Annotated in this window: 68 protein-coding genes, 2 tRNA genes and 2 pseudogenes (2 of these 72 cut by a window edge); 40 read left to right on the top strand and 32 right to left on the bottom strand. The window is 63.2% G+C overall.

All coding sequences use genetic code 11. From position 1 onward, the window contains the following. The 3 genes in view from BM186_RS14775 to BM186_RS14765 are tightly spaced (each overlapping or abutting the next) and all read right to left on the bottom strand, a layout consistent with a single transcriptional unit that may run on beyond the window. A protein-coding gene (locus BM186_RS14775) for a 5-oxoprolinase subunit C family protein (RefSeq protein WP_074916212.1) crosses the window boundary here: on the bottom strand, nucleotides 1-601 show its 5' portion. It extends 329 nt beyond the left edge of the window; only the first 601 of its 930 coding nucleotides appear in the window; its start codon is at nucleotides 599-601; the stop codon falls past the left edge of the window. Continuing rightward, nucleotides 598-1,311 carry a 5-oxoprolinase subunit B family protein gene (locus BM186_RS14770; RefSeq protein ID WP_074916211.1) on the bottom strand — a complete coding sequence of 238 codons (714 nt, stop codon included), beginning with the start codon at nucleotides 1,309-1,311 and terminating at the stop codon, nucleotides 598-600. Before BM186_RS14770 ends, BM186_RS14775 begins: the two co-directional genes overlap by 4 nt. Next, entirely contained in the window at nucleotides 1,308-2,060 is a 753-nt protein-coding gene (locus tag BM186_RS14765) for a 5-oxoprolinase subunit PxpA (protein ID WP_072425359.1), read from the bottom strand. The genes BM186_RS14770 and BM186_RS14765 overlap by 4 nt, the downstream gene beginning before the upstream one ends. Before the next feature lie 390 nt (nucleotides 2,061-2,450). Between BM186_RS14765 and BM186_RS14760 the strand changes: the two genes are divergently transcribed. Further along, a complete protein-coding gene (locus tag BM186_RS14760; RefSeq protein WP_241519861.1) occupies nucleotides 2,451-3,392 on the top strand; it encodes a TRAP transporter substrate-binding protein in 942 nt (313 codons plus the stop codon). Between the two features lie 50 nt (nucleotides 3,393-3,442). Here the strand turns inward: BM186_RS14760 and BM186_RS14755 are convergent, their stop codons facing one another. Together BM186_RS14755 and BM186_RS14750 are read right to left on the bottom strand one after the other, a co-directional pair. After that, nucleotides 3,443-5,326 (bottom strand): methyl-accepting chemotaxis protein, encoded by a 1,884-nt coding sequence (locus BM186_RS14755; protein WP_074916210.1) that lies wholly within the window; start codon nucleotides 5,324-5,326, stop codon nucleotides 3,443-3,445. Between the two features lie 140 nt (nucleotides 5,327-5,466). Next, the gene (locus tag BM186_RS14750; RefSeq protein WP_074916208.1) at nucleotides 5,467-6,690 is read right to left on the bottom strand and encodes an OprD family porin; all 1,224 of its coding nucleotides are present in this window, start codon (nucleotides 6,688-6,690) and stop codon (nucleotides 5,467-5,469) included. A gap of 271 nt (nucleotides 6,691-6,961) precedes the next feature. Between BM186_RS14750 and BM186_RS14745 the strand changes: the two genes are divergently transcribed. The 5 genes from BM186_RS14745 to BM186_RS14725 all read left to right on the top strand — a co-directional run bounded on the left by BM186_RS14745 (nucleotide 6,962) and on the right by BM186_RS14725 (nucleotide 16,153). Then, nucleotides 6,962-7,906: a LysR family transcriptional regulator gene (locus tag BM186_RS14745; RefSeq protein ID WP_021489712.1), complete on the top strand. Its 945-nt coding sequence runs from the start codon at nucleotides 6,962-6,964 to the stop codon at nucleotides 7,904-7,906. 209 nt (nucleotides 7,907-8,115) lie between these two features. Beyond that, nucleotides 8,116-9,093, top strand: a complete 978-nt coding sequence (locus BM186_RS14740; protein WP_074916206.1) for a TRAP transporter substrate-binding protein — start codon at nucleotides 8,116-8,118, stop codon at nucleotides 9,091-9,093. Nucleotides 9,094-9,159: 66 nt separating this feature from the next. After that, on the top strand, nucleotides 9,160-9,666 hold the full coding sequence (locus tag BM186_RS14735) for a TRAP transporter small permease (protein WP_074916204.1): 507 nt from the start codon (nucleotides 9,160-9,162) through the stop codon (nucleotides 9,664-9,666). A 58-nt stretch (nucleotides 9,667-9,724) separates the two neighbouring features. Next, nucleotides 9,725-11,029 carry a TRAP transporter large permease gene (locus tag BM186_RS14730; protein WP_074916202.1) on the top strand — a complete coding sequence of 435 codons (1,305 nt, stop codon included), beginning with the start codon at nucleotides 9,725-9,727 and terminating at the stop codon, nucleotides 11,027-11,029. Between the two features lie 282 nt (nucleotides 11,030-11,311). Further along, nucleotides 11,312-16,153 carry an NAD-glutamate dehydrogenase gene (locus tag BM186_RS14725; RefSeq protein WP_074916200.1) on the top strand — a complete coding sequence of 1,614 codons (4,842 nt, stop codon included), beginning with the start codon at nucleotides 11,312-11,314 and terminating at the stop codon, nucleotides 16,151-16,153. A gap of 212 nt (nucleotides 16,154-16,365) precedes the next feature. On the opposite strand, the gene BM186_RS14720 is transcribed toward BM186_RS14725, so the two are convergent. Then, nucleotides 16,366-17,799 (bottom strand): M48 family metalloprotease, encoded by a 1,434-nt coding sequence (locus BM186_RS14720; RefSeq protein WP_072425351.1) that lies wholly within the window; start codon nucleotides 17,797-17,799, stop codon nucleotides 16,366-16,368. Nucleotides 17,800-17,907: 108 nt separating this feature from the next. On the opposite strand from BM186_RS14720, the gene BM186_RS14715 reads away from it, so the two are divergent. Next, nucleotides 17,908-18,147 (top strand): sulfurtransferase TusA family protein, encoded by a 240-nt coding sequence (locus BM186_RS14715; RefSeq protein ID WP_074916198.1) that lies wholly within the window; start codon nucleotides 17,908-17,910, stop codon nucleotides 18,145-18,147. A 114-nt stretch (nucleotides 18,148-18,261) separates the two neighbouring features. After that, nucleotides 18,262-19,326 (top strand): AI-2E family transporter, encoded by a 1,065-nt coding sequence (locus BM186_RS14710; RefSeq protein WP_074916195.1) that lies wholly within the window; start codon nucleotides 18,262-18,264, stop codon nucleotides 19,324-19,326. 219 nt (nucleotides 19,327-19,545) lie between these two features. Here the strand turns inward: BM186_RS14710 and BM186_RS14705 are convergent, their stop codons facing one another. After that, complete coding sequence (locus tag BM186_RS14705; protein ID WP_017679082.1) at nucleotides 19,546-20,019, bottom strand: peroxiredoxin; 474 nt, start codon at nucleotides 20,017-20,019, stop codon at nucleotides 19,546-19,548. A 22-nt stretch (nucleotides 20,020-20,041) separates the two neighbouring features. Next, nucleotides 20,042-20,599: a glycine cleavage system transcriptional repressor gene (locus BM186_RS14700; RefSeq protein WP_072425349.1), complete on the bottom strand. Its 558-nt coding sequence runs from the start codon at nucleotides 20,597-20,599 to the stop codon at nucleotides 20,042-20,044. Between the two features lie 247 nt (nucleotides 20,600-20,846). Between BM186_RS14700 and dapA the strand changes: the two genes are divergently transcribed. From dapA to BM186_RS14675, 5 genes are all read left to right on the top strand, one after another. Next, nucleotides 20,847-21,725, top strand: a complete 879-nt coding sequence (gene dapA / locus BM186_RS14695; RefSeq protein WP_074916193.1) for a 4-hydroxy-tetrahydrodipicolinate synthase — start codon at nucleotides 20,847-20,849, stop codon at nucleotides 21,723-21,725. 16 nt (nucleotides 21,726-21,741) lie between these two features. Then, nucleotides 21,742-22,863 (top strand): outer membrane protein assembly factor BamC, encoded by a 1,122-nt coding sequence (gene bamC / locus BM186_RS14690; protein ID WP_072425348.1) that lies wholly within the window; start codon nucleotides 21,742-21,744, stop codon nucleotides 22,861-22,863. A gap of 113 nt (nucleotides 22,864-22,976) precedes the next feature. Then, on the top strand, nucleotides 22,977-23,846 hold the full coding sequence (locus BM186_RS14685; RefSeq protein ID WP_072425347.1) for a phosphoribosylaminoimidazolesuccinocarboxamide synthase: 870 nt from the start codon (nucleotides 22,977-22,979) through the stop codon (nucleotides 23,844-23,846). 118 nt (nucleotides 23,847-23,964) lie between these two features. Then, nucleotides 23,965-24,054: transfer RNA gene (locus BM186_RS14680), tRNA-Ser, on the top strand. Nucleotides 24,055-24,254: 200 nt separating this feature from the next. Then, nucleotides 24,255-24,800, top strand: coding sequence for a DUF4124 domain-containing protein (locus BM186_RS14675; RefSeq protein ID WP_074916191.1), 546 nt, complete (start codon nucleotides 24,255-24,257; stop codon nucleotides 24,798-24,800). On the opposite strand, the pseudogene BM186_RS14670 reads toward BM186_RS14675, so the two are convergent. From BM186_RS14670 to metR, 7 genes and pseudogenes are all read right to left on the bottom strand, one after another. Continuing rightward, nucleotides 24,797-25,468: pseudogene (locus BM186_RS14670) on the bottom strand (phage integrase); the annotation flags it as partial. The gene BM186_RS14675 and the pseudogene BM186_RS14670 sit on opposite strands and share 4 nt — an antisense overlap. Nucleotides 25,469-25,635: 167 nt before the next feature. After that, nucleotides 25,636-25,920, bottom strand: coding sequence for a type II toxin-antitoxin system RelE/ParE family toxin (locus BM186_RS14665; protein ID WP_074916189.1), 285 nt, complete (start codon nucleotides 25,918-25,920; stop codon nucleotides 25,636-25,638). Then, nucleotides 25,920-26,195: an antitoxin of toxin-antitoxin stability system gene (locus BM186_RS14660; protein WP_074916187.1), complete on the bottom strand. Its 276-nt coding sequence runs from the start codon at nucleotides 26,193-26,195 to the stop codon at nucleotides 25,920-25,922. Before BM186_RS14660 ends, BM186_RS14665 begins: the two co-directional genes overlap by 1 nt. 546 nt (nucleotides 26,196-26,741) lie before the next feature. Beyond that, entirely contained in the window at nucleotides 26,742-29,897 is a 3,156-nt protein-coding gene (locus tag BM186_RS14655) for an efflux RND transporter permease subunit (RefSeq protein WP_074916185.1), read from the bottom strand. Between the two features lies 1 nt (nucleotide 29,898). Further along, nucleotides 29,899-30,981 carry an efflux RND transporter periplasmic adaptor subunit gene (locus tag BM186_RS14650; RefSeq protein WP_074916183.1) on the bottom strand — a complete coding sequence of 361 codons (1,083 nt, stop codon included), beginning with the start codon at nucleotides 30,979-30,981 and terminating at the stop codon, nucleotides 29,899-29,901. Between the two features lie 6 nt (nucleotides 30,982-30,987). Beyond that, entirely contained in the window at nucleotides 30,988-31,644 is a 657-nt protein-coding gene (locus BM186_RS14645; RefSeq protein WP_059391420.1) for a TetR/AcrR family transcriptional regulator, read from the bottom strand. A 311-nt stretch (nucleotides 31,645-31,955) separates the two neighbouring features. Continuing rightward, nucleotides 31,956-32,873: a transcriptional regulator MetR gene (gene metR, locus BM186_RS14640; RefSeq protein ID WP_074916181.1), complete on the bottom strand. Its 918-nt coding sequence runs from the start codon at nucleotides 32,871-32,873 to the stop codon at nucleotides 31,956-31,958. A 168-nt stretch (nucleotides 32,874-33,041) separates the two neighbouring features. Between metR and metE the strand changes: the two genes are divergently transcribed. Together metE and BM186_RS14630 are read left to right on the top strand one after the other, a co-directional pair. Then, complete coding sequence (gene metE, locus BM186_RS14635) at nucleotides 33,042-35,345, top strand: 5-methyltetrahydropteroyltriglutamate--homocysteine S-methyltransferase (protein WP_074916179.1); 2,304 nt, start codon at nucleotides 33,042-33,044, stop codon at nucleotides 35,343-35,345. A 196-nt stretch (nucleotides 35,346-35,541) separates the two neighbouring features. Beyond that, complete coding sequence (locus BM186_RS14630; RefSeq protein ID WP_074916177.1) at nucleotides 35,542-36,531, top strand: alpha/beta fold hydrolase; 990 nt, start codon at nucleotides 35,542-35,544, stop codon at nucleotides 36,529-36,531. Nucleotides 36,532-36,542: 11 nt separating this feature from the next. Here the strand turns inward: BM186_RS14630 and BM186_RS14625 are convergent, their stop codons facing one another. Next, on the bottom strand, nucleotides 36,543-36,803 hold the full coding sequence (locus BM186_RS14625; RefSeq protein ID WP_072425329.1) for a DUF6316 family protein: 261 nt from the start codon (nucleotides 36,801-36,803) through the stop codon (nucleotides 36,543-36,545). 278 nt (nucleotides 36,804-37,081) lie between these two features. Between BM186_RS14625 and BM186_RS14620 the strand changes: the two genes are divergently transcribed. Next, on the top strand, nucleotides 37,082-38,038 hold the full coding sequence (locus BM186_RS14620) for a DMT family transporter (protein WP_074916175.1): 957 nt from the start codon (nucleotides 37,082-37,084) through the stop codon (nucleotides 38,036-38,038). A 119-nt stretch (nucleotides 38,039-38,157) separates the two neighbouring features. Here BM186_RS14620 and BM186_RS14615 read toward each other — a convergent pair. Next, nucleotides 38,158-38,625: pseudogene (locus tag BM186_RS14615) on the bottom strand (Lrp/AsnC family transcriptional regulator). A 198-nt stretch (nucleotides 38,626-38,823) separates the two neighbouring features. On the opposite strand from BM186_RS14615, the gene BM186_RS14610 reads away from it, so the two are divergent. From BM186_RS14610 to BM186_RS14600, 3 genes are all read left to right on the top strand, one after another. Then, nucleotides 38,824-42,291, top strand: a complete 3,468-nt coding sequence (locus BM186_RS14610; protein ID WP_074916172.1) for an indolepyruvate ferredoxin oxidoreductase family protein — start codon at nucleotides 38,824-38,826, stop codon at nucleotides 42,289-42,291. A gap of 72 nt (nucleotides 42,292-42,363) precedes the next feature. Then, nucleotides 42,364-43,476, top strand: coding sequence for a Leu/Phe/Val dehydrogenase (locus BM186_RS14605; protein ID WP_074916170.1), 1,113 nt, complete (start codon nucleotides 42,364-42,366; stop codon nucleotides 43,474-43,476). A 76-nt stretch (nucleotides 43,477-43,552) separates the two neighbouring features. Then, nucleotides 43,553-43,627, top strand: a tRNA-Arg gene (locus tag BM186_RS14600). Nucleotides 43,628-43,726: 99 nt separating this feature from the next. On the opposite strand, the gene BM186_RS14595 is transcribed toward BM186_RS14600, so the two are convergent. Then, the gene (locus BM186_RS14595; RefSeq protein ID WP_074916169.1) at nucleotides 43,727-45,424 is read right to left on the bottom strand and encodes an ABC transporter ATP-binding protein/permease; all 1,698 of its coding nucleotides are present in this window, start codon (nucleotides 45,422-45,424) and stop codon (nucleotides 43,727-43,729) included. 231 nt (nucleotides 45,425-45,655) lie between these two features. On the opposite strand from BM186_RS14595, the gene fhuF reads away from it, so the two are divergent. Continuing rightward, nucleotides 45,656-46,312, top strand: coding sequence for a siderophore-iron reductase FhuF (gene fhuF, locus BM186_RS14590; RefSeq protein ID WP_074916261.1), 657 nt, complete (start codon nucleotides 45,656-45,658; stop codon nucleotides 46,310-46,312). A 63-nt stretch (nucleotides 46,313-46,375) separates the two neighbouring features. Here fhuF and BM186_RS14585 read toward each other — a convergent pair whose 3' ends face one another. The 9 genes from BM186_RS14585 to BM186_RS14545 all read right to left on the bottom strand — a co-directional run bounded on the left by BM186_RS14585 (nucleotide 46,376) and on the right by BM186_RS14545 (nucleotide 83,719). After that, on the bottom strand, nucleotides 46,376-47,158 hold the full coding sequence (locus BM186_RS14585) for a thioesterase II family protein (RefSeq protein ID WP_074916167.1): 783 nt from the start codon (nucleotides 47,156-47,158) through the stop codon (nucleotides 46,376-46,378). A gap of 11 nt (nucleotides 47,159-47,169) precedes the next feature. Beyond that, nucleotides 47,170-48,807 carry a cyclic peptide export ABC transporter gene (locus BM186_RS14580; protein WP_074916165.1) on the bottom strand — a complete coding sequence of 546 codons (1,638 nt, stop codon included), beginning with the start codon at nucleotides 48,805-48,807 and terminating at the stop codon, nucleotides 47,170-47,172. Nucleotide 48,808: 1 nt separating this feature from the next. After that, complete coding sequence (locus BM186_RS14575; protein ID WP_074916163.1) at nucleotides 48,809-52,654, bottom strand: non-ribosomal peptide synthetase; 3,846 nt, start codon at nucleotides 52,652-52,654, stop codon at nucleotides 48,809-48,811. Then, nucleotides 52,654-62,820 carry a non-ribosomal peptide synthetase gene (locus tag BM186_RS14570; protein ID WP_074916161.1) on the bottom strand — a complete coding sequence of 3,389 codons (10,167 nt, stop codon included), beginning with the start codon at nucleotides 62,818-62,820 and terminating at the stop codon, nucleotides 52,654-52,656. Before BM186_RS14570 ends, BM186_RS14575 begins: the two co-directional genes overlap by 1 nt. Nucleotides 62,821-62,905: 85 nt before the next feature. Then, the gene (locus BM186_RS14565; RefSeq protein WP_277622101.1) at nucleotides 62,906-77,023 is read right to left on the bottom strand and encodes a non-ribosomal peptide synthase/polyketide synthase; all 14,118 of its coding nucleotides are present in this window, start codon (nucleotides 77,021-77,023) and stop codon (nucleotides 62,906-62,908) included. Nucleotides 77,024-77,032: 9 nt separating this feature from the next. Next, nucleotides 77,033-80,167 carry a non-ribosomal peptide synthetase gene (locus tag BM186_RS14560; RefSeq protein WP_074916157.1) on the bottom strand — a complete coding sequence of 1,045 codons (3,135 nt, stop codon included), beginning with the start codon at nucleotides 80,165-80,167 and terminating at the stop codon, nucleotides 77,033-77,035. A gap of 37 nt (nucleotides 80,168-80,204) precedes the next feature. After that, nucleotides 80,205-81,257: a TauD/TfdA family dioxygenase gene (locus BM186_RS14555; RefSeq protein WP_074916154.1), complete on the bottom strand. Its 1,053-nt coding sequence runs from the start codon at nucleotides 81,255-81,257 to the stop codon at nucleotides 80,205-80,207. A gap of 15 nt (nucleotides 81,258-81,272) precedes the next feature. Beyond that, complete coding sequence (locus BM186_RS14550; protein ID WP_074916152.1) at nucleotides 81,273-82,727, bottom strand: condensation domain-containing protein; 1,455 nt, start codon at nucleotides 82,725-82,727, stop codon at nucleotides 81,273-81,275. A gap of 8 nt (nucleotides 82,728-82,735) precedes the next feature. After that, nucleotides 82,736-83,719, bottom strand: coding sequence for a TauD/TfdA family dioxygenase (locus BM186_RS14545; RefSeq protein WP_083431606.1), 984 nt, complete (start codon nucleotides 83,717-83,719; stop codon nucleotides 82,736-82,738). Between the two features lie 351 nt (nucleotides 83,720-84,070). On the opposite strand from BM186_RS14545, the gene BM186_RS14540 reads away from it, so the two are divergent. Together BM186_RS14540 and BM186_RS14535 are read left to right on the top strand one after the other, a co-directional pair. Beyond that, nucleotides 84,071-86,155, top strand: coding sequence for a TonB-dependent receptor (locus BM186_RS14540; RefSeq protein ID WP_074916144.1), 2,085 nt, complete (start codon nucleotides 84,071-84,073; stop codon nucleotides 86,153-86,155). A gap of 143 nt (nucleotides 86,156-86,298) precedes the next feature. Then, complete coding sequence (locus tag BM186_RS14535; RefSeq protein WP_074916143.1) at nucleotides 86,299-87,720, top strand: diaminobutyrate--2-oxoglutarate transaminase; 1,422 nt, start codon at nucleotides 86,299-86,301, stop codon at nucleotides 87,718-87,720. Between the two features lie 80 nt (nucleotides 87,721-87,800). Here BM186_RS14535 and sstT read toward each other — a convergent pair whose 3' ends face one another. Further along, entirely contained in the window at nucleotides 87,801-89,024 is a 1,224-nt protein-coding gene (gene sstT / locus BM186_RS14530) for a serine/threonine transporter SstT (RefSeq protein WP_074916141.1), read from the bottom strand. Nucleotides 89,025-89,303: 279 nt separating this feature from the next. Between sstT and BM186_RS14525 the strand changes: the two genes are divergently transcribed. Both BM186_RS14525 and BM186_RS14520 read left to right on the top strand, forming a co-directional pair. Continuing rightward, nucleotides 89,304-90,647: a glutamine synthetase family protein gene (locus tag BM186_RS14525; protein WP_074916139.1), complete on the top strand. Its 1,344-nt coding sequence runs from the start codon at nucleotides 89,304-89,306 to the stop codon at nucleotides 90,645-90,647. 38 nt (nucleotides 90,648-90,685) lie between these two features. Further along, entirely contained in the window at nucleotides 90,686-92,005 is a 1,320-nt protein-coding gene (locus tag BM186_RS14520; RefSeq protein ID WP_074916137.1) for an MFS transporter, read from the top strand. A gap of 12 nt (nucleotides 92,006-92,017) precedes the next feature. On the opposite strand, the gene BM186_RS14515 is transcribed toward BM186_RS14520, so the two are convergent. The 4 genes from BM186_RS14515 to flgA form a co-directional block, all read right to left on the bottom strand. Continuing rightward, complete coding sequence (locus BM186_RS14515) at nucleotides 92,018-92,767, bottom strand: flagellar brake protein (RefSeq protein ID WP_074916135.1); 750 nt, start codon at nucleotides 92,765-92,767, stop codon at nucleotides 92,018-92,020. A gap of 91 nt (nucleotides 92,768-92,858) precedes the next feature. After that, nucleotides 92,859-93,326 carry a flagella synthesis protein FlgN gene (locus BM186_RS14510; protein WP_074916133.1) on the bottom strand — a complete coding sequence of 156 codons (468 nt, stop codon included), beginning with the start codon at nucleotides 93,324-93,326 and terminating at the stop codon, nucleotides 92,859-92,861. Nucleotides 93,327-93,376: 50 nt separating this feature from the next. After that, on the bottom strand, nucleotides 93,377-93,712 hold the full coding sequence (gene flgM / locus BM186_RS14505) for a flagellar biosynthesis anti-sigma factor FlgM (RefSeq protein ID WP_074916131.1): 336 nt from the start codon (nucleotides 93,710-93,712) through the stop codon (nucleotides 93,377-93,379). A 135-nt stretch (nucleotides 93,713-93,847) separates the two neighbouring features. Beyond that, nucleotides 93,848-94,606 (bottom strand): flagellar basal body P-ring formation chaperone FlgA, encoded by a 759-nt coding sequence (gene flgA / locus BM186_RS14500; protein WP_074916129.1) that lies wholly within the window; start codon nucleotides 94,604-94,606, stop codon nucleotides 93,848-93,850. Between the two features lie 77 nt (nucleotides 94,607-94,683). Here flgA and BM186_RS14495 point away from each other — a divergent pair, with 77 nt between their 5' ends. From BM186_RS14495 to BM186_RS14420, 16 genes are all read left to right on the top strand, one after another. After that, nucleotides 94,684-95,616 carry a chemotaxis protein CheV gene (locus tag BM186_RS14495; protein ID WP_074916127.1) on the top strand — a complete coding sequence of 311 codons (933 nt, stop codon included), beginning with the start codon at nucleotides 94,684-94,686 and terminating at the stop codon, nucleotides 95,614-95,616. A 43-nt stretch (nucleotides 95,617-95,659) separates the two neighbouring features. Beyond that, on the top strand, nucleotides 95,660-96,487 hold the full coding sequence (gene cheR, locus BM186_RS14490) for a protein-glutamate O-methyltransferase CheR (RefSeq protein WP_059391441.1): 828 nt from the start codon (nucleotides 95,660-95,662) through the stop codon (nucleotides 96,485-96,487). 304 nt (nucleotides 96,488-96,791) lie between these two features. After that, on the top strand, nucleotides 96,792-97,199 hold the full coding sequence (gene flgB / locus BM186_RS14485; RefSeq protein ID WP_017679136.1) for a flagellar basal body rod protein FlgB: 408 nt from the start codon (nucleotides 96,792-96,794) through the stop codon (nucleotides 97,197-97,199). 11 nt (nucleotides 97,200-97,210) lie between these two features. Then, nucleotides 97,211-97,654 carry a flagellar basal body rod protein FlgC gene (gene flgC / locus BM186_RS14480; protein ID WP_017679137.1) on the top strand — a complete coding sequence of 148 codons (444 nt, stop codon included), beginning with the start codon at nucleotides 97,211-97,213 and terminating at the stop codon, nucleotides 97,652-97,654. A gap of 22 nt (nucleotides 97,655-97,676) precedes the next feature. Beyond that, nucleotides 97,677-98,342, top strand: coding sequence for a flagellar hook assembly protein FlgD (flgD, locus tag BM186_RS14475; RefSeq protein ID WP_074916125.1), 666 nt, complete (start codon nucleotides 97,677-97,679; stop codon nucleotides 98,340-98,342). A 36-nt stretch (nucleotides 98,343-98,378) separates the two neighbouring features. Then, a complete protein-coding gene (gene flgE / locus BM186_RS14470) occupies nucleotides 98,379-99,749 on the top strand; it encodes a flagellar hook protein FlgE (protein WP_017679139.1) in 1,371 nt (456 codons plus the stop codon). A 213-nt stretch (nucleotides 99,750-99,962) separates the two neighbouring features. Then, complete coding sequence (locus BM186_RS14465) at nucleotides 99,963-100,703, top strand: flagellar basal body rod protein FlgF (protein WP_074916123.1); 741 nt, start codon at nucleotides 99,963-99,965, stop codon at nucleotides 100,701-100,703. A 46-nt stretch (nucleotides 100,704-100,749) separates the two neighbouring features. Beyond that, nucleotides 100,750-101,535 carry a flagellar basal-body rod protein FlgG gene (gene flgG, locus BM186_RS14460; protein ID WP_072425711.1) on the top strand — a complete coding sequence of 262 codons (786 nt, stop codon included), beginning with the start codon at nucleotides 100,750-100,752 and terminating at the stop codon, nucleotides 101,533-101,535. Between the two features lie 37 nt (nucleotides 101,536-101,572). Beyond that, nucleotides 101,573-102,295: a flagellar basal body L-ring protein FlgH gene (gene flgH / locus BM186_RS14455; RefSeq protein WP_074916121.1), complete on the top strand. Its 723-nt coding sequence runs from the start codon at nucleotides 101,573-101,575 to the stop codon at nucleotides 102,293-102,295. Nucleotides 102,296-102,551: 256 nt separating this feature from the next. Further along, nucleotides 102,552-103,631 (top strand): flagellar basal body P-ring protein FlgI, encoded by a 1,080-nt coding sequence (locus BM186_RS14450; protein ID WP_031306690.1) that lies wholly within the window; start codon nucleotides 102,552-102,554, stop codon nucleotides 103,629-103,631. A 14-nt stretch (nucleotides 103,632-103,645) separates the two neighbouring features. Next, a complete protein-coding gene (flgJ, locus tag BM186_RS14445) occupies nucleotides 103,646-104,830 on the top strand; it encodes a flagellar assembly peptidoglycan hydrolase FlgJ (RefSeq protein ID WP_074916120.1) in 1,185 nt (394 codons plus the stop codon). A gap of 9 nt (nucleotides 104,831-104,839) precedes the next feature. Beyond that, entirely contained in the window at nucleotides 104,840-106,885 is a 2,046-nt protein-coding gene (gene flgK / locus BM186_RS14440) for a flagellar hook-associated protein FlgK (protein WP_074916119.1), read from the top strand. 68 nt (nucleotides 106,886-106,953) lie between these two features. Beyond that, complete coding sequence (locus tag BM186_RS14435) at nucleotides 106,954-108,642, top strand: flagellar hook-associated protein 3 (RefSeq protein ID WP_074916117.1); 1,689 nt, start codon at nucleotides 106,954-106,956, stop codon at nucleotides 108,640-108,642. Between the two features lie 267 nt (nucleotides 108,643-108,909). After that, nucleotides 108,910-114,174 carry a glycosyltransferase gene (locus BM186_RS14430; RefSeq protein ID WP_074916115.1) on the top strand — a complete coding sequence of 1,755 codons (5,265 nt, stop codon included), beginning with the start codon at nucleotides 108,910-108,912 and terminating at the stop codon, nucleotides 114,172-114,174. A 43-nt stretch (nucleotides 114,175-114,217) separates the two neighbouring features. Next, nucleotides 114,218-114,868, top strand: a complete 651-nt coding sequence (locus BM186_RS14425; protein WP_074916113.1) for a class I SAM-dependent methyltransferase — start codon at nucleotides 114,218-114,220, stop codon at nucleotides 114,866-114,868. 252 nt (nucleotides 114,869-115,120) lie between these two features. Next, nucleotides 115,121-115,343 carry the 5' end (the start) of a flagellin gene (locus tag BM186_RS14420; RefSeq protein WP_074916111.1) on the top strand. 1,328 nt of this gene lie beyond the right edge of the window, so 223 of the gene's 1,551 nt are visible here — the first part of the coding sequence; its start codon is at nucleotides 115,121-115,123; its stop codon lies beyond the right edge, outside the window.

Below are 115,343 nucleotides of genomic sequence, written 5' to 3'. Positions count from 1 at the left end.
ACAGGCTCTGGCCGCGGAAGTCACCGATCTGCGCACCCAACACCAACTGCAGGCGCGGCGCATCCTGATACTCGGGAATGAACTCGCTGGGCATCTGCCGCGTTTCATTGGCGTTGCCGCTCCAGCCCAGAGCATCGCCGACAGCGATGGCGCGGCCATCGCCCTGCAGGCCACCAAGGCCCTCACGGAGCATGCTGGCGCAACTGCCCAGCACCAGCGGAGCCTGGAATCCACCTGGCGCTGCGAGATAGGCGCGGGCGCCCTGACGCGGCTGGGCGAAGCTCAGACGCTGGCCCTGACGCACCGCGAAGCTACGCCACGGCGCCAGCGGCTGCTCGTCCAGACGCGCGCCGAGATCGGCACCGGTCAGCGCCAGTGTGGCGTCACGGCTGCATTCGAACTCGGCGTTGCCCAGGGTGATCTCCACCACAGCGGCAGTCAGCGGGTTACCCAGCAGCCAGTTGGCCCAGCGATGGGCGATCCAGTCCAGGGCGCCGCACTGGGTCACGCCAAGGTGGCGTACGCCGAAACGGCCAGCATCCTGCAGTTGAATGAACGGGCTGCTGCGCAATACGCGCAGGCCGCCATTGATAGCGCTCATTGGCTGGCCTCCAGCGGGCTGTCGTCGCCACCCAGGCGGATGAATTCGGCGCGCTCGATGGGCACGAAACGCACCCGATCACCGGGTTGCAGCAGGCTGTAGCCTTCGATATCGCTGCCGAACAGGCGGCTCGGCGTGCGCCCGATCAGGTTCCAACCGCCGGGCGAAACCACCGGGTAGGTGGCCGTCTGTCGTTCGGCGATGCCGACGCTGCCGGCGGCGATGCGCTTGCGCGGCGTGCTCAGGCGCGGCGCGGCGAGGATTTCCTCGACCAGGCCCATGAAGGCGAAGCCGGGGGCGAAGCCCAGGGCGAATACCTGATAGGCATGGCTGCTGTGTCGGGTGATCACCTCGGCTTCGCTGAGCCCGCTGCGCCGGGCCAGCAGTTGCAGCTCCGGGCCGACGCTGCGGTCGTACCAGGTGGGCAACTGGTGTTCGCGACCGTCTTGCAGATCGGCAGGCTGCAAGCCAGCGAGTGCTTCGGCGACCTTCGCTCGTGCCTGCTCGCTGTCGAGCTGGCACAGGTCGTAGTGCAGCAACAGCGTGGTGTAGGAGGGCACGAGGTCGATCAGCGCGCCGCCGAACACTTCCTGCAGGCGCGCGCGTGCGGCCAGCATCCACGGCATGTTGGCTTCATCGATAAAGTCGAACAGGCGCAGGATCACACTATCGATGCCGGCGACTTCCAGCCGGGCGTTAGGCGCCTTCATGCCTGAACCAGGCTGTCGAAGGCCTGGCGGATGCGTTGCACGGCAGCCACCGAGCTGGCGTTGTCGCCATGCACGCACAGTGTCTGCGCGGCCAGGTGCAGTGCGCTGCCGTCGCTGGCCTGCAGGGCCTCGCCACGCGCCAGGGTGACTGCCTGGCCGACGATCACCTCGCTGTCGTGATGCACGGCCCCCGGCAGGCTGCGACTGACCAGAAAACCGGCGGCGTCGTAGGCGCGGTCGGCGAAGGCTTCGAACCACAGGGTCAGGCCGAATTCGTCGCCCAGTGCCTGGGCTGCGCTGTTGTCACGGGTGCACATCAGCATCAGCGGCAACTGGCGGTCGTACTTGGCCACGGCGCTCATCACCGCACGCAGGGTGGCGGGCTTGCGCATCATGTCCTGATACAGCGCGCCATGTGGTTTGACGTAGCTGACACGGGTCCCCTGGCTGCGGCAAATGCCTTCCAGTGCACCGATCTGGTAGAGCATCAGGTCCTCGACTTCCTGCGGCGTGCAGTCCATCGAGCGACGGCCGAAGCCGACCAGATCCTGATAGGCAGTGTGCGCACCGATGCGCACGTCGTGGGCCACGGCCAGGGCCACGGTCTTGCGCATCACGCTGGGGTCCGAGGCGTGGAAGCCGCAGGCGATGTTGGCGCAGTCGATGTAGGGCATGACCTCGGCGTCCAGGCCCATGGTCCAGGCGCCGAAGCTTTCGCCGATGTCGCAATTCAAAAGCAGGCTGTTCAAGTGAGCATCCTAATCATGAGGTGCATGGATATGGCCGGACAGCTTTGAGCTGTTCTGGGAGTTGGCCTCATTTTTCCGGCGCCGCCCAGAGGCGTCCAACTAATAAAAGCATCCGCCGGAGATAGGAAAAGCTGATGGTGTCGGGCATCGGATTTTCTGATCGCCAGACGCCGGTTTTTCCCGTTGGACAGTGCCGGCCGTCGCGCTCGACAGTGAGTCGGGTGAACGCTCCTTGGCGCCGTTCTGGTGCACCCCCGGTGTGTCCCGTACCCGGGGGCTTTTGCGTTCCTTTCGAGTCGACTCAGTACTTGGCTACCAGTCTACGGGGGAACCCCAGTGAAGACCGCACCCTGTCTGTCCGCGCTCTGCGCCTTGCTTGTCGCTATACCCATGGTTTCACCCGTGTACGGCGGCGAACGCTGGTCGATGTCGGTGGAACAGCCGGCCGGCAATTTCATCAGCCGCGTGGCGGTGGAGTTTGCCAGGAATGTTCGCCATGCCACCAATGGCCAGCTGAACATACGCGTTCACCCGAACTCCACCTTGTATCGCCGCCCTGAGGTCAAGCCTGCAGTAACCCGCGGCGATATTCAGATTGGCGATGTGTTCATGTCTGCGCTGGGCAATGAAGATCCGATCTACGAGCTGGACAGCCTGCCGTTTCTCGCCACCGACTACGAGCAGGCGCGCAAGCTCTGGGCGGTGAGCCGTGAAGCGGTGGAGCAGCGCCTGCTGGCCGATGGAGCGCGCCTGGTTTACGCGGTGCCTTGGCCGGCGCAGAGCCTGTTCAGCAATCGGCCGTTGCAGACTGTGGAGGATGTTCGCGATCTGCGTTTTCGCAGTTACAACCCGACCATCTCGCGTCTGGCCCATTTGCTCCATGCGCAGCCGACGACCATCAATACCGAGGACGTACCGCAAGCCTTCCGCGACGGCCAGGTGGACATCATGCTCACTTCCAGCGCTACAGGCATGGACCTGCGCGCCTGGGACTTCGTCTCGCATTTCTATGACGTACGCGCCTTCATCCCGAAGAACATCGTTATCGTCAACGAGCGTGCCTTCCAGCGTCTACCCGAAGCCCAGCGTAGCGCCTTGCTGCATGCCGGTGAACGGGCCGAGCGGGCAGGGTGGGAGTTGTCGTGGGCCTTGACCGGTTATCAGACGCGGATGCTCGCCAGGCACGGCATGACCGTGGTGCAGAACATTGACCCGCAATTGCGCCGGAAGCTGACCGAAGTCGGCCAGCAGATTACCGAGGAGTGGCTGGCGCGTGCCGGCGATGAGCATGCGCAGATCATCGAGGCGTATCTCGACGGGCAGCCACGTTAGGCCGCCTGCGCGAATGCCCGGTCGGCATCGCGACCGGGCTCTCACAGCACTCAGGCCAGGCGGAACTGCCTGGCGCTGCGCCCCAGTGCATCGACCTGGGATGACAGCCCATCGGTATGGCCGTCCAGGGTGTGGCGCAGGTCCTTGCTCTGCCCGGTGTGCACGTTGATGGTTTCCATCTTGTCGGCGATGTCCTCGGTGGTGGTGGAGACTTCCTCGATGGCCACCACGACCTGGTTCATCTCGCCGGTCAGGCGCTCCATCGCCGAGGTGATGGAGCTGATGGCGTCGGCCACCTGAGCAGCATGTCGCTCGCTGTCGGCGGCCAGGTTCAGGCCATTGCTCATGAGTTGGTGCATGTGTCGGGTCTGTTGCTGGAACTCGCCGACGATGGCGCTGATGTCGGTGGTTGCCGAGACCGTCTTCTGCGCCAGCGAGCGCACTTCATCGGCCACCACCGAGAAGCCGCGGCCAGCGTCACCCGCCCGGGCTGCCTCGATTGCCGCGTTGAGGGCGAGCAGGTTGGTCTGATCGGCGAGGCTGTTGATCACATCGACGATGCCGTTGACCCGCGCGCTGCTCTGGCCGAGGGCATCGACCTGGCTGTGAGTGTCCTGAATCAGCTGCGCCAGGCGACTCATGCTGTCGACGCTGGCGGCGATCACTTCGCCGCCGTTACGCGCGGCATCGTAGGCGCTGGTGGTGGCAGTGCCGACTTGCGCCGTACGCTGCGCCATGTCGTTGAGGGTGGCGCTGATCTGGTGCGAGGCCGAGGCGGCCTGCTCGGTCTGCATTTCCACCTGGGTGCTGTTGTCACCCAACTGACGCATGGCATCGCCCAGGTGATGGTGCAGGCGGCTCAGCTCGCCGTTGGCACGCACCACTTCGGCAACGATACCGCCGATGCCCTGGATCATGCGGTTGGCGGCGTCGGCTAACTGGTTGAATTCGTCACGCGGGTTGCTGCCCACCGGCAGCTTGCCGGTGAGATCGCCGGAGGCGACCTGAGTGAGCAGTTGAATGACGTTGCGCAGGCGGCTGACCAGAGTGCGCGAAGCCTGCAGCAGGGTGAAGCAGAGCAGGGCGGCAACGGCGAGGAAGCTCAGCCCCATCATCCACAGTGCGGACAGGCGGGCCTGCTCGGCTTCCTGGGTGCGGCGCAACAACAGGCCGCTCTGCAGCGCCTGCGCTTGTTCGTCGATGCGCGTCTGCAGTTGCTCGCCCAGTTGGCGCAGGCGCTGATTGGTGGCGTTGATGCGCTCGATGTTGCCATGGATATCAGTGAACGCCTGGGCATAGCCTTGCACGTTCTTGCCGATCGGTGTGTCCTGCCATTCGAGATCCGCGATCTGTTCCTGCAGTTTGCCGATGGCCGTCAGAGCAATCTGGGCGAACGCCGGGTCGAAGGTCGACAGATAGTCACGCTGGCTGCTCAGGGCACTGGTAATGAAGGGTTTGATCAGGTCGAAACTGATCGCCTCCAGGGCCTTGCCTCTTTCCGTCAGGGTTTTACGCTGGCCCTCGAAGGGGGTCAGACCCAGGGCTTGATTGAAGCTCAGCCACTGGCGCTGTTGGGTCAGTTCCTCCAGTAGCACGGCCTGGATCTGCTGGGCGTGTTGCAAGGTGGCGTCGTCTTCCAGTGCCTGGGCTTGCGTCAACAGTTGTCCGATGAGTTCTTGCAGCTCATTGAGACCGTTGTCGAACGCTGCTTGCAGGTCGGGGGTGATCTGTTGGCGCAGTGCGTTCTGTTGCCACCAGTGGTTCATCAACTGGGTACTGGCGCTGGCATAGGCTGCCGCCTGTTCCCTCGCCTGTAAGGCACTGCTGACGCGATGGTTGGCCCATAACGAGGCGGCCGCCATCAGAATCAGGCTGATCAGGGTGAGCGCGATAAGGGCGCGGAATTTTTGTTGCCAGGACAGTAAAAAGCTCACGATAACGCCTCGCCATCTTCTTCAGGATGATTCTCAGGAATCGGCAAGTTGTCATACAACTTGATTAAAAGTCTATGGCCTTCTTGCTTCCCGAGAAATGCAAACGGGGCCGTAATGGCCCCGTCATCTGGTTGAAGTGCTTACCAGAGCGCCAGGGTGTAGCTGAGAATCAGGCGATTCTCGTCGAGATCGTTACCGAAATTGGAGCGAACGGTGGCGTTACGCCATTTCAGCCCCAGGTTCTTCAGCGGACCGTTCTGCACCACGTAGGCGATATCGGTATTGCGTTCCCATTCCTTGCCTTCGCTGTTGCGGCCGGCGACCTCGACGTTGTCACCGGAGATGTAGCGGGTCATGAAGGTCAGGCCGGGGATGCCGATGCTGGCGAAGTTGTAGTCGTAGCGCACCTGCCAGGAGCGTTCTTCGACGTTGGCGAAGTCGTTGATCTGCACGAAGTTGACCAGGAACGGATCGCTGCTGGCGATGTACGGGAACGGATCGTCACCGCTCATGCGCTGGTAGCCGGCGCCGACGGCGTGGCCGCCCAGGCTGTAGGTGAACATGGCGCCGAAGGCCTTGTTGTCGAGGTCGCGGAAGTTGCCGTCCTCACGGCTTTGCGAGTAGCGCAGGTCGGTTTTGAACGACTGGCCATCGCCCAGCGGCATTACGTGCACCAGCGTGCCGTAGTACTGCTGGTAGATATCCTCGAGGGTGCCGTAGTGCAGGCCGGCGGTCAGTTGCGGGGTGATCTTGTACTCGCCGCCACCGAACACGAAGGAATCACTGCTGCCGCCGATGCGGTTGCCGGTCATCTCGGTGTAGTCGGTGGAGCTGTTGGCCTTGATGCGGTTGATCTTGCCGCCCTGCAGGGTCAGGTTGTCGATTTCCTGAACATTCAGCAGTGCACCCTGGAAGGTCTGCGGCAGCAGACGCGAGTCATTGGCCGAGACGATCGGGCTGCGAAAGTGCAGGGCGCCAGCTTTCAGTGTGCTGTTGGAGACCTTCACCTTGGCGGTCAGGCCGAGCTTGGAATACTCATCCTGCGAGCCGCCGGAGCCATCGGCCGGCAGCAGGCCGCTGCCAGCGGTGCCATCACCTGAGTCGAGTTTCACACCGAGCATCCCCAATGCATCGATACCGAAACCGACGGTGCCCTCGGTGTAGCCGGACTCCATGCGCAGCAGAAAGCCCTGCGCCCATTCCTCGGCCTTGTCACGGGCGCCGCTCTGGCGGAAGTCACGGTTGAAATAGAAGTTGCGCATCTCGACGCTGGCCTTGCTGTCAGCGATGAAATCGGCATGTGCGATGCTCGGCAGGCCGCCGCCGAGCAGCAGCGCGGATGCCAATGGGTAATGGGGTTTCATGGTGCAGTGTCTCCTGTTGGGAGCGCGCAGCCGACGAGAGCAGCTGCTTGGCAGAGCGCGTTTTGAATGATGTTGTTGTGGTCTGCGCAGAGCGCGGCGCCATTCTTCAAAGCGTTGTTCGGCGGCGTCCAACGAGAAAAAACAGGGGGCCAGCGATAGGAAAATTCATCGGCTGGGCGAAAAACCTCTGGCATACAACCTGCTACGCCTGAGGCTGCGTGGGCGCTGCCAATCAGCCCCTGAGAAGAACATTGCGAAGAGGCGTTACGGCATGAATCTGAGATTTCTCGAGACCTTCGTCTGGGTGGCACGGCTCAAGAGCTTCCGCCTGACAGCCGAGAAGCTGTTCAGCACCCAGGCGTCCATTTCCAGCCGTATCGCTGCGCTCGAGGATGAACTCGGCACACGTCTTTTTCTGCGTGATTCCAAGGGCGTATCGCTGACCCCGGAAGGGCAGAAGGTGCTCGAATATGCCGAGCGCATGATCGACACCATGCAGGCCTTGAAGCAGTCGATCAGCGATACTGGCAACATCCAGGGGCGTATTCGCGTCGGCGCGATGGATACCGTCATTCACACCTGGTTGAGTCCGTTCGTAACACGGGTGATGGAGCGCTACCCCGCGGTGGAGATCGAACTGACCGCTGACACCGCGCGCAACCTCAACGAGCAATTGCTCAAGGGCTATCTGGATATCGTGTTCCAGACCGACATGGTCAACGGCGACAGCGTGCGCAATCTGGAACTGGCTGCCTTTCCGGTGCGCTGGATCGTCCCGACCGGTTCGCTGTACCACCGCAGCTACGCTTCGATGGAGGAGCTGGCGCGTGAGCGCATCATCACCTTCTCGAAGAATTCGCGGCCGCATCAGGACATTCTCAACCTGCTGCATGCCGGCAGCGTCAGTGCGCCACGCATCAATTGCGTCAACTCCATCGCCGCGATGACGCGTCTGGTGCGCGACGGGTTCGGTATCGGCGCGCTGCCGCCAGCGCTGGTGCATGACGAACTCAAGCAAGGCCTGCTGACCATTCTCGACGAGGTTCCCGAGCCGCCGCCCTTGCCGGTGGTCGCCACCTGGCGTACAGGCGTGGGGCTGGAACTCAGCGAAGACATCATCGCCCTGGCCTGCGAGGCACTGGATGTCTACGCCGAGGAAATGGGCGAGGCCTGCATGGCGCGAGTCGCGCCAGCCCCGGAACAGCAGAGCGCCTGATTACCTCCACTCAGCTGTCTGCGGGCCCTTCAATGGCTGCCCGCTGCTGGTGCGTTTGTCGCGAAAACGCCCCTTTTCATCCCATAACGATTTCCGATCATGCGCCTCCGGTTTTTCTAGTTGGACAGGGTAGGGCGATGCGCTGAGACTCGAAATCGTCTTCCAGCCGCGCCTTGCGGCGCACAAAAAATAATGAACAGGAGAGCACCATGAAAAGCATCGCATCGCGTTTCGCCATTACCGCTCTGGCTTGCGCACTGGGCTTCGGCGCCCAGGCCGCCGAGCGCTGGAACATGACCGCCGAGAATCCCGATGGCAACTTCATCACCACCGTGGCCAAGGAGTTCGCGCAGGATGTGGAAAAAGCCAGTAACGGCGAACTGGTTATTCGCGTGCACGCCAACTCGGTGCTGTTCAAGCGCCCCGAGGTCAAGCGTGCCGTACAGACCGGCCAGGTGCAGGTGGGCGACGTACTGATGTCGGTGCTGGGTAACGAAGATCCGATCTTCGAAATCGACAGCGTGCCGTTTCTGGTGCGCAACTACGAGCAGGCCCAGGCCCTGTGGGACGCGAGCCGCCCGGCTGTGGAAGAGCGCCTGGCCAAACAGGGCATCAAGCTGCTGTACGCCATGCCCTGGTCGCCGCAGAGCATCTTCACCAAGACGCCGATCGCGAGCATGGATGACTTCAAGGGCATGAAGTTTCGTGCCTACAACCCGGCCACTTCGCGCATGACCGAATTGATGGGCGCAGTGCCGACCGTGATCCAGACCGGCGAAATACCGCAAGCCTTCAGCACCGGCATGATCAACGGCATGCTCACCTCGCCGACCACAGGTGTGGACTCCCAGGCCTGGGACTTCTCCTCCTACTACTATGACGTCAAGGCGTTCATTCCGAAGAACTTCGTCATCGTCAACGCGCGTGCCTTCGCCCGCCTGCCGGAAGCGACCCAGGCGGCCGTACTGGCTGCTGCTGAGCGTGCCGAAAAACGTGGCTGGGCGATTGCCCAGGAAAAGACCAGTGAGCTGGTCAAGACCCTGGCCGACAATGGCATGCAGGTATCCGAGCAGGCCCCGGCGGCGGTGGAGAGCGGCTTCGAGCAGATCGGCCAGAGCATGACCGATGAGTGGCTCAAGCGTGCTGGTGCCGATGGCAAGGCGATTCTCGACACCTACCAGCCGTGACTCTGCTGCCCGCCGCGCTGGTTGCGGCGGGCTTTTCTCGTGGCTTGACCAGGGAGCCCGTTGTTAATGACCCCACTGCACAAGCTCTACACCCTGTCCGGATGGTTGTCCGGCGTGTTTCTCGTCCTGATCTGTGTACTCGTCGTGGCACAGATCGTCGCCCGCCAACTGGGCACCATGGTGCCCGCCGCCGATGAGTTCGCCGCCTACGCGATGGCTGCGTCGGGCTTTCTCGCCTTGCCCTATGCACTGCAGCGCGGCGCGCACATCCGTGTGGAACTGCTGTTGCGCCTGCTGCCCGCTGGCGGTCGCCGTGTAGTCGATGTATTGGCCACGCTGGTCGGGTTGGGGATCGCCACCTATATGGCCTGGTACTGCGCGTTGTTCGTTCTGGAGTCCTACGAGTTCAAGGAAGTGTCGTCCGGTCTGTTGCCGATTCCCATGTGGTTGCCGCAGCTGCCGATGTTGCTTGGCACGCTGATTCTGGTGGTGGCCATGGCCGAGCGCCTGGTGCTGAGCTGTCAGGGCAAACGCTTCGAAGCTGCCGAAGCCGGTACGGCGATGAGCGAGTGAGCCTGCGGGCTCGACCCCTAATTGCGGCCATCGCCGCACTGCATTCGTGAGTGAACCCGTGGACTACACAATTATTACAATCACCCTGCTGCTGGCGCTGTTCGTTCTGCTTGGCGGCGGCGTCTGGGTTGCCCTGTCATTGCTTGGCGTCGGCATCATCGGCATGGAGCTGTTCGGCGGTGCGCCGGCCGGCTCGATCCTCGCTTCCATCAGTTGGGCTTCCAGTGCCAGCTGGACACTGACGGCGCTGCCGCTGTTCATCTGGATGGGCGAGATTCTCTATCGCACGCGTCTTTCCGAAGACATGTTCAACGGTCTGGCGCCGTGGATGCGGGGCCTGCCTGGGCGGCTGCTGCACGTCAACGTGTTCGGCTGCGGCCTGTTCGCCGCGGTCAGTGGCTCTTCCGCTGCCACCGCTGCCACCATCGGCCGTATCTCTCTGCCCGAGCTGAAGTCGCGCGGCTACCCGGAATCCATCGCCATGGGCTCGCTGGCTGGTGCCGGCACGCTAGGTTTGCTGATTCCGCCGTCGATCATGATGATCGTCTATGGCGTGGCGGCACAGGTATCGATCTCGCGTCTGTTCATCGCCGGCATTCTGCCGGGCCTGCTGCTGCTGGCGATTTTCAGCGGTTATCTGATGCTCTGGTCTGCCTGCAATCGCAGCAAGCTGCCGGAGGAGGGCGAGCGCCTGCCGTTCATGGAAAAACTGCGCCGAGCCAAACTGCTGATTCCGGTGCTGGGCCTGATCGTCGCGGTGATTGGTTCGATCTACGGCGGCATCGCCACGGCCACCGAGGCAGCGGCAGTGGGGGTGGTCGGTGCGCTGCTGATCGCGCTGCTCTCGGGGTCGCTGACCCGGGAAACCTTCATGGCCAGCCTGATGGGCGCGGTGTGCACCTCGTGCATGATCTTCTTCATCCTGCTCGGCGCGGCCTACCTGACCTCGGCCATGAGCTTCACCGGCCTGCCGGCGGCGCTGGCCGATTGGATCATCGCCAAACAGCTGTCGCCGTACCTGTTGCTGCTGGCGCTGACGTTGTTCTTCATCGCCCTGGGCTGCTTTCTCGACGGCATCTCGATCATCCTGCTGACCACTGCAGTGATTCTGCCGGCGGTGCAGGCTGCCGGGATCGATCTGCTGTGGTTCGGCATCTTCGTCATCCTGGTGGTGGAAATGGCGCAGATCACCCCGCCGGTGGGTTTCAACCTGTTCGTCATCCAGAACCTCACCGGGCGCAACCTGGGCGCGGTGGCGCGTGCCAGCTTTCCGTTCTTCCTCCTGCTGGTGCTGGCGGCGATCCTGATCACCTTGTTCCCGCAGATCGTGCTGGCGCTGCCTCAAGCGATGCGCGGCACCTGATCTCTCTCCCTGGCCCGCTCGCGCTGCGCTGGCGGGCCATGGCTTTTTCTTTTTGCACCGTGCCGGTGCAGCCTTGAAAGAAAATGTCGCAGCGCCGCAAGCGGTTGCGGGTCATCCCTCGTTAAGCTCGCTGGCTATATGTGACCAGTCGGTCGCTCCCTTCACGCCGGTCCGCATGCGACTTGCAAGTGTCATCGTCGCTTCATGGACTAACGTTGAACTAACACCTTACGACAGCGATCCAGACCTCCTGTCGAACCACCAGCCCAATGGAGCAAAACCATGGCGTTCTTTACGGCGGCCAGCAAAGCCGACTTCCAGCACCAACTGCAAGCGGCCCTGGCACAGCACGTGAGTGAGCAGGCGCTGCCACAAGTAGCCCTATTCGCCGAACAGTTCTTCGGCATCATCGCCCTCGAGGAGTTGACCCAGCGGCGTTTGTCTGATCTGGTCGGCTGCACCCTGTCGGCCTGGCACATGCTGGAGCATTTCGATCACGCCAAGCCGCAGGTGCGCACTTTCAACCCCGATTACGAGAAGCACGGCTGGCAGTCCACCCACACCGCGGTGGAAATCCTGCATGGCGACATCCCGTTCCTGGTCGACTCGGTGCGCATGGAGCTCAATCGCCATGGCTACAGTATCCACACCCTGCAGAACAGCGTGTTCAGCGTGCGCCGTGACAAGAATGGCCAACTGCTGGAAATTCTCCCGCGTGGTACCCAGGGCGAGGGTGTGCTGCAGGAAGCGCTGATGTTCCTGGAAATCGACCGTTGCTCCAGCTCCGCCGAACTGAAAACCCTGGAGAGGGCCATCCACGAAGTCTTCAGCGATGTGCGCATGAGCGTCGCTGACTTCCAGCCGATGAAGGCCAAGGCGCGCGAGCTGCTGGCCTGGCTGGATCGCGCCAAGCTCAAGGTAGACAAGGCCGAACTGGATGAAATCAAGGTCTACCTGAACTGGTTGCTGGACAACCACTTCACCTTCCTCGGTTACGAGGAATTTACCGTCGCCCCGACCGCCGATGGCGGCAGCATGGTCTACGACGAGAAATCCCTGCTGGGCCTGTCCAAACGCCTGCGCACCGGATTGTCCGCCGAGGAGCTGCACATCGAGCCTGAGGCGGTGGCCTACCTGCGCGAGCCGCAGCTGTTGTCCTTCGCCAAGGCTGCAGTGCCGAGCCGTGTGCATCGTCCGGCCTATCCGGATTTCGTTTCCATCCGCGAGCTCGATGCCAAGGGCAACGTGGTCAAGGAATGCCGCTTCATGGGCCTGTACACCTCGGCGGTGTATGCCGAGAGCGTATGGAACATCCCCTATATCCGCCGCAAGGTGGACGTGATAAAGCAGCGTTCGGGCTTCGACAGCAGTGCCCACCTGGGCAAGGAACTGGCCCAGGTACTGGAAGTGCTGCCGCGTGACGACCTGTTCCAGACCCCGGTGGACGACCTGTTCAATACCGCGCTGTCCATCGTGCAGATCCAGGAGCGCAACAAGATTCGCGTGTTCCTGCGCCGCGATCCCTACGGCCGCTTCTGCTACTGCCTGGCCTACGTGCCGCGCGACGTCTACTCCACCGAAACCCGGATGAAGATCCAGCAGGTGCTGATGGAGCGCCTGCAGGCCACCGATTGCGAGTTCTGGACCTTCTTCTCCGAGTCGGTGCTGGCGCGCGTGCAGTTCATCCTGCGCGTCGACCCGAAGAACAAGACCCAGATCGACCCGGTGCGTCTGGAGAAGGAAGTCATCCAGGCCTGCCGATCGTGGAAGGACGACTACGCCAGCCTGATGGTCGAAAGCCTCGGCGAAGCCCAGGGCACCAACGTCCTGGCCGAGTTCCCCGGCGGCTTCCCGGCCGGTTACCGCGAGCGTTTCGCCCCGCACTCGGCGGTGGTGGACATGCAGCACCTGCTCAGCCTGAGCAATGACAAACCGCTGGTGATGAGCTTCTACCAGCCATTGGCCCAGGCAGGGCAGCAACTGCACTGCAAGCTGTATCACGCCGACACGCCGCTGCCGCTGTCCGACGTGCTGCCGATTCTGGAGAACCTCGGCCTGCGCGTGCTAGGCGAGTTCCCCTACAAGCTGCGCCGCAATGACGGCCGCGAGTTCTGGATTCACGACTTCGCCTTCACCTACGCCGAAGGCCTGGACGTCGACATCCAGCAGCTCAACGACACCCTGCAGGACGCCTTCATTCACATCGTCGGCGGCGATGCCGAGAACGATGCATTCAACCGCCTAGTGCTGACCGCCGCCATGCCCTGGCGTGAAGTGGCGCTGCTGCGTGCCTACGCGCGCTACCTGAAGCAGATCCGCCTGGGCTTCGACCTCAGCTATATCGCTGCGACTCTGATCAACCACGCCAACATCGCCAAGGAGCTGGTGCGCCTGTTCCGCACCCGTTTCTACCTCGCGCGCAAGCTCGCCGCCGAGGATCTGGAAGACAAGCAGCAGAAGCTTGAACAGGCCATCCTCGCCGCGCTGGACAACGTCGCCGTGCTCAACGAAGACCGCATCCTGCGTCGCTATCTGGACCTGATCAAAGCCACCCTGCGTACCAACTTCTTCCAGACCGACGCCAGCGGCGCGGCCAAGTCCTATTTCAGCTTCAAACTCAGCCCGCGCCTGATTCCGGAGATTCCGCGTCCGGTGCCGAAGTTCGAAATCTTCGTCTACAGCCCGCGCGTCGAAGGCGTGCACCTGCGCTTCGGCGACGTGGCCCGTGGCGGTCTGCGCTGGTCGGATCGTGAAGAGGACTTCCGTACCGAAGTGCTCGGCCTGGTCAAGGCGCAGCAGGTAAAGAACGCGGTTATCGTGCCGATGGGCGCCAAGGGCGGCTTCGTACCGCGCAAGATGCCGGTCGGCGGCTCGCGTGACGAGGTGATGGCCGAGGGCATCGCCTGCTACCGCATCTTCATCAGCGGCCTGCTGGACATCACCGACAACCTCAAGGAAGGTGAGGTGGTGCCGCCGCAGAACGTGGTGCGCCATGATGCCGACGACCCCTATCTGGTGGTGGCGGCGGACAAGGGCACCGCGACCTTCTCCGACATCGCCAACGGCATCGCTGCCGAGTACGGCTTCTGGCTCGGCGACGCCTTCGCCTCCGGCGGTTCGGCCGGTTACGACCACAAGGGCATGGGCATCACCGCCAAGGGCGGCTGGGTCTCGGTGCAGCGCCACTTCCGCGAGCGCGGCATCGACGTGCAGAAGGACAACGTCACCGTGATCGGCATCGGCGACATGGCCGGCGACGTGTTCGGCAACGGCATGCTGCTGTCGGACAAGCTGCAGCTGGTGGCCGCCTTCAACCACATGCACATCTTCATCGATCCGAACCCGGATGCGGCCAAGAGCTTCGCCGAGCGCAAGCGTCTGTTCGACTTGCCGCGTTCGAGCTGGGCCGACTACGACAGCAAGCTGATCTCCGAGGGCGGCGGCATCTTCCTGCGCAGCGCCAAGAGCATCGCCATCACCCCGCAGATGAAGGCGCGCTTCGATATCGCCGCCGACAAGCTGGCGCCCACCGAGCTGCTCAACGCGCTGCTCAAGGCACCGGTCGACCTGCTGTGGAATGGCGGTATCGGCACCTACGTCAAATCCAGCAAGGAAAGCCACGCCGACGTCGGCGACAAGGCCAACGACGCGCTGCGCGTGGACGGACGTGAACTGCGCGCCAAGGTGGTGGGCGAGGGCGGCAACCTGGGCATGACCCAGCTTGGCCGTGTCGAGTTCGGCCTGCATGGCGGCGCCAGCAACACCGACTTCATCGACAACGCCGGTGGTGTGGACTGCTCCGACCACGAGGTGAACATCAAGATCCTGCTCGGCGAGATCGTCTCTGGTGGCGACATGACCGAGAAGCAGCGCAACAAGCTGCTGGCCGAGATGACCGACGATGTGTCCGAGCTGGTGCTCGGCAACAACTACAAGCAGACCCAGGCGCTGTCCCTGGCCGAGCGCCGCGCCCGCGAGCGCGTCGGCGAGTACAAGCGCCTGATGAACGCGCTGGAAAGCGCCGGCAAGCTGGACCGCGCCCTGGAGTTCCTGCCGTCGGACGAGGAGCTCAATGAGCGCGCCACCAACGGCCAGGGCCTGACCCGGCCGGAGCTGTCGGTGCTGATTTCCTACAGCAAGATCGACCTCAAGGAGTCGCTGCTCAAGTCCCTGGTGCCGGACGACGATTACCTGGCGCGCGAGATGGAGACCGCCTTCCCGCCAATCCTCACTGAGAAGTTCGGCGACGCCATGCGCCGTCACCGCCTCAAGCGCGAAATCGTCAGCACGCAGATCGCCAACGACCTGGTCAACCACATGGGCATCACCTTCGTGCAGCGTCTGAAGGAGTCCACTGGCATGAGCGCGGCCAACGTCGCCGGTGCCTACGTCATAGTGCGTGATCTGTTCCGCCTGCCGCACTGGTGGTCGCAGATCGAGGCGCTGGACTACAAGGTCTCGGCCGATCTGCAACTGCAGTTGATGGACGAGCTGATGCGCCTGGGCCGCCGCGCCACGCGCTGGTTCCTGCGCAGCCGCCGTAACGAGCTGGACGCCGCGCGCGACGTGGCGCATTTCGCACCGCGCATCGAAGCGCTGGTCGGCCGCCTGGACGAACTGCTCGAAGGCCCGGCCCGCGAGCAGTGGCTGGCGCGCTATCAGAGCTTCGTCGAAGCCGGCACGCCGGAAGAGCTGGCCCGCGTGGTCGCCGGCACCAGTCATCTGTACACCTTGCTGCCGATCATCGAAGCAGCGGACGTCACTGGCAAGGATGCCAGTGAAGTGGCGACTGCCTACTTCGCCGTTGGCGGCTCCCTGGAGCTGTCCTGGTACCTGCAGCAGATCACCAATCTGCCGGTGGAGAACAACTGGCAGGCGCTGGCCCGCGAGGCCTTCCGTGATGATCTGGACTGGCAGCAGCGTGCGATCACCGTGTCGGTGCTGCAGATGGCCGATGGTCCGCAGGAAATCGAAGCGCGCGTGGCCCTGTGGCTCGACCAGCATCAACGCCTGGTCGACCGCTGGAAGGCGATGCTGGCCGAGCTGCGTTCGGCAACCGGCACCGACTACGCCATGTACGCGGTGGCCAACCGCGAGCTGATGGACCTGGCGCAAAGCGCCTGAGCCGTGCGCTTAAATAAAAGAGCCCCGCCAAGTGCGGGGCTTCTTTTTGTGGGGCGGTATTCGCAGGCTTTCGTCGCTCGGATGCAATTCCGGGGGCGCCGTTTCCCGGATTGCATCCGGGATACCACGCCGTTATCGGTGCGCGCAGCGCACCCTACGGTGCTGCCATGGGCGACGGGTAGGGTGCGCCGTGCGCACCGCCATGCTCCGGATCAGCGCAACATCTGTTCGACCAGGCGCTTCTCTTCGGAGAGTTCGCGCTGACGGGCATCGATGCGCGAGGCCAGCTGGAAGTTGTTGCTGGCACGGCGCTTGGCGAAGTCCAGCTGCTCGATGGCCTGGTTGTAGTCGCCGACCAGGGCGAAGAACTCCGCGCGTGCCTGGTGCAGGCCGATGGTATTGCCACTCAGGCCACGCACCTCGGCGACCTGGTACCAGACGTCCGGGTCCTTTGCGCGAGTCTTGAGCAGATTGTCCAGGGCGCGCTCGGCATCGGCGATGCGTTGCTGCTTGAGCAGCAGATCGACGCGAGCCTGCTGCAATGGGTAGTTGCTCGGGTAGAGGGTGAACATGCGCTCCAGACGTCGCTCGGCAGCGTCCAGGCGGTTGGCCGCCATATCCAGCTCGATCTGCGCCAGGTTGTAGGTGATATCGTCCGGGGTCTTGCTCAGCAGCGGCGCCAGGGTTTCACCGGCTTCGGCGAGTTGGCCGGTTTTCATCTGCGCCAGTACCAGGCCGTAGCGTGCGGCGTCGAGGCCAGGGTTCTCGTCGAGCATGGCGCGAAAGCGCTTGGCCGCAACGCCCGGCGTCTCTTCGTAGGTCAGTTGCACGCGGGCGCGCATCAACTGGTAGCGCAAGCTATCTTCGCGGCCAGTGGCCGGGTACTGCTCGGCGCGGTTGCGGGTGTCGGCAATACGCGATTCCGACACCGGGTGGGTGAGCAGGAATTCCGGCGGGCGGGCGTCGTAACGGTACTGACGCATCAGCCGTTCGAACATCAGCGGCATGGCGCGTGGGTCGTAGCCCGCCTTTTCCAGGTTGACCAGGCCGATGCGGTCGGCCTCCTGTTCGTTCTGCCGGGAGAAACGCCGTTGTTCCTGAATGGCAGCGGCCTGGGTCGACATGATGGTGGCGATGCCCGCATCACCAGCACCTGCAGCAGCGGCGACGATACCGGCAAGCATGGCGGCCATCAGCGGCAGTTGCATGCGTTGCTGGGCTTCGACGCCACGGGCGAAGTGGCGCTGCGACAAGTGCGCCAATTCGTGCGCCATGACCGAGGCGTACTCGGCTTCGGTCTGGGCATAAAGGAACAGGCCACCGTTGACCCCGACGATCCCGCCGGGGGCGGCGAAGGCGTTGAGCTGCGGGCTGTTGAGCAACACGAACTCCAGGCGGCGGTCCTGCAGTTGGCTGGTTTCCGACAGACGATAGACGCTGGTCTCGACGAAATCCTTCAGTTGCGGATCGTCCAGTTGTGAAACCTGTCCACGCAGCAGGCCGAGCCAGGCACGGCCGAGCTGGTGTTCTTGCTGGGGCGAGACGATCGAGGAGCTGGCGTCGCCTAGCGACGGCAGGTCACTGGCACCCGTGTGGGCGGCGAACAGGCAGGCCAGCGTCAGCAGGGTGGGGCGCAGAAAAGTCATGCACTCAGGGCTCTCGGGAGGCAAAGGCGTTACTGTAGCCGGCCAGCTACCGCGCTGGCCAGGGTTGTGGCGGCTTGGGTATCCTAGCCGACCTATCAGGAGTAGATGATGACAGACGTACCGGCTTTCGATGCTGAACTCGATGCCTGTGGGCTGAACTGCCCGCTGCCCTTGCTCAAGGCCAAGCTCGAACTCAATCGCCTGGCCAGTGGCGCGGTGCTCAAGGTCAGCGCCACTGACGCCGGCTCGCAGCGCGACTTTCGCGCCTTCGCCAGCCTGGCCGGGCATGCGCTGCTGCATGAAGAGCTCGAGGCAGGCATTTACCGCTATTGGCTGCGCAAGGCCTGAACAGCTGTTGCAGCTTGAAACATATCCCCGTAGTCATTCATGCGCGGCGTGCGCCATTTTTCATATGGCGGGCGTAGTGAAAGAACCGGCATTTCTCTGCGTTAAGGAATTCTGATGGTCAAGGTTTTGCGTAGTTGGCTGCATCGTTACTTCTCCGACGAACAGGCGGTGGTGTTGGCGGTGCTGTTGGTGCTGGGTTTTGCCGTGGTGCTGACGCTGGGCGGCATGCTCGCGCCGGTGCTGACCGGCCTGGTGCTGGCCTTTCTCATGCAGGGGCTGGTCAACGGTTTGGAGCGCCTGAAGGTGCCGCAGGTGCCGGCGGTCTGGCTGGTGTTCACCCTGTTCATGGGCGGCCTGACGGTGTTTATGCTGGTGCTGATGCCGCTGCTCTGGCAGCAGTTGAGCACGCTGTTCAATGAACTGCCGCGTATGGCCGCCGAATGGCAATCGGTGTTCCTGCTGCTGCCGGAGCGTTACCCGAACCTGATCACCGACGCGCAGGTCGTGCAACTGATCGACAGCATGCGCGGCGAAGCTGGCAAGTTCGGCCAGTGGGCGCTGTCGTTCTCCCTGTCCAGCCTGCCGATGCTGGTCAGCGTGATGATCTACCTGGTACTGGTGCCGATCCTGGTGTTCTTCTTCCTCAAGGACCGCGAGCAGATCGGCCAGTGGTTTCGCAGCTACCTACCGCGCGAGCGCTCACTGATTACCCAGGTGGCGCAGGAAATGAACCAGCAGATCGCCAACTACATCCGTGGCAAGTTCATCGAGATCATCATTTGCGGGGTGGTCACCTACATCGCCTTCGCTTACCTGGGCCTCAACTACGCCGCGCTGCTGGCGCTGCTGGTCGGCCTGTCGGTGGTGGTGCCTTATATCGGCGCGGTGGTGGTGACCGTGCCGGTGGCACTGATCGGCTTGTTCCAGTGGGGCTGGAGCGATCAGTTTCTCTACCTGATGGTGGTCTACGGCATCATCCAGGCGCTCGATGGCAACGTGCTGGTGCCGCTGCTGTTCTCCGAGGCGGTGAACCTGCATCCGGTGGCGATCATTTGCGCCGTGCTGCTGTTCGGCGGGCTGTGGGGCTTCTGGGGCGTGTTCTTCGCCATTCCGCTGGCGACCCTGTTCAAGGCCGTGATCAACGCCTGGCCGCGTACCGAGCCGGTGTCCGCCGAATAAGGCGTCGATGGCAAAGGCCGTGCCTGGGTTCCGACGCGGCCTTGCGTAGGAGCCCCGCCCCGGGGCGAAGCTTTCAATGGCCATGTTTGCGGTGGGGCGCCGCTCCTACACATGTGCTGCAACGATGCTTGGCTGAGCGGCAAGCCAGGCCACCTCCCAACAAAAACGCCGCGACTGCCACCATTGGCCGTCGCGGCGTTTCATTTGCAGGGCAGGGGCTCAGCCTTTGTTCAGGGCTTCGGCGGCCGCCAGCACCTTGTCGACATGGCCGGCGACCTTGACGTTGCGCCACTCTTCACGCAACACGCCGTCCTTGTCGATCAGGAAGGTACTGCGCACGATACCCATGTATTCCTTGCCGTAGTTCTTCTTCAACTGGTACACGCCGAACAGATCGCACAGCTGGTGCTCTTCGTCGCTGATCAGCTCGAAGGGAAACGCCTGCTTGCACTTGAAGCTTTCGTGCTTCTTCAGGCTGTCCATCGACACGCCGAAGATCAGCGTGTTGGCCGCCTTGAACTGCTCGAAGCGAGCGCTGAAGTCCATACCCTCGGTGGTGCAGCCCGGGGTCGCGTCCTTCGGATAGAAATACAGCACCACCTGCTGGCCCTTGAGGGCGGACAGCTTTACCTGCTGGCCACTGGTGGCCTCGGCCTGGAAGTCGGCAACGGCTTTGTCGAGTTCAACGGGCATGGAAACTCCTTGCATGCGGCTATCAGGGATTCTGTGGGCGCCAAGGTTCGATCAAGGCATCAAGATTCAGCGCATCGGCGAAATCGAGGAACTGGTCGCGCAGCCAGCTGATCTGCGTGCCGGCTGGTAGCGTCACGGTCAGGGTGGCGTTGAGCATGGTGCCGCCGGTCTGTGGCGCCTGGTAGGTGTCGCAGGTCAGGGCTTCCAGCTCGACGCGGTGGTCGATGAAGAACTGGCACAGCTCGTTGAGAATGTCCGGGCGGTACACGGCGCTGACGTAGGCCACATAAGGCAGCGCCTGTGGGCGCACTTCGGCGGCGGCGCTGCGCGCCAGGTCCACGCTGAAATCATGCTTCTTGGCCAGCAGCGGCAGGCTCGACTCCAGGCGCGCCAGTGCGTCCCAGCTACCGGACACCTGCAGCACCAGGGCGCTGAATTCACCGTGACGGCTCAGGCGAGTGCTGATCACCGCACAACGGTTCTCATGGCTGGTGCGGCTGAGCAGGTTGGTCAGGGCCATGGCATCGCGGCCAAGAGCGCTGATGACGAGGAATTGTTCGCGAACGGGGGGGGTGGACATGCAGCCTTCCTAAAGCGATGAACGGTCCACGCACGAGAAGCCGCAGACCAAAGACAGCAGGTTAGCGAAAAGCACCGCCGAGGGGAATGGCGAAGCCTTGTGCATCGGACGATGGCCTGCGCCGATAGCCGGTCGTGGAAAAACGCAGGTAGTGTTCAAACGACCTGATAAGCCCGTGTCCGTTGCTTGTGCCGGATTGGTGGCACCAGTACCATTACGGCTCAATTTTTCCGGCAGGAGCGGTTGCATGATTGCGGGCAGTATGGTGGCACTGGTCACGCCCATGGATGCGCAGGGTGGTCTGGATTGGGAGGCCCTGAGCAAATTGGTGGATTTCCACCTGCAAGAGGGCACCAATGCCATCGTCGCGGTCGGCACCACTGGTGAGTCCGCCACGCTGGAAGTGCCCGAGCACATCGAAGTGATCAAGCGCGTGGTCAAGCAGGTTGCCGGCCGTATGCCGGTGATCGCCGGCACCGGCGGCAACTCCACCCGTGAATCGGTCGAGCTGACCCGTGCCGCGCAGGAAGTCGGCGCCGACGCCGCCCTGCTGGTCACCCCGTACTACAACAAGCCGACCCAGGAAGGCCTGTACCTGCATTTCCGCCACATCGCCGAAGCCGTCTCGATCCCGCAGATTCTCTACAACGTGCCGGGCCGTACCGTGTGCGACATGCTGCCGGAGACCGTCGAGCGCCTGTCGAAGATCGACAACATCATCGGCATCAAGGAAGCCACCGGCGACCTGCAGCGCGCTCAGGACGTGCTGGATCGCGTCAGCAAGGATTTCCTCGTCTATTCCGGTGACGACGCCACTGCCGTCGAACTGATGCTGCTGGGTGGCAAGGGCAACATCTCCGTCACCGCCAACGTTGCGCCGCGTGCCATGAGCGACCTGTGCGCCGCCGCCATGCGTGGCGAGGCGGCCATCGCCCGCGCCATCAACGACCGTCTGATGCCGCTGCACAAGGCACTGTTCCTCGAATCCAACCCGATTCCGGTGAAATGGGCGCTGCACGAAATGGGGCTGATGGGCGACGGTATTCGTCTGCCGCTGACCTGGCTCAGCCCGCGCTGTCACGAACCGCTGCGCCAGGCCATGCGCCAGTGCGGTGTATTGGCTTAACTCAAGGATTCTACGCATGAAGCGACTGGCCGGATTTTCCGCCCTTGCTCTGATCGTCTCCAGCACCAGCGGTTGCGGCTGGCTCTGGGGTGAAAATGGCTACTTCCGTGATCGCGGCAGCGACTACCTGGAAGCGCGCCAGACTGCACCGATGCAATTGCCGGCCGATGTCCAGGCCAAGCGTCTCGATCCGCTGCTGCCGGTGCCTGCCCAGGTGGCCAGCAGCACCGCGACCCCGGCCGAATTCGAAGTGCCGCGCCCGCAGGGCCTGCAGGTACGTGCCGACGAGCGCGAGTTCAGTCTGCAGCGCAGTGGCGATTCGCGTTGGGTCGTGGCCCAGCGCGTGCCGGCCGAAGTCTGGCCGCTGGTGCGTCAGTTCTTCGAGGACAACGGTTTCCGCATCGCCAGCGAGCGTCCGCAAACCGGTGAGTTCATCACCTCCTGGCAGCGTTTCGATGAGCTCTCCACGAGCATGGCGCGCAGTCTGAGCAGCCGCGTTTCCGGCGTTGCGGCGGATGCCGAAACCCGCGTGCGCGTGCGCATCGAGCCGGGCGTGCAGCGCAACACCAGTGAAGTCTTCGTCACCAGCGCCGAGCGTTCTGCCGGCAGCACTGCCGATGTTGATTTCGCTGCCCGTAGCGGCAATGCCAGCCTCGAAGCTGCACTGCTCGACGAAATGCTGGTGAGCATGGCCCGTGGCGTGGAGCAGGGCGGCTCGGTATCGCTGCTCGCCGCACGCGACTACGATGCGCCCAGCCGCGTCAGCCTGAGCGAAGACGGCAACGGCAACCCGGTGCTCAACCTCGGTGCCGATTTCGACCGCGCCTGGTCCGGCGTCGGCCGTTCGCTGGAACTCGGCAATGTGCGCGTCGACGACCTCAACCGCAGCCTTGGCCTGTACTACATCAACATGGCCGAAGGCGCTCAGATCAACGAAGAGAAGCCAGGCTTCTTCGGTCGCATGTTCGGCAGCGCGCCGAGCAAGGAAGAGATCGAAGCCCGCGCCGAGCGCTACCAGGTGCGCCTGACTCCGGTTGGCGATGGCGTCCAGGTCACCGTGGAAAAAGACCTCAACACCGTTGCCCCGGCCGACGTATCGCGCCGCGTGCTGAGCCTGATCCAGGATAATCTCGGCTGACCGGCGCCTGCAGGCCGTTGGAAAACGGCCTGCAGTGCGCTCCAGCCGTTAATCGATGGGCGAAACCCGCAAAGGTTTCGCCTGTTTTGTTTGCCAGAAACGGAAATGCCGACATGAGCACACCCACCACCCTGAGCCTGAAGAAGATCTACTCGGGCAAGGTCCGCGACCTCTACGAAATCGACGACAAGCGCATGCTGATGGTGGCCACCGATCGTCTGTCGGCATTCGACGTCATCCTCGAACAACCGATTCCGGAGAAGGGCAAGATCCTCACCGCCATCTCCAACTTCTGGTTCGACAAGCTGGCTGGCGTGGTGCCCAACCACTTCACCGGTGACAAGGTCGAGGACGTCGTGTCCGCCGCCGAGCTGCCACTGGTCGAAGGCCGTGCAGTCGTCGCCAAGCGCCTCAAGCCGGTCGCCGTGGAAGCCATCGTGCGTGGCTACATCGTCGGCTCCGGCTGGAAGGAATACCAGAAGAGCGGCACCGTCTGCGGCATCGCCCTGCCGGCTGGCCTGAAGGAAGCGGCCAAACTGCCGCAACCGATCTTCACCCCCTCGACCAAGGCCGCCGTGGGCGATCATGACGAGAACATCAGCTTCGAGCAGTGCGAAGCCATCATCGGCGCCGAACTGGCTGCCCAGGTGCGTGACACGGCGATCAAGCTGTACACCACGGCTGTCGAGTACGCCGCTACCCGCGGGATCATCATTGCCGACACCAAGTTCGAATTCGGCCTGGACGAAGACGGCACCCTGACCCTGATGGACGAAGTGCTGACCCCGGACTCCAGTCGCTTCTGGCCGGCCGACAGCTACGCCGAAGGCAGCAACCCGCCGAGCTTCGATAAGCAGTTCGTGCGCGACTGGCTGGAATCCACCGGCTGGAACAAGCAAGCCCCGGCCCCGGCCGTACCGGCAGATGTCGCGCAGAAAACCGCTGACAAGTACCGCGAAGCGCTGACCCGCCTGACTGCCTGAGCCCTGCGAGAGAAGGCCGGGCAGCCCCCGGCTTTTTCACAAGCGCCTGATAGAACACGAAAAATTTTCAAAATAAGCTTCGCCAAAGCGCATTCAGCTGTTATGATTCGCGCCGCTTGGGAAGATGCCGGAGTGGTCGAACGGGACGGATTCGAAATCCGTTGTGTCAGCAATGGCACCTAGGGTTCAAATCCCTATCTTCCCGCCATATTGCAAGTCTAAGCCCCTGAAATTCATAGAGTTTCGGGGGCTTTTTCGTTTCAGGCTGGGCAAGTGTCGAAGAAGTGTCGAAAGCGAGAGCAGGTAAAATGTCTGCCTGAGATTGAACAGGTAAACGACCTGTAGGATGCTTGGCCGCCGGATGTCGAATCTCTAGATTGTCCCTACTCATCATAAAAGGACTTACGGATGCTCTGTCGCAAACTGCTTCCTCTTTTGCTTCTGTGTGCGGCTACGACAGCCCAAGCTCAGATCTACCAATGGGTTGATGAGAAAGGCCAAAAACACTTCAGCACCCAGCCCCCAGTTGCCCAGCCAAACGTCGAGCCGGTAAAGATCAACCAAGGCTATGTTGGTGACGATCGACCTGCTACGCAGACGGAAGCTGCGTCTTCAGAAAGCAAACCCACTGCCTCAGCTCAGTCATCGAAAAAAGAAATGTGCAGCAGCGCTATGCGTTGGACTGCTATCGATATCGATAACCTGAAGGGCATTGCGAGAGAGAAGAAGCAATCCGGACAGGCATCAGCAGCTGAGTATGACAAAGGCATAAAAGGTCTGGATGACGTTAATAAGCAGATAACCATGCAGGACTGCATTACAAGCTCAGGCGAGGATCAGAAAAATTATGAGTGCCTTTCTAAAGGTGCCGGTATTTTGGTTTGCTCAGGCTTGATGGCAGAGGCATTCAAAGAAGCGTTCAAAGAAGGGGCTAAACGTGCGCAAAAACCCTAAGCGCTCGGCCACTCTCTGAAAAACTGTTCAAAATCAGCAATAGGCCCAAAGCGCAGAGCATCCTGCAAATGATCCGGTGCCAAGTGTGCGTAGCGCATTGTCATGGCCAGTGACGTGTGACCCAGGATCTTCTGCAAGGTCAGTATGTTTCCACCGTTCATCACGAAACGACTGGCGAATGTATGCCGCAGCACGTGGGATGACTGGCCAGCAGGCATAGGTATTTTTGATGCGCCGAGGGTCTTGTCAAAGCTGTTGAGGCAGTTGCTGAACAAGCCGTGCCGCTTAAAGTGGTCTTGAATTCGAGCTTCTAGCGTGGCGTCTATCGGAACGGCCCTAACACGCTTGCCTTTGGTGTTGATGAATGTGACCAGCCCACCTCTGACCCTGCCCGGTGTTAGTGCCTGTGCTTCTCCCCAGCGTGCCCCAGTAGCTAAGCAAATAGCCGCAACCATGGCGACGTGAGGTGTCTTGCATCGATCATGGATGGTCTGGAAAAGGTGCGTAACTTGCTCATCTGTCAGGTACGAAAGTTCCTTTTCCTGCAGGCGGAGAGGGCGGACGCGCGCCAGCGGGTTCGCATAGTCAATATCGCCTAGCTGATGCAGCACGTTGAAGACGGAGCGCAGGTAGCCGAGGCGATTGTTTAAGGTCTTAGGGTTGGCACCTGTAGCTGTGCTTGGAGCGGTGTGGGCGTGCAGTAAGCAGCGTTCAAATCCCTATCTTCCCGCCATATCCAAGCCAAAGCCCCTGAAGCTCCCAGAGCTTCGGGGGTTTTTGCTTTCTACGGCATGCAAGGTGTCGAAGAAGTATAGAAAGCGGCTGGGGACTGCAGCTAGCTCTGAACCGGTGGCCACATCCTGGCGACGTGCGCCAGGGCAAGAATCCAGACCGCATCATGCTCAGCCTGATAGACGAGGTGGTAGTTTTCGTGGGGGATCAGCTCGCGAGTACCTACTACCGTTCCCAGCCTGCCCTTATCTGGAAAGTCAGCCAGACTGGCGGCAGCAGCACTGAATAGCTCGTCCATATGTACGGCAGCACGAGGGTTTTCAGTGGCGATGTATTCCCAGATATCCAGACGGTCCTGCAGGGCCTCAGGTGTCCAAATAACCTGCATCAGTGACCCAGAGCCTTGGCCCGGCGAGCGGCGAATTCAGCTTCTACATCATCATCGGAGCGGCCACGACCAGCGTCTACCGATGCCCTGGCGGCAGCGACCTTGCGTTGCACGAACTCATCATGCTCTTTGGCCTGTTGCTGCTGGCGAATGTAGTCGCGCATGAGGTCGCGCATAACCTGGGAGGCCGGCTGGTGTGCCGCTTGAGCGGCTGCCATGAAGTCTTCGCGCAGTTCAGACTCAAGCTTCAGGTTGAAAACGGCTTCTTTGGCCATGGTCGTCACCTATCGGTCGATTTGTAACTACAACGTATATACGTTGTATGCATGCTAAGCAATGCTCGCTGCACTGGAAAGCATGAGTCATCATCTTTGTCTCTAGCTCAGGGCGTTGTGAGTGATAGTTTCAAGCGTCACGATATTTGCCATCACGCGAATATTCTGGGGAAGTTCGAAGTGCCAGAGCTGCCAGGGGAGCACTCCGCTCTGTGAAACACGCCGCGTAATTGAGGCTTGGCACAACGCCACCGCCTGAACTACTCTCCGGTCACCGGGCTAACGAAGTGATCAACAGGCAGGATGCCGACCCCATACACTTCGTTAGCTCGGTGTTCATTGCTTGCGCTGGCCTATGCGAGGCGAGCGGAAAAGACAAAGCCCTCCGAGAGAGGGCTTTGTCGTTTCTGCAAGACGCCTTGCGCGTCTGCTGTCTGTTAAAAGCATCCCTGCTGCCTTTCCATTCCCGCCCTAAGCACCGTTGTTGGTTAGCCTAGGCGATATCTGGCGTTTTGCCATGTTGCCCCTGCCAGGCGGACTCCAGTATCAGTCGCTGCGCTGTAGGTGCGTCCTGTCGGGCTTGGTGGCGATCAGGTGCTCCGGCAGGTCGAGCAGGTCGGTGTCGTAGGTCTCCAGCGGCGGTGGACGCCGCTCGAAGCGGGCGCCGAGCACCAGCATGCAGGGCGTCAGCAGCAGGGTCAGCACCGTGGCGAAGGCCAGGCCGCCAGCGATGGCGCTGGATAGCTGCGTCCACCACTGTGTCGAGGGGGCGCCGAAGCCGAGGCTCGGGGTCACCAGGTCGACGTTGATGCTGAGCACCATAGGCATCAGGCCGAGGATGGTGGTCACGGCCGTCAGCAACACTGGACGCAGGCGCAGGCTACCGGTTTCCAGCGCCGCTTCACGCGGTTCCAGGCCCTGGCGACGCAACTGGTTGTAGGTGTCGATCAGGATGATGTTGTTGTTCACCACGATGCCGGCCAGGGCGATCAGGCCCATGCCGACCATGACGATGCCGAACGATTGACCATTGACCAGCAGACCCATCAGCACGCCGGCGGTGGAGAGGACGATGGCTGACAGCACCAGCGCCGCCTGGTAGAGGCTGTTGAACTGTGTCACCAGGATAATCGCCATGAGGAAGATGGCGACGACGAAGGCGGACATCAGGAAGGTGGCCGCCTCGCGCTGGTCGGCATCCTCGCCGGCGAACGTCACCTTGACCTCGGCCGGTACATCGCCGAGCGCTTCGCGCAACGCCTTGAGGCGTTCGTCCAGGCGCGCACCTTCGGCCAGGTCGGCCTGCAGGGTGATGGTGCGGTCACCATCGACGCGGCGCAGGGTGCCGACCTTGGGCGCAGGCTGCAGGTCGACGAAGTTGCTCAGCGGTACCTGGCCGGCCGCTGTGTTGAGCGTCAGGCGGCCGAGCTGGTCGAGCGAGCGCCAGTTACCGGGCAGGCGCACACGGATGTCCACTTCGTCGGTGGCATCCTCGGGGCGGTAGGTCGCCAGTTTCAGGCCGTTGGTGATCATCTGCACCGCGTTGCCGACGCTGAGTACGTCCGCGCCGAAGCGCGCGGCGGCCTCGCGGTCGACCTTGATCCGCCATTCGATGCCGGGCAGGGCGCGGTCGTCCTCGATATCGGCGAAGCCGCCGAGCCGCGTCATTTCCCCGCGGATACGCTCGACCCACTGCTCGCCCAGTGCCGGGTCCAGCGAGCTGATCTGCAGTTTCACCGGCTTGCCGTCGGTGGGGCCTTGTTCCTGCTTGCGGAACTCCAGCACCACGCCGGGAATACCGGCGGTGCGCTGGCTCATTTCGGCGAGGATGTCCTTGGCCGGGCGGCGCTGGTGCCAGTCGACGAACTGGAATTGCAGGGTGCCGATCACGTCTGCGCCGAGCTGGCCTTGCTGGCCTTCCGGCTGGGCCAGGGAGCGCGCATACAGCGCTTTTACCTCACGCATGCCGATTACTTGCTTTTCCACCTGCTGGAGCAGGGCGTCCTTCTCCTGCACAGATAGATCGCCGCGTGCGCGCAGCCAGATCTGCGCGCTTTCCGGCTCGACGTCGGGGAAGAACTCCACGCCATGATTGAAGCGGCCATAGCCGACGTAGATCAGCGCGATCAGCGCCAGCATGCCGAGCAGGGTCAGGCCCGGGCGCTTGAGCAGCACCACCAGCAGATTGCGGTAGGCGTTGCCGGCGCGGCTGGCGCTGGGGGCCTGTGGGCGTGCCTGACCGCCGGTGACGGCGCCGAGCACCGGCAGAAATATCAGGGCCATGGCCAGCGAGGCCAGCAGGCAGAGAATCACCGTGGCCGGCAGGTACTTCATGAACTGGCCGACCACCCCGGGCCAGAACAGCAGCGGCAGGAACACCACCAGGGTGGTGGCGGTGGAGGCGATCACCGGCCAGGCCATCCGCGTGGCCGCGTTGGCCCAGGCCTGACGGGGCGTCTGCCCCTGATGCAGGTAGCGGTCGGCCAGCTCGGAGACGACGATGGCGCCGTCGACCAGCATGCCGGCCACCAGGATCAGGCTGAACAGCACGACGATGTTGAGGGTGAAGCCGAGCATCCAGATCAGCAGGATGCCGCTGAGGAAGGCGCCGGGAATGGTCAGGCCGACCAGCAGCGCCGAACGCATGCCCATGCTCGCCACCACCAGGATCAGCACTAGAACGATGGCGGTGAGTACGTTGTTGAGCAGGTCGCCGAGCATGCTCTGCACTTCCTGCGACTGATCCATGATGTAGCTGACTTCAACGCCCGGCGGCAGCAGGGGTTTGGCCTGCTCCATCAGCGCCTTGACCTGGTCGATGGTCTCGATGATGTTGGCGCCGCTGCGCTTGGCCACTTCCAGCACGATGGCCGGCTGGCCGTTGATGCGGGCGAAGCCGGTGGGGTCCTTGAAGGTGCGGCGAATGGTGGCGACGTCGGCGAAGGTGACCACGCTGTCACCGACCACCTTGATCGGCATGCGCATCACGTCTTCAAGGTCTTCGATAACGCCGGGCACCTTCATGCTCATGCGGCCTGCGCCGGTATCCAGGCTGCCGGCAGCGACCAGGCGGTTGTTGCGGCTGACCAGATTGAACAGCTCGTTGTAGTCGATGCCGTAGCTGTCGAGTACCTGCGGGTCGACGACGATTTCCAGCAGGTCTTCGCGGTCACCGCCGATCTCCACCGACAGCACTTCGGCGATGCCTTCGATGTTCTCCTTCAGGCGCCGGGCGATGTACACCAGCTCGGTCTCGGCAATCGGCCCGGACAGCCCCACCGACAAGACCGGGAACAGCGCCACGTTGACCTCGGTGACAGTCGGCTCGTCGGCCTCTTCAGGCAGCTTGCTTCGGGCGGTATCGACCTTCTCGCGCACGTCGGCCAGTGCCACCTTGGCGTCGAAGCCGGCGTCGAACTCCAGGGTCACCGAGGCGTGTCCTTCGCTGGATACCGAGCGCATTTCCTTGACGCCCTCCAGGCTGCGCAACTCCTGCTCCAGGGGGCGCACCAGCAGGCGCTCGCCGTCTTCCGGGCTGATGCCTTCGAGGGTCACCGAAACATAGATGATGGGAATGACTACGTCCGGGTTGGATTCCTTGGGCATGGCGATGTAGGCCACCAGCCCGCCGCAGAGCAGGAACAGCAGGACCAGGATGGTGGTACGGCTACGGTCGAGTGCGGCAGCGATCAGTGCGTGCATCTCAACTGCCCTCGGCCGCGAGTTGCGTGCGTACCTGCTGACCGGGCTGGACGAAGCCCTGGCCGAGGGTGATCAACGCCACCTTCGGCGGCAGGCCGCTGACCCAGGCGCCCTGGTTGTCGACGCTGATCAGTTGCACTGGGGTGAACTCCACGCGCTGCGCCTCGTTGACCCACTTGACGCCGTGGCGGCCGGTTTCGTCCAGGCTGAGCAGGGCAGGGGACAGGCGATGGGCCATGGCTTCGCCGGTCTGGATGTGCAGGGTGGCGCTGGCGCCGGCCAGACGCAGGCCGTCCGGGTTGTCCACCTTGACCTCGATGCGGAAGCTGCGCGAGCCGGGGTCGGCGGCGGCGGCGATAAAGTGCAGTTCACCTTGCAGCGTGCGGCCGTCGAGCAGTTCAACTTTTACCGGTTGGCCCAGTTCGAGCTGGGTGACCTGCTGCTGGGCGATCTGCGCGCTGACCTTGAGGCGGTCGATATCCACCAGGGTCAGCAGGCTCTGGCCGGGCTGGACGAAATCGCCCAGTTCGACCATGCGCTGGTCGTAGATACCGGCAAACGGTGCCTTGATCTTGGTGTTGCGCTGCTGCAGGCGGGCGCTGTCGAGTTCGGCGCGGGCCTTGGCCAGTTCGCTTTCCAGGCGCATCAGCTCGTTGGCCGACACCAGGCTGCGTTCGCGCAGGCGCTTGGCGGCAGTGACGTCGCTCTGGCGCTGGCGCACATCGGCCTCGCTGCGCGCGACCTGGGCTGGGCGGTCGTCAGGCGAAATGCTCAGCAGCAACTGATCGGCCGCGACGCGGTTGCCCTTGTCCTGATCCAGGTTCTGCACGCTGCCACTGACCTGGGCGCGCAGTTCCACGCGGCGCCAGGCTTCGATCTGCCCCTGCACCACATGCTGGCGCTGCATGGGTTGCGCTTCCAGCCATTGAATTTCGACGCGTGCCAGATCGTTGGTGGTGGCGGGTTGGTCGGGCTCGACATAGTCGCGAGCGACGAAACGATCGCCGCTGAACAGCCAGGCCAGCAGCAGGACGGCGATGACGACGGCGATGATCCAGGGACGCTTGCTGAGTTGGGCGAACATGTGGGTTTACTCGCTGAGTACAGGCGCTGCGTGCAGCGCGGCGGCCTGGCCTTGCAGGCCGGCAATGATGAAATCGGTGACGCGCTGGAAATAGGCGTCCAGCTCGATGGGTTCGGCCCAATGGGCGAAGCCGCCGGAGGCGATACGGGCCATCACGCCGTTGACGCAAGCCTCCACACCCCACAGCAGGCGTTGGCAATCAGTGGGGGAGAGTTGCAGTTCGCTGAAGCTGCCTTGCAGCAGTTGGTTGAACAGCGCCATGTACTGACCTTCCAGCTCGAGGAACTGTTCACGGTAGGGCGCGTCCAGGCGTTCCTGGAAGGCGGGGCGGTCGCACAGCAGGCAGAGTTGGGCTTGCAGTGGGTCGGCCAGCAGTTGTTCGAAGGCGCGACGAATCACATGGCGCATGGCTTCGCGAGGCGGCGCCTGGTTTGCGGTCTCACGCAGTTCGCTCAGATGCTGGCGCGAGCAGTCCAGCACCAGACGCGCGTAGAGCGCCTCCTTGCTGGAAAAGTGCTTGTACACCGTGCCCTTGCCGATGCCGGCGTGACGCGCCACTTCGGCGATGGTGACGCGATCCCAGGATTGCTCCTGAAACAGCTGGCGAGCGGATTGCAGCAGGGCGTTTTCCCGTTGCTGGAAGAGTTGATCCTGGTAGCGCATGACGGTTCCGGTTTTCGTGACCGGTGGTCATTCTATGACTGTTGGTCACGATGCGGCAAGACGGGAGTTGTAACAAGGCAATTGGCGGGTAGCCGTTCACTCCTCATTCGCCGTGAGGCGCGGCGGCCTCAGGGGATACATGAGTGTAGGAACCCCGCCCCGGGGCGAAGCTTCTAACCCCCAGGCGATGAAACGCGTTGCGCCGATGGCGGGTTACGCCGCGACAGACATTGCAGGGGGGATTGCGGAAGGTGGCAGGCGGCTAACCCGCCCTACGACATTTGCTCGATCCCCGCCCCATGTGGCGACGCTCAGCGCGCCACGCTGACGCCTTCGAGGCTGGCGAAGGAGGTGTCCTTGGCGGTGAGCAGGAAGTCGCGCATGAATGGCGCGTCGAGCATATCGGTGCGAATCGCCGCGTAGAGCGTGGCGAACAGCCCTTTTTCGCCCAGGCGCTTGGCGCTGACGTAGCCGCGCGAGCTGTACTCGTGCAGCGCCCAGTTGGGCAGGCCACACACGCCACGGCCGCTGGCCACCAGCTGCATCATCATCACCGTCAGTTCGGAGGTGCGCACCTGGGCCGGCTCGATATCGTTGGGTTCGAGAAAACGCGTGAAGATATCCAGACGGTCGCGTTCCACCGGGTAGGTGATCAGGGTTTCCGTGGCCAAATCCTGAGGCTGGATGTAGGCCTTGTGCGCCAGGCGGTGCTGATTGGCGACGGCGAGCATGGCCTCGTAGGTGAACAGTGGCACATAGGTGATGCCGGCCAGCTCGATGGGATCCGAAGTCACCACCAGGTCCAGATCGCCTCGGGCCAGGGCCGGCAGCGGGGCGAAGGAGAAGCCCGAGGCCAGGTCCAGCTCCACCTCCGGCCAGGCGTCGCGAAACTGGTCGATGGTCGGCATCAGCCACTGGAAGCAGCTGTGGCACTCGATGGCCATGTGCAAGCGGCCAGCGGTGCCACCGGCCAGGCGCGCCAAATCACGCTCGGCGCCGCGCAGAAGGGGCAGGGTGGCGTCGGCCAGTTGCAGCAGACGCAGGCCGGCGCTGGTGAAGCGCACGGGTTTGGTCTTGCGCACGAACAGCTGCAGGCCGAGGCGCTCTTCCAGCTCCTTGAACTGGTGCGACAGCGCTGACTGGGTCAGGTGCAGGCGTTCGGCGGCTTCCACCAGGCTGTCGGTTTCGCGCAGGGCGTGCAGGGTTTTCAGGTGGCGCAGCTCGAGCATGGCGGGTCTCTACGAAGGTTTCGCTCATCCAATGCCAGGGCTGGATGAAAATGGTTCATACAGCCTACATGAGTAATTCTATAGATCAAGGCGAAAATCTTGAGTTTGTCTCACTCGGTATCGATGCCGAGAATGGCGCCATCTCGATTGATTCTGGAGTTTCACGACATGGCCCTGTCCCATTCCCTCGGTTTTCCGCGCATTGGCCGCGACCGCGAACTGAAAAAAGCCCTCGAAGCCCGCTGGAAAGGTGAGCTGGACGAAGCCGGCCTGCGTGCCGTCGGCCAGCGTCTGCGCGCCGAGCACTGGCAATTGCAGAAGGATGCCGGTATCGACCTGCTGCCGGTGGGCGACTTCGCCTGGTACGACCAGGTGCTCGCTCATTCGCTGGCCTTCGGAGTGATTCCTGAGCGCTTTCGCCCGGCCGCCGGCAAGCCGACGCTGGATACCTTGTTCGCCATGGCCCGTGGGGCCGTTGCGACCAAGAGCAGCGGCAGTTGCTGCGGTGGTGCCCACGCGCAGGAAATGACCAAGTGGTTCGATACCAACTACCACTACCTGGTGCCGGAATTTAGTGCGGATCAACAGTTCGCCCTGAGCTGGGAGCAGCTGTTCGAGGAGGTGGCTGAGGCGCATGCCCTCGGTCACAACGTCAAGCCGGTGCTGATCGGCCCGCTGACTTATCTATGGCTGGGCAAGGCCAAGGGTGGCGACTTTGACAAGCTTGAGTTACTTGAAAGCCTGCTGCCGGTCTATGGCGAGATCTTCCAGCGTTTGGCGGCGCAGGGCGTGGAGTGGGTGCAGATCGATGAACCGATCCTGGTGCTGGATTTGCCGCAAGCGTGGAAGAACGCCTTCGAGCGCGCCTACAACCTGATTCAGCGCGAGCCGTGCAGGAAGCTGATCACCACCTATTTTGGCGGCCTGGAAGACAACCTGGGGCTGGCTGCCAACCTGCCGGTAGACGGCCTGCATATCGACCTGGTGCGTGCCCCGGAGCAGTACCCGACCATTCTCGATCGCCTGCCAGCTTATAAAGTGTTGTCGCTGGGCGTGGTCAACGGGCGCAACGTCTGGCGTTGCGATCTGGAGAAGGTACTCGAGGTGCTGCGTCACGCTCACGAACGCCTGGGCGAGCGGTTGTGGGTGGCGCCGTCCTGCTCGCTGTTGCACAGCCCGGTGGACCTGGCTCGTGAAGACCAGCTCGATGCCGAGCTGAAAGGCTGGCTGGCCTTTGCCGTGCAGAAATGCCAGGAGGTCGCGTTGCTCGGTAAGGCCCTGGAGGCGCCGGAGGACGCCTCTGTGCAAGCCGCTTTGCAAGCGAGCCGCTCAGTACAGGCCGCTCGCGCAGCTTCAAAACGTATTCACAAGCCTGAGGTACAGGCGCGCCTGGCGGCGATTCGTCCGCGTCATGCCCAGCGCCAGTCGCCGTTCGCCGAGCGCATCGAACAGCAGCGTGAGTGCCTGCAACTGCCATTGTTGCCGACCACCACCATCGGCTCCTTCCCGCAGACCTCGGCGATTCGCCTGGCGCGACAGTCGTTCAAGCAGGGCAAGCTGAGTGCGGCCGAGTACACCGAGGCCATGCACAGCGAAATTCGCCATGCGGTGCAGGTGCAGGAGCGTCTGGGCCTGGACGTGCTGGTGCATGGCGAGGCCGAGCGCAATGACATGGTCGAGTACTTCGCCGAGCAACTCGATGGTTATGCATTCACCCGCTTCGGCTGGGTGCAGAGCTACGGCTCACGTTGCGTCAAACCGGCGGTAATAGTCGGTGATCTGAGCCGCCCGCAGGCCATGACCGTGGAGTGGATCACTTACGCCCAGGGCCTGACCGACAAGGTCATGAAGGGCATGCTGACCGGCCCGGTGACCATGCTGATGTGGTCCTTCCCGCGTGAGGACGTGTCCCGCGAAGTGCAGGCGCGGCAACTGGCGCTGGCGATTCGTGACGAGGTGGTGAACCTGGAGGCAGCCGGCATCAAGATCATCCAGATCGACGAGGCGGCGTTTCGCGAAGGGCTGCCGTTACGCCAGGCCGCCTGGCAGCACTACCTGGACTGGGCCACCGAGGCCTTCCGCCTGACCGCCAGCGGTGTGCGTGACGAGACGCAGATCCATACCCACATGTGCTACAGCGAGTTCAACGATGTGATCGAGTCCATTGCGGCGATGGATGCCGACGTGATCACCATCGAGACGTCGCGTTCGGATATGGAGTTGCTGGAGGCGTTCGAGCGCTTCGACTATCCCAGCGAAATCGGCCCGGGGGTCTATGACATCCACTCGCCACGTGTGCCTGACAGCGCCGAGATGGCCGGGCTGTTGCGCAAGGCAGCGCGGCGTATCCCGCTCGAGCGCCTGTGGGTCAACCCCGACTGTGGTTTGAAAACCCGCGCCTGGCCGGAAACCGAGGCAGCCTTGGTGAACATGGTGGCCGCCGCCAGGCAGTTGCGCACCGAGCTGGCCTGATTCCCCGGTGGTCGCGGCTGAAGCCCCTTTCACAGGTAAGTGAGGGGCGTTCGCGACGCTCTGGATCCTACCTCTGGTCACCACTCGGGCAACCGTTCGTCCCCCTTCATCAAACTGTCACGCTTGTGTGGCAGCGCCGTCGAACGACTTTCATCAGACTCGCGTTTCAGTGGGGTTCTGCGTTTCTGGTGTTTCCATGCGTGCATTAATTTTCCTGGCCGCGTTGCTTTGCGGCTTGCCGTCTTTTGCGGCCAATCGTTGCGACCTGTCCGAGCCGACCCGTTATGCGGATGTCGGTGAGGTGCGTCTGGCTTATCAAAGCATCGGCAGCGAGCGCGACCCGACGCTGCTGCTGGTGATGGGGCTGGGCGGACAGTTGATCCACTGGCCTGACGAGGTGGTCGAGCGCCTGTGTCAGCAGGGTTTTCGCGTCGTGCGCTTCGACAATCGTGACGTGGGGCTGAGCACCTGGCGGCGACCAGCGCCAAGCATCAACCTACCTTATGAAGTGCTGCGCTATCGCCTGGGCCTGTCGCTTGGCGCGCCGTATCACCTGCGCGACATGGCTGGCGATGCCCTGGGATTGATGGACCGTCTGGGCGTCGACAACTTCCATGTACTGGGCGCGAGCATGGGCGGCATGATCGCCCAGCACTTGGCCGATCTGGCGCCGCAGCGCGTTCTCAGTCTGACGCTGGTGATGACCAGCTCGAGTGCTCAAGGGTTGCCTGCACCCAGCGATGCGCTGGTGGCGCTGCTGGCAAGGCGCGAGGCAGTGAGTCGCGAGGCTGCGCTGCAACAGCAGGCAGATTTGCTCGCGGCCCTCGGTAGCCCGACGGTGCATGATGATCGTGCTTTGCTCCTGCATCAGGCCGAACAGGCTTATGACCGCGCCTTCAATCCCGAAGGGGTGCAGCGTCAGCTGCTGGCGATTCTTGCCGAGTCGAGTCGGGTCGAGCTGCTCAATCGTCTGAAAGTACCGACGCTGGTGGTGCACGGTACGGCCGATCCGTTACTGCCGGTGATGCATGGCGTACACGTGGCGGCGCATATCAAGGGTGCAGAGCTCAAGTTGATTCCAGGCCTGGCGCATCGCTTTCAGGATGCCTTCAAGGAGCCTCTGCTGGCCGCGGTGTTGCCGCATCTCGCAGCGCATCGGGGCGACTTGGGCCTGGCGCATCTGTAATGGGTGAGCGCTCAAAGCTCCTGATTGTGCTTGATCGCTTCGCGGCGCTGCAGATTGTCGATGTGCTCGCTGCTGTGGCGTAGCAGTTTGTCGGCCATGGTCATGCGCTCGATATAGCGCGTGATGCTCTGCTCGGCGTCATGGCGGGAGATAAAGGGGCCTTCCAGCGTGCCTTCGCGAGTGGCGAAGAAGTATTGGCCGTTGACGGCGCTCAGGCGTGAACTGCGGTAATGCGTGCCCGGTTGGGGGTCGATATCGCGTTGGCCGAACATGGTGAGAGCTCCATCTGCAGGTTCTGGATAATCTGAGTCTACTGTGGTCAATGCGACATGCTTGGCAAAACGACAGATGGTAGATTTTGGCAGCCTGTTAGCGTCTTTTGGCGGATTTTATGGATTATTGGCGCCGGTCGGCTGGCGTCCTGCCGATGCTGAGCAGTACAGTTTCGCTCGGCAACCGGGCTGAACTGTCGCTGTGTAGGTGTGCATGCCTCTCCTAGAATGCTCTGCTGCGGTCGACATGCTCTGTTGGCCGCCTGCCAGAGGTTGCCATGCACATTTCTTCCGGCCGTTGGATGTACGGCCTGCTGCTCGCCCTGATCACCTCCGTGCTCTGGGGCATCCTGCCAATCAAGCTGAAAGAAGTCCTGCAGGTGATGGACCCGGTAACGGTCACCTGGTATCGCCTGGCCGTGGCCGGTTCTCTGCTATTTGCCTATCTCGCTGCGAGTCGCCGGTTACCGCGTTTTCGGCCGCTGGGACGCAAGGGTGGTTGGCTGCTGGCGTTGGCCATCGGCGGGCTGACGGCCAACTACGTGCTGTATCTGGTCGGGCTCAACCTGCTCAGCCCCGGGACCACGCAACTGGTGATCCAGGTGGCGCCGATACTCTTGTTGATCAGCAGTCTGTTCGTCTTCCGCGAGCGCTTCAGCCTGGGCCAGGCGCTTGGCCTGATGGTCATGCTGCTGGGCTTCGGCCTGTTCTTCAATCAGCGCCTGGGTGAGCTGCTGACCTCGCTGACCGCCTACACCACCGGGGTGCTGACCGTGCTGGCGGCAGCCTTCGTCTGGACCTTCTACGGCCTGGCGCAGAAGCAACTGCTGACGGCGTGGAATTCGGTGCAGGTGATGATGGTCATCTACCTGGCGTGTGCGCTGCTGCTGACACCTTGGGCACAGCCAATGCAGGTACTGGAGTTGAGCCCGCTGCAGGGCTGGCTGCTGTTGGCCTGCTGCCTGAATACCTTGGTCGCCTACGGCGCTTTCGCCGAGGCACTGGCGCATTGGGAAGCCTCGCGGGTCAGCGCGACCCTGGCGCTGACACCGCTGGTGACCTTCGTCTCCGTGGCCCTGGCCTCGACCTGGTGGCCGGACCGCGTGCTGCCCGAGCAGGTCAACTGGATCGCCTACGCCGGCGCCGTGGTGGTGGTGCTGGGCTCGGCGCTCACCGCGCTCGGCCCATCGCTGATGGCCGCAATGCGGGCGCGCAAGGGCAGGCGCCTGGCCTGATGCCGATCATTTAAGGCTGTGCGTCTCTTGTAGGGTGCGCCGTGCGCACCTGTGACGCTGGCGCCGGTATCCCGGTGCGCGCGGCGCACCCTACGCATGTGTTTCCTGCAGGGCAGGGTTCAATCCAGCGGCAGCTCGGTGGTGCGTTTGACCTCGCTCATGGCGATATGCGAGTGCGCTTCGTGCACGTGCGGGCGTTGCAGCAGGTGGTCGCGCAGGAAACGCTCGTAATCGGCGATGTCCTTGGCTACCACCTTGAGCAGGTAGTCCGACCCGCCGGCCATGCTGTAGCACTCCAGCACCTGCGGGTAGCCGACCACGGCCTGCTCGAACTCATCCAGATTGCCGCGGCCGTGGGCCGACAGCTTGATGTCGACGAACACCGTGATGCCGAAGCCCAGGCGCTTGTGATTGAGCAGGGCGACCTTGCGCTCGATCAGCCCTTCTTCCTGCATGCGATGAATGCGTCGTCAGCAGGGCGATTGCGACAGCTCGACTTTCTCGGCTACCTCGGCGGCCGAGAGGTCGGCATCGTGTTGCAGCAGGCGGAGAATCCGGCGGTCGATGGGGCTGAGCTTGTCCTGCATGATTGTTTCCAATTTATTGTCATTGTTGGAAGGATCATGCGAAGTATCGCCTTCGATACTCGAAAATAGAAAGAAAAAAGCGGAACCCTCCGGTCATGATTTAGGCAAATCCGTCGCAGTGATCCTGCGGCAGGACTCAACGGAGCGTGTCTACCGTCGCGCTCCCCGTGCTCGCCATAAAAATAAAAGGAGCGCTCCATGTCACTGGCCGAAATCCGCCTGGATGACAAATACCGCCTCGCTACTGGTCACCTCTATCTGACCGGCACTCAGGCGCTCACCCGCCTGCCCATGCTGCAGAAGCAGCGTGACGCCGCCTTCGGACTCAATACCGCCTGCTTCATCTCCGGCTACCGCGGCTCGCCCCTGGGCGGCCTGGACAAGAGCCTGTGGGACGCACGCGAGTACCTCAAGGAAAACCACATCCACTTCCAGCCCGGCGTCAACGAAGAGCTGGGCGCGACAGCCGTGTGGGGCAGCCAGCAGGCCAACCTGTTTCCTGGGGCGCGCTACGACGGCGTGTTCGCCATGTGGTACGGCAAGGGGCCGGGCGTCGACCGCAGTGGCGACGTGTTCAAGCACGGCAACTCGGCCGGCGTTTCCAAGCACGGCGGTGTACTGCTGCTGGCCGGCGACGACCATGGCTGCAAGTCCTCGACTATTGCCCACCAGAGCGAGCATGCGTTCATCGCCGCGTCGATCCCGGTGCTCAACCCTGCCAACGTCCAGGAAGTGCTGGACTACGGCATCATCGGCTGGGAGCTGTCGCGCTATAGCGGCTGCTGGGTGGCGCTGAAGACCATCGCCGAGAACGTCGATTCCTCGGCCGTGGTGGACGTCGACCCGCTGCGTATCCAGGTGAAGATTCCCGAGGATTTCCAACTGCCGGAAGACGGCGTGCACATCCGCTGGCCCGATCCACCCTTGGCGCAAGAAAAGCGCCTCAATGTCTACAAGATCTATGCCGCGCGCGCCTTCGCCCTGGCCAACAACCTCAACCAGGTCAAGCTCGACTCGCCCAACCCGCGTCTGGGCATCATCACCACCGGCAAGTCCTACCTCGATGTGCGCCAGGCCCTGGATGACCTCGGCTTGGACGAGGCGCTGTGCGCCAAGGTTGGCTTGCGCGTGCTCAAGGTGGGCATGAGCTGGCCGCTGGAACCGGTGTCGGTGCACCAGTTCGCCGAAGGTCTGGATGAAATTCTGGTAGTGGAAGAAAAACGCAGCATCATTGAAGACCAGCTCACCGGTCAGCTCTACAACTGGCCGGTGGGCAAGCGTCCGCGTGTGGTCGGCGAGTTCGACGAGCAGGGCAATTCTCTGTTGCCGAACCTCGGCGAGCTGACTCCGGCGATGATCGCCCGGGTGATCGCCAAGCGCCTGGCGCCGATCTACAGCAGCCCGACCATTGAGGAGCGTCTGGCCTTTCTCGATGCCAAGGAAAAGGCCCTGGCCGCGCCCAAGCACAAGACCATACGTACACCGCATTTCTGCTCCGGCTGCCCGCACAACAGCTCGACCAAGGTGCCGGAAGGCAGCCGCGCCCTCGGCGGCATCGGTTGCCACTATATGACCCAGTGGATGGACCGCAGCACCGACACCTTCACCCAGATGGGCGGCGAGGGCGCCACCTGGATCGGCCAGGCGCCGTTCACCGATACGCCGCACGTGTTCCAGAACCTCGGTGACGGCACCTACTTCCACTCCGGCCACCTGGCCCTGCGCGCAGCCGTGGCCGCCGGGGTCAACATCACCTACAAGATTCTCTACAACGACGCAGTGGCCATGACCGGCGGCCAGCCCATCGACGGCGAGCTGCGTATCGACCAGCTCAGCCAGCAGGTGCATGCCGAAGGCGTCAAGCGCATCGCCCTGGTCAGCGACGAGCCGGACAAGTACCCGACCCGCGCCACCTTCGCGCCGGGCGTGACCTTCCATCACCGCCGCGAGCTGGACGCCGTACAGCGCGAGCTGCGCGAGTTCAAGGGCGTTTCGGTGATCCTCTACGACCAGACCTGCGCCACCGAGAAACGCCGTCGGCGCAAGCGCGGCAAGCTGGTCGACCCGGCCAAGCGCGCCTTCATCAACCCGGCGGTGTGCGAGGGCTGTGGTGATTGCAGCGTCAAATCCAACTGTCTGTCGGTGCTGCCGCTGGAAACCGAGCTGGGGCGCAAGCGCGAGATCGACCAGAGCGCCTGCAACAAGGATTTCAGCTGCCTGGAAGGCTTCTGCCCAAGCTTCGTCACCGTCCACGGTGGCAGCCTGCGCAAGCCCGAGGCCGTTGGCCTGAGCGCGCTGTTCATCGCCTTGCCGGAGCCGAAGCAACCAGCCCTGAGTCGCCCCTGGAACATCCTCCTGCCCGGTGTCGGCGGTAGCGGTGTGACCACCGTCGGTGCGCTGCTGGGCATGGCTGCGCATATCGAAGGCAAGGGCTGCACCGTGCTCGACCAGGCTGGCCTGGCGCAGAAATTCGGCCCGGTGATCACCCACATCCGCATCGCCGCGCAGCAGAGCGACATCTACGCCGTGCGTATCGCCGCCGGGGAGACCGATCTGCTGTTGGGCTGCGACCTGGTGGTGTCCTCCAGCGAGGAGGCGTTGGCCAAGCTCAACGACAAGATCGCCCACGCGGTGATCAACAGCCATGAGGCGGCCACTGCCGAGTTCACTCGCAATCCGGACGCCCAGGTGCCCGGCGCTGCCATGCGCGAGGCGATCAGCGAGGCGGTGGGCGAGGGCAAGACCCGCTTCGTCGACGCCACCCGCCTGGCCACTCGCTTGCTCGGCGACAGCATCGCCACCAACCTGTTCATGCTCGGCTATGCATACCAAAAAGGACTGGTCCCGGTCTCTGCCGAGGCCATCAACAAGGCCATCGAACTCAATGGCGTGGCCATCGAGCTCAATCAGCAGGCTTTTCTCTGGGGGCGTCGTGCCGCGCATGACCTGGCCGCGGTGGAGAAAGTCGCCGCGCCCAAGGTGGTCGAGGCGCCGCATTGCAGCACGCTGGAGGAAATCGTCGCCGATCGTATGCAGCGTCTGACTGCCTACCAGAGCGCGGCCTATGCCGAGCGCTATCGCGAGCTGGTCGAGCGCGTACGCAAGGTCGATACCGATGCCGAGCAGCGCCTTAGCAAGGCCGTGGCGCGTTACTACTTCAAACTCCTGGCCTACAAGGACGAGTATGAAGTGGCGCGGCTGTATAGCGATTCGACCTTCCGCAAGCAACTCGAAGCCCAGTTCGAAGGTGACTACCGGCTTCAGTTCCACCTGGCGCCGAGCTGGTTGAGCAAGCCCGATGCGGTGACTGGTGAGCCGCGCAAGCGCAGCTTCGGTCCGTGGATGCTCAAGGCGTTCAGCGTACTGGCGCGCTTCAAGTTCCTGCGTGGCAGCGCCCTCGATCCCTTCGGTCACAGTGCAGAACGTCGCCTGGAACGCGAACTGATCGAGGAATACGAAGCCAACGTGGCCTACCTGCTCGCCGAGCTCAACGCTGACAACTACCGCACGGCAGTGGCGCTGGCCGAGATTCCGGAGCAGATCCGCGGTTATGGCCACGTCAAGGAAGCGGCACTGGCCAAGGCGCGTCAGCAGGCGACGCAGCTCAAGGCGCGGTTGACCGTCAGCGAGATCGCCGCGGTGCAGTTGTTCGAACCGGCAGCCTGAGCCGCAAACCCATCCCCTTTGCCACCCTCTCCCACGCGGAGAGGGGCGGCCTTTTACATCCGAGGTAACCCGATGTCCGTCTTCACTCACGTCGACTTCGATCAGCACGAACAGGTGGTCTACGGCCACGACAAAGCCAGCGGCCTGAAAGCCATCATCGCCATTCACGACAGCACGCTCGGCCCGGCGCTAGGCGGTTGCCGCATGTGGAACTACAGCAGCGACGAGGAGGCGCTGCGCGATGTGCTGCGCCTCTCGCGCGGCATGACCTACAAATCGGCGCTGGCCCGCTTGCCGCTCGGTGGCGGCAAGGCGGTGATTATCGGCGACCCGCATCACGGCAAGAGCGAGGCGTTGTTCCAGGCCATGGGCGATTTCGTCGACAGCCTCGGCGGGCGCTACGTCACCGCAGCGGATTCCGGCACCGGCGTGGCCGAGATGCGCATCATGGCCGAGCGCACTCGCCACGTGGCTGGCGCCGGGCAGCGTGAGGCATTCGGCGGTGGCAGCCGTGACGGTGATCCGTCTCCATCGACCGCCTATGGCGTGTTCATCGGTATTCAGGCGGCCGTGGCGCATCGCTTGGGGCGCCAGGATCTCTCCGGCATCCGCGTGGCCATCCAGGGCGTAGGGCAGGTCGGTTTCGGCCTGGCCAAGCTGCTCAAGGAAGCCGGTGCGCACCTGTGGGTGACGGATATCGTCGAGACCAACGTGCAGCGCGCCGTCAGCCAGCTTGGCGCCACTGCGGTCGGCCAGCATGAGATCTACCGCCTCGATGTGGACGTGTTCGCGCCGTGCGCGCTAGGCGCCATCATCAACCTGCAAACGCTGGAAGCCCTGCGCGCGCCAATCATCGCCGGCGCGGCCAACAACCAGCTGGCAGACGCCAGTCTGGCCGAGCTGCTGCGTCGTCGTGAGTGCCTGTATGCGCCGGACTACGCGATCAATGCCGGCGGCATCATCGATGTCTGCTACGAGCGCACTGGTGGCAGCGCCGCGCAGCTCAAAGCACATATCGAAGAGATTGGTCCGACGCTGACGGAAATATTCCAGCGCGCCGAGCGCGAGGGCGCGACCACCACTGCGATTGCCGACCGCATGGCGTTGGAGCGCTTGCGCGGTGGCCTGCAACCAGTGCGTGCTGCAACCGCCGCCAAGGCTGTGGCTCAGGGCTGGCAGCGCTAGACGCTGAGCGGGGCACGACATGACAAATGCGCGCGCCGCCGCTAAGATGCGGCCCGGCCGTAGCCAATACGGCCGTGTCCCCTTAGTTCAACGGATAGAATAAGCCCCTCCTAAGGGCTAGATGCTGGTTCGATTCCAGCAGGGGACGCCATCGATTTGATCAACACAAAGCCGGCTCTTGCAGCCGGCTTTGTCGTAGATGGCCTCCTGTCAGGTGCGAAGCCAGGTGTCGCGAGTGCGTAGGGCCGGTTCAGGCGTGTTCCAGTGCCTGTTCCGAGCGTTGTGCGGGCAGCAGAACCAGCGTGCGGGTATGCAGGGCTTCCAGCGAGGCGCGATGCCCGACGCTGATCACGATGGCGTCCGGCAAAGCACGGCGCAATTGCCGGTAACAGCTCATTTCGCTCGCTTCATCCAGTGCGGAGCTGCTTTCATCCAGGAACAATATCCTTGGCTGCAGCAACAGGGCGCGCACGAAGGCGCAACGCTGCTGTTCGCCGATGCTCAGGGTCTGCGACCAGTCCAGTTCGCTGTCGAGTCGTTCGCTCAGGTGGCCGAGGCCGCACTGCTGCATCGCCTCGAGCAGTCGCGGATCTGCTTCCGGGTGCGGTGCGGAGGGGTACCAGAGCATGTCGCGCAAGGTGCCGAGGGGCAGGTAGGGTTTTTGCGCGAGCGTGAGCGTGTTGCCCAGATCGTAGCGTGCCACACCGGCTGCATGGCTCCAGACGCCGGTGAGGGCGCGGATCATGGTGGATTTGCCGAAACCCGAGGGGGCGCGGATCAGTAGACTTTCGCCCGGCTGCAGATGCAGGTCGAAGCCATCGAGCAGCATCCTCCCTTCCGGTAGCCATAGCGACAGGTCCTTGACTTCAAAACCATCGGAGTTGTGCTCGAGGCATACCCCGTTCTCATCACCAACGCTTCCCAAGCGCCGTTGGAAGCCGATCAGACGATCGACGACCGCTTTCCATTCGGCGACCTCGGGAAACACCTTGACCAGATAGGCCATGGCTTCGTGAACCTCGCCAAAGGCGGCGCTGAGCTGGGTCAGGCGGCCCAGGGGGAAGGCGCCGGCGAAGAACTGGGGCGCCATGATGAACATGGGGATGATCATGGCGCTGCGCATGTAGAAGGTGGAGTAACCGAGCACGATTTTTTGCTGCTTCACCAGGGACCAGAAGTTCTCCAGTGCCGCTCCCAGGCGCTGGCTGAAACGGGCGTGCTCTTCGCTCTCACCCCGGTACTGGGCCACGGCTTCGGCGTTTTCGCGCAGACGCATCATGGCGAAGCGAAAATCCGCTTCACGGCGCTGCTGGATGAAATTCAGACGTGGCAATGCGCGCCCCAGCCAGAAGGCGCCGCCGGTGCCGAGGATGGAGTAGAGCAGCGCTGCCCATACCAGCAGGCCGGGGATCACCAGTTCTTCGCCCGCGAAGGGAATGCGCACCAGGCTCGACGCCTGCCAGAGGATGTGCAGGAAGGAGAACAGCGACAGCAGGGCGGTCAGCAGGCCCAGGCTGAGTTTCAGCGACAGGGTGATGAGCAGGTTGATGTCGTCGGCGATGCGCTGGTCGGGGTTGTCGGTTTCCGGAACCGTAAGCTGCAGCTTGAGATAGCGATGGCGTTGCAGCCAGAGTTGCAGGGTGTTCTCGGTAGCCCAGCGGCGCCAGCGCAGGGTGAGTTTCTGCTGGAAATGGAAGGCGGCCACGGTGAAGGTGGCCAGGCCCAGTTGCAGGAAGAGGAACTGCACGCCACCGATCAGGAAGGCGTCGTAATCCAGCGCCTGCAGGGCATTGTAGAAGTGCAGGTTCCAGAAGTTGTAGAGCAGGTTGACCCCGACCAGGCACAGGTTCATCAGGATGGTGCCGAACAGCAGCAGGAACGCGGGGCGTCTTTCGGCAGAGGACCAGAACGGCCGGGCGAGCAACCAGAAATCACGTAATGTCTGCATGTGGCCTCGAGTTGCCCGGCGTGAAACGCGTTGAGTTTATAGAGGGGCGGCTATACCATCAACGCTAATCGTTCTCATCGTTATGACCCGACGCGGCGGAGGCAGGCCATCGAACTTCCGGACTGGCTGTGCCAAGCATGGCCACCCATCCAGCGCGTGATGCAGGTCGAGAGCCAGGGGCGCGCGGCGGTACCGCTGCCCGACCTGGCCGATACCAGTGTGCTGTACCCCATGCTCGAGCGTTTCGCCGAGCTCTATCCGGGGATCAAAGGCCCCCCAGTCGCCTCCCAATGGTCGATGAATTACCTCAGCATCATGCTGCCAGCCACGCTGGCGGCGGTGTTGACCCGTGATCTGGCCATTGCCTTCTGGGAGCGGGAGGTCGCCTTGTTACACGAGGCTGGCCAGCCCCGGGCGTTGTGGCTGCCGACGCCGCAGGCCTCACTGGCCGCCGGGCAGCGCGATGACTACTGGGCACGACTGCTGCATGAGCATCTGGAACCGCTGTTCACCAGCATTGCCACCTGGGGTGGGCTGGCGCCGAAGGTGCTATGGGGTAACTTCGCCGCTATCTGGGATGGCGCCTTCTCTCGCATCGACCCCAACCTGGAGCGTGAGGGATTCGCCGAGGCCCACCGCTGGTTGGAGCGTGCCGTGGTGGCTGAGGGACGTCTGAAGCCCAGAAGCCTGCAGTGGATGGTCGACTCGCCGGCGCCCGAGGTCTGTGCTCGCATCCCCTTGCGCCGTCATTGCTGCCTGCACTACCAGTTGCATGCCCCGGTAGCCGGCAAGCCGCAGGTGCTGTGCGAATCCTGCCCGAAGTTGCATCGCCTGCCGCAGGCGGAGCAGGCGAGCTATCTGCGTTATATCTACGGGGCCGAGGGCTAGTACCGCTCCGGCAATTCGGGAAATCGTCCGGCGCCTGAGGGCTGCTCCCGGATTGCATCCGGGCTACGAAACTGTCTTGGCAACCCCCAACCGACGCCTTACCAGCTCCAGCACCGGATCCGGCTGCTCGAAGGCGAAGAAATGCCCGCCCTCGAAGCCGTGCAGTTCGCAGCCCGCTCTGGTTTCCGTCTGCCAGTCGTGCAGCGTTTCCTCACCCACATGGGCATCGTCATGCCCGGCCAGCACGCTTATGGGCACGTCGAGTCGTGGGCGCTGCTGGTAGCGGTAGCGGCTCAACAGGGCGAAATCGGCGCGGATGGCCGGTAGCAGCAAGGCCATCAGTTCCTGATTGGACAGCACTTCGGGCGGGGTGCCGGCGTAGTCGCGCAGTTTGATCAATAGCTCACCGTCGCTCAGCAGGTCGTAGCGCGGTGCACCGACGCGGTGGCGCGGCGCGCCGCTGGCCGAGACGAACAGATGGCGAGGAGAAGCCAGGCCGCGTCTGACGCAGTGATGGGCCAGCTCGAAGGCGACCAGGGCGCCGAGGCTGTGGCCGAAGAAGGCATAGGGGCGGTCGTCGTGACGGGCGATGACCTGGCCCAGTTGCTCGAGCAACTGGGCGAAGTCGTGCAGCGGCGGCTCGCCGAAGCGTGCGCCACGTCCTGGTAGCTGGATGGCGCAAAGCTGGATGCTCGGCGCCAGTTTGGCGAACCAGGGCATGAAGCTGCCGGCGCTGCCACCGGCGAAAGGGAAGCAGAACAGGCGCAGGCGCGCGCCGGGCAGTGGGCGGGTCTGGATCCATGCCGAGTCAGCAGGGCGTTGCTCGTACAGAACCTGGGCATGCATGGCCGGTCTCCTCAGTAGGCCGCAGCCGCGAGCGGCTCGGTGCTGGTTTCGGACACGGCGCCCTGATCCACCTTGATCAGACGATCGGCCAAATGGAAGTAGGCGTCGTCGTGGGAGATCACGATCACCAGTTTTCCACGCTGGCGCAGATCAGGAAGGATCTTGGTGTAGAAGAAGCGTTTGAACACCGGGTCCTGATCCGCCGCCCATTCGTCGAACAGGTAGCAGGGGCGGTCGTCGAGGTAGGCGGCCAGCAGGGCCAGGCGCTTGCGCTGGCCGGTGGAGAGATCGAGGGTGGACAGGCGACCGCCTTCTATATTGACCTTGTGCGCCAGTTGCAGGTGCGCCAGGTAGTCACGGGCTTGCTGCATCAGTTGTGGGTCATCGCCGTCGAGCAGGTGCTCGAACAGGCAGAAGTCGGTGAAGATCGCCGAGAAATGCTGGCGGTAGAGATGATTCTGGGTGCTCGCGGACACCTGCTCGTCGAGCAGCAGGTCGCCGCCTTCGGGTTGATAGAGCCCGGTCAGCAGCAAGGCCAGTGTGGTCTTGCCGCTGCCGTTGCCACCGGTGATGAAGACCACCTCGCCAGCGCGTAGTTCGAGGTCGAACGGGCCAAGGGTGAAACGGCCTTCCTCCCCCTCGCGGTAATAGCTGTGGCGCACCTCGCGGCACTGCAAGCGTGCCACGTGCCGGGCCGGCGACAGGGTATCGGCCGGGGTGCCGGTGACTTCCAACTGCCCTTCGAGTGCGCGGATCTTGCGCAGCGAGACACTGGCCCGGCCGAGGATGGGCAGGGCATTCATCAGCTCGGACAGCGGTGTGATCATGTACAGCAGGGCGAGGATGTAACCGGTCACCAGCGTCGCCCCCAGATCGATGAACTGGGGCGCCAGGAACAGCACCGTGCCGATCAGCAGGTAGAAGATGCCGTTGCCCCAGTTGAGCACCAGGGCGTAGATGCTCATGCCGCGTACGAAGTCGCGGCGGTACTGCTGGCTGATGGGGTAGAGCAGGCGCTCGAAGAACTGCAGGCGCCGCGAGTGGTTGAGCTGCAGCTCCTTGCTGCCATCGGTGAGCAGGCGGTACTGGTCGAATAGCTGATCCTTCAGCTCGCGGGCCTTGCCGATGGAGGTCAGGGCCTTGCGCTGGGGCCAGTGGAAGCTGGCGGCGCCGAGCAGGATCAGGGCCGCGGTCAGGCCCAGCAACGGCAGGCTGAGCCAGCCCAGATAAGCCAGGCAGGCCAGCACGATGCCGCTGTTGACCAACATCACCGGCACCAGCTCCACGGCCTGGCTGATGGTCTGCGTATCGTCGGTGAGCATCGCCAACAGGCGGTGCTTGCCCAGGCGTTGCAGGCGTGGATAGGGCGTATCGATCAGCTTGCCGCTCAGGTGTAGACGCATGTCGCTGATCGCGGTTTGTCCCAGGCGCAGCAGGCTCACGTCGGAGACGATGCGTGTGCTCACCACCAGGACCACCAGGCCGGCGAACAGCAGCCCATCGGCCGGGCGCAACTGGCTGAAGCCGGCCAGGGAGTGGTTGATGTTGGCGATCAGGCCGGCCGCTGCCAGGCCGCAGGCCAGACCGGTGGCGGTGGCGATCAGCAGGGTGCGCCAGGAACGTCGCGCCAGTAGCAGTAACAGATCCATCTCAAGTCATCTCGTGGTTCAAAGGTTCACGCCGTGGCGTACCCAGATTGGCCAGGCTCTCGACCAGGGCCCGTTGCCAGGCATCCTGACGCAGGATGTCCAGGTGTTGCGCGGCAATGGTCTGCTCGCGGCTCGGGCCTTGGCTGAGGCTGCGCCAGTCCGGCGCGTTGAAGTCCTCGGCCTGCAGGGTCGCACTGGCCCACCAGAGGTGCAGTGGGCAGCGTAGCGTGGCAGGACGGAAGGTGCCGATCAGCGTCTGGGTGTGGGCATGCTGGCGCAAACGGTATTCCAGTTGCTCCCAACTGTCGCCTGCCAGGTGCAGGCCCTGCTGGCGAGCCCATTGCGCCAGGGCCAGTGGCCATTGCTCTGGCCTGTGCTCGAGCAGGTGAGCGCGCGCTGCCTCGGCCTGCGTCGACAGCCGCTGCTGACTGTCGGCATCGAGTTGTTCGGCGGCCGATTGCAGCAACGCTTCCAGGCGTTGTGTCGCTGTGCTGCGTTGGGTCTGCGAGTCGACGATGCCGAGAAACGCGACTTCCTCGCCGGCCTGCTCCAGTTGCGCCGCGGCGCAGAACGCCAGCAGGCCGCCGAGCGACCAGCCGAGTAGGTGGTACGGGCCCTGCGGTTGCTGCCGGCGCAATTGCTCCACATACACTGCGGCCAGGGCCTCGAGCGTGTCGCGCCCCGGTTGCGGGCTGCCTTCGGCCAGATAGGTGGCCTGCAGGCCCCACAGGTTCCAGTCGCCCAATAGGTCGCTCAGAACGCGGTAGTCCTGCACATGCCCGGTGGACGGGTGGAAACAGAACAGGTTGCCTTTCGCTCCATCGGCTCGCGACAGCGGTACCAGTGGCGAGAGTTGCATCTGTGCCTGCACCAGCTCGGCGAAACGCGCCACGCTTGGCGCATCGAACACGGCATTGACCGGCACCGTCGTACCCAGCGCGTTCTGCAGGCGGCTGGCCAGCTTCACTGCGGCCAGCGAGTGGCCGCCGAGGGCGAAGAAATCGTCCTCGATGCCGACTCGTTCCAGACCCAGCACCCCGGCCCAGATATCTGCCAGCAACTGCTCCAGCGGTGTACGCGGCAGGCTGTCGCCGACCTGGTCGAGTGTCTGCTCGGCCCACTGGGCGAGGGTCTTGCGATCCAGCTTGCCGTTGCCCAGCAGCGGCAGGGCATCGACCAGGCGCAAGGCCGGCCGCATGTGCTCCGGCAGACGCTCCTGCGCCTGGCGCTGAAGCTGGGCGAGCGTGCTGGCCTGGCCGTGCTCGAGGGTAAGGAAGGCGAACAACTGCTGGTCGAACGGGCCGCTTGCCACGCAGGTAACGGCGGCCTGGGCCACGCCGGGCAGGCGGGCAAGCTGCGCCTCGATATCGTCGAGTTCCACGCGAAAGCCGCGAATCTTCACCTGGCGATCAACACGGCCGATGATCTCCAGGCTGCCGTCCGGGCGGTAGCGCGCGCGATCACCGGTGCGATAGAGGCGCTCGCCGGGTAGCTGCGGGTGGTCGCCGAAGCGCTCCCGGGTCTGCTGTTCGTCCAGGTAGCCCCGTGCCAGTTGCGGCCCGGCGAGGTAGAGCTCGGCGGCCTGGCCGGGTGCGGCCTGGTTGCCCTGCTCGTCGAGCAGATAGGTGCGCATGCCGTCCAGACGGTCGTCGAGGGGCAGGTGGTGGTAGTCGATGGACGGGTCGAGACGATGCATGAGCACGCCGATGGTGGTTTCGGTCGGGCCGTAGTGGTTGTACACCGTCAATTCGGGGGCGAGGCGCCGCAGGCTTTGCAGCAGGCGCTGCGGGCTGTGCTCGCCACCGAGGATCAGTTGCCTGCGTGGCAGGGTGGCGGCGGCCGCACTGTGCGCGAGCCAGGCGTCGAGCAGCGAGGGCACGGTCTTCAGATGATCGATCGGATGACGTGCCTGGTAGGCCGCCCAGGTTGCCGCATCCAGGCTGGTGGCCTTGTCTACCACGTGCAGCTCACCGCCGCTGAGCAAGGCCGGGAACAGCAGGGTATAGCTGAGGTCGGCGGCCAGCGAGGTGACCAGTGCGCTGCGCTCGCCGGGCGCCAGCGCCAGGCGCCGGAGCAGGCTGTCCACGTAGCTGCCGAGCTGGCGATGTTCGATCACCACGCCCTTGGGCGTGCCCGTGCTGCCGGAGGTATGCAGCACATAGGCGGCGCTGTGGGCGGCGATGGGCAGCTCCAGTGGGCTGTCCGGCAGGTGCTGCCAGCATGGCAGGTCATCCAGGTCGAGGCTTTCCAGGCCGGCTTGCGTCGGTGCCGGGGCGCTGCCGTCGACGAGCAGGAAGGCCGGCCGGGCGGCAGCCAGGATCGCCTGGCTGCGGGCCAGCGGCTGCTGGTTGTCCAGGGGCAGGAAGGCCGCGCCAATCTTGAGCACGCCGAGCATGGCGACGATGGCGTCGGCATTGCGCTCCAGGTGCAGGGCCACACGATCCTCCGCACCGATGCCGCGCGCGTTGAGAAAGCGCGCCAACTGGTTGCTGCGCGCCTCCAGTTGCGCATAGGTCAACTGCTGGCGGGCGTCGCACAGCGCCAGGCGTTCGGCGAAGCGCGATGCTTGCTGGCTGAAGCGCAGGGGGAAGGCCATGAAGGCGGTGTCGGGCCGTTCGCTGCGCTGGCTCTGCACTGCGGCCAGGGTGGTGTCGAAACTCGGGCTGTGCAGCGCCAGAGCCTGCAACTGTTGTTCAGGATCATCGAGGGCGGCGAGCAGCAGGGAGCGGTATTGCTCCAGCAGCACCCGTGCGCTCTGCAGGTTGTAGCCGCTGCTGGCGAAGGCGAGGTTGAAGCGGTAGGCGATGGCGCCTTGTGCGTCGCTGAAGGCCTCCGGGGTGAGCAACAGGTCGAAGGCCTGGGCCGCCGAGTTCAGTTCCACTACCGAGAGCGTCGTGCCCGGCATGCCGGCCACCGGCAGCGCCTGGGGCAGCAGACCGCCCCACTCGAAACCGTAGCGACTGGCATCTGGCGATGGGTCGCTGGTGATGTCGCAGTATTCCTGCCATTCGCGTGCGCGGTCGCACAGGCGCTGCACGCCATTGAGGGCCTCGCTGAAGCGGCTCTGCGCGGGGAAGCGCCAGGCCAGGGGCAGGGACTTGGCGAACGCGCCCCAGCAGCCGGCCAGTTCGTCGTAATCGTCGCGGCAATCATGCACCCAGTTCATCGTCAGGGCCGGCGTTTCCCCCGGGCTCAGACGTTGCAGCAGGGCGCACCAGGCCGTCAGCAGCACCTCGGCGGGAGTCACCTGATGCTGGCGGCAGAAGGTCTCTAGCCGCGCCGTCAGTTCCGGGCTCGCATCCAGTTGGGCTATCAGATGGCCTGCCGTGGCGTGCAGGCGTGCCTGGCGATAAGGCAGTTCGCCCGCCTCGTACTCGCCCAAGGCCTGTTCGCGCCAGTAGCGGCGGCCCAGTTCGGCGTCTTCCTCGTCCTGCAGTTCGTATAGCCAGGCGCTGTACTGGGTGTAGCTCATGTCCTCGTCATCGGCCTGCGCCTCGCCCGCCAGCGCCCTGGCCAGACGCAGCAGGGTGCCGCGGTCGGCGCTCAGTGCCGGCAACTGCAGGTGCAGGCGCTGGTGCCCGCTGCCCAGCACCTGGCACTGCAGGTGCACGCCGGTTTCGGCATGCACTGCCTCGCTCGGCGAAACGATCCGTTGCAACGGCACGCGCAGCCCCGGCGAGGGGCACAGCCGCAGGCGCAGTACCTCATGGCGTGCCACCAGAGCCTGCAGGCGACCGTGCAGCTCCGACAGATCGACCGCACCGTGCAGATCGAGGATCAGCGAGGCGGCAGGCAGACCCGACTGCCAGCGCAGGCGTTGTTGCGGTGAAAGCTGGAACTGCTCCATCAGAGACTCTCCTCCAGTTCCAGGTCAGCGCGCGTGGTGTTTTTCTCGAGTGCATCGAGTGCCTCGCGGCGCATCATCTGGCCCATGGCGACGCAAATCTTGCGTTCGCCCTCAAAGGGGTCGCGGGCATGGGCGACCAGCATGTTGTCGAGCATCACCACATCCCCCTTCTGCCAGGCGAAGCGTACGGCGCAGGCCTCGTAGACCCGGCCGATCTCGGCCATCACTTCGTCTTCGATGGGGCTGCCGTCGCCATAGCAGACGTTGCGTGGCAGGTGCTCGGGGCCGAACAGTTCCAGCAGGTTGCTGCGTACCTCCGGCTCCAGGCAGGCCGGGTGGTGCAGTTGCACCTGGTTGAAGAAGGACGCTTCGCCGGTGTCCGGGTGGTGGACGATGGCCGGGCAGCGCTGGGCGATGCGCAGGCTATCTTCGCCGAGCCATTGCCACTGAGTGCCAGCCTCGCGGCAACGCTGCTCGACCTCTTCGCGCTGTTCGGTTTTGAAGAAGTCCTGCCAGCGCACATCGAGCTTGTCGGTGAAGTGGCGAACGTAGAGCAGGCCTTTGACGCGCAGCTTCTCGACGATCGGTTGCGGCAGGTAGGCAAGCACCTCGCGGCAGTCGACGATGGGGGTGCAGCCGCCCTGCAGCGCGGGTTTCTCGCAGTAGAACCACTGCTTGCGCGGCCACTGTGCGAGGTGCGAGCTCTCGTTGTGGAACAGGATCATGTGCTGCTCCGGGTAGGGCGTGGAGTGGTAGATGTTCTTGCCCGAGTTGTTCTTCGGCAGGTCGCCGTAGGTGCCGTAGAGGTCGGGTTCGATGGCCTGGGCGAACTGCTCGAAGGCACTGGCGTCCGGCAGGTCGAAGCCTCGGAACAACAGGCCGCCGTGGCGCCGTAGCTGTTCGCCGATCCAGCCACGGGCCTGCTGCGCCCAAGTCACCGGGTCCAGCTCGCTGAGGCGTGGCTCGATCAGCAGCGGCAGGGCGCGCTCGGCTGCCAGGGGGGCGCTGCGCACCTGTTCCTCGGGGTGCTGGCTGACGGCAGTGGCGCGGGCCTGCTTGAGCTTGCTCAGTTTGGACAGCTTGCGCGAGGCGCGGCTTGCCTCGTCCTGGGTGGATGCATCGTACATGGGGCTGTTCTCCGTGACGGCTGGGCTGCGCAGACGCCAGCCCCAGCCTTGCAAGGCGTGTTCGGGGGCCTCGATGACCCGTTGCAGCAGTTCGTCGAAGCCGCGTTGCAATTGCTCGATGGTGTCTGGCTGGAACAGGCTGGTGCGGTACACCCAGCGCAGCGTCAGGCCTTGCTCGTCTTCCTCGGCGAACAGGGCCAGGTCGAACTTGCTGGTTTCCTGGCGTGGGGCCAGGTGCTCGACGTGCAGGCCGGGCAGTTCGGCGGACGAGCGGGGCGTGTTCTGCAGGACGACCAGCGCCTGCACCAGCGGGTTGACCCCGGCCTGGCGCGGCGGCTGCAGGGTCTCGACCAGCTTGTCGAACGGCACCTGCTGGTGCTGGAAGGCGGCCAGGGTCTCGTCGCGCAGACGCTGCAGGCGGGCGCTGAAATCCTCTGCCGGGTCGAGGCGCGCGCGCAGCGGCAGCACGTTGACGAAGAAGCCGATCAAGTGCTCCAGGGCGGGCTGTTCACGGTTGGCCAGGTCGGTGCCGACCAGGAAGTCGTCATCGCCGGTGACCCGTTGCAGCAGGCAGTTGAAGGCGTTGAGCAGCACCATGAACAGCGTCGCGCGCTGCGTCTGCGCATAGGCTTGCAAGCGTTCGGCCTGGGCCCTGGGCAGGCTCTGGCGCAGCGCCGCGCCATGATAGTCGGCCTGCGCCGGGCGCGGCTTATCCAGCGGCAGGCGCAGCAGCATCGGTGCGCCCTGCAACTGGCTGCGCCAGAAGTCGATGTCGCGCGCCAGGCGCTGCTGCTGCGCGGGGCTGCGCTGCCAATGGGCATAGTCGGCGTACTGGATGGGCAGGGCCGCCAGTGCCGGTGCCTGCCCGGTGCGGTAAGCGCTGTAGGCGGCGATGGCTTCCTCGACCAGGATGCCCATGGACCAGGCATCGGTGGCGATATGGTGCAGGGTGAACTGCAGCACATGGCGTTTCTCGCCCAGGCGCAGCAGGCGCGCGCGCAGCATGGGTGGGCACTGCAGGTCGAAGGGGCGCGCGGCTTCCTCGTCGATGCACTGCTGCACCTGCGCGTCGTCATCCGCCGCCAGCGATTGCAACGGCAGTTCCAGGCGCACGTCATCCGCTATGACCTGGCGCGGCGTGTCGCCTTCGAGAATGAAACCGGTGCGCAGCGACTCGTGGCGATCCAGTACATGCTGCAGGGCGGCGCGCAGCGCCTCGACATCCAGCTCGCCATCCAGGCGTACCGCGGTGGAGAGGTTGTAGGCTGCGCTGGGGCCTTCCAGCTTGTCGAGGAACCACAGGCGCTGCTGCGCGTAGGACAGCGGCAACGCTTGGCTGCGCGGCACCGCCACGATCTCCTCGATGGCGGCGGCTGCATTGGGTGCCTGGGCATCCACCACCTTGGCCAGCTCGGCCACGGTGCGATGCTCGAACAGGGCGCGCAGCGGCAGCTCGACGGCGAGCCGGCGGCGGATGCGCGCGATCACCTGGGTGGCCAGCAGCGAATGACCGCCAAGGGCGAAGAAGTCGTCGTCGACGCTCAGTGAGCTCAGACCGAGCAGGTCCTGCCAGAGCTCGGCCAGGGCCTGCTCGGTGGCCGTGCGTGGGGCCACCTGGGCTTGGGCGGATGCCTCGCTGGGCAGACCCAGGGCGGCCAGTGCACGGCGGTCGACCTTGCCGTTGGCATTCAGCGGCAGGCTTTCCAGGTGACGCCAGTGGCCAGGAACCATGTAGCTCGCCAGTTGCCCGCGCAGGTGCTCGACCAGCAGCGCCTGCGCCGTGTTGGCGTCCAGCGCCGCGTCGCGGAGCACGTAGCAAGCCAGCAGTTGCAGGTCGCCGCGGGCGTCCGGCAGGGCCAGAACCACGGCGCTGTCGACCTGCGGGTGGCGCATCAGGCGGTTCTCGATCTCGCCCAGTTCGATGCGGTGGCCACGGATCTTCACCTGCTGGTCGCGGCGGCCGAGGTATTCGATCACGCCGTCGGCGCGGTAGCGGCCGATATCACCGGTGCGGTAGAAGCGCGCGCCCGGCTCGAACGGGTGATCGACGAAGGCCGCACGGGTACGCTCGGCATCGCCCAGGTAGCCGCGGCCGACCCCCACACCGGCGACGCACAGCTCGCCTGGCACGCCGATGGGTTGCGGGCGCAGGTCGGCATCGAGGATGTACAGCTGGTTGTTGGCGGTTGGCCGGCCAATCGGCATGTGCGCGCAGTCATCTTGCGGCGCCTCGTGGATGGCATGGAAGGCCACGTCGTCGGAGCACTCGGCCGGGCCGTAGGCGTTCATCAGCGAGGTGCCGGGGAAGCGGCTGCGCCAGTCGCGAGCCAGTGCCGGTGGCAGCGCCTCACCGGTCGGCAACAACCAGCGCAGGCTGCCGAGCTGGTGCTGCGGGCCGGCTTCCTGCAGCAGGCCGCGGATCAGCGCGGGCACCGCCTCGAGCAGGTTCAGGCGCTGGGTTTCGATGGCATCGAGCAGGGCAGCCGGATCGTGCGCGACGGCGTCCGGCAGGATGTGCACGGTGGCGCCGACGATCGGTGCGGCGAGGAACTGCCAGATCGAAATATCGAAGGCCGGCGAGGCGGTCTGGGCGATGCGATCCTCGCTGCACAGGCCCAGGGTCGGCACCTTGCCGAAGATGTTGTTGAGCATGCCGCGCTGCTCCACCAGGGCGCCCTTGGGCGTACCGGTGGAGCCGGAGGTGAAGATCACGTAGGCGAGCTGGTCGGGGCGATGGGCGTACTGCACCGGCGCCGCATCGCCTTGCCACAGCTCCTGCACCACCAGGCAGCCAGGCTGCCGGCCGACGCCTGCCAGTACCCTGTCGAGCAGCCCGCTGGCCTTCTCGTCCACCAGCAGCAGCGGCGCGCCGCTCAGCTCCAGCAGTTCGCCCAGCCGCTGCGGCGGGTGCTGGATGTCCAGCGCCTGGAAGGCCGCGCCGGCCCTGAGCGTGGCGATCATCATGCACAGCAGCGCCAGGCCGCGCTCGGCGGCCAGGGCCACCAGGGTATCCGGGCCGGCGCCGGCCTGTTGCAGGGCGTGGGCGATGGCGTTGCTGCGCCGGTCGAGTTCGGCGTAGCTGAGCTTTTCTCCGGCGCAGACCGCAGCCGGGCGTTGCGGGTGGGCGCGCACCTGATCGGCGAACAGGGCCGCGTAGCTGCGCTGCAGCGGGAAGTCGACGGCGCTGTCGTTCCAGTCCACCAGCAGTTGCCGGCGCTCGGCCTCGGGCAGCATCTGCAGGTGGCCGAGCGGCGCTTCGGGTTGCTCGAGCATCCCGCCGAGCAGTTGCACCAGGTGGCCCAGCATGCGTTGCACGCTGTCCGCCGTGAATCGGCCCTGGTCGTAGGACAGGCGGATGCCCAGGCGGTCGCCGGGATAGAGCACCACCGTCATCGGGAAGTTGGTGTGCACCCGGTCTTCGTAGATGTCGATGCTGAAACCGTCGAGGCGGACGCTGGCGACGTCCAGCGGGGCGTTCTCGAACACCACCAGGCTGTCGAACAACTGTTGCCCACGGGGAATCTCGCTGCCCCGCTGGATCTCCACCAGCGGCGCGAACTCGTGGTCGCGCAGCTCGGCGTTGTGCGACAGCAGCGCCTGCAGCCAGTCGATCACCGGGCGCTCGGGGTCGACGTCGACCCGCAGCGGCAGGCTGTTGATGAACAGACCGACCATCTCCTCGACCCCGGCCAGCGCGGTGGGGCGACCGGCCACGGTGACGCCGAAGAGCACGTCGCGGTTGCCGCTGTAACGCGACAGCAGCAGGGCCCAGGCGCCCTGGATCCAGGTATTGGGGGTGAGCTGGTGGGTCTGGCAGAGCTGCTGCAGGCGCTGCGTGAGGGCCACGCTGAGGGTGGTGTTGCAATCGCCGACCACGTCCGGCGCGCGATCCGGCTGGGCCACGGGCAGATCGACCTGCAGCGGCGTGGGTGCCTCGAAGCCCGCCAGTTGGTGGCGCCAGAAGGCTTGCGCGCCGTCCATGTCCTGGCGGGTGAGCCAGCTCATGTAACCACGGAACGGGCGCCAGCGCGGCCGCGCCACCGCTTCGCCGCGCGCCAGGGCCTGGTAGATGGCCAGCAGGTCTTCCATCAGCAGGCCGAAGCACCAGGCGTCGGTGAGAATGTGATGGAAGCTGCGCACCATGCTGAAGCGCTGCTCGGCCAGCTGGAACACGCGCAGGTAGGTGAGTGGCGCACGGCTCATGTCGAAGCCGCGTTGGCGTTCGTCGGCCAGCACGGCATCCATCGCTTCGCGCTGACGCTCGGCATCGAGGTGACGCCAGTCATACCACTCGAAGGCCAACTCGGTATCGCGATAGACGCACTGCAGCGGTTCATGGTCTTCCTGCCACCAGAACGCGGTGCGCAGCATCGGGTGGCGCTCGAGGAACAGCTTCCAGGCACGCTCCATGGCCGGCCGCTGCAATTTACCGTCCCAGCTGTAGCGCTGCTGCATCAGGTAGATGCCGCTATGCGGTTGCAGCAAGGTGTGCAGCAGCATGCCCTGCTGCATGGGCGAGAGCGGGTAGAGATCTTCCAGGCGTGCCCAGGGCAGCGGCTCGCTGGCCAGGGTTGCGGCCTGCCCATGGCACAGTGGGAAGGCCGAACTGGCCGGACGCAGCTCGGCGCTGTCGGCCAGCGCGGCAAGGGCCCGCAGATGTGCCACCAGGCCAGGCAGCCAGGTATTGGCCAACGGCCCTTTGGCACGCAGATGCAGGCTGTTCTCATGCCAGCAGGCGTCGAGGGTCAGCCCTTCGGCCATGGTCGGTTCATGGCTGGCGGCCTGGATGTCGGCGAGCACCGCCTGCTCCTCGCGGTGCGCGTCCCAGTCGCCGAGCCAGCGCAGGGCGAGGGCCGGCGTCGGCAGCTCGCGCAGGGGTTCCAGCAGGTAGGGATTGTCCGCCAGGTGGCGCAGGGTGCCATAGTCCGCGCCGAACTGCGGATAGGCGTGCAACTGCGCGGCCAGGTCTTGCAGACGAGCCAGTGCGTCACCGCTCGGGGCCTGCAGGTAGAAGGGCACCGACAGTGCCAGCGTGCCCAGCATCCGTGCCGGATCCAGGTCTGCCTGGGCGATCGGCGCCTGCAGCGGCAGGCGGTTGGCGTCCGGGCGACCGGCCTGCACGGTCAGGGCCAGCGGTGCGCCACTTTCAACCCCCAGACGGTCGACCAGGCTGCTGACCAGCAGGGCATTCCAGTCCAGTTGCAGGGTGTCGACCAGGCGCTTGAGGCGTGTCGAGGTGTCCGCGTCCAGGTGCTCTTCTGCCTGTCCATCCTGCTGCCCGGACAGATCGAGGGCGGGCAGCTCCAGCCCGGCGAATTGCAGCCAGTGTTCCCAGACCTCGTCCAGGCGCTCGCTGCTGGCGTCCTGCTGCTGGTGTTCGCACCAGGCGCCGAGTTCGCCGCCGCTGTAGGACAGGCGCAGCGGCCGTTGGTAGCGCAGTTGCGTGAGCGCCAGGTTGAGGTCGGCGAGCAGCACGGGCCAGGCCGCTTCGTCGAGGCACAGCGGATGTGCGACCAGCAGCAGCCGGTCGCCTGCCGCGCTGCGCAGCAGGCTGGCCTGTAGGCCCTGCCCGGCGGCCAGGTCGAGGCGGGCGAAAGCGGCCTCGGCCAGCGTCTGCAGGGGCTCGTCGTGGTGCCTGCACTCGCTGACTTCGATGGCGGCGGGCGCGTTCAGTACCTGCTGTTGCCACTCGCCATCGGCGCTGCGTTGCAGGGCCAGGCGCAATGCCTGGTGATGGCCTTGCAGCGCCGTCAGGGCCTGGGACAGGTGGCTGGCTGCCAGCTCGCCGTCGATGCGCAGGCAACGCCAGCTCGGCCGCAACTCGGTGCTTTCCAGGCGTGCACGCTGGCCGGCGCTCAGGGGTATGACGAAACCGTCGCCCTGTTGCCGGGCGGCGGCGCTTTCGGCGCCAGCACCGAGCACCTGGGCGATGTCGGCGATGGTGCGGTTCTCGAACAGTTGCTTGGGTGTCAGTTTCAAGCCCTGCTGGTTGGCACGGGCGATGATCTGCAGGTTGAGGATCGAGTCGCCACCGAGGCTGAAGAAGTTGTCGTGCACCCCGACCCGTTCGACCTTCAGCACCTCCTGCCAGATGCGCGCGAGCAGGGCTTCGACCTCGTTGCGCGGCGCGACATGGCTGGCGCTATCGGCGGCCGGTGCGCTGGGCAGCGGCAACTGGCGCAGGTCCGGCTTGCCGTTGGCGGTCAGGGAGATGGCGTCGAGGGTGATGACGTGGGCCGGCACCATGTAGTCCGGCACGCGGCGGCTCAGGTCGTCGCACAGCTTGCTGGCCGACAGCGACTGGCTGGCCACCACGTAGGCCACCAGGCGCGGCGTGCCATCCACTTCCAGCACGCGCACCAGCACCTGCTCGATCAGCGGCGAGAGGCGGCGGATCTGCGCCTCCACCTCACCCAGCTCGATGCGGTTGCCACGGATCTTGACCTGGTTGTCGACGCGACCAAGGAAGGCCAACTGGCCGTCGGCCAGCCAGCGCACACGGTCGCCGGTGCGGTACCAGCGTTGCCCGTCGCTTGCGACGAAGCGCTCGGCGCTGAGGTCGGCGCGGTGCAGGTAGCCACGGGCCAGATCGCCGGCGATCCACAGCTCGCCGGGAACGCCGATGGCCACTTGGCAGCCATTGCCATCGACCACCCGCAGGCGGCGGTTGGCCAGGGGACGACCGAGGGCGACCAGACCGATGTCGGCCGCCAGCGGGGTGGCCAGCGCCCCCACCGTGGCCTCGCTCGGGCCATAGTGGTTGAACAGGCGCAAGGTCGGCGCCAGGGCGCCTACCTGGCGCAGCAGTTCGGGCTTGAGCGCGTCGCCACCGAATACCAGGCGTTGGCGAGGCAGCAGGCGTGGATCGGGGTGGGCCTGGAGCAGGCCCTGCAGATGGCCGGGAGTGATCTTCAGCACATCCACCGGGTGCTCGCCGAGGAAGTCGGCCAGGGCCAGCGGATCGAAGCTGGTGTCTTCGTCGACCAGGATCAGGCTGCCGCCGTTGCACAGCGCGCCGAACAGTTGGGTGTGGCCGAGGTCGGCCGCCACCGTCGAGAGCAGGCCATAGCGCGCCGCTGGAGGCGGATCGATCAGATCGGTGACGGCAGCGAGGTAGCCGACGATGGCGCGGTGCTCGACCACCACGCCCTTGGGCGTGCCGGTGGAGCCGGAGGTGTAGATGACGTAGGCCGGGGCATCCGCATCGTTGCCTGCCTGTACCGCCATGCTGGGCAGGGCGGCGATGGCGCTTGCCTCATCGTCCAGCCACAGCCGGACCGGGCTTTCGCCATGGGGCAGGCGCGATTCCAGCGTGCGCTGGCTGATCAGCAGGTCGGCGCGGCTGTCCTGGAGAATGTCCGCCAGGCGCCCGGCTGGTTGCTTGAGATCCAGCGGCAGGTAGGCGGCGCCGCACTTGAGGGTGGCCAGCAGCGCCACCACGAAGTCGACGCTGCGCTCCAGGGCCAGGGCGAGCAACTGGCCGCTGCCGAGACCCTGGGCTTGCAGGCGATGGGCCAGGCGGTTGGACTCGACATCCAGTTCGGCATAGCTCAGGGCACGGGAACGATCCTGCACCGCCAGGCGCTCGGGATGACGCTTCACTCCGTCGACGAAGCGTTGCTGCAGGGTGCTGGCGGCGACCGCCAGGTGCGCGCCCTGGCCATGGGCCTCCAGGCGCAGGCGTTCTTCTTCGCTCAGCCAGTCCAGCGCCTGCACCTTGGCCTGCGGCTGCTCGGCCATGGCCAGCAGCAGCGCACGCAACTGGGCGCTGAGCAGGGCGATCTCGGCGTCGCTGAAGCGGCTGCGGTCATAGCTGAACAGGTACTGAAGGCATTCACCGGGCACCACGATCAGCGACAGCGGGAAATGGTTGCGGCCCTGGGTCAGGCGGATGCCATCGGCCCGGCGCTGCTCGGGCGGGGCGCTGAAGCGCAGGCCTTCGGCATCCTGGTTGAGCGCATCGGTGACGGGGAAGTTCTCGAACACCAGGATCGAATCGAACAGGGCGCGCTCGGCCGGCACCTGGCTCAACGGTTTGAGGCGGCTCAGCGGCAGATAAGCGTGCTGGCGCAGGTCGCTGTTGCAACGCTGCAGATCCTGCAGCCAGTCGCTGAGCGTGCGGCTGTCGTCCAGGCGCACACGCAGCGGCAGGGTGTTGATGAACAGGCCGACCATGTTGTCGACACCGGCCAAGCCGTCCGGGCGACCGGCGACGGTGACGCCGTAGACCACCTCGTCACGCCCGGCGTGTTGCCCCAGCAGCAGCGCCCAGGCGCCCTGGATCAATGTGTTGACGGTCAGGTGCTGGCTACGGGCGAACTGGTTCAGGCGTTCGGTCTCGGCGGCGTCCAGGCATGTTTCGCGCTCGGCGTACGGGTGCGCCTGCGGCGCCTCGGGCGGTGCGGCGAAGCTCGGCAGTGGCGTGGGTTCGCTGAAGTCTTGCAGTTGTTCGCGCCAGAAATTCTCGGTGGCCTGGACATCCTGCTCGGCGAGCCAGGCGATGTAGTCGCGGTAGCTGCGGCTTGGCGGCAGGCCGGCATTGTCGCCGCGCACCTGCTGATAGTAGAGGGCCAGCCATTCCTGGATGGCGACGCCGACGCTCCAGCCGTCCATGAGGATGTGGTGAAAGGTCCAGATCAGGTGCCAGCGCTGCTCCGGCAGGCGCACCAGGCACAGGCGCATCAGCGGTGCGTCGTTGAGTTCCAGCGCCTGGTCGCGCTCCTGCCGCGCGCACTGGCGCAGCGCCTCCTCGACCTCGTCGCGGTCGCGCCAGTCCAGCTCGCTCAGTGGCAGGGGGACTTCGTGTTGCACCACCTGGTAGGCGTCGTCCAGATCCTCCCAGAGAAAGGCGGTACGCAGTACCGCATGGCGCTGCATGAGCGCCTGCCAGGCACGGCGGAAGGCACCGGTGTCGAGCGGCCCGGTCATGTCCAGGCTGAGCTGCTGGTAATACACGCGCGAGTCCGGTTCATAGACGCTGTGAAACAGCAGACCGTGCTGGGTGGGCGAGAGGGAGTAAATGTCCTCGATGTTGCTCATGATTCTGGTTCCAGTCCGTAGGCCGTGAAAACGTGTGGAGTGCAGGGCGGGCGCCGGCGCCCTGGGGCGGCCGGCGCAACGCCTGCTAGCTCTGCGAGATCGGTTTGCTCTTGAGTTTGCTCAGCAGGGTGTCCAGGTTCTTCTGGTTCAGCGCCTTGGCCAGCGGGAAGTCGGTTGGCGACAGTTGCCCTGCCTGGTTGCCCTGGCAGTGGTCGATGACCGTGCGCAGATGCGCGAGGTAGGCCTGCAACAGGCGCTCGCGGCTGCCCGGCGCATAGCGCAGGCCGGCGAACTTCATTTCCACCTGCAGGCGCCCGCCGATGACCGCTAACACCACTTCCAGGTCGTGACTACGCGGTGAGTCGGCGGAGACGGTCGGCGGCAGCGGTTCGTCGCTCAGTTGCAGCAGACCGCCGCCCTCGACGCCGTCGAGCTGGCCCAGGTAGTTGAACAGCAGCGAATGGCGGTGCGCCGGCAGCGGCGCCTCGGCCTGATGGCGCAGCAGGCCGTAGCCCATGGCCTTGTCGGCGGCGGCGCGCAACTGCTCCTTGACCGCGACGATCAGGGCGCCGGTGTCGCTGCCCTGCGGAAGCTCCAGACGCACCGGGTAGAGCTGGGTGAACCAGCCCACCGTGCGACTGACATCCAGTTCGGCGAACGCGGCATCGCGGCCATGGCCTTCCAGGTCGATGCCGATGGCTCTGGCGCCCGAGCATTGGTGCAGCGCACCGACCAGGGCGGCGAGCAGCAGTTCATGGCCCTGAGTCCGGTAGCTGCCCTGCGCCTGTTGCAGTGCCTGGGTTTCCTCGACGCTCAGCATGGCGCTCAGGCTCACTTCGTCGGCCACGCGGTTGTCGGCCTGCGGCTGATCGGCCGGCAATTGCCCGGGGCGTATCTGTTGCAGCCAGTAGTCGCGTTGCGCCTGCACGGTCGGGCTGGCGGCCTGCTGCCAGAGCCGCTGGCCCCACTGCCGGTAGGAACTGGTCTTGGCCGGCAACTCGGCGCTCTGGCCAGCGGCCAGGCGCGGGTAGAGCTGGCTGAAGTCTTCCAGCAGCAGGCGCCAGGACACCGCATCCACTACCAGGTGATGAGCGACCATATAAAGACGCTGCTGGCCGTCGGCCAGCTCGATCAGCAAGGCGCGGATCAGCGGGCCATTGGCCAGGTCGAAGGTCGCCTCGACCCGTTCGGCGATGCAGTCGCGCAGGGCCTGCGCCGTGCAGGGCTCGGCCAGGCGAACCTGGGCGAAAGCCACGGCCTGTTGAGCATCGGCATAGTGCTGGCGCCACTGACCGCCTTCACGGGTGAAGCGCAGGCGCAGCGCGTCGTGCTGCTCGACCAGCAGTTGCAAGGTGCTCTGCAGCGCTTCGGCCTGCAGGGGGCGGCTGGGCTTGAGCAGAACCGACTGGTTCCAGTGGCCGGGCTCGGCCAGGTGGCGTTCCAGCAACCAGTGCTGGATCGGCAGCAGGGGCGCCTCGCCGTCCAGCACGCCTTGTTCGGCCTGGCACTGTTCGACCGGGTTGGCGACCAGGGCGAGGTCGGCCAGGGTACGCTGCTGGAACAACTGACGCGGCGTCAGGCCGATACCCTGGGCGCGGGCCTGGGCGATGAACTGCAACCCCAGGATGGAATCGCCGCCAAGGGCGAAGAAGTTATCGTCGACGCTCGGGGCTTCGATGCCGAGCAGTTCGCCGAGCAGGCGGCACAGCACTTCTTCGGTGGCGTTGCTCGGTGCCCGCTGCTGACGGGCCTGGCGTTCCACTTGCGGCTTGGGCAGGGCCTTGCGGTCGATCTTGCCGTTGCTGCTCAGCGGCAGGGCCGGCAACTGCAGCATGAACGCCGGCACCATGTGCGCCGGGAGCTGCTGGCCGAGGCGCTGCTTGAGCGTTTCCATATCCAGGGCCTCGGGGCCGCAGAGGTAAGCGACCAGTTGCGGCGTGGCCAGGTCCTCGCGCAGTACGGTGACCGCTGCCTCGATGCCAGGCTGGTCGAGCAGGGCGGCATCGATCTCGCCCAGCTCGATGCGCAGCCCGCGCAGTTTGACCTGATGGTCGAGGCGACCCAGGTACTGGATGTTGCCATCGGCCAGGAAGCGGCAGCGGTCGCCGGTGCGATACAGGCGCTGGCCGGCCTCGAACGGGCTGTCGACAAAGCGCTCGGCGGTCAGTTCCGGCCGGTTCAGGTAGCCGCGGGCCAGGCCGACACCGCCGATGTACAACTCGCCCACCGCGCCGATCGGCAACGGCGCCAGCGCCTCGTCGAGGATGTACAGCCTGAGGTTGGCGATCGGCTTGCCGATGGGTACGAAGCCCAGGGTCGAGGCCGGGTCGCAGACCCAGCAACTGACGTCGATGGCCGCTTCGGTGGGGCCGTAGAGGTTGATCAGAGGTGCCGGATGACGCGCCTGGAAGCGCTGCTGCAACTCCAGCGGCAAGGCTTCGCCACTGGCGAACACCTGGCGCAGCGAGGTGCAGCGTGGCAGCGCCGGCTCGCCGACGAAGGCCTGCAGCATCGAGGGCACGAAGTGCAGGGTGGTGATGCGTTCGCGCTGGATCAGCTCGGCCAGGTAATGGCTGTCACGATGGCCGTCGGGCTTGGCGACCACCAGGCAGGCACCGGTGATCAATGGCCAGAAGAATTCCCATACCGACACGTCGAAGCTGTAGGGCGTTTTCTGTAGCACGCGGTCATCCGCGCCAATGGCGAAGGCATCCTGCATCCAGTACAGGCGGTTCATCAGCGCGCCATGCTCGTTGAGCACACCCTTGGGCAGGCCGGTGGAGCCTGAGGTGTAGATGACGTAGGCGAGATCGCCGGGCTGGTTGATCGGCTCGGGTTGCGGGCCGTCCTCAAGCGTCGAGACATCCAGGCACCAGTGAGGTGTGCCTACCGGTAGGCAGGACGCCGTGTCCGCTTGCACCAGTGTCAGGGCCGGGCTGGCATCGTCCAGCATCAGTACCAGGCGTGCCGTTGGCAGTTCTGGATCGAGTGGTAGGTAGGCGGCGCCGGCGCGGATGATGCCGAGCAGGGCGACGACCATTTCCACCGAGCGCTGCATGCACACGGCGACCACCTGCTCGCGCCCCACACCGCGTGCGCGCAGCTCGCGAGCCACGGCACCCGTGCGGGCCTGCAGCTCGGCATAGCTCAGGCGCTGTTCGGCACAAACCAGTGCCGGGGCATCGGGGCTGCGCGCGGCCTGCTCGGCCAGGGCCTGGGCCAGGTTGTGTGGGCCAGGATAGGCCTTGGCTGTGGCGTTCCACTGCATCTGTCGCTCGCGCTCGGTGGCGCCGAGCAGATCCAGCTGGCACAGTGTCTTAAGCGGTTGCTCGGCCAGCTCGGCTAGCAGGTGCTGCCAGGCGTCGCTCCAGCGGGCGATGGTGTCGGCCTCGAATAGCTGGCGCTTGTACTTCAGGCGTAGCGACAGACGCTGGCCGTCGTCGTGCACTTCCCAGCTCAGGTCGAAACTGGATGCATTGGACGGTACCTCCATTTCGCGCAGTGTCAGCGGCGCCCAGGCGTCGGTACGCAGGCGTGCGGTCTGCATGGAGAACAACACCTGGAACAGCGGGGTGCGGGTCATGTCGCGCTGACTGACGAGTGCATCGACAATCTGTTCGAAGGGCACTTCCTGGTGCTCCTGCGCTTTCAATACCTGTTCAGCGACCTGCTGCAAGAACGCCTCGAACGCCTGGTTCGGGTCGACCTCGGCGCGAATCACCAGGGTATTGACGAAGCAGCCGATCAAGGCCTGGGTCTGTGCCAGGTCGCGGTTGGCCACGGCGGTGCCGATGCGCACGTCGCGTTGCCCGGCCAGGCGACCGAGTAATACGTGGGTCGCTGCCAGCAGCAGTACATAGAGCGTTACGCCCTGCTGTTGTGCGGCTTGACGCAGGCGCTGGGCGAGGGCATCGGGCAGCACCAGGGCGTGGAAGCCGCTGGCGGTGTCGAGTTCGGCACGACGCGGATGATCGGTGGGCAATTCCAGTTGGTAGTCACCGTCGCCGAGCACGCTCTGCCAGTAATGCAATTGCTGGCGGTAACGTTCGCTCTGGGCCGGCAGGCGCTGCCAGAGCGCGTAGTCGACGTACTGCACCGGCAGGGCCGGCAAGCGTGCCTCGCGCTGCTCGCTGCGGGCGCGATAAAGCTCGGCCAACTCATCGATCAGGCATTGCATCGACCAGTCATCGGCGACCGTGTGGTGCAAGGTCAGCAGCAACATTGTGCGCTGGCTGGCGTGCAACAGGCTGCCACGCAGCAACGGGCCGGCTGCCAGGTCGAAGGGGCGTCGGGCTTCTTCGTCGATACACCGGGCGACCTGGGCATCCCAGTCCGCTTCTGTCAGCGTTTCGATGGCCAGGTGCGCGCGGCTCTCAGCATCGATCAGCAGCTCGGCGCCCTGGCCGCGCTCCAGCAGGCGACCACGCAGCACCTCGTGACGGGCGACGATCTCGGCCAGGCCCTGCTGCAGCCAGTCGAGGCGTACCGGACCGCTGAGTTCCACCGCCGAGGTGATGTTGTACTCGGCGGCTTGCGGGTTGAGCTGTTCGAGGAACCACAGGCGTTGCTGGGCATAGGACAACGGCAGGCGCTCGGGGCGTGGCTGTGGCGCCAGCTCGGCGGCCGCGCGGGTGGCCGAGGTGTCGATCAGGGCGCTGAAGGCGCGTAGCGTCGGCTGCTCGAACAACTGCCGCAGGGCCGGCGCCTGGCCGTATTCCTGGCGCAGCCGGGCGAGCAGCAGGGTGGCCAGCAGCGAATGCCCACCCAGGCGGAAGAAGTGGCTGTCGCGGCCGATCAGTTCGAGCGGCACTTCCAGCAACTCGGCCCAGCGTGCGGCCATGCGCCGCTCGAGATCACCCAGCGGCGCTTCGAGCGCTGCCTCGGCCTGTTCCAGCTGTGGTCGTGGCAGTTGCTTGCGATCCAGCTTGCCGTTCTGGTTGAGCGGCAATGCCGCCAGTTCCACCAGCACGCTCGGCAGCATGTGCGCCGGCAGCGTCTGCGCCAGCTCGGCCTGCAGCCGGGCGACGTCCAGCCCGCTTTCGCTGGCCACCAGGTAGGCCACCAGTTGTGGTGTGCCGAGGTCGTCGCGCAGCACTGTCACGGCCTCGCGTACGCCGGGTTGGGCGAGCAGGGCGGCGTCAATTTCGCCCAGTTCGATGCGCTGGCCGCGCAGCTTGACCTGGTGGTCGAGGCGACCCAGGTACTGGATATTGCCATCGGCCAGGAAGCGGCAGCGGTCGCCGGTACGGTACAGGCGCTGGCCCGGCGCGAAGGGGCTGTCGACGAAGACCGCGGCGGTCAGCTCGGGACGGTTCAGGTAGCCACGGGCCAGGCCGACACCGCCGATGTATAGCTCACCGACCGCGCCCACCGGCAGCGGGTTGAGGTGCGGGTCGAGGATGTACAGCCTGAGGTTGGCGATGGGTTTGCCGATGGGCACGAAGTCCAGGGTCGAGGCCGGGTCGCAGATCCAGCAACTGACGTCGATGGCTGCCTCGGTTGGGCCGTAGAGGTTGATCAGGCGTGCCTTATGACGCGCCTGGAAGCGCTGTTGCAGGGCCAGTGGCAGGGCCTCGCCACTGGCGAAGACCTGGCGCAGCGAGGTGCAGCCTTCCAGGCCTGGCTCGCTGACGAAAGCCTGCAGCATCGAGGGCACGAAGTGCAGGGTGGTGATGCGCTCGCGCTGGATCAGCTCCATCAGGTAGCCGCTGTCCTGATGCCCGCCGGGGCGCGCCAGTACCAGACAGGCGCCGCTGATCAGCGGCCAGAAGAACTCCCACACCGACACGTCGAAGCCGTACGGGGTCTTCTGCAGCACGCGGTCACCGGCGCCGATGGCGAAGGCGTCCTGCATCCAGTGCAGGCGGTTCATCAGGGCGCCGTGCTCGTTGAGCACACCCTTGGGCTGGCCGGTGGAGCCGGAGGTGTAGAGCACGTACAGCAGATCACCGGGCTGGTTGGCCGCTGGCTGCGCCATTGCGCCATGCACCGGCAGCGGTTGCTCCAGGCACCAGGCCGGCACTGCCTCGGGCAGGCGTTCGCGCCAGGTGGCGTGGGTCAGCACCAGCGGGCAGGCGGCATCTTCCAGCAGGAAGGCCAGGCGTGCCGGCGGGAGGTGCGGGTCGAGTGGCAGATAGGCGGCGCCGGCCTTGACGATGCCCAGCAGGGCCACCACCAGGTCGATGCTGCGCTCCATGCATACGGCGACCACCTGTTCGCGGTCGATGCCCTGGGCGACCAGGGCCTGTGCCAACTGGTCGGCGCGCTGGTGCAGGGCGGCGTAGCTGAGGGTTTCGCCCTCGTAGACCAGCGCTGGCGCCTCCGGGCTGTGCCGCGCCTGGCGGGCCAGGGCCTCGCTCAGGGTGGCGGGGCCGGGGTAGTGGCGCGCGGTGTCGTTCCAGTGCTGCAACTGGCGCTGGCGATCCGCTTCACTCAAGGGCGTGAGTTGCGCGAGCGGTGTGTCCACGGCTTGCGGTAGCTGTTCCAGGAAGGCCAGCCATTGGCCCAGCCAGGCCTGCATGGTCGATTCGTGGAACAGGCTGGCGCGGTATTCCAGCATCACCGAGAGCTGTTCGCCGTCGTCGTGCACTTCCCAGTTCTGGTCGAACTTGGCTGCTGGCGAGCGAATGTCCAGGGGCTGCAGGCGCAGGCCTGGCCAGTCGAGCGAGGCGCGCGTGCTGTTCTGCATGACGAAGGCCACTTGGAACAGAGGCGTGTGCGCCAGGTCGCGTTCCGGCGCCAGGTGTTCGACCACCTGCTCGAAGGGCACGTCCTGATGTTCCTGAGCGTCTAGCACGGTTTTCCTGAGCTGGGCCAGGTAGGCGCCGAAGCGCTGCGTGGGGGTGAGCTCGGAGCGGATCACCAGGGTATTGACGAAGCAGCCGATCAAGGGCTGCACGGCGTGCAGGCGGCGGTTGGCCACCGGCGTGCCGATGCGCAGGTCCTGCTGCCCGCTGTAGCGACCGAGGAACAGCTTGAGGCTGGCCAGCAGGAGCATGAACGGCGTGACCTCGCGCTCACGGGCAAACTGCCGCAGGCGCTCGGCCAACGCGCTCGGCAGCTGGGCGAAGCAGGTGCCGGCGCGGTTGTCGAGGTTGGCCGGGCGTGGCAGGTCGGTGGGCAGTTCAAGACGGTAGTCGCCGTTTTCCAGCCTGCTCTGCCAGTACTCCAGTTGTTGGCGATAGAGCTGTTGGCGAGCCTCGTTGCGTTGCCACAGGGCATAGTCGACGTATTGCACGGGCAATGTCGGCAGCTCGGCACTACGACCCTCCAGGGCTGCCTGGTAGCTGCTGGCCAGTTCGTCCAGCAGCACCTGCACGGACCAGCCATCACCTGCGCAGTGGTGCAGCGTCAACAGCAGCAGGGCCTGCTTGGCCTCGGCATGGCGTACCAGGCGGACGCGCAGCGGATGTTCCTTGCTCAGGTCGAAGGCGCGTTTGGATTCGGTCTCGGCGGCCGTGCGCTGATACGCGTCCCAGTCGTTGGGAGCGCCAGCATAGTCTTCCACGTCCACGTGGAAAGGGCTGGGGGCATCGATCAGCAACTGCCCGCCCTGGTCATCTTCGAGCAGGCGGCTGCGCAGGAGGCTGTGACGTTCGACCAGGGTGTCGAAGGCCTGGCGCAGTGCTTCGCTGTCGCACGTGCCGATGAGTGTCAGCGCAGTGTTGATGCTGTACTCGCCCGAGCCCGGTGCCAGTTGCTCGAGGAACCACAGGCGCTGTTGCTCGAAGGACAGCGGCAGACGCTGCGGATGTGGCCCGGCCTGCAGCGTCGGCAAGGCCGAGGCTGGCTGCTCGCTCGCGGCCGCGATCAACTGGGCCTGCTCGGCCAGGGTCGCCCGCTCGAACAGCTCGCGCAGTCTCGGCGCGCTGGCGAAGGCCTCGGCGATACGGGTCAGCAGCACGGTGGCGAGCAGGGAGTGCCCGCCCAGGTGGAAGAAGTTGGACTGCCGGCCGATCTGCTCCACGGGCACTTGCAGGGTCTCGGCCCACAGCGCGGCCAGGCGTTGCTCGTGCTCGCCCTGGGGCGCCTGCAACAGCGCGTCGTGCTCGGCTTCGGGCTGTGGCAGGGCGCGGCGGTCGATCTTGCCGTTGGCGCTCAGTGGCCACTCGGCCAGGGCCAGCAACGCCTGCGGCAGCATGTAGGCGGGAATGAAGCGAGCCAGCCGTTCACGCCAGTCATCCTGCACTGCCGCGCCGCCCTCGGTGAGCACGTAGGCCAGCAGGCGTTCGTCACGCACCAGCACCAGGCTGTCGCGCACGCCATCCAGGCGCAGCAGTGCCTGTTCGATCTCGCCAGGCTCGATGCGAAGACCGCGCAGCTTGATCTGGAAGTCCTTGCGGCCGAGGAATTCCAGCTCGCCGTTGGCCAGGTAACGGCCCAGGTCGCCGGTGCGGTACAAGCGGCCTGGGCCGAAGGGGTTGGCGACGAAGCTGACGGCGGTCAGCGCCTCACGGTGCAGATAGCCTGGGCCGACGCCGGCACCGGCTACGCAGATCTCACCGGGCACGCCCACCGGTAACGGCTGGTCGTAGCGGTCGAGGACGTAGAGTTGGGTGTTGTCCACCGGGCGGCCAATGGGCAGCGGCGCATCCACCGCCTCGCTGTCCACCTCGTGCCAGGCGACCACGTCGGTGCATTCGGTGGGGCCGTAACTGTTGAGTATCCGGCAATGGCCATTGCCGCTGTCGAGCCAGGGCCGCAGCCGTTCCATGCGGATCGGCTCGCCACCCAGTACCAGCGCACGCAGGCTGGCCAGGTCGCGCCAGTGCTCGGCTGCGGCAAGGTCCAGCAGCGGGTAGAAGGCGCTGGGGGCGCCGTTGAGCAGGGTGATGCGCTGCTCGCGGATGTCCTGCAGCAGCGTCTGCGGCTCGTAGCCCTGGGCGCTGGGCATGACCAGCGTGGCGCCGGACAGCAGGGGCGCGAAGATATTCTTCTGGGTCAGGTCGAAGCCGGTGGCGCTGGCCAGCAGCACCTTGTCGCCCTGGCGCCAGCCCAGCGTGCGCAGGTACCAGTGCTGCAGGTTGCGCACGCCGCCATGGGTGACCACCGCGCCCTTGGGTTGGCCGGTGGAGCCGGAGGTGTAGATGGCATAGAAGGGCGCAGCGCCGTCGAGGCGGCGTGCGGGGGCGCTGCTCGGTTGCCGGGCCAGCTCCGCCTGCAGGTGCTCCAGAACCAGTTGGCGTACCGGCAGGTCGGCGTGGCGGGCCGCCAGCTCGCCATCGGTGAGCAACAGGCTACTTGCGCAATCCTCGAGGATGTAGCGGATACGTTCTAGCGGATAGGCGCTGTCGATCGGCACGTAGGCCGCGCCGCACTTGAGCACCGCGAGTATCGCCACCGCCAGCTCCGGGGTCTTGTCCAGGCACAGGGCGACCCAGTGGCCGCTGCCTATGCCTTGCCCACGCAGATGGTGGGCCAGGCGGTTGGCCTGGGCATCGAGCTCGGCGTAGCTGAGGCTGAGGGCGCGCTGTTGCACCGCGATTGCCTGCGGCGAACGGGCCACCTGCGCCTCGAAGGCATCGAGGATACTCGGCGTAGGCGGCAGTTCGTAGGCACTGTCATTCCACTCGTGCAGGGTGCGCTGCCATTCCCGCGCATCGAGCAGGCGATGCTCGCCCAGCGGCCGCTCGGGAGCTTCGAGCATGCTCTCGAACAGCTGCACGAAGCGCTGCAGCCAGCGCTCGGCGGTGGCCGGCTCGAACAGGTCGAGGGCGAACATCAGGTTGAGTTCGATGGCGCCCTGCGCTGGCGCGACGATGTGCAGGTCGAGGTCGTATTCCGAATGGCTCAGCGGTGTGTCCAGCACCTCGAAGTCGAGGTCGGGGAAGCGTACCCGGCGTTCCATTGGCAGTTGTTGGGCGATCATCACCTGGAATAGCGGGGCATGGCTGAGGCGGCGTGGCAACGCCAGGTGGTCGACCAGGCGCTCGAAGGGCAGATCCTGGTGATGCTGGGCCTCGAGCAGGGTTTCGCTGACCTGCCGGGCCAGTTCGGCGAAGCTCGACTGGCCCTGGAAACGCACGCGGATCGGCAGGTTGTTGAGCAGGATGCCGAGCAGCGACTGGGTTTGCTCCCGGTCGCGATTGGACACCGGCGTGCCGAGAATCAGGTCGTCCTGGCCGCTCATGCGGTGCAGGAAGGTGGCGAAAGCGGCGAATACCAGGCTGTAGGTGGATTGCTGCAGGCGTGCCGCCAGCGCGTGGGCACGCTCGCTGGCCTGCGGCGACAGGCCGGTGGCGAGCAGGCCGCTGCGGTGCGACTGGGCGGCCGGACGTGGCCGGTCGGTGGGCAGCTCCAGCAGGTAGTCGCTGTCGTCGTCGCGGGCCAGTTGCCTCTGCCAGTAGTCCAGGTGCGGTTGCAGCGCCGCCGGTTGCAGGCGCTGCTTTTGCCACAGGCCGTAGTCGGCGTACTGGAGCGGCAGCGGCGCCAGTTGCGGCGCCTGGCCGGCGTGCAGGGCGGCATAAAACTGGGTCAGCTCGCGCAGGGCCAGGGTGGCCGACCAGGCATCGGACACCAGGTGGTGCAGGGTGATGGCCAGTACATGCTCGCGCGCGCCCAGGCGCAGCAGGCGGGCGCGCAGCAGGGGGGGCTGCAGCAGGTCGAAGGGCTGGGCGAACCAGGCTTGCAGTTCGCGTTGCACGGCAGCTTCGCTGGTGTCTGCGAAATCGGTGAGCGGCAGCTCGAAGGTCAATGCCTCGACGATGCGCTGGCAGGGTTGTCCGCCCTCGCTGGGGAAGGCGGTGCGCAGCACTTCATGGCGTTCGATCAGCCACTGGAAGCTGGCGCGCAGGGCCTCGACATCGAGATCACCGCTCAGGCGCAGGGCGAAGGGAATGTTGAAATGGGCGCTGCCGGGGTTCAGTTGCTCGACGAACCACAGGCGCTGCTGGGCGAAGGACAGCGGCAGACGCTCGGGCCGTGGCAGCGCCACGATGTCGTCGGATCCTGGTTGTTCGCCGTTCTGGAGGCGCTTCTGCTGGTCGATGGCCTGGGCCAACTGGCGCACGCTGGGGCACTCGAACAGGGCCTTGAGCGGTAGCTCGACGGCGAAGGCGGCGCGGATGCGCGACAGCACCTGGGTGGCCAGCAGCGAGTGGCCGCCGAGGGCGAAGAAACTGTCGGTGACGCCGAAGTGCTCCAGCGCCAGGATGTCCTGCCAGATTCCATGCAGCGCCTGTTCGGTGGCCGTGGCCGGCGGCGTGGCTTCGCTCGTCGCCATGTTCCAGTCCAGCTCGCGCTGGGCCAGGCGTTTGCGGTCGACCTTGCCGTTGGCGCTGAGGGGCAGGGCGTCGAGCTGGACGAGGTGCTGCGGCACCATGTAGGTCGGCAACTGGCCGTTGAGCGTCTGTTTCAGCGCCGTGGCGTCGAGGGCATGACCCTCGTGCGCGACCCAGTAGCCCACCAGTTGCGCCTCGCCACGGGCATCGGCCTGCACCACCACGGCGGCGGCTTTCACGGCCGGGTGCTGCTGCAGCTTGGCCTCGATCTCGCCCAGTTCGATGCGATGGCCGCGAATCTTCACCTGCTGGTCACGGCGGCCGAGGAATTCGATCACACCGTCGGTCCGGTAGCGGCCGAGGTCGCCGGTGCGGTAGAAGCGTGCGCCGGGGCGCAGCGGGTGATCGACGAAGGCGGCGCGGGTGCGCTCGGCATCGTGCAGGTAGCCACGGCCGACGCCGGCACCGGCCACGCAGATTTCGCCAGGCACGCCCACCGGCACCGGGCGCAGGGCATCGTCGAGCACATACAGCTCGGTGTTCGGCGTCGGCCGGCCGATGGGCATGGCCTGGGCCTGTTCGTCGGACGCTGCGCTGATGGCATGGAAGGCCACGTCGTCCGCGCACTCCGCCGGGCCGTAGGCATTCATCAACGGCACATGGGGGAAACGGGCGAACCAGTCGCGGCACAGGGCCGGTGGCAGGGCCTCGCCGGTGGGCAGCAGCCAGCGCAAGGCGCTGAGGTCGGTGGCCGGCGTGCTGGCGGCGAGCACGCCGCGAATCACCGCCGGCACTGCCTCCCACAGAGTCAGGTGCTCATCCTGCAGGGCTTGCAGCAGGCGCTCGGGATCATGGCTGACGGCATCCGGCAGGATATGCACGGTGGCGCCGAGCAGCGGCGCGGCGAGCAACTGCCAGACCGAGATGTCGAAGGCCACCGAGGCGGTCTGGGCGATGCGGTCATGCTCGCCGAGGCCGAGGGTCGGCACCTTGCCGAGCATGTTGTTGAGCATGCCGCGTTGTTCCACCAGGGCGCCCTTGGGCGTGCCGGTGGAGCCGGAGGTGAAGATCACGTAGGCGAGGTCGTCCGGCGTGCCGCGTGGCGCGAGGGTAGGGGCCTCACCTTGCAGCCAGCGTGTTTCGATGGCCAGACACTGTGGCGCTGCGTTGCTGAGGCGGCTGCACAGCTCGTCGGCCAGTGCCCCCTGGTTGTCACCGATCAGCATCAGCGGTGCCTGGCTCAGTTCGAGGATTTCTGCCAGGCGCTGCGTCGGGTGCTTGACCTCCAGCGGCAGGTAGCAGGCGCCGGCCTTGAGAATGGCGATCAGCGCGGTGAGATGGGCCAGGCCGCGTTCGGCCAGCAGCGCCACGGGGAGGTCGGGGCCAGCGCCGGCCTCGATCAGCGCAGCGGCGAGGCGGCTGGCGCGGGCGTCCAGTTCGGCATAGCTGAGCGACTCGCCCGCGCAGACCACGGCGGCCTTGTCCGGCTGGCGCGCCACCTGTTCGGCGAACAGACTGGCGTAGGTGCGATCCAGAGGGAAGCTGTGTGCGGTGTCGTTCCAGTCCAGCAGCAGCGTCTGGCGCTCCTCTGCGCTCAGCAGTTGCAGCGAGGCCAGGCTGGCAGTGGGCTCGGCGAGAATGCCGAGAACGATCTGGCGCAGGTGGCCGAGCAGGCGCTCGATGCTGTTGCGGGCGAAGCGCCGGCGATCATAGGAGATGCGTACGGTCAGACGCTCGCCGGGCATGACCACGACGGTGAGGCCGTAGTGGGTGTGCACGCTGTGTTCCATGTCGTCCAGGCTGAAGCTCAGCTCGCCGCTGAACAGCTTGTCGTCGATAGGGGCGTTCTCGTAGACCAGGATGCTGTCGAACAACTCCTCGCCGCGCGGGAAATCGCTCCAGCCCTGGATGTCCACCAGGGCGCTGTGCTCGAACTCGCGCAGCGCCAGGTTGTGGCGTTGTAGTTCCTGCAGCCAGGAGGTGCGATCTTGCTGTTCGTCGATGCGCACGCGCAAGGGCAGGGTGTTGATGAACAAGCCGATCATGTCCTCGACGCCGGCCAATTGCGGCGGGCGACCGGACACGGTGACGCCGAAGAGCACGTCGCGCAGGCCGCTGTAGCGGCTCAGCAGCAAGGCCCAGGCGCCCTGGAACAGGGTGTTGGGGGTGATCCGGCGGGATTGGCAGAAGTGCGTCAGGTCACGGGTCTGCTGGGCGTCGAAACGGATCAGGGTGTCGTCGACCAGCACCGCTTCGCGGTACTGGCTCTGCCGGGTGTGGCGTTCAATCACCAGCGGCGTCGGTGCGTCCAGGCCCTGCAGTTGCTGCTGCCAGAAGGCCTGCGCTTCGGGCAGGCTCTGTTGCTGCAGCCAGGCGATGTAGTTACGGTATGGACGCGGCTTGCGCACGCTCGCTGCCCGCCCCTGGCGCAAGGCCGCGTAGGCGTCGATGAAGTCGACCATGATCAGCGAGATGCACCAGGCGTCCATCAGGATGTGGTGGAAGCTGCGGATCATTTCGTGGCGCCCGGCGCCCAGGCGTACCAGGCGCACGCGGATCAGCGGTGGTTTGGCCAGGTTGAAACCGTTGCGCTGCTCCTGTTGCAGCAGGGCCTGGATATGGGCCTCCTGCTGCTCGGGGGCGAGGCCTTCGAGATCGATGTATTCGACCGGGTCACCGATGTCGCGGTGCACCACCTGCAATGGCTGTTTCTGGGTCTTCCAGAGAAAGCTGGTGCGCAATGCCGGGTGGGCCCCTATCACTTGCCGCCAGGCCTCGAGGAATGCCTCCACCGCCAGCTCGCCACCGATGCGGTAGCGGTCCTGCATCAGGTACACCCCGGATTCCTGGTGCAGCAGGCTCTGGAACAGCATGCCCTGCTGCAGCGGTGACAGCGGGTAGACATCTTCGAGGTGGTGTGCGGTCTTGTTCGTCATCCGGTTGACCTTCGAGGCTTTAAGTGGGTGAAGGGGGCGGCCAGGCAGGGCCCCGGTTCAGTCGGTCGAATTGAGTTCCGCGAGCAGGTCGCCGAAGGCGGCATCGTCGAGGTCGGCCAGGGGGAAGTCGGCGGCCGTGCGGGTCGCCCTGGTGTCCTCGGCAGCGGTGGCCACTGGCGCTTCGCTCTCGGGGGCGCCACGGGTGGCGACCTGGGCCATGCGCTCGATGGTCTCGCTCTCGAATATCTGCTTGGCGCTGAGGCGGATGCCTTGCTGGTTGGCGCGCGAGACGATCTGCAGGCTGAGGATCGAGTCGCCGCCAATCTGGAAGAAGTTGTCCTGTACCCCGATGCGTTCGCGTTTGAGCACCTGCTGGCAGATATCGGCCAGTGCTGCTTCCATTTCGTCGCGCGGGGCCACGTAGGCGGCGCTGGCCGCGACCAGGTCATCCGGGTTGGGCAGAGCGTTGAGGTCGAGCTTGCCGTTGGGGGTGTGCGGCAGCGCTGAGAGATGCACGAAGGCGGCCGGCACCATGTAGCTTGGCAGGCGATCGTTGATGAAACTGCTCAGCGCCTGGGCCTCGGGAACATAGCCATGGCGGTCGGTGAAGTAGGCGATCAGGCGGGCGCTGCCTTCGTGAACCTGGGCGATCACCACGGCTTCGCGCACCTCCGAATGGCTCTGCAGCACGCGCTCGATCTCGCCGCGCTCGACGCGGTGGCCGCGGATCTTGATCTGCTGGTCACGGCGGCCGAGGAAGTCCAGGCGGCCGTCGACATGGCGTCGGGCCAGGTCACCGGTGCGATACAGGCGTTGGCCCGCAGCGATGTGCGGGTAATGCACGAAGGCGCTGGCGGTCTGCTCGGGCAGGCCCAGGTAGCCGCTGGTCAGGGTCGGGCCGCCGAGGTGTATCTCGCCGGGTTCGCCGATGGCGGCCGGCTGGCCGTATTCGTTCAGCAGCCACAGGCCCATGCCGGGAATGGGCCGGCCGATGCTGATGGTGGCCGTGCCGGAGGCTGCATCGCTGAGTACCTCGGCGGTGGCCCAGACGGTTGCCTCGGTCGGCCCGTATTCGTTGACCAGTCGGGCGTGCCCCACCTTGTTGCGATGCTTGTCGAGCACCCGCGGTGTGCAGGGCTCGCCGGCCACGATCCAGGTGCGCAGGTGGGCCAGGGTGGTGGCATCGCAGTAGTCCAGCAAGGTCTCGTAGAGCGATGGCAGCGACAGGCTGTGGCTGACGCGATGGCGTTCGATCAGCGCGGCCAGCACCTCCAGGTCCAGCTCCTCGCCGCTGGCCGGCAGCACCAGCAGACCGCCCTGGCACAGCGTCCAGTAGATGCCCGCCACGGAGCTGTCGAAGGACAATGACGAAAGCAACAGGTAGGCCCGCACCGGCTCAGGGTAGAAGGCCATGCGCACCTGGGTCGAACGGCTCAGGGCCGCATGGCTGATCGGCACGCCCTTGGGTTGACCGGAGGAGCCCGAGGTGTAGATCAGGTAGGCGGTTTGCTCGCCGTTGACCGCCTGCAATGGCTCGGCATCGGCGCTGGGCGCCTCGCCGGCAGCGTCCAGCAGCAGGCTGGGCACAGCGCTGCTGACATTGCCTTGCAGGGCCTGGGTGGTGAGCAGCAGGCGCGCCGAGCTGTTGTCGAGCATGTAGCTCAGGCGTTCGCCTGGATAGGCCGGGTCGAGGGGCACGTAGGCCGCGCCGGCCTTCAAGGCGGCCAGCATGGCGACGATGGCCTGGCGCTCGCGGCGCATGAGGATGCCGACCACGTCGCCGGGTTGCACGCCCGCGGCGCGCAGCCGCCGAGCCAGGGTGTCGACCTGGGCCAGCAGCTCGCCATAGCGGGTCAGGCCACCAGCATCGACCAGTGCCGGGGCCTCGGGATTGGCCAGGGCACGTTCTTCGAGCAGCGTGAGCACGCTTGCATCCCGCACTTCTGCCGATTTGGCGCTGGCCTGCAGGCCCTGTTCCTGGCGAGGGCCGAGCAGGGGCAGCGTCCCGAGGATGGCGTCTTGCGCACACAATCCCTGTAGCAGTCGGGTCCATTGTTCTTCCAGGCAGGCGATGGCCGCGGCGTCGAAGCGCGTGCGGTCATAGGCCAGGCGCAGCTCCAGCGTCGTGTCGCTGCCGGCATGGCATTCCAGACCGAGCGCGAAGGGCGGCTGGAAGCCGGTGGCCATGACCGGCGTGCCGAGTTTTCCGGGCACGTCGAGTTCGCACCAGGCGAAATAAAGCGCACAGGGCTGCTCGCTGTCGTAATGATCGCGCCAGCCCCTGGCCTGGCGAAGGGGGGCGAGCAGGGTGGCGGCCTGGGACGTCAATGGCGCTTGCAGATCGACTTCCACCTGTACCGGCAGGAACTGCTCGAACAATCCCAGGGCCTGTTCCAGACCCTCGCCACGGCCGACATCCTGCCAGCCGAGCTGGATGCGTTGCTGCCCGCTCAGCCGAGCCAGCAGCACGCACCAGGCGGCGAACAACAGCTCGTCCAGGCTCAACGCCGCACGAGACGCCAGCGCTTGCAGTTCGGCGTGCCCTGGCAAACCGGCAAGGGCGTGCAATGTCGGCTGGCACGCCTGGCCATTGCCGGCCATCTGCAGGCCGTGCAGTTCAAGGGGGGCGCTTTCCGTGCGCATCTGCTGCCAGAAGCGCACGGCCTGGCCGTCGGCTTCATCCTCCAGCAGGCCGTTCTTCCATTCCGCGTAGTCAACGTACTGCAGACGTTCCGCTTGGGTCGCGCCAAGCAGTTCGCTGGCGATCAGGGCCAGACTGCTCAGATCCAGGGCGCTGGCGGCGCCCTCGAGGCACAGCCACCAGCGTTCATCCCCGATACGGATGTAGCGCACCGAAAGTACGCTGCCCGCTTGCAGCGTGCTCTTGTTCTGGCGGGCAGCGCGTTGCGCCGCGTCTGCGTCGCGCCAGTCTTCGGCGGCGAAGGTGACACGCGGCTGTTCCTCGATCACCTGGATCGGCAGAGCCATGCCGGGCACGGCATGCAGCACCGTGCGCAGAATCTCTTCGCGTTCGGCCAGGGCCTGCAGGCGTGCATCGATTTTGGCGGCCGATGGAGCCTGGGCCACCTCGACGACCAGGCAGCTACCGGCACTGTCCGCTGCGTTGTGCCGGGCGTCGCGCCAGGCCCGGGCCTGTTGTGGAGAGATGCGAAAACCTGTCAGAGCCGACATGGCGTTTCCTCGTGAGCGAAATTGGAGAACAGACGTATCAGAGCTGTACGTCGCTGCCAGCGGTGGCTTCGGCCATGCCGGTGTAGATCTTGCGGGGGCCGGCGTAGGGTTCCCGGCCATGCACCGCGAGCATGTTGTCGAGCAGCAGGACATCGCCGCGCTGCCAGCGGAACTTCACCAGCGATCCCAGATAGGCGGCGCGCAGGGTTTCCAGTACCTCCAGCTCGATGGGGCTGCCGTCGCCATAGAAGGTGTTGGTGGGCAGATCCATCGCTGAGAAGCCGGCGCCGAGCGAGTCGCGGATGGCGGCGGGCAGGGTGCTGACATGGAAGAAGGTGCCGTGGTTGAACCAGACCTCCTCGCCTGTGCGTGGGTGGCGCGCCAGGGCGGCGCCGACCTGACGGGTGCGCAGACGGTTGCCGTCCTTCCATTCCACCTCGATGCCCACCGAGGCGCAGTAGGCCTCCACTTCGGCGCGGTCGTCGGTCTGGAACACCGACTGCCAGGGCAGGCCGAAGCCGTCGCCATAGTTGCGTACGTAGAGGATCTTCTTGCGCCTGAAGGTCTCGACGATCTCCTGCGGGATCAGTGACTTGACCCGGCGTACCGAGCCGATCGGGGTTTCCCCGCCGGTTTCCGAAGGCAGGTGGCAGTAGAAGAACAGACGCAGCGGAAAACGTGGCGAGTAGGAGTGCTCGTTGTGCGGGAAGATCACCTGGTCGGCCGGGTAGTCGGTCGAGGTATAGATGTTGCCGCCTACCCGGGTGCGCGGCGAGGCACGGAACATGTATTCCAGGGCGCCGCTCGACAGGGCGTCGATCACGGCATTGAAATGCTGGGTGCTCTGTACGTCGAAGCCGCGCAGCAGAATGGCGCCATGCTGCAGCAGCATTTTCTCCAGATGTTCGCGGTTCTGCGTGGCCCATTGCACCAGGTCGACGCCAGGCAGGCTCGGTTCGACCCGCCAGGGCAGATCCCAGTCCGCTGCCAGGAGGCCTTCGCTGACGATGCTTTGCTGCGAAACCATGATGGGTTTGCGGCGGGGGATACCGGCGGCGGGACGGTTGCCGGACGGAGGAATGGCGGTCATGCGGGCTCCTTGTCGCTACAGGCTGATGGCGCGGCGCCGGGTGTTGCCCAGGCGTGCGCGTCCTTGATCGAGGTGTGCGTGCTGTTGCTGCTGCAGGTAGGTGTCGTCCCAGCCCCGCAGGCGGCTGCGCAGATCGCTGAGCGAATGCTCCAGCAGGTCGTCGACCTGGCCCAGCAGTTCCTGCCAGAGGCTGGCGAAGCGCTCGATCTCGTCGCTGCTGAACAGGCGGCGGTCATATTCCAGCGTGGCTTCGATACTGGTGTGGCGGTGCATCAGGTCGAGCACCAGATCGAAGCCCGCCAGATCCTGGATCACCTGAGTACTGACGAGACGAGCCGCGCCGAGACTCTCGATGCTGAAGCGGTCACGCTGGTAGTTGAGCTTGGCCTGGAACAATGGCGAGCGATCCGACTTGCGTTGTGGCGCCAGGTGGGACACCAGCAGGTCGAATGGCAACTGCCGATGCCCATGGGCCACGCGAATGGCCTGGCGAGTGCGTGCCAGCAGCTCGCCAAGACTCAGCTCATCCTCCAGCTCGCACTTGAGCGTGAGCTGATTGACGAAGAAGCCGAAGATGTCCTGTAGGGCGGGCAGGTCGCGGCCGTGCACATCGGTGCCGACGAGAAAGCGATGCTGGCCACTGAGGTAATGCAGCCAGATCTGGAACAGCCCGGTCAGCGTCACGAACAGGGGCAGGCGCAGATGTCGAGAGACCCGCTTGAGCCGTTCGACCCGCTCTGCCTGGATGGTGAATGCATGGCGACCGCCCTGTGCCGGCCCCTCGCTGCGCACACGCCGATCGAACTCCAGTTGCAGCGGCATGCCGGCCAGGTAGTCGCGCCAGAAGACGATCTCGCTTTCGATCAGTCGTGGGGTCACGTAGCCAGGTTCCCAGGCCGCGAAATCGGCGTACTGCAAGCGTCCGGGCAGTGGCGCGCCGGTCTCTTCGCTGTCGTAGTAGTGAGCCAGATCCTGCAGGAGGATTTCCCCCGAACGACCGTCGAAGGCGATGTGATGGATGACGATGATCAGCTCCTGCGAGGCTGCGTCGAGATCCAACAGGCAGGCGCGCATGACCGGGCCGGCTTCGAGATCGAAGGGCGTGTTCTGCTGGTCGTGCAACAGGCGCTCGATCACGGCGCGGCGCTCGCTCGCACTCAGGCCGCCGAGGTCGCGATAGTCGAGGGCGATGGATGGCGGGGCGGCGAGGCACTGCTCCGGGCCGGTCTCGGCCGTGCGGTAACAGGCGCGCAGTACCGGGTGGCGCAGGCTCAGTGCGTCGAGCGCGCGCTTGAGGCGGGCTGTCTGCAGGTGCTCTCCCTGGAGCACCATGCGCACCAGAATGTTGTGCTGGGCGCGTTCGGGCTCCAATTGATGCAGGAACCACAGGCGGCTCTGGGCGAAGGATTGACGCACGCAGCGAGCAGCCAGCTCACTCAGGGGCAGCAGCGGCGGAGTTGGAGTGTCCATGTATGCTCCTAGGCCATCGCCACGATGACCTTGCGGTCGCCGCTGAACGGGTTACGGCCATGAGCGACCAGCAGGTTGTCGAGCATCAGTACATCGCCGGCCTGCCAGGGGAAGGCGACGCTGGTATTGGCATAGACGGCGCGAATGGCGTCCAGAGTGGCGTCTGGAATCGGCGTGCCGTCGCCAAAATAGACATTGCGCGGCAACTGCGCTTCGCCGACCGCCTCGATCAGGGTCTGGCGCAGATCCTGCGCCATGGCGGAGATATGGAACAGGTGCGCCTGATTGAACCACACCCACTCCTGGCTGACGGGGTGGCGAACCGCTGCCTGGCATAGCTGCCGTGTGCTCAGTTCGCCTGCCTCCGACCAGCTCCAGTCGATGCCCTGGGATTGGCAGTACTGCTCGACCTTGCTGCGGTCATCGGTGTTGAACACCTGCTGCCAGGGCAGGTCGAGGGCGCTGCTGTAGTTGCGAACGTAGAGCAGACCCTTGGAGATGAATTCCTCGCGAATGGCCGGGTCGATCGCCTGGTACACCTGGCGACTGTCGGCGATGGGAGTTTCTCCGCCTGTCTGGCTCGACGTCATGCAGTGGAACCAGATACGCGATGGCCATTGGCGCGTGTAGGACTGCTCGTTGTGCAGGGGAATGCTCTGGTGCGCGGGGTATTCGGTGGAGCTGTAGACGCCGGCGAACACCTTGCTGCGCGGCGTGGAACCGAACTCGTAGGTACCCAGCGGCATGCCGAAACTGGCTGCGAAGCGCTTGAAGTCCAGCGGCGTCGGCACCTTGAAATTGCGAAACAGGACTCCACCGGTCGTTCCTAGAGTGTCCAGGGCAATGGCGCGCAATGTATCGCTCAACGTGTGGATCGATTGACCTTCCTGGCTGGCAATTAGTAGAGGGAGCGGGTGGTCGTCCAGTAGTGAGGTGATAGTGCAGCCATCCTGCACACAAGACGAACGAAGCGCGTTGACAACCTGATTCATAAGCGGGCGATCCTTGCGGCAGAACGCGGCCAGATCGCGGCGGGGCACTCGATGAGTGGAGCAGTGTGAGCTGGGCTTCCGTGTAGACGAAGGACCATGGTCCATCCCTCCATTCAAGAGGTTTATGTCGGGGTGAGGCGGTAATGCAGCATCGGCTTCTTGCATGACTGCTCTGCGTGCAAGAAGGTTTCAAATGATAATCACTATCGTAAAGATTGCAAATATTCTTGCACTCGATAATATTTCGCACCTGTGAGCTTCTGGCTTCTGCCGTCGAAGCTTGGGGAGGAGTAGAAGCGACCATCCGTTTCGCTTCGAAAAATAAGCAAGAGCGAAGGAGCCGAGGGGCAAATGAGCAATTTCAAGAAGAACACGTTGGCGCTGGCTGTAGCGTCCGGTCTGATGGCTGTGACTCCGCTGCTGGCAGCCGAAGAGGCCAAGAAAGAGGAAACCCTGCAGCTCAAGGAAGTGGTCATCACAGGGGAAAAGATTCAACGCAGCCAGGACAAAACGCTTTCCAGCGTTGCGGTGGTGACCAGTGAGGACATGCGTATCCATGGCGATCAGGATCTTCAGGGTGTGCTGGACCGCACTCCGGGCGTTTACGCTCAGTCGGGGAACGAGAACTGGGGTATTCGCGGTATTCCGGTGAGTGGGTTCGATGACCAGGGGCCCGCTGCGATGAACGGTGCCGTGTCGGTCTATGTCGACGATGCACTGCAGGTCAATCGTCTGCTCACTCACAATCCAATGCAGCTCTGGGACATGGAGCAGGTAGAGATTTATCGGGGGGCTCAGTCGACCACCCAGGGACGTAACTCTCTGGCAGGTGCCATCATCATGAAGAGCAAGGATCCGACTTTCGATCCAGAGTTCTCGGTGAGAAGCAACGCAGGCAAGTATGGTGAGCGTGGGGCGTCGGCCATGGCCAACGGCTCTTTGGTCGATGGCATCATCGCCGGGCGCTTGGCTGTCGATTACCAGACGTCTGACGGCTATATCGAGAACGAATTCCTGGACATGGACGCCAACCAGCTGCGCTCGTCCAATATTCGAGGCAAGTTCCTTATTTTGCCGTCGGATGACATGGATGTGCTGCTCACCTTCAGCCGCACGAAGCAGCGCAGTGGCCTCAATGCGACGGCCGCATCTAACGGCAAGCCCGATTATTACAGCATTTACGAGAACACCGAGACCTACAACACGCTGAACCAGAACACTGCCACCGCCAAAGTCGATTATCGTCTGGACGACTTCTGGACTCTGACCAGCGTCACCTCTGGCACCTGGTCCAAGTACGACTCCATTCTCGACTTCGATCGCCTGACGAGCGTGACTCAGACATCTCCCCGCCATCACGAACAGACTTTGGGTAGCCAGGAGCTACGCATGGGTTATGCGTCGGATCGGCTCGATGGTGTAGTTGGCGTATACCTGGGTCGTTCAAAAGGCGAGATCGACGATCAGTTGGTCAACAACGGGACGGTGTTGTTGAATCAGAAGGGTGAGACCAAAATCAACAGCCACGCGTTGTTCGGCGAACTCAATTGGGAGTTCGTGGACGACTGGCAATTGATCACGGGTCTGCGCTGGGATCATGAAAAGAACAACACCAAGATCAATTACCCCATCGATGTGCTGAGCCTCGCTACCGACCCTTCGGTTGATCGTGATCTCAGTTCCAGCGTATTGCTACCGAAAATCGGTATCAGCCATGACCTGACCGATAATCAGGTGCTTGGCCTGACCTGGCAGCGCGGCTATCGCAGTGGTGGTGTGAACATTCGCAGCCGCTCTCGCCACGATAGCTACGATCCTGAGTTCACCAGTACCTATGAGCTGGCCTGGCGTGGCAACTGGCTGGACCGCCGCCTGCGTACCACGGCCAACCTCTACCACACCACGTGGAAGGACCAGCAGGTGTCGTTCCGCAATATCGCCGATGGCACTACTCAGGTAGCCAACGCGGCCGAGAGCCGTATGGTGGGCCTGGAGTTCTCTGCCGAGTATCTGGTGACATCGCAGCTGCTGGTCAATGCCGGTTTCGCCTACAACGACACCAAGTACAAGTCGTTCGTCCGCGATGGCGTGGATCTCAGTGGTTACGAATTCGTCTATGCGCCAAAACAGATGGCCAACCTGGGAGCCAACTACACCTTCAACAACGGTCTGATGATAGGTGGCAATGTTGTTTACCAGGGGCGGAGCATCTCCAACTTCGATGCCAATGGCGCACGTGAAATCACCAAGGTACGCCGCAATGACAGCGTGACCTTGGTAAATCTGAACGCTGAGCTGCCTATTGGCAACCTGACCCTCAGCGGTTATGTGCACAACCTCTTCGATGAGGAATACATCACCAACAACCAGAGCGACGACCTGCTCGATGTTGGTGCGCCAATGACCCTGGGTGTAGCCGCTCGCTACGACTTCTAAAGGAAGTAAAACCAGGTAGGGAGGGCGGCGACAAAGGTGTCGCCGCCTACGACTTATTCAAGGTTCGTTGTCTCGTTCCTTTCGACGTGTTCGAAGGGGTGCCGTCAGAGAACGCACTACTTGTGTGAAGCGAGGAGGCCATCATGAGCGTGATTACCCCGACAACGAACATTCCTCTCGAACTAAAGCATCGACATACTGGGCTAAGCCAGCGCTACTGCCTTGACAGCACGCCATTGCTGCAACGGCAAACACAGCGCGAGTCCAATGCGCGCAGCTATCCGCGGCGCATACCGCTGGAGTTGAAGCGGGCACAGGGTGTTTACGTCGAGGATTCGCGCGGGCAGGTCTACATCGATTGCCTGGCGGGGGCCGGTACGCTGGCGTTGGGGCACAATCATCCGGTGGTGGTCGAGGCGATCCAGCGAACCCTGGCATCGGGTATCCCATTGCACACCCTTGATCTGAGCACCTCGATCAAGGATGCCTTCGTGCAGACCCTGTTCGATCTGCTGCCGAGTGCGTTAGCCAAGGACGCGCGCATCCAGTTCTGCGGCCCGACCGGGGCGGATGCAGTGGAGGCGGCGCTCAAGTTGTCGCGCACGGCAACCGGGCGGCAAAGTGTTCTAGCGTTCCATGGTGCTTACCATGGTATGACCCTTGGCACGCTCTCGATCAGCGGCAATCTTGGGCCGAAGAGCGCGTTGGGTGGGTTGCTGTCCGGCGTACAGTTCCTGCCGTATCCGCATGAATACCGCTGCCCGTTCGGGTTGTCCGGCGAGCAATCGATCGATGCCAACCTGCATTACATTCGCCATCTGCTCAGCGACCCGGAAAGTGGCGTGACCCAGCCTACCGCCATGATCCTGGAAACGGTGCAGGGCGAGGGTGGTGTGATTCCCGCGCCGGATCGCTGGCTGCAGGGGCTGCGGGCTATCACCGGTGAGCATGGCATTCCGCTGATCCTCGATGAGATCCAATGCGGTATCGGGCGCACCGGCGATCTTTTTGCCTTCGAGCGCAGCGCCATCACCCCAGATGTGGTTACGCTGTCGAAAGCCATCGGCGGCGGTTTGCCGCTCTCCGTGGTGGTCTATCGTGGTGAGCTCGATCAATGGCAGCCTGGCGCCCATGCCGGCACCTTCCGTGGCAATCAGCTGGCCATGGCTGCTGGTGATGCCACCTTGCGCTTCATTCAACGCGAAGGCATTACGGGCCACGTGCGTAGCGTTGGTGCTCGACTAAACACGTTATTGCAGGGATTGCAGGCTGAGTTCGACTGGGTTGGTGACGTGCGTGGGCGCGGCCTGATGCTAGGTATGGAAATCGTCGATCCGTCCCGCAATGATGGTGCTGGTCGTCCCGTGGCCGATGGAGAGCGTGCGCGCAAACTGCAGCGCGCCTGTCTGGAACGTGGCTTGATCGTGGAGCTGGGTGGGCGCCATGGGGCAACCGTCAGGTTCCTGCCACCATTGATCATCAGCGAGGCTGAAGTCGAGCATGTTGGGCAGATCCTCTATCAGGCTGCCCAGTCCGTCCAGGGGTTCGCTCTGGCTGCACAGTAGTGAGTCGCGCTCGACAGGATTGAGCTCTTGCTCTTTGCGATAGAAAGAAGGCTTGTGCAGTGCACAAGCCTTCTTTCGTTTCAGCCCTTGCGCTGTTCTTGCGCCATGCACGCGGCGGCAGTGAACAGCACGTCGGTAGAAGAGTTCAGCGCGGTTTCCGCCGAGTCCTGAACGATGCCGATGATGAAGCCGATGGCGACGATCTGCATGGCCACTTCGTTGGGGATGCCGAACAGGCTGCAGGCCAGCGGGATCAGCAGCAGCGAGCCACCGGCGACACCGGATGCGCCGCAGGCACTGATGGAGGCCAGCACGCTCAGCAGCAGGGCGGTGGGCAGATCGACGGCGATGCCCAGGGTATGCACTGCAGCCAGGGTCAGCACGGTGATGGTGATGGCCGCACCGGCCATGTTGATGGTGGCGCCCAGCGGAATGGAGACCGAATAGGTCTCTTCGTGCAGGCCCAGGCGCTGGCACAGCTGCAGGTTGACCGGGATGTTGGCGGCCGAACTGCGGGTGAAGAAGGCGGTGATGCCGCTTTCGCGCAGGCAGGTCAGTACCAGCGGATAAGGGTTGCGACGGATCTTCCAGTACACCAGCGCCGGGTTGACCACCAGGGCCACCAGCAGCATGCAGCCGACCAGCACCACCAGCAGGTGCAGGTAGCCGAGCAGGGCGTCGAAACCGGACTCGGCCAGGGTCGCGGCGACCAGGCCGAAGATACCCAGCGGTGCCAGGCGGATCACTAGCTTGACGATGGCCGTAACGCCACTGGACAGGTCGCCCAGCAGCTGCTTGCTGCTGGCGCTGGCGTTTCGGAAGGCGAAGCCGAGGCCGATGGCCCAGGCCAGAATGCCGATGAAATTGCCGCGCAGCAGCGCGTTGACCGGGTTGTCGACCACATTCATCAGCAGCGTCTTGAGCACCTCGCCGATGCCGCCGGGGGGTGTCAGTTCAGCGGCCTGGCTGCTCAGCACCAGCGACGATGGGAAGGCGAAGCTGGCCACCACCGCGACCAGGGCGGCGCTGAAGGTACCGATCAGGTACATCAGCAGAATCGGGCGAATGTGGGTCTGCTGGCCTTGCTGGTGGTTGGCGATGGACGACATCACCAGGATGAACACCAGTACCGGCGCCACCGCCTTCAACGCCGAGACGAACACGTTGCCGATGAAGCCGACGGACAGCGCTGCCTGTGGGGCGATCACGGCAAGGGCGATACCTGCGAGCAGGCCGATGATGATCTGCGTCACCAGGCTGGTGCGGTTGAGTAGCTGCAGGGCAGGGTGGATGGCTTGGGACATCGCGTGGTTCTCTGGTTGCTGGGCGTGTGGCAAAGGCCTTCGCGCCTGGGGCGAGAGGGCTTTCAGCGCAGCCTGTGACAGGTCGGCCGAAAAAATAGCGCGCGACTCTAGCACAGCCTCATAGCGCTTCGTGCCAGCCACTGGTATCTGGACGACAGGGTGCAAGCCGGTGTCGCATCTCGGCAAGCTTTGCCTGCTTGAAATATCGAACGACTGGTGCGTATTTTGTACGCATCGTCGCCGTCAGGCGGTATCCGCGTCATTCAAGGACAACAAAAGATGAGCACTGCCAGCCGCCAGGCACTGGAAACCCTGCTGCAGGGTATCGATGAGATCGATTGTGTAACTCCGGACCTCAATGGAGTCCCCCGTGGCAAGGTGATGACGGTCAGCGGTTTTCTTGAGGGACGGCGCCTGCAGCTCGCTCGCGGCGTACTGTTGCAATGCATCATGGGCGGCTATCCGCCGGCACGTTTCTACGGCGGTGACGATGGCGATCTGCTGCTTAGCGCTGAACCTCGCCAGATTCATCGTCTGCCCTGGAGCGAGTCGCCGCGCGCACTGGCCATCTGCGACGCGGACGAACTGGACGGGCGCAGCTCCGGGCTTTCCACGCGCGGTCTGCTCAAGAGGGTATTGGCGCGCTACGCCGAGCATGGTTGGCAACCTGTCGTGGCGACCGAGCTGGAGTTCTTCGTGTTCGCCGCCAACCCCGACCCGCAGCAGCCGTTCCAGCCGCCGGTGGGTTTGGATGGCCGTCGTGAGGACGGTGGCTCGGCGTTCAGCGTCAGTTCCGGCAATGGCCTGCGGCCATTCTTTGCCGAGGTCTATCGCTGCATGGAGGCATTGGGGCTGCCGCGTGACACCTTCATGCACGAGATGGGCGTCAGCCAGTTCGAGATCAACCTACTGCATGGCGACGCGTTGCAGCTGGCCGATCAGACCTTCCTGTTCAAGCACCTGCTCAAGGAGGTCGGCTTCAAGCATGGACTGTCCGTGGTCTGCATGGCCAAGCCGCTGGCGCATACGCCGGGTAGCTCCATGCATATCCACCAGAGCGTGGTGGAGCAGGGTAGTGGCCGCAATATCTTCAGCGCTGACAATGGCGAGGCGACAGCGGCTTTTTATCACTTCATCGGCGGTCAGCAGGTTGCAATGGCTGATTTCACCCTGCTCTTCGCACCGCATGTGAACTCCTATCAGCGCCTGTGTCATCCCTATGCGTCGCCGAACAATGCCTGCTGGTCGGTGGACAATCGCGCCGCCGGCCTGCGTATTCCGGCCAGTGCCCCGGTGGCACGGCGGGTGGAAAATCGTCTGCCGGGTGCTGATGCCAACCCCTATCTGGCTCTCGCTGCCAGCCTGGCGGCTGGGCTGCATGGTCTGGAGCGTGAGCTACAACCCAGCGCGCCGATCCAGGGTGAGTTCGAGGTGCCGGAAGAATTGGCGCTACCCTGTACCATGCACGCTGCGATCGAGCGTCTGAAACGCAGCGAGTTGGCAATCGAACTGTTCGGTGCGGAATTCATCGAAGGTTACATCGCCAGCAAGACCCTGGAGCTGACCAGCTTCTACGATGAAATTACGCCCTGGGAGCGTCGTGTTCTCGCCGCACAGGCGTGACGCTTACCCGGTTACCGCACAAGGAGCTTTACCCGCCAATGCGATTGATCTGGAAGTCATTCCGCTCGCTGTACTTTGCCACTCTGTTGATGCTGCTCGGCTCCGGTCTGCTCAGTACCTATCTGGCCTTGCGTCTGGCCGATACCGTGGATGGTCTGTGGGTCGGAGCACTGATGGCGGCCAACTATTTCGGCCTGGTGCTGGGTGGCAAGCTGGGGCATCGACTGATCGGTCGGGTGGGGCACATCCGTGCCTACGTGGCCTGCGCGGGGGTGGTTACCGCAGCGGTGCTCGGCCACGGATTGGTGGAGTGGCTGCCGTTCTGGTTGTTCCTACGCATGCTGGTGGGCCTGGGCATGATGTGCCAGTACATGGTCATCGAGAGCTGGCTCAACGAGCAGGCTGAAGCCAAGCAGCGTGGTCTGGTGTTCAGTGGCTACATGGCGGCCTCCTATCTGGGACTGATCCTTGGCCAGCTGGCTTTGGTCGTACACCCGACGCTGGGGCTGGAGCTGCTGATGTTGGTGGCGCTGTGCTTCGCGCTGTGCCTGGTGCCGGTGGCGCTGACCCGGCGCCTGCACCCGGCCCCCTTGCACCCGGCGCCGCTGGAGCTGCGTTTCTTCCTCAGTCGTGTGCCGCTGTCGCTGACCACCATCTCGGTGGCCGGTCTGCTGATCGGCTCGTTCTACGGTCTGGCGCCGCTGTACGCCACGCGGATGGGCCTGTCGACCGAGCAGGTGGGCCTGTTCATGGGCAGCTGTATTCTCGCCGGCCTGCTGGTGCAGTGGCCGCTGGGCTGGCTTTCCGATCGACATGACCGCGTGCGCCTGATTCGCGGCTGCTCGGTCTTGCTGCTACTGGCGGCCTTGCCGCTGGCGGCACTGCCGGAGGTATTCCTCGGCTTACTGTTCGGTGTCGGCTTTCTGGTCAGCCTGATGCAGTTCAGTCTCTATCCGCTGGCGGTGGCCTTGGCCAATGACCATGTGGAGCCGGAGCGCCGCGTGTCACTGACGGCCATGCTGCTGGTCACCTTCGGCGTGGGTGCCTGCATCGGCCCGCTGCTGGCCGGTGTGCTGATGCGTTTCTACGGCGCCAACATGCTCTATGTGTTCGTCAGCGTTTGCGCGTTGATTCTGGTCTGGCGCATTCGTCCTGAAGTGGTGACCCATCTGCATCAGGTCGACGATGCGCCGCTGCACCATATGGCCATGCCGGGTAACGTCACCAGCTCACCGCTGGTCGCTGCGCTCGACCCGAGAGTCGATGAGCAGACGGTGCAGGAGCAGATGCAGGAACCAGCCACCGCTGCGGCAGCGGCGGCTGAAGAGGACCAGCAGAAAACGCAGGCGGACCAGTAAAGGCTGCGCGGGTCAGAAGGGGCCGTCGCTCTCGGTGCGACGCGCCTCGCGTTGCAGCTGATAGACGAAGCGCTCGACCTGGCGTTGCTCCAGGCCGTTCAGGCGATGAAAACGAGTGCCGACGAACGTCATGTCGACCTTGTCCTCGTATTGCACGTGGCGTAACTCCACGGCGCAGGTCATGTTGCCGAAGGGCAGATAGGCGGTGAGTCGCTCGTGTACCTGGCCATTGTTCAATTGCTGGCTGAGGTTGCCGGCGAAACGCAGTTTGCAGCCGGTGGCCGAGATGTCCAGCAGATGACCTGACAGCGGTTCGCGCAGCTTGTCGCCGCTGAGTACGACCTTGACCAGATCGCTTTGCTTCAACTGCGCACGGAAGGCGCTGCGGCGCTGGTGATAGATCACTTCGGTGGGCAGCGGTGCCCAGTAGCAGGGGGCTCCCTCGAGTTCGCCAAGCTGCACGTCGTGATCACAGGTCCAGGCTACTCGCACCCCGTCGCGGAACGCCTCGACGTTGAAGGTTTCGCCTTGCTTGAGAAAACGTTCGCCATCGGTAGGGATGATCTCGTCCAGCGCTAAGCGCGCACGGTCTTTATCGATTTCGACAAGGTAACTTTGAAAACGCTGGCCACGATCCTTGAATTGGATAACCAGGGGGTCATGGTTCTGTTGCAATTGACGTAGGGTGGCAATGATCTCGACGGATGTCTTGAGCACCTTGGGCGGTTGAGGACCGCTCTCGTCGTTGAACGCGCTGGACACAGTTCGGAACTCTCCGAGTCATGGACTACAACGGCACTAGCATACTGGCATAGTGCCTGCATGTCCCTGTGCTTTTTGTTGGGGGAATGGCTCAGGCCTGGCTGAGCGGCCTTTGCTGCGCGATTCTAGCGGCACTGCCGCGGCTGTCATAGAGGCCCGGGGTCTCTCCGCCACGCAGAATGCCGAGGACGCTGCCGACCGAGGCCTGGTTGGCGCGAATCAAACGCCCATTGCGCAGATTGGCCTCCTGGCAACGCTGCAGCAGAGCGGACAACTCCTCGCTGCGCGCCAGCAGTTGATCGCCCACGGAGGACTTGCTCGCCAGCGCGTTGAGTCCTTCGCGATCAGCACTCAGGCCGGCACTTTGCAGCAGGCGGCTGCGGTCGTTGCCATGCTGCTGAAGCAGGGCAAGCAGAGGTTGTTTTTCGTTGAGAAGGCTATCGAGGCGCGGCAGGTCGCGCTCGGTGAGTGCCTGGAATTCGTTATCGATCAGCTCAAGCAATTGCTCGGCAGTGCCGATATCGTTGGTGAAGAGGTCAAGCAAGGCTGTGTCATTCATGGCGGGCTCTTGGGGGTCGGGCGTCCAACACCCCCAGCGCAGCCCTGAGACTAGCGCTGGGATTCGAAGTCGAGCAGTTTCTGGGCGACGCGTTTGCTGTCGACCTGATAGCTGCCATCAGCGATGGCCTGTTTCAGCTGGGCCACACGCTCCTTGTTGACGATGGGCTGATCACGCAGCTTCTCGCCGATTGTTTGCAACTGTTGTGCCTCACGGCTCAGTTGCACCGATTCGCCGCTCTTGGCGTTGGTTTGTTCATCGTTACCGGTGACAGGCGCCTTGTTCGGTTGTGCCGACTCATTGCGATTGCCAGCCTGAGTTGCGCCGGTACGTCCCGCATTGGCGGGCGTATTGGCATTGTTCAGCCGGTTGAAGTCGATGACCATGATGCAGAACCTCGGACGATATGGTGGACGCTTGCCATGCTTCTCGGCTGCTGCCGGAAAAACTTTAGGATTAATTTCATCGCGTCGTTGAACAGTGTAGGGAATCGCCACGTCTTTGCGCTACAAGAAACATGCCTACATGGGTACTTCCACTTGACCAGGCCCGACCACGCGGGCTCGAACGACTCGCTGCGAACGCAGGTTGCGCACGTTGATCTGTTCGCCTGGAGCGCCATCGGTCAGGGCTTCGCCGGGCATACGGACACTCACGCGAGCGCCGCGAGCGCTGATCACCACCTGATCGCCGCGCCGAATGACCTCGGCTACTTGCAGATGAGTCGAAAGAAGAATCTGGTCACTACCGAGTTGTCGTGTCAATTTCTTGCCGATTGCCTGCGTCGGGTCGGTCAGGAAGTTCTGACCCAGTTGCCCGATATCGCGTTCCACCAGGCTCAAATCTGCAGCCTTGACTACGCTCATGCGCTTGAGGGGGCGAGTCAGCACGACGATTGGCCGATACAACCGCACTTCAGCCGGCACGAATACGGTCCAGGGGGCGCTGCCGTCGCAACGCACGCGAGTGGTGACGCGGCCCAGTGGTTGCGCCGGGCTTTCCAGCGTGGTGGTCAGCGGCTGATCGCACAGGGGCAGGCGTAACCGCGGGTCGAGACGATTGACGCGAATCTCATGGCGGCCCTGAATTTCGCTACGCTGTAGATATTCAGTGGTCGCCTGCTCAAGAAAGGCCTCGGTGGCGCCGATAAGCTGTTCAGTGCTGGTGAAGGTGGCGGCCGCCGTAGCGCTGTAGCCGAGTGTCGGCAAAGCGAGTAAAACGGGCAAAGGGGTAAGGCACTTTGCCAGTAGCTGACGGAATGATGACGTTCTCTGCTTCATGAGCAATGCAAAGCAAGCCCCGTGCCGCCTGCTAGGCTCAATGGGGTAGGCGTTACTAGACAAGAAGGAGTCCGGGCATGGCCGGGTTGATGGATTCGGTTAACCAGCGCACTCAGCTGGTGGGACAGAACCGCTTGGAGTTGTTGCTGTTCCGCCTGGAAGGCCCACAGCTTTACGGTATCAATGTATTCAAGGTGAAAGAGGTGCTGCAGTGCCCGAATCTCACCATCATGCCCAAATCAAGTCCGGTGGTGCGGGGGGTGGCCAACATTCGTGGGGGTACCATTCCGATTCTCGATCTTTCCATCGCTACCGGCCGTACCGCGCTGGAAGATCTGAAGACCAGCTTCGTGATCATCACCGAGTACAACACCAAGGTTCAGGGTTTTCTGGTGCGTTCGGTCGAACGTATCGTCAACATGAATTGGGAGGAGATCCATCCGCCACCCAAGGGCACCGGACGCGATCACTACCTGACAGCAGTCACGCGGCTCGACCAGCAGTTGGTAGAGATCATCGATGTCGAGAAGATTCTTGCCGAAGTCGCGCCGACCTCGGAGGTGATCTCCGCTGGCGTCATCGATGATCAGGTGCAGAGTCAGGCGGTGACCAAGCATGTGCTGATCGTCGATGACTCCTCGGTGGCGCGCAAACAGGTTTCGCGCTGCCTGCAGACTGTTGGCGTCGAGGTGACGGCGCTGAACGATGGCCGCGAGGCACTCAATTACCTCAAGAAAATGGCGGACGAGGGGCGTAATCCCGACAAGGAACTGCTGATGCTGATTTCCGACATCGAGATGCCCGAGATGGACGGATATACGCTGACTACGGAGATTCGTAGCGATCCGCGCATGCAGAAGCTGCATATCCTCCTGCATACTTCGCTTTCCGGTGTGTTCAACCAGGCGATGGTGAAGAAGGTCGGCGCTGATGACTTCCTCGCCAAGTTCAAGCCAGATGATCTGGCGGCGCGTGTGGTCGATCGCATTCGTGTATCGGATGGGGGCTGAAGGGTAACCTTCGGCGAACGTTATGGTTGCAGAGGCGGCACTAGTGTCTTCAGGTAATTTGGATTTCGAGCAGTTCCGGACTTTCCTGGAAAAGGCCTGCGGTATTCTGCTTGGCAGCAACAAGCAGTACCTGGTCTCCAGCCGTCTGAACAAGCTGATGGAACAGAACGGCATCAAGACCCTGGGTGAGCTGGTGCAGCGTATGCAAAGCCAGCCGCGCGGAGGGCTGCGCGAGCAGGTCGTAGATGCCATGACCACCAACGAGACCCTGTGGTTTCGTGACACTTATCCCTTCGAGGTTCTCAAGAACCGCGTGCTGCCGGAATTGATCAAGGCTTACCCGGCCCAGCGCCTGCGTATTTGGTCGGCGGCTTGCTCGTCCGGCCAGGAGCCTTACTCGCTGTCGATGTCCATCGATGAGTTCGAGCGCACCAACCTCGGTCAGCTCAAGGCAGGTGTGCAGATCGTTGCCACCGACCTTTCGCCGTCGATGCTGACCAATTGCAAATCCGGCGAGTACGACAGCCTTGCCATGGGGCGAGGCCTTTCGCAGGAGCGTTTGCAACGCTACTTCGACCCCAAGGGACCAGGGCGTTGGCAGGTCAAGGCGCCGATCAAGAGCCGTGTCGAGTTTCGCCCACTGAATTTGCTGGATAGCTACGCGGCATTGGGCAAATTCGACATCGTCTTCTGCCGCAACGTGCTGATCTACTTCTCGGCAGAAGTGAAGAAGGACATCCTCACGCGCATCCACGCCACGTTGAAACCGGGCGGTTATCTGTTCCTCGGCGCCTCCGAAGCGCTCAATGGCCTGCCGGACAAGTACCAGATGGTGCAGTGCAGTCCTGGGATCATCTACAAGGCCAAATAGGCACAAGGCATGTTTGGTATCAGCAACGGGAGGCCTTTGGCCTCCCGTTTGCGTTTCTGTGCTCTGAAAACCATGTCCCCCGGCTGAACACATCGCGCACCCCAGGGTTCGGCGGGGCGGCAATCTGTCCGGTTGGCTTTGCCGCTTGCTTGCCCGTAGGCGGTAAAGCCTTGCCGCTTTGCCGTTATTTTTCCGCTTGATTGCTATTAAAGTATTGATTTTATTGAATTAAATAAATTGGCACAGCCTTTGCTGAATAGCTCACAACAGTGACCACATGGCCCAAGCGGCAAAGGTTCGGAACATGAGCATCAACTTCGGCAGAGCACTCGGCATTCACGAACAGGCCCTCGGCTTTCGCGCCCAGCGCGCCGAGGTGCTGGCCAACAATATCGCCAACGCCGATACGCCGAACTACAAGGCTCGCGATCTGGACTTCGCCAGCGTCCTGGCCGAGCAAAGCAATCGCATGCAGCGCGGTGGCGTTTCCCTGAACCGCACCGATAGCCGCCACATTCCGGCCGAAGGCGTCAGCAGCGGTGACGCTGAACTGCCTTATCGCACGCCGTTCCACGCGTCGCTGGATCAGAACACCGTCGACCTGCAGATCGAGCAATCGAACTACGCCGAGAACTCGGTGCAGTTTCAGGCCAGCTTCACCTTTCTCAATAGCAAATTCAAAGGGCTGACCAGTGCCCTGCGCGGCGAATAAGGAGCGCGACCATGTCCCTTGCCAGTGTTTTCAACATCGCCGGAACCGGCATGAGCGCCCAGAGCACTCGCCTGAACACCATTTCCAGCAACATTGCCAACGCCGAGACCGTTTCCTCGAGCCTGGATCAGACCTACCGCGCTCGCCACCCAGTATTCGCCACCGTATTTCAGAATGCTCAAGGCGGCGACCGCGGCTCGCTGTTCGCTGAACAGGATGAGGCCGGGCGTGGTGTGCAGGTGCTGGGCGTGATCGAGGATCAGAGCAGCCTGATGCCACGCTATGAGCCTGATCACCCGATGGCCAACGCTGACGGCTATGTCTACTACCCGAACGTCAACGTGGTCGAGGAAATGGCCGACATGATTTCTGCCAGCCGCGCCTTCCAGACCAACGTTGAAATGATGAATACCGCCAAACAGATGCTGCAGCGCGTGCTGACCCTGGGTCAGTAAGACGAGACGAGGAAATCAGGGTATGAGCACCGTAAACGGCACGAGCTCGGTACTGGATCAGTACCAGCACAAACAGGACGCACCGAAGAGCAATGACCTCGGCAAGAACGAGTTCCTCAACTTGCTGGTGGCCCAACTCAACAACCAGAACCCGCTGGAGCCTCAGGGCAATGGTGAGTTCATCGCCCAGTTGGCGCAATTCAGCCAGGTCGAAGGCATCGAGAAGCTCAACACCAGCATGGGCTCGATGCTTTCCAGCTTCCAGTCTTCGCAGGCATTGCAGGCGTCTTCTCTGGTCGGCCGCAAAGTGATCGTGCCGAGCGAGAAGGCGGTGGTCGATACCAGTGAAAGTTTCAAGGCCAGCACTATTTTGCCGGTCAGCAGCAGCAACGTGTACGTCAACGTCTATGACAATTCGGGGGCGTTGGTTACCCGTATCAACCTTGGCGAACAGGCTGCCGGCAACGTCAGCTTCATCTGGGACGGCAAGGATTCCGACGGCAACGTGGCGCCGCCGGGCACCTACAAGTTCGAGGCGCAGGCCACCTACGGTAGTGAAACCAAGGGGCTGTACACCCTGCTGCCGGCTAACGTCGACAGCGTCACCCTGGGCGGCAGTGAGCTGATGCTCAACCTCGCCGGTCTGGGCAGCGTTCCGCTTTCTCAAGTGCAGGTCATCGGCCAATAACTATTGCCGCCGGCAGTTCCGGCAAAGGAGTCTTCCATGTCGTTCAATATTGGTCTCAGCGGCTTGCGTGCCGCGACCAGCGACCTCAACGTCACCGGCAACAACATCGCCAACGCCGGTACTGCAGGTTTCAAGCAGTCGCGTGCCGAGTTCGCCGATGTCTATGCCGCTTCCGTTCTGGGCACCGGCAAGAATGCGCAGGGTAGTGGTGTGCTGCTGGCAGACGTATCGCAGCTGTTCAACCAGGGTAACGTCAACTACACGAACAACGCTCTGGATCTGGCCATCAATGGCAACGGCTTCTTTGTGACCAGCAACAATGGCGAGATTGGCTATACCCGTGCTGGTTACTTCGGTACGGATCGCGATGGCTACATCGTCAACAACTTCGGTTACCGCCTGCAGGGGTACGCGGCTGATGACAGCGGCAACATCCTGCCGGTGCAGTCTGATCTGCGCATCAGTGCCGGTCAGCAAGAGCCCCGGGCTACTACCAGTGTTACCCAGCGCCTCAACCTGAACTCCAATGCGGTACGGCCTGCTAACGCAGGAACCATGGCGGCGCCGACCTTCGACCCGAGCGATTCGAAGTCTTTCAACTGGTCCACTTCGACCAATATTTACGACTCTCAGGGCAACGCCCACGTGATGACCCAATACTTTGTCAAGAACGAAGCGCCGGCCAACAACGGCTGGGTCATGCATGTGTTGATCGATGGGGTCAATCCGCGTGATCCGAGTAGTACTCAGCCTTACAGCTATGCGGTGAACTACGATGCCGCAGGTCAGTTGGCTACGCCGGCCATCACGCCGCTGGCCAGCACGCCGGCCAACCCGGCGCTGGATGCACCGGCCATTCCGGTGGGTACGCCCAATGGCATCTTCGCGCTGGCGGATACCGATTGGGTGCCGGCCGAGAAGGATCCGGTCAACCCCGGGACCATGGTGCCCAACGGTGCTGACAGTGAGGCCTTCACCTTCGACATGCGTGGCTCAACCCAGTACGCCGCCTCCTTTGGAGTCAACGCCGTCAGTCAGGATGGCTACACCACGGGCCAATTGGCTGGTATCGAGATCGATGACACCGGGGTGATCTTCGCCCGTTACACCAACGGCCAGTCCAAGGTGCAGGGGCAGGTGCTGCTGGCGAACTTCGCCAACGTCCAGGGGCTCACTCCGGTAGGCAAGACGGCGTGGGCGCAGTCGTTCGAATCCGGTGAGCCGGTGATTGGCACGCCGCGCAGCAGTACCCTGGGTGCTCTGCAGGCAGGTGCGCTGGAAGACTCCAACGTCGAGCTGTCGGATCAATTGGTGAACCTGATCGTGGCGCAGCGCAACTACCAGGCCAATGCCAAGACCATCGAAACCGAAAGTGCCATTACCCAGACCATCATCAACCTGCGTTGATGGGCTTGGGCTGAAACAAAGCGGCAAGCCTGGCTTGCCGCTTTTGCCGTTTCAGGGCCGGCAAAACCCCGCCGCCGGCTTTCCTTTGTGATCCTGACTTATTTATAAAGTCATTTTAAATCAGTATCTTGCGTTAATTTTCAGAGACTGGCACGGCGCTTGCTGTAATCACTGCAAAGAGCCAAGGGCGTGTCGCCCACTCGGAGAATTACCATGGACAAGATGCTGTACGTCTCCATGACCGGAGCGCAGAACAACACACTGGCTCTGCGCGCCCACGCCAATAACCTGGCGAACGTTTCCACCTCGGGTTTTCGTCGCGATTTCGAGCAGGCGCGCTCCATGCCGCTGTTCGGTGAGAGCTATCCGGCACGTGTATTCGCCATGAGCGAGCGTCCGGCTACGGATTTTCGCCCGGGCTCGCTGCAGGAAACCGGTCGTGATCTTGATGTTGCCATTGGTGGCAAGGGCTGGATCGCCGTGCAGGCGCCCGATGGCGGTGAGGCCTACGTACGCACTGCCAGCCTGAACATCGATGCTCTGGGAATACTGCGTACCGGCAATGGTTTGCCGGCCATGGGCAATGCCGGGCCGATTGCCGTGCCGCCAGAGCAGAAGGTGGAGATTGGCCAGGACGGCACCATCAGTATTCGTGCGCTTGGTGAAGATCCCAACGTATTGGCTGAAGTCGACCGTATCAAGTTGGTCAACCCTGATCCGAAAAGCATGGAGAAGGGCACCGATGGCCTGATCCGCGTCAAGGGCCAGCCCGAGATAGAGGCCGATGCGACCGTTCAGGTGACGTCGGGTTTCCTCGAGGCGAGCAACGTCAACGCCGTTGAAGAGATGACCGCCATCCTTTCCCTGTCCCGTCAGTTCGAGCTGTCGGTGAAGATGATGCGCACCGCCGAGGACAACTCGTCGGCCATGGCGCGGGTTTTGCAAATTAGCTAATTACCAGCACGCGGCGCCGTAAAACCGGCGCCCGAGGAGAATCGATATGCTTCCGGCACTGTGGGTCAGCAAGACCGGTTTGTCCGCTCAGGACATGAACCTGACCACCATTTCCAACAACCTGGCCAACGTGGCGACCACCGGCTTCAAGCGTGATCGCGCCGAGTTCGAGGATCTGCTCTATCAGATCCGTCGTCAGCCAGGTGGCCAGTCCAGCCAGGACAGCGAGTTGCCCTCAGGTTTGCAGCTCGGCACCGGTGTGCGCGTGGTGGGTACGCAGAAGATCTTCACCGCCGGCAGCCTGCAAACGACCGAGCAGCCGCTGGACATGGCGGTCAATGGCCGTGGTTTCTTCCAGATCCTGCAGCCCGATGGCACCGTTTCCTATACCCGTGATGGCAGCTTTCATCTGAATTCCGATGGGCAGATCGTCACTTCCCAAGGCTTTGCCCTGGAACCGGCGATCGTCCTGCCGAACGAAGTGCGCACCTTCACCGTCGGTGAGGACGGCACTGTCTCGGTGACCACCACCGGCAATCCGCAGCCGCAGATCATCGGCAATATCCAGCTGGCCGACTTCGTCAACCCTGCTGGCCTGGAAGCCATCGGTAACAACCTGTTCCTGGAGACCGGCTCCAGTGGCGCGCCGCAGGTGGGCAACCCGGGCCTCAATGGCCTTGGCACCACGCTGCAGAACACCCTGGAAAACTCCAACGTCAGCGTGGTGGAAGAGTTGGTGAACATGATCACCACCCAGCGCGCTTACGAGATGAACTCCAAGGTGATTTCCACCGCTGATCAGATGCTGTCGTTCGTGACGCAGAACCTCTGATTTTTGACACTGTTTTGAACGCCGCGAGGTAGTGGTTATGAACCGGCAAATTCTCTGTTTCCCTCTGTTGGCTGGCGTGCTGCTCTCCAGCGGCTGCATGGCACCGACAGCCAAGCCGGACGATCCCTATTACGCGCCAGTGTTGCCACGTACGCCGCTGCCGGCTGCACAGAACAATGGTTCGATCTACCAGGCTGGCTTCGAAAATGGCCTGTATGACGACCGCAAGGCTTTCCGCGTGGGCGACATCATCACCATCACCTTGAATGAGCGCACCCAGGCCAGCAAGAACGCCAACAGCAATCTGCAGAAAGACAGCAGCGGAACCCTCGGCGTGCCCAACCTGTTCGGCATGGCCGTCGCCCCGGACAACCCGCTGCGCAGCCTCAGCGCCCTGGGTATGACCAACAACAACCTGAGCCTGGATTCGAGCTGGAATTCCCAGCGTGACGCCACAGGCTCTGGTCAGGCAGGGCAGAGCAACAGCTTGTCTGGCTCGGTCACCGTGACCGTCGCTGAAGTGCTGCCCAACGGCATTCTGGCCGTGCGTGGCGAGAAGTGGATGACGCTCAATACCGGCGATGAGCTGATGCGTATCTCCGGGCTGGTGCGTGCCGACGACATTTCCACTGACAACACCGTGTCTTCCACGCGGGTTGCCGATGCGCGCATCACCTATTCCGGGACTGGCGCCTTCGCCGACGCCAGTCAGCCCGGCTGGATGAGTCGTTTCTTCATGAGCCCGCTGTGGCCGTTCTGATCGCGGGGAACTGTAGATGAAAACCTGGCTGACTCATTCGCCGTCCCTGTTACTCGAGCACCTGTCCAACTGGTACGCGCGAGTGACGACCAGCGGTTCGGCGCGCAAGGCCTTCGCTGTGAGCACGGCTACCAAGCGAGGTGCGCGAGTTCATGGCAGTGAGTCGGCACAGGCCGGGGCGTGCCGTCGACAGTTTGCCGTCGCTCATCGCGGCTATCGCCGCCGTGGTGCCAACGACTGGCTATTGCTGGCAACCATGCTGGCGTGCCTGTTGCTGAGCTTGCCGACTCAGGCCGAGCGCTTGAAGGACCTGGCATCGATCCAGGGTGTGCGCAGCAACCAGTTGATCGGTTACGGCCTGGTTGTTGGCCTCAATGGCAGCGGCGACCAGACCACGCAAACCCCCTTTACCGTGCAGACCTTCAACAACATGCTGGCGCAGTTCGGCATCAAGGTGCCGCCAGGCGGCAACGTACAGCTGAAGAACGTCGCGGCCGTATCGGTGCATGCTGATCTGCCGGCGTTCGCCAAGCCGGGACAGACCATCGACATCACCATCTCCTCCATCGGCAACGCCAAGAGCCTGCGCGGTGGCAGCCTGTTGATGACGCCGCTCAAGGGCATCGACGGTAACGTCTACGCCATCGCCCAGGGCAACCTGGTGGTCGGTGGTTTCGATGCCAGTGGTGCCGACGGTTCGCGCATCACCGTCAACGTGCCGTCCGCCGGGCGCATCCCCGGGGGGGCTACCGTCGAGCGTCCGGTGCCGAGTGGTTTCGATCAGGGCAATTACCTGACTTTGAACCTCAACCGTCCTGACTTCACCACGGCGAAGAATATCGTCGATCAGATCAACGACCTGCTTGGCCCTGGCGTGGCCCAGGCCATCGATGGCGGCTCGATTCGTGTCAGCGCACCGCTCGACCCGAATCAGCGCGTCGACTATCTGTCGATCCTCGAGAACCTGCAGGTCGAGGCAGGTAAAGCGGTGGCCAAGGTCATCATCAACTCGCGTACCGGCACCATCGTCATTGGTCAGGACGTCAAGGTACAGCCGGCTGCAGTGACGCACGGCAGCCTGACCGTGACCATTACCGAAGACCCCATCGTCAGCCAGCCCGAGGCATTTTCCGGCGGACAGACCGCGGTGGTCCCGCGCTCGCGCGTGGGCGCCGAGGAAGAGGCCAAACCGATGTTCAAGTTCGGCCCTGGTACCAGCTTGGACGAGATTGTCCGCGCGGTTAACCAGGTGGGCGCAGCGCCCTCCGACCTGATGGCCATCCTGGAGGCGCTCAAGCAAGCCGGCGCTCTTCAGGCCGACCTGATCGTGATCTGAGGAGGATTGCCGATATGGATTCTCGACTCTCAGCCGGTCTGCTGGCAGGCGGTAAAAGCCCGATCGACAGTGGCGCCTTCACCGACCTGAACCGCCTCAACCAGTTCAAGGTGGGCGGTGACACCGAGCAGAACATCCGCAAGGTGGCACAGGAGTTCGAATCGCTGTTCATGAATGAAATGCTCAAGGCCATGCGTTCGGCCAACGCCGCGTTCGGCGAGGGCAATTTCATGAACAGCAACGAGAGCAAGACCTATCAGGACATGCACGACCAGCAGCTGGCGGTGACGCTCTCCAAGGAAGGGCGCGGTATCGGTCTGGCTGATGTGCTGGTGCGGCAGATGTCGAAGATCAAGCAGCCGTCGAGCCGCCCAAACCCCTTCGCGCAGATCGAGCAACCGGTCGCAGCAGTGAGCGAGTCGAAGGCTGACAAGGTCGCCACTAGCGAAGGCTTCCGTGATGACGTGGCGCTGCTCAATCGCCGTCGCCTCTCCGTGCCGGGCAAATTGGCGGACCGCCTGTTGGCCGGTATCGTGCCATCGGCTGCAGAGGGCGAGGGCAAGACCCTGGCCGGCAGTGACTGGATTCCGGCGCAGGCCAGCGCCGCGCCCAAAGATCGCGGCCTTAGTCTTGGCAATAGCGATGCATTGACGGGCCGTCGTATTGCTCAACCGCCGCTGGCGCCGGGCAAAGCTGCATTCAGCTCACCGCAGGAATTCGTCGCCACCATGCTGCCGATGGCGGAAGCCGCTGCCGAGAAGATCGGTGTCGACCCGCGTTACCTGGTGGCCCAGGCCGCGCTGGAAACCGGTTGGGGCAAGTCGATCATCCGCACCCGTGATGGCGAGAGCAGTCACAACCTGTTCGGCATCAAGTCCCATGGCAGCTGGGAGGGCGAATCGGCCCGCGTGCTGACCACCGAATACAAGGGTGGCAAGGCGGTCAAGGAAGCGGCCAGCTTCCGTGCCTATGACTCCTATGCGCAGAGCTTCGACGATTACGTCAGTTTCCTGCAGAACAACGGTCGCTACGAGAAAGCGCTGAACGTCACCGAAAATCCGGAGCGTTTCGTCAAGGAACTGCAGCAGGCTGGTTACGCCACCGATCCGAACTATGCCCGCAAGATCTCGCAGATCGCTCGCAAGATGCAGACCTATCAAGCAATCGCCGCTGCCGATAGCGCCACCACAAGGACTTGAGGTTGAATCATGGCTGACCTATTGAACATAGGCCTTTCGGGCCTGGCGGCGAACAAGACTTCGCTGGCTGTTACCGGCCATAATATCGTCAACGTCAATACGCCTGGCTTCTCCCGTCAGGAGACGATTCAGGCCACACGCACGCCGCAATTCAGTGGCGCGGGCTATATCGGCTCGGGTACGACCCTGACTGATGTTCGTCGCATCTACAACGAGTTCCTCAATACCCAGGTGCGCAGCAGCACCGCGCTGAACAGCGACACCAAGGCGTACCTGAGCCAGATCAACCAGCTCGACTCTCTGCTCGCTGGCAGCAACACCGGGATCACCCCGGGATTGCAGAAACTGTTCTCGGCCCTGCAGACCGCAGCCGAAGACCCGGCCAACATACCTGCGCGGCAGCTGGCGCTGTCGGAAGCGGAAGGGCTGGCCAAGCGTTTCAATACCGTTTACGACCGCCTGAACGAGCAGAACGCGTTCATCAACAAGCAACTGTCGGCGGTTACCGATCAGGTCAATCAGTTGGCCACCGCTATTGCGGGATACAACGACGCGATCGCTGTAGCCGCGTCCAACGGGCAGGCGCCGAACGATCTGCTCGATGCGCGTGAAGAGGCGGTGCGCAAGCTTTCCGAGTTCGTTGGCGTGACCGTGGTTCCGCAGGACGACAGCAGCTACAACCTGTTCATCGGCTCCGGCCAGCCGCTGGTCGTCGGCAAGCAGGCCGCCCGGCTCGAAGTGGTGCCAGGGCAGGCCGATCCGCTGCGGCACGAGGTGCAGTTCGTCAGCGGCAATTCGCGGCAGAACGTCACCTCGCTGATCACAGGTGGTGAAATGGGCGGCCTGCTGCGCTACCGCGAGGACGTGCTGGATACTTCGCTCAATGCCGTAGGGCGCCTGGCGCTGTCGGTCGCCGACCAGATCAACCGGCAACTGGGGCAGGGGCTGGATCTCAACGGTCAGTTCGGCAACGAGCTGTTCCGTTCGATCAATGACCCTGCGCTGCTCAGTCAGCGCAGCCTGGCGCGGGTTGGCAACAGCGACCCCAACGCCAACCTCAACGTCACGCTCACCGATACCTCGCGCTTGACCACCAGTGACTACGAGGTGCAATTCACCAGTGCCACCGAGTACGTGATTCGCCGAACGTCCGATGGCACGCTGTTTCCGCCGACCCCGGCGACGTTCGACATCACCACCGTACCTGCGCCTGAAGTGGACGGTTTCTCCCTCGGCGTGGCCAGTGGCACCTTCGCTGCCGGTGATCGCTTCCTGGTGATGCCGACCCGCAACGCCGGCCGTGATGTTCGTGCGGACATGAAGAATCCCGAGGAACTGGCTTTCGCTGCGCCGCTCAAGGCCGAAACCAGTCCGGCCAACATCGGCACCGGCAAGATCACTCAGCCGAAGCTGCTGACCGAAATCAACATCTACGATCCGGCCGCACAGGCGGATCTGGAGACCAGCCTGCGCAACGCGCCGCCGCTGCGCATCGTGATGGGGGCGGGCGGCGGAGCGACGCAGAGCTATGACGTGGTCGATATCAACGGCAACGTGATCGACACCGGCAGCATCGTTCCGGGGCAGGATAACGCGCTGACCATCAGCGTACCGGCCAACCCACCTGCGGTTCCCGCGGCTTTCGACTATCAGGTGACCATCAGTGGTCGACCCTCTGGCGGCGACAACTTCTCGGTATCGTTCAATACCAACGGCGTATCGGATAACCGTAATGCGCTGAATCTGGTCAACTTGCAGAACAAAGCCGTTATCGGGGTTAATCCGGCGGCGCCCGATACCACGGGCTCGAGCTTTTCCGACTCATATGGCGACCTGGTGGAACGGGTCGGTACGCTCACCAGCCAGGCACGAGTGGACGGCGAGGCGACCGGCGCAATTCTCAAGCAGGCCACCGATAACCGCGACTCGGTTTCCGGGGTCAATCTCGATGAAGAAGCGGCCAAACTGATCCAGTTCGAGCAGTACTACCAGGCATCCGCGCAGATCATTCAAGTTGCGCGTAACCTGTTCGATACTCTGATCAATACATTCTGATAGTCGCTTTCCCGAGTTCGGGAAGGCGCGGCCTGTACAGATGACAGGCGTTGCAAGAGGCAAGCCCCATGGTCATGCGCATCTCATCCATTCAGGCGTTCAATAACGGCGTTTCCGGCCTGGGTCGCAACTATTCGAACCTGATTCGCACCCAGGAGCAGATCAGCAGCGGCAACCGCATCCTGACCCCGGCGGATGATCCGGTGGCCTCGGTGCGCCTGCTGCAGCTCGAGCAGCAACAGGCGGTGCTCAAGCAATACAGCGACAACCTGACAGCCGCGAAGAACAGTCTGACTCAGGAAGAGACCACGCTTAATTCGGTCAATACCGTGTTGCAGCGCGTGCGTGAGCTGGCGGTGCGGGCCGGTGGCGGTTCGCTCTCATCGGAGGATCGCAACTCCATCGCCAAGGAGCTTGCCGAGCGTGAGGCCGAGCTACTCAATCTGATGAACAGCCGCAACGCCCGTGGCGAGTATCTGTTCTCCGGGTTCCTAGGCAAGAACGAGCCGTTCGTGCGTAACCCGGATGGCACCTACTCGTACTTCGGCGACGAAGGGCAGCGGACGCTGCAGGTGGCCAGCTCTACCAACGTGGCGATCAACGACAATGGCAAGCGCCTGTTCGAGGATGTCACCAACGCCAATCGTGTGGCCAACGGCAATGGAGTCAATAACCCGGCACTGCCGTCGCCGCCCCTGCCTGCGACCACCATTCCGGCGGTGCCCGCCGATGAACAGCGAGTATTCATCTCGCCGGGCCTGGTCGAGGACAACCGCGCATTCAACTCCGATTTCCGCGGCGGCGAGCCCTATTCGCTGGCCTTCGTCAGTGGCACCGAGTTCCGCATCTACGACGCCAGTGGTGCCGATGTCACGTCCGAGATTCCCGGCGGCGGCAAGATCGATCCGCTGGTCAATGGCGGTAACGTCATCAACTTCCGCGGCATGCGTTTTCAGCTCGATGTTGTCTTGAAAGAGGGCGACAACGCCCTGGATCTGGACAATCTGCTGGCCGATATCCAGCCGCCTGCGACGGCGGGTTCGCCAGGTATCGGCACCCATAGTTTCACGCTGCAGTCGGCGCCCACCGAGTTCGCTGCTACCCGCGCTTCCACCAATGGCTCTGCCGCTGTTGTAGCAGGGGGCAACATCGTCAACCAGGCTGTTTTCGACAGCCAGTTCCCGACTTCGGGTGTGGTGCTGCGTTTCACCGACGACAGCAACTACGAGGTGTACGCCCAGCCGGTGGGCCCCAATAGCCCTGTGCTGACGACCGGAACGGTCACCGGCCCTTATCCGGCCAGCTTCACCGTCTATGGCGCCGAGTTCACCCTTTCCGGTCCAGCTGCCGCCGCTGGCGGCGACGAGTTCGGTGTGAAACCGCAGTTTCAGGAACAACGCAGCATCCTCAACACCATTTCGCGCTTGCGCCAGGCACTGGAGTCCTCGCCGACATCGCCGGCGGGCAACCTGGGCGTGCGCGATGAAGTGGCCATCGCCCTGAAGAATCTCGACAACGGCATGGGCAACGTGCTGGAAGTGCAGACCGAGATCGGCGCGCGCCTCAACATGATCGACACCACCAGCGTCGACAATGAGGACGTGACACTGGTGAACAAGTCCGTGCAGGCCGAGTTACGCGAACTCGACTATGCCGAGGCATTGTCGCGGCTGTCGTTCCAGACCATCATTCTCGAGGCGGCGCAGCAGAGCTACGTGAAGATCGCCGGGCTGAATCTGTTCAATCAACTGCGTTGAGGGTTCATCTCCTTGACGTGATCTGCCAGTAGCAAATTCTTTTCTCTTGCGTTCGGTTCGGCCTATGCTGGCTTTGCGTGGCGTAGCCTTGCCCGAACATATTTCCTATCGCTGAATCAGTAATTCGACCTAGTCGCTGCTGTCGCAGTTGGCTGGTAAATTGCTTGCCAGGTCATAGAGCCAGAATTCTGACTGCGCTGTCGGACAAACATGATTAGGTTTGTCTTGAGGAGAGCGGCTTCAGAGCCAAAAATTTTAGAGGTAGGTATGGGATACAAGCTTTCAATCTGTGCTGTGTTCAAGGATGAAGCGGAGTACCTGGGTGAATGGATAGATTTCCATCGCCTGATAGGGGTCGAGCACTTTTTCCTCTATAACAACAACAGCACTGATGACTACCTTGAGCGGTTGCGTGAACCCCTTGCCGACGGGGTAGTGACATTGGTTGAGTGGCCGCAAACACCTGGGCAGCTATCTGCATACAAAGACTGCCTCAGTCGTTTCGGTGCGCAGAGTCAGTGGCTGGCGTTTATTGATCTCGATGAATTTCTCTTCTCTCCTGGTCAGCAGTCTGTATCTGACGTTCTGAACGAATATGCGGAACATCCGGCCGTTGCTGTGAACTGGGTTATGTTTGGCTCGGCTGGTCATGAGAGTGCTCCCCAGGCTGGTGTTCTGGATAGCTATCAGCTTCGCGGCGAGCTGGATGTCGTGATTCCGTACGAGCATCTACGCTTACCTGGGCAGGGTTATGTACCTATCAACTGCCACGTCAAGAGTATCGTTCAGCCTGAGTTCGTAGTTGATTGCATAAATCCGCATTTCTTTATCTATAGGGCGGGATTGTGTGCAGTGGATGAGCTGCGCCGTCCAGTGCCAGGGCCTTTCACGTCTTCTGTTTCTGTCAAGCGTTTGCGCCTGAACCATTACTGGAGCAAATCGCTGGAGGAATGTCGGAAGAAGTTTGCCAAAGGCAAGGCTGACTCTCATGGTAAACGAAGCTGGGAGGAGTTCGCGTTACGTGACTCACGGCTCAATAGCGTCGAGGATGACGTCATTGTCCAATGTCGAGATCGGCTTCTGGCAGGTGGCGCCAATTCTGTTGCGTTCTCGGAGTCGGAGGCCAGTCCTTATAGCTACGATACGCAGAGTCGGGTGTATTGCCGCGAGCGCAATGCCCATTTCGGCTATAGCGATGGTGATGCTATTGAGGGCTTTCTTTATAACGCCATTAGCTCAAGCCGTGATATCTCGACTGGCTCTGAAGAGTTGCTGCAATATATCTCGAATTGGCCGACGCTATATCACCTGAGTCCGGCAAGAGCGAACCTTTTTCGGCCAATAGAAAATAGTTTACGCGGTAAGAAGGTGCTTGAGTTGGGCTCGGGGTGCGGGGCAATAAGCCGCTTTCTAGGTGAGCTCGGGTGTGAGTTGACCTGTGTAGAAGGCAGCAGGCGCCGTGCAGGCATTACTGCTGCGCGTTGCCGTGACCTGCCAAACGTCAGGGTCTACAACGACAATTTTCAAGACTTCAAGACCAACGAGCAGTTTGATGTCGTAACGCTAATAGGCGTGTTGGAGTACAGCCGAAAGTTCATCGGTGGGCCTGATCCGGTGGGCGCAGCATTGGCACTGGCTCGTTCGTTCCTCAAGCCTGATGGCGTTTTGTTGATCGCTATCGAAAACAAGTTGGGGCTGAAGTACTGGGCTGGAGCCTACGAAGATCATCAGGGCATCCCTTTCTATGGGATTGAGAGTCTGTATGGTGATGGGGAAGCCGTGACTTTCGGTCGCCGCGATCTGGCCAGGATTCTTGAACAGGCGGAGTTCTCCAACCTTGAGTTCTACTACCCATATCCAGATTACAAATTACCCAATCTGGTGTTGAGTGAGTTAGCTCTGCAGCAGCCTCCGGCTGTCTTGATCAATCTCCTGTCCAGCGCCTTTGCACCTGTCCAGAATGCCAATTACCAAAGGACCTTTTCCGAAGGCGCGGCCTACCGTGGCCTGGTGGAGAACGGTTTGGTTGGGGACATGGCCAACTCATTCTTCATCGTTGCAAAAAAGGGGGCAGGCAACTGGACATCTGATAGGCACGGGGTCGCATACACCTACTCTCAGGGGCGCCGTCGTGCATTGAGTAAGGAGGTCAGTATCCGTTGCGAGGATGATACCTTACAGGTTCATCGCCGTTTGCTGGCAAGTGCCTCCACGCGGCCCAAATGGATGCAGTTTGCCGAGATAGAACCCCTTCAAGACGGGGAAATCTTGTTCAACTCACTGCTGACCTTGGTTAATCGCGAGGGGTGGGGGAGTGCGCGTCTGGCCGATTGGCTGAGGCCCATGATGCAGACGTTGCTCCAGCATGTACGCAAGAATGGTCCCCATTCCGTGCTGCCAGGACGTTTTTTCGATGCGACGCCGTTCAACCTGATAATTGATGCAAAGGGGAATGGGGTTCTGTTTGATCTGGAGTGGGAACTCTGGTCGGAGATTGATCTGACGTTGCCACTGTTCCGCGGGGTTTTTCACAGCCTAGCGCGAGTCGGCACTGTCGTGCAGCCCGAAACCGGAACGCCACTGGGAGTCGCAGAGCTGGCTGGTCAGGTGGTGAGTCGATTGATTGGCCAGGAGGTCGATGTCGATGCCTGCTTGGCCAAGGAAGTTGAGTTTCAGCGGCAAGTCCTGATCTACAACTCTAGCGTCGAGTCGCTCAAGGCCTCGAAGCTGGAAGTGCGTATGTCTCCCACGCGTTTGCGGCAGGCGCTGCAACAGGCTCAGAAAACGATTGCCGATCTGAAAGGAGGGCTCCCGATTGATTCGCCCGTGTTGGCGGCAAATACCCTGCTTGGAGCAGAGAAGACCGAGTTCCTCTCTCAATGGCTTGCAGCCCGACTGCCTACGCAGATCGAGAACCATCTGATTGATGAATACCTTCAGCAGCATGCTGGAGGCCCCACGCTGGGAATAGTCGTGCTGGATCGCGAAGGCGATACGGGCAAGCTGATGAGCACGATCAAGAGCTTGGGGTTGGAGCGAGGGCTATACGCAACTCTGAAGATAATCGCGCTGACACCGTGTGATGTGCCAAAAACTACAGTGGAGGACAAGCTCCACTTTGTTCAGCTTGAGTCGAATAACCCAGTGGCAGTAATCAACAAGGTGGTGATCGAGAGCCATTTTGACTGGTTCATGCTGGTTCGCTCAGGTGAAGAGTTCACGGCGAGTGGCTTGATGATGGCGGCTCTAGAGTTGATCCGCCAACCTGACTGTCGCGCGCTTTATGGTGATGAGCTGTACCGCCAGGCTGACGGTAGTCTGGGCGCGGCCTTCCGTCCCGGCTTCAACTTGGATTATTTGCTAAGTTTCCCAACGGCGATGGCACGCCACTGGTTGATTCGCCGAGACTTGTTTGTTGCGCTTGGCGGCTATTCACTGGAAATACCGGATGCCATCGAATTTGATTTGTTATTGCGCCTTATCGAGAAAGATGGCGTTGCCGGTTTGGCTCATCTGGATGAGCCGCTACTGATCACCGACGCGCCGCGTCTGGAAGACAACAGTGACGAGCAGGCCACCCTCATTCGACATCTGAGGGCGCGTGGCTATGACGGAGAATTGCTAGCTCACTTGCCGGGCCGCTATCGCATCGATTATCGACACTCTAATCATCCGCTTGTGTCGATAATTATCCCGACCAAGGATCAGTTACCGATGGTGCAGCGGTGCGTCGAGTCGTTGTTGGAATTGACCCATTATCAAAATTTCGAAATTCTGATTGTCGATAATGACAGTCAAACCCCTGAAGCTCGTGAGTGGCTCCAAGCTATTTCCGAACTCGACGAGCGAAAACTGAGGGTGCTGCGTTACCCACATCCATTCAATTATGCAGCCATCAACAACATGGCTGTTCGGGAGTCTCGTGGCGAATATCTGGTGTTGCTGAATAACGATACTGCAATAGTTCAGGAACAGTGGCTTGAGGAAATGCTGAATCAGGCTCAGCGCCCTGAAGTCGGGATCGTTGGTGCCAAGCTGCTATACCCTGATGGCCGCATTCAGCATGCAGGTGTCATCCTGGGGCTACGCGGCCCCGCTGATCACCCATTCATTGGCGAAGCTTCTGATGCTTCGGGTTATATGCAGCGCCTGCAGGTCACGCAGAATTACAATGCGGTTACCGCTGCCTGCTTGATGATTCGTCGAGAGGTGTATGACGAGGTCGGCGGTATGGATGAGGAGGCATTTAAAGTCTCCTATAACGATGTTGATCTATGTTTAAAGTCCCGTGAGTCAGGATACCTGACGGTATGGACGCCACATGCTGTGGTACTGCACGAAGGTAGCGTCAGTCAGACCAAGGTCGACACTGCTGCTTTCGAGCTCAAGCGTAAGCGCTTCATTGCAGAGCAGGATGTGATGTATGAGCGCTGGCTGAGTCTTTTGGCTAACGACTCCGCCTACAACCGTAACTTCTCAGTCAACGGAAAAGGTTTTGAGGTTGAACCAGATGTTCAACTGACTTGGCGTCCATTGACTTGGCGTCCACTTCCAGTGGTATTGGCTCACCCTGCTGACCCTCATGGGTGTGGCAACTACCGGATCATTCGCCCGTTCAAGGCTCAGAAGGAGGCAGGGTTAATCGACGGAATGCTGTCGCCCGGCCTTTTGCAGGTCGTCGACTTGGAGCGCTATGACCCGGATGTCATCGTGCTACAACGACAGATTGGTGATGAGCGCCTCGAGGCCATGAGGCGGATCAAGAAGTTCTCTCATGCATTCAAGATTTATGAGCTCGATGACTACCTGCCCAACTTGCCCATGAAGAGTGTGCATCGTGAGCACATGCCGAAGGACATTCTCAAGTCTTTACGCAAGGGGTTGAGCTTCGTTGATCGCTTTGTCGTCTCGACGGATCGTCTGGCTGATGCATTCTCGGGTTTGCATGACAATATCCGGGTCATCGAGAACCGGTTGCCTGTCGAATGGTGGCAGGGGCTTTCCAGCCAGCGGCGTCGAGGTCGTAAGCCTCGTGTCGGTTGGGCGGGAGGTGTCAGTCATAGCGGTGATCTGGAGCTGATCAGCGATGTGGTGAAAGAACTGGCTGATGAAGTCGAGTGGGTCTTCTTCGGCATGTGTCCGCCTGCTATTCGACCCTATGTACATGAGTTCCACTCCGGGGTGGAGATAAATCGCTACCCTGCCATGCTGGCAAGCTTGGATCTGGATCTGGCGCTGGCGCCGGTAGAGCAGAACTTGTTCAACGAGTGCAAGAGCAACCTGCGCTTGCTGGAGTACGGTGCCTGTGGCTTTGCAGTTATCTGCAGTGACCTGCATTGCTACCGTGGAGATTTGCCTGTTACTCGTGTCAAGAACCGCTTCAAGGACTGGGTTGATGCAATTCGCCAGCACATAAATGATCTGGATGAAACCGCTCGCCGGGGGGATCTGCTCCGCGAGCAGGTCCTGCGCGATTGGATGCTGGAAGAACACAACGTTGCAGCCTGGCATTCCGCTTGGACTGCCGATTGATGGCTGGGCCTGTAGATCAGGCTCACTGATTGGAGAGTAGCGAATGACAAATAGGTCTAATGCTGAAGAAGGCTATCGGTTCACGGTTGACTGGTTCAGCTCGAAAAAGCACATCTGGGACGATATCTTTCGCCAATTGAATCCTGCTCGTTTCCTGGAAATTGGCTCGTTTGAGGGGCGTAGCGCCTGCTACATCATTGAAAGCGTGGCGAGCCAGAAAGATATCGAGTTGCATTGCGTCGATTCTTGGGAGGGCGGAATTGAGCACCAGCCTGGTGGTGCGGCGCCGATGGATATGTCGGTGATCGAGCAGAATTTTCTACACAATATCGAGTTGGCGGCTTCTACGGTGGAGCACAACGTCAATCTCACGTTGCACAAGAGCATGTCCGATCTTGCGTTGGCGAAGCTCGTCGCTGAAGGGTGGAGCGGTTACTTCGATATGATCTATGTAGATGGATCTCATCAGGCTCCAGATGTGCTCAGTGATGCAGTTCTGGCTTTTAAGCTACTGAAGGTTGGAGGGGTGCTGATCTTCGATGATTACCTTTGGTATGAGAATCTGCCGTATGGCAAGGACATCCTGCGATCTCCCAAGCTCGCCATTGATTCCTTCGTGAACATCAACTATCGAAAAATGGATGTGATCAGAGCTCCGCTGGGGCAGCTCTATCTGCACAAGACTCGTCACTGACGAAATGCCTGGTACATGGCACCCATGTCTGCTAGACAAATTGGTGTCATATGCCTGATTTTTTCTGGCGTACGCTCGCAACTCAATGATTTTCATAGAAATAAAAAAATAAAGTGAAACCTTAAAAAAGGCTAAAGCTGTTCCAGATGCCGCCGATACAAAGGCTGAATGCGAACTCTCTGGGCGTCTGAGCATGCAGGCCCGAGCTCGCAAGCTCAGACAAACGGTTTACGGTCATCTGGAGGCAATACCATGGCCCTTACAGTCAACACTAACGTTGCGTCCCTCAACACTCAGCGTAACCTTGGAGCATCATCTAAAGGTCTGGATACTTCTCTCCAGCGCCTGTCCACCGGCTTTCGCATCAATAGCGCTAAGGATGACGCTGCCGGTCTGCAAATTTCCAACCGCCTGACCAGTCAGATCAATGGCCTGGGTGTCGCTACCCGTAACGCCAACGATGGGATTTCCCTGG

It is taken from the genome of Ectopseudomonas toyotomiensis (assembly GCF_900115695.1).
Lineage (GTDB): Bacteria > Pseudomonadota > Gammaproteobacteria > Pseudomonadales > Pseudomonadaceae > Aquipseudomonas > Aquipseudomonas toyotomiensis.
Note: the sequence above shows the minus strand (reverse complement) of the source record. Positions and strands in the feature narration are given on the sequence as shown.

Excerpts from the sequence above, each read along its gene's own strand:
- BM186_RS14770 (WP_074916211.1), bottom strand. The coding sequence starts at position 1,311 with ATGAAGGCGCCTAACGCCCGGCTGGAAGTCGCCGGCATCGATAGTGTG.
- BM186_RS14760 (WP_241519861.1), top strand. The coding sequence starts at position 2,451 with ATGGTTTCACCCGTGTACGGCGGCGAACGCTGGTCGATGTCGGTGGAA.
- BM186_RS14750 (WP_074916208.1), bottom strand. The coding sequence starts at position 6,690 with ATGAAACCCCATTACCCATTGGCATCCGCGCTGCTGCTCGGCGGCGGC.
- BM186_RS14745 (WP_021489712.1), top strand. The coding sequence starts at position 6,962 with ATGAATCTGAGATTTCTCGAGACCTTCGTCTGGGTGGCACGGCTCAAG.
- BM186_RS14740 (WP_074916206.1), top strand. The coding sequence starts at position 8,116 with ATGAAAAGCATCGCATCGCGTTTCGCCATTACCGCTCTGGCTTGCGCA.
- BM186_RS14735 (WP_074916204.1), top strand. The coding sequence starts at position 9,160 with ATGACCCCACTGCACAAGCTCTACACCCTGTCCGGATGGTTGTCCGGC.
- BM186_RS14725 (WP_074916200.1), top strand. The coding sequence starts at position 11,312 with ATGGCGTTCTTTACGGCGGCCAGCAAAGCCGACTTCCAGCACCAACTG.
- BM186_RS14720 (WP_072425351.1), bottom strand. The coding sequence starts at position 17,799 with ATGACTTTTCTGCGCCCCACCCTGCTGACGCTGGCCTGCCTGTTCGCC.
- BM186_RS14715 (WP_074916198.1), top strand. The coding sequence starts at position 17,908 with ATGACAGACGTACCGGCTTTCGATGCTGAACTCGATGCCTGTGGGCTG.
- BM186_RS14710 (WP_074916195.1), top strand. The coding sequence starts at position 18,262 with ATGGTCAAGGTTTTGCGTAGTTGGCTGCATCGTTACTTCTCCGACGAA.
- BM186_RS14705 (WP_017679082.1), bottom strand. The coding sequence starts at position 20,019 with ATGCCCGTTGAACTCGACAAAGCCGTTGCCGACTTCCAGGCCGAGGCC.
- BM186_RS14700 (WP_072425349.1), bottom strand. The coding sequence starts at position 20,599 with ATGTCCACCCCCCCCGTTCGCGAACAATTCCTCGTCATCAGCGCTCTT.
- dapA (WP_074916193.1), top strand. The coding sequence starts at position 20,847 with ATGATTGCGGGCAGTATGGTGGCACTGGTCACGCCCATGGATGCGCAG.
- bamC (WP_072425348.1), top strand. The coding sequence starts at position 21,742 with ATGAAGCGACTGGCCGGATTTTCCGCCCTTGCTCTGATCGTCTCCAGC.
- BM186_RS14685 (WP_072425347.1), top strand. The coding sequence starts at position 22,977 with ATGAGCACACCCACCACCCTGAGCCTGAAGAAGATCTACTCGGGCAAG.
- BM186_RS14675 (WP_074916191.1), top strand. The coding sequence starts at position 24,255 with ATGCTCTGTCGCAAACTGCTTCCTCTTTTGCTTCTGTGTGCGGCTACG.
- BM186_RS14665 (WP_074916189.1), bottom strand. The coding sequence starts at position 25,920 with ATGCAGGTTATTTGGACACCTGAGGCCCTGCAGGACCGTCTGGATATC.
- BM186_RS14660 (WP_074916187.1), bottom strand. The coding sequence starts at position 26,195 with ATGGCCAAAGAAGCCGTTTTCAACCTGAAGCTTGAGTCTGAACTGCGC.
- BM186_RS14655 (WP_074916185.1), bottom strand. The coding sequence starts at position 29,897 with ATGCACGCACTGATCGCTGCCGCACTCGACCGTAGCCGTACCACCATC.
- BM186_RS14650 (WP_074916183.1), bottom strand. The coding sequence starts at position 30,981 with ATGTTCGCCCAACTCAGCAAGCGTCCCTGGATCATCGCCGTCGTCATC.
- BM186_RS14645 (WP_059391420.1), bottom strand. The coding sequence starts at position 31,644 with ATGCGCTACCAGGATCAACTCTTCCAGCAACGGGAAAACGCCCTGCTG.
- metR (WP_074916181.1), bottom strand. The coding sequence starts at position 32,873 with ATGCTCGAGCTGCGCCACCTGAAAACCCTGCACGCCCTGCGCGAAACC.
- metE (WP_074916179.1), top strand. The coding sequence starts at position 33,042 with ATGGCCCTGTCCCATTCCCTCGGTTTTCCGCGCATTGGCCGCGACCGC.
- BM186_RS14630 (WP_074916177.1), top strand. The coding sequence starts at position 35,542 with ATGCGTGCATTAATTTTCCTGGCCGCGTTGCTTTGCGGCTTGCCGTCT.
- BM186_RS14625 (WP_072425329.1), bottom strand. The coding sequence starts at position 36,803 with ATGTTCGGCCAACGCGATATCGACCCCCAACCGGGCACGCATTACCGC.
- BM186_RS14620 (WP_074916175.1), top strand. The coding sequence starts at position 37,082 with ATGCACATTTCTTCCGGCCGTTGGATGTACGGCCTGCTGCTCGCCCTG.
- BM186_RS14610 (WP_074916172.1), top strand. The coding sequence starts at position 38,824 with ATGTCACTGGCCGAAATCCGCCTGGATGACAAATACCGCCTCGCTACT.
- BM186_RS14605 (WP_074916170.1), top strand. The coding sequence starts at position 42,364 with ATGTCCGTCTTCACTCACGTCGACTTCGATCAGCACGAACAGGTGGTC.
- BM186_RS14595 (WP_074916169.1), bottom strand. The coding sequence starts at position 45,424 with ATGCAGACATTACGTGATTTCTGGTTGCTCGCCCGGCCGTTCTGGTCC.
- fhuF (WP_074916261.1), top strand. The coding sequence starts at position 45,656 with ATGCTCGAGCGTTTCGCCGAGCTCTATCCGGGGATCAAAGGCCCCCCA.
- BM186_RS14585 (WP_074916167.1), bottom strand. The coding sequence starts at position 47,158 with ATGCATGCCCAGGTTCTGTACGAGCAACGCCCTGCTGACTCGGCATGG.
- BM186_RS14580 (WP_074916165.1), bottom strand. The coding sequence starts at position 48,807 with ATGGATCTGTTACTGCTACTGGCGCGACGTTCCTGGCGCACCCTGCTG.
- BM186_RS14575 (WP_074916163.1), bottom strand. The coding sequence starts at position 52,654 with ATGGAGCAGTTCCAGCTTTCACCGCAACAACGCCTGCGCTGGCAGTCG.
- BM186_RS14570 (WP_074916161.1), bottom strand. The coding sequence starts at position 62,820 with ATGAGCAACATCGAGGACATTTACTCCCTCTCGCCCACCCAGCACGGT.
- BM186_RS14560 (WP_074916157.1), bottom strand. The coding sequence starts at position 80,167 with ATGTCGGCTCTGACAGGTTTTCGCATCTCTCCACAACAGGCCCGGGCC.
- BM186_RS14555 (WP_074916154.1), bottom strand. The coding sequence starts at position 81,257 with ATGACCGCCATTCCTCCGTCCGGCAACCGTCCCGCCGCCGGTATCCCC.
- BM186_RS14550 (WP_074916152.1), bottom strand. The coding sequence starts at position 82,727 with ATGGACACTCCAACTCCGCCGCTGCTGCCCCTGAGTGAGCTGGCTGCT.
- BM186_RS14545 (WP_083431606.1), bottom strand. The coding sequence starts at position 83,719 with ATGAATCAGGTTGTCAACGCGCTTCGTTCGTCTTGTGTGCAGGATGGC.
- BM186_RS14540 (WP_074916144.1), top strand. The coding sequence starts at position 84,071 with ATGAGCAATTTCAAGAAGAACACGTTGGCGCTGGCTGTAGCGTCCGGT.
- BM186_RS14535 (WP_074916143.1), top strand. The coding sequence starts at position 86,299 with ATGAGCGTGATTACCCCGACAACGAACATTCCTCTCGAACTAAAGCAT.
- sstT (WP_074916141.1), bottom strand. The coding sequence starts at position 89,024 with ATGTCCCAAGCCATCCACCCTGCCCTGCAGCTACTCAACCGCACCAGC.
- BM186_RS14525 (WP_074916139.1), top strand. The coding sequence starts at position 89,304 with ATGAGCACTGCCAGCCGCCAGGCACTGGAAACCCTGCTGCAGGGTATC.
- BM186_RS14520 (WP_074916137.1), top strand. The coding sequence starts at position 90,686 with ATGCGATTGATCTGGAAGTCATTCCGCTCGCTGTACTTTGCCACTCTG.
- BM186_RS14510 (WP_074916133.1), bottom strand. The coding sequence starts at position 93,326 with ATGAATGACACAGCCTTGCTTGACCTCTTCACCAACGATATCGGCACT.
- flgM (WP_074916131.1), bottom strand. The coding sequence starts at position 93,712 with ATGGTCATCGACTTCAACCGGCTGAACAATGCCAATACGCCCGCCAAT.
- flgA (WP_074916129.1), bottom strand. The coding sequence starts at position 94,606 with ATGAAGCAGAGAACGTCATCATTCCGTCAGCTACTGGCAAAGTGCCTT.
- BM186_RS14495 (WP_074916127.1), top strand. The coding sequence starts at position 94,684 with ATGGCCGGGTTGATGGATTCGGTTAACCAGCGCACTCAGCTGGTGGGA.
- flgB (WP_017679136.1), top strand. The coding sequence starts at position 96,792 with ATGAGCATCAACTTCGGCAGAGCACTCGGCATTCACGAACAGGCCCTC.
- flgC (WP_017679137.1), top strand. The coding sequence starts at position 97,211 with ATGTCCCTTGCCAGTGTTTTCAACATCGCCGGAACCGGCATGAGCGCC.
- flgD (WP_074916125.1), top strand. The coding sequence starts at position 97,677 with ATGAGCACCGTAAACGGCACGAGCTCGGTACTGGATCAGTACCAGCAC.
- flgE (WP_017679139.1), top strand. The coding sequence starts at position 98,379 with ATGTCGTTCAATATTGGTCTCAGCGGCTTGCGTGCCGCGACCAGCGAC.
- BM186_RS14465 (WP_074916123.1), top strand. The coding sequence starts at position 99,963 with ATGGACAAGATGCTGTACGTCTCCATGACCGGAGCGCAGAACAACACA.
- flgG (WP_072425711.1), top strand. The coding sequence starts at position 100,750 with ATGCTTCCGGCACTGTGGGTCAGCAAGACCGGTTTGTCCGCTCAGGAC.
- flgH (WP_074916121.1), top strand. The coding sequence starts at position 101,573 with ATGAACCGGCAAATTCTCTGTTTCCCTCTGTTGGCTGGCGTGCTGCTC.
- BM186_RS14450 (WP_031306690.1), top strand. The coding sequence starts at position 102,552 with ATGCTGGCGTGCCTGTTGCTGAGCTTGCCGACTCAGGCCGAGCGCTTG.
- flgJ (WP_074916120.1), top strand. The coding sequence starts at position 103,646 with ATGGATTCTCGACTCTCAGCCGGTCTGCTGGCAGGCGGTAAAAGCCCG.
- flgK (WP_074916119.1), top strand. The coding sequence starts at position 104,840 with ATGGCTGACCTATTGAACATAGGCCTTTCGGGCCTGGCGGCGAACAAG.
- BM186_RS14435 (WP_074916117.1), top strand. The coding sequence starts at position 106,954 with ATGGTCATGCGCATCTCATCCATTCAGGCGTTCAATAACGGCGTTTCC.
- BM186_RS14430 (WP_074916115.1), top strand. The coding sequence starts at position 108,910 with ATGGGATACAAGCTTTCAATCTGTGCTGTGTTCAAGGATGAAGCGGAG.
- BM186_RS14425 (WP_074916113.1), top strand. The coding sequence starts at position 114,218 with ATGACAAATAGGTCTAATGCTGAAGAAGGCTATCGGTTCACGGTTGAC.